The following is a 110,802-nucleotide window of genomic DNA, read 5'->3' as shown; positions in this document are numbered from 1 at the left end:
CCTGAAGGCGAAACTGATCCGCAACGAGGTGAAGGTGGACGACCTGCTGGAGCCGAAGTTTGTCGAGCAGGGATTGAAGAACCAGCAGCTCGAGGGCTTCTGGAAAGAGCAGGTGAAAACCGTCGCCCGGCAACCCTGAGCGCACGCCAACTCAGTTGGACAATAAAGCCCCGACCTCGGGGCTTTATCTTTTTAGCGCATTACCTTCCGCGGTCACTGTTCATAACAAGTAGCTGCCCCAGCACCAGCGTAAAAGCAGTTGCTGCAGCAACAGCAGGAAAACACCAGAAAACTGCCTGAAACCGCTCTAAAACGCATGGCACAGAGCTTGCTCTAGCTCACTCACAACGACTTGAAAGCCCCGAGTGACTGCCATGAAGCATGCAAGAGAGTTCCGTCTCAAACCGCTGGCAATAGCATTATCCAGCACCCTGCTATTCAACGCGGAAGTTGCACTTTCCGATGATTCGAAATCCCCCGAAGGCATCACGCTGAGTACCGTGACCGTCCAGGGACAAAGCCAGGAAACCCAGGTCGGCGATGCCCGCAAGGAAGTCGCCCCAGTCTCCAAGGGCACCCTCACCAAATCCCAGCTGGAAAAGTTCGTCGGCCTCGACAGTGCCGTCACCGGCGCCCTCAAATACCTGCCCGGCGTACACGTCAGCGGCGGTGACAACAGCGGCATCACCGAAGGCGGATTGAACATCCGTGGCTTCTCCCAGGACCAGATCGGCTTCGTACGCGACGGCATCCCGCTCAATGACCCACAGTTCCTCACGCCCCACGCCGATTTCATGGGCGACCCGGAAAACTACGAATCGGTGTCGGTGCTTTACGGCTCCTCCTCGATCAACGCTCCGACCCTTACCGCCAGTGGCGGCAGCGTGCTGATCAAGTCCGTCGCGCCGACCAGGGAAAGCGGCCTGCTGGTGAAGCAGAACGTCGGCAGCGACAGCCTGTTCCGCACCTTCGCGCGGGTGAATACCGGCGAGGTGAACGGCTTCTCCGCCTGGCTCTCGGCCTCGCGCACCACCGCCGACCTGTGGGACAACAGCGGCGGCGAGCTGTCCTCCAACCGTTACGAAGGCAACCTGCAGTACGAGTGGGACGGCAACCGCATCAACGGCATCTTCTCCAGCTTCCTGATGCGCACCAACAGCTACAACCACCCGACGCTCGCCGAGTACCGCGCCAACAAGTACGACCAGGGCTACCCGCGCGACATCTACCCCACCAAGGGCAACGGCACCAACGGCGTGCCCGATGTCACCGTGCCGGGCCAGAGCGCGGCGGCCTCGCGCGCCGACTTCAAGATCCAGACCTACGCGCTCAATGGCCTGTTCAACCTCTCCGACAAGGTCCAGCTGAAGGTCGACCCGTACTTCGTCCGCGTCACCGACGGCACCGCCGCCGTAGCCGTGGTTCCGGTCAATGAGAACAAGGTCAACGCCGATCTCAATGGCGACGGTGACAGCATCGACCCGCTGGTGACCGGCGCGCTGAGCGTCTACCCGACGCAGTACCGCATCGGCTCTACCAATACCCTGGACTTCCTGGTCAACGACGATCACACCCTGCAACTGGGCCTGTGGACCGACTACACCCACGCGCGCAACCAGTTCCCGGTGGTCGAGATCAAAGGCAACGGCAAGCCCGCCGGCATCGACGGCAGCCACAAGCTGCGCGATGGCAACGGCAATGCCATCTACTTCACCGACCAGCGCAACGAGATCACCACCCAGAAGCTCTGGGTGCAGGACACCTGGGACATCACCTCGCAGCTCGTCCTCACCGGCGGCCTGGCCTGGCAGCACACGCAGAACAAGGGCGACGATCGCCTCAGCGGCTTCGACGACAGCGCCGACTACAACCGCTTCCTGCCCAGCCTGAGCCTGAGCTACCAGCTCGACCCGCAGCAGCAGCTCTACTACAACACTACCTCGAACATGCGCACTCCGGCGGTGGCCTCGGTCTACGGCCAGGCCAATGGCGGCGACAAGCAGAAACCGGAAGTCACCTGGAACCAGGAGATCGGCTGGCGCTACAGCACCGATGACGTGCTGCTCAGCGCGGCGCTGTTCTACGACAAGTTCAAGGATCGCCAGGCGGCGTTCGAGGAAGTCTCCGGCGTCACCTCCTACTTCAACGCCGGCGACGTCACCACCAAGGGCCTGGAGCTGTCGCTCAACGGCCTGCTGCCGGCGAACTTCAACTACTTCGCCTCCTGGACCTACCTGCGTTCCACCCAGGACGACGACTACAGCGCCGGCGGCGCCAGCCTCGACACCAAGGGCAACCAGCTCTACGACACCCCGCGCAACCTGTTCAGCGCCGGCATCGGCTACGACAACCAGACCTTCTACGCCAACTTCCTCGGCCGTCACACCGGCAGCTTCTACGGCGACCTGGCGAACAACGAGAAGATCGGCGGCTACACCGTGTTCGACGCCAACCTGGGCTACCGCCTCAAGGACCTGGGCAGCGCACTGAAGGAAACCACCCTGACGCTCAACCTCAACAACGTCTTCGACAAGCACTACCTGTCGGGCGTGAACTCGGGGACGGTCTCCGCCGACCCGGCCGACGGCGACTTCTACGGCGCGCCGAAGTACTACAAGGGCGCACCGCGCGCCCTGGTCGCCGGCATCTCCGTCGGCTTCTGATCACCCTGCACGCGCCCGGTGCGGGAGCGCCGGGCCGGGAGGCGACATGACCACTCCTCGCTACGACCACATCATCGTCGGCGGCGGCAGCGCCGGCAGCGTGCTTGCCAGCCGCCTCAGCGCCGACCCGCAACGCCGCGTCCTGCTCATCGAAGCCGGCCCGGACACTCCACCCCACACCACGCCGGCGGAAATCCTCGACGGCCACAACCCCTTCCGCCTGCGCCTGGAACTGCGCGATCGCTATTTCTGGCCGGACCTGAGCGTCCGCCACGGCGCGCAGCCCGAAGGCATCGAGCGCCCCGAGCGCTACCTCGAACAGGCCCGCGTGCTCGGCGGCGGCTCCAGCGTCAACGTGCTGGTGGCCAACCGCGGCCTGCCGCGCGACTACGACCAGTGGGCAGCGCTGGGTGCCGAAGGCTGGGGCTGGGACGACGTGCTGCCGTACTTCCGCAAGCTCGAACGCGACACCGATTACGCCGGCCCACTGCACGGGCATGACGGGCCGATCCCGATCAGCCGCGTCTCCACCCGCGACTGGACGCCCTTCACCCGCTCCGTGGTCTCGGCGCTGCAAGCCGAAGGCCTGCGCGACATCGGCGACCAGAACGGCGTGTTCGACGACGGCTACTTCGCCCCCGCGGTAAACCTGGAGCATGGCCAACGCGTGTCCGCCGCCCGCGGCTACCTCGATGAAGCAGTGCGCGCACGGCCCAACCTGACGCTGTGGGCCGACAGCCAGGTACTCGGCCTGCAACGCGACGGCACGCGCATCACCGGCGTCGAACTGCAACGTAACGGTGAGCGCGTCACCGTCGGGGCTGGCGAAGTCATCCTCGCCGCCGGGGCGCTGCAATCGCCGGCCTTCCTGCTGCGTAGCGGCATCGGCCCGGCCAGCCAGTTGCAGGAGCTGGGCATCGAGGTAATCGCCGACCGCCCCGGCGTCGGCGGCAACCTGTGGGAGCACAGCTCGCTGGGCACCCTGGCCACCCTGGGCGATGCCGCGCGCTCGGACGCCGTGCTGGCGCGGCCCGGCACCTCGCACCAACTGGGTATCCGGGTGTCCTCGGGCGTCGATCCGGACACGCCCTCGGACCTCTACCTGGCCATCGGCGCAGACGCCGAGCGCGGCGTGGCGCACGCGCTGTTCTGGATCAACAAACCCAGCTCCAGTGGCCGCCTGACCTTGCGCGATCGCGACCCGGCAAGCCCGCCGCAGGTCGATTTCAACCTGCTCTCCGACCCTCGCGACCTGCAACGCGCACGCGTGGCACTGCGCACCATCCAGCGCCTGTTCAAGCACCCGGTCCTGGCGCGCTACGAACTGCAACTGGTGCTTACCCCCTTCGCCGTGCCGCAACCGGGCGGGCCGAAGCTGGAAACCCTGCTGGCCGACGACGCGGCGCTTGAAGCCTACCTGCGCCGGCATATCGGCGGCGTCTGGCACCCCAGCGGCACCTGCCGCATCGGCACCGCCGATGACCCGCAGGCCGTGGTCGACAGCGCCGGTCGCGTCCATGGCGTGGAAGGCCTGCGGGTTGCCGACGCCTCGATCATCCCGGTGATCCCCACCGCCAACACCAACCTGCCGACCCTGATGCTCGCCGAGAAAATCGCCGACGCCATCCTGGGCGGTGCCTGAGGAACTCGCCATGTCACGCTATGAACTGCTGATCGATGGTCGCCTGCAGGCGGCCGAGCACTACGACCGGGTGATCAACCCGGCCAGCGAGGAAATCGTTGGCGAAGCCGCCCGCGCCAGCCTGGCGCAGGTCGACGCAGCGGTGGACACCGCGCACCGCGCCTTCCCGGCCTGGGCCGCCGATCTCGACGTCCGCCGCCAGAGCCTGGCCCGAGCCGCCGAACGGGTACGCGAGAATGCCCAGGCGCTGGCCGAGCTGATCACCCACGAACAGGGTCGCCCACTGCGCTCGACGCTGGAGGAAGTGGCTGGCGTCGCCGCCACTTTCGAGCACCACGCGCAGCTGGAGCTACCCGCCGACACCCAGTTGCGCGACGACGGCGAACGCCTGGTGCGCATCACCCGCAAACCCCTGGGGGTGGTCGCCGCGATCACCCCGTGGAACGTCCCGCTGATCCTGCTGGTACTGAAGATCGCGCCTGCCCTGCACGCCGGCAACACCGTGGTGGCCAAGCCCTCGGAGCACACGCCGCTATCCACCCTGCTGCTGGCGCGACTGCTGGGCGATGTGCTCCCCGCTGGCGTGTTCAACGTGATTGCCGGTGCGGGCGAGGTCGGCGAACACCTGGTACGTCATCCGCGAGTGCGCCACGTGACCTTCACCGGCAGCGTCACCACCGGCAAGCGCCTGTATGCCGGCGCGGGGGACGACCTCAAACGCCTGACCCTGGAGCTGGGCGGCAACGATGCCGCGCTGGTACTGGAAGACGCCGACCTCGACGCCATCGTCGAACCGCTGTTCTGGGGCGCCTTCTGGAACAGCGGCCAGGTGTGCTTCGCGATCAAGCGCCTGTACGTGCATGACAGCCTGTTCGAACCGCTACTGGCGAAACTCGCCGAACGCGCCCAGCGCACCCGCCTCGGCCATGGGCTCGACCCGCAGACGGAACTGGGGCCGCTGACCAACGCGCAGCAACTGGAACGGGTCATCAGCCTGGTGGAAGACGCCAAGGCCCACGGAGCGCGCATTCACAGCGGCGGCACGCGGCCCGACGGACCCGGCTACTTCTACCCGCCGACCCTGGTCAGCGGCGTGGCGGCCGGCGTCGCGCTGGTAGACGAGGAACAGTTCGGCCCGGTGTTGCCAGTGATCTCCTTCCGCAACGAAGAGGACGCCATCGCCCAGGCCAACGCCAGCCACTACGGCCTCGGCGCCTCGGTGTGGACCCGCGACCTGGCGCGCGGCGAAGCCATCGCCGGGCGGTTGGAGGCGGGCCTGGCCTGGGTCAACCAGCACGGCCACATCCAGCCCGGCGCGCCCAAGGGCGGGCACAAGTGGAGCGGGCTCGGCTACGAAGGCGGGCAACGCGGTTACGAGGCCTTCAGCGAGCTGCAGGTGCTCAACGTTTCGCGGCGCTGAGGCGCGGCTTGCGAGATCAAGAGCCCTCACCCTAACCCTGGCTACGCGCCCCGCTCCTCAAGCGGGAGAGGGGACCGTTCGGTGCAGGATGAAACTGCGCGTCAACCGGCACGGACTGCCCCCTCTCCCTGAGGAGCGGGGCGCGTAGCCAGGGCTGGGGTGAGGGGGAAAGCGCCGGCACGGGCTTTCCCGGAAAACAGACAGCCATTCCAACCCAACTCTCAAAGAGGATTCACCGATGCGTGCCGGAAGCTGGCCCTCGATCCTGCTCACCCTGGCCTTCGCCGTGATCATCGCGGCGTGCCACGGCAAGACCATCCTGCTGGTCGCCGACATCGCCAACGCCTTCTCGGTCAGCCCCTCGCGGGCCAGCTGGGTAGTGTCGGCGGTGGCGGTGGTCGCCGCCCTCGCCTCGCCGCTGGTCAACTGGATCGTGGCGCGGGTCGGCGAGCGCCGTGCCATCGTCTTCGGCCTGTTGCTGGCGGCGGCGTGCAGCTACCTGGCGAGCCGCACTGAAGACTTCACCACGCTGATCACCCTGCGCGTCATCGAAGGCGCCGGCTACATCAGCGTGGTGCTCGCCGCACTCGCCCTGCTGGTGCACACCACCGAAGGCCGCCGCCGCACCACCGCGCTGGCGTTCTGGTCGGTGGCCTCGCCCCTGGGCGGCGCCATCGCCATCTTCGCCGTGGCACCTTATGTCGGCGGCCAGCATGGCGAATGGCGCAACGCCTTCAGCGGCCACTCGCTGGTGCTGCTGGTCCTGCTGCTGGCGACACCGCTGCTGCCATCGGTGAACCTGGCGACCCGCAGCGAGCGCCACTCCCTGCGCCAGACCTTCCGCCTCTACGCCGACCCGTCCGTGCTGCGCCTGGCGCTGGCCGTGGGCGCACCGCTGACCGTGGCGCTGGGCCTGGTGACCATCACCCCGGACTACTTCATCCACAGCCTGGGCGTTGCGCCGTCGACCATCGGCGTGATCTCCACCATCGGCATCCTCTCCAGCGTGCTGGCCGGGCTGCTCGCCGGCTTCGTGCTCAACCTGCGCTTCTTCGGCCCGCTGGCCGTGGTCGGCGGCGCGTTGATCGGGGTGGTGCTGGAGGTGCTGGTGTTCATCCCCGGCATCGCGGCATCCACCGCCATCGTGGCGAAGATCATCCAGGGCTTCGTTGGCAGCTTCGTCGTCGCCTGGGTGTTCACCAGCATCCCGCGCATGAGCCGTGGCGGCGACGTGATGGGCGCCGGCGGCGTGGCCGAGCAGGCGCTGTACCTGTCGATGTTCCTCGGCCCGGTGCTGCTGTTCCCGCTGTTCAGCCTGCCCTCGCGCCTGCCGTTCTTCGCCGTGCTGATCGTCGCCAGCCTGCTGCCGCTGTTCCTGTTGCCACTGGGGCTGCGCTGGCGCGCGGCGGAACCGCCGGTAGCCGCCGGTAGCCGCCTGACCGAGTCGACATCGACAGGACGCTTCCTCTCGCGCTTTCCGTAGGATGGGTGGAGCTTGCGATACCCACCAGCCATGGCCGGGCTAAACACGATGGGTATCGCTTCGCTCCACGCCATCCTACAAAGGCACGCCGGAAAGCCTCGAGTGTGAGTGTGTGTAGGAGCGAGCTTGCTCGCGAACAACCCCCGCGGCGGGCTCGGATCGAAAGCAAGAACTGGGCATCTCCCTCGCTCCTACAAAGCATCCGACGCGGCTGGCCCATCCCGAGGAAATGGCAACCGCAGAGTGCTATCATATGGCGATAGCATTTATGGATGCAGAACCGCCACCGTAAAACCCTCGCCATGATCTTCCGCACGCCAACCAGTGCATCGATAGTCTTTACCGACATCGAAGCTCTGGTTCTGCATCTGAGCGGCACCGTGGATGAGCGTGAAGGGTCACGGGTGAAATTGGTTCTGCATGGCCAGACCTGGCGCTGCCATCGCCCGCATCCAGGCAAGGAGGCCAAGCGTTACCAGGTCGAGGAAGCCCGGGAATTCCTGCGTCGGGCCGGAGTGGAAGCATGAGCCGCATGACCTACAAGGGCTACATCGCCCGTATTGAATTCGATGATCGTGATGACCTCTTCGTCGGCCGCCTGCTGGGCGTGAACGACATCATCAGCTTCCATGCCGACAGCGTTGGTGGGCTGCATGCTGCCTTCCAGGATGCCGTCGAGGATTACCTGGCCGACTGCGCGGAGCGCGGTGTGGAACCGGAGAAGCCGGCGTCCGGCAAGATCATGCTGCGCATCCGTCCGGAAGTTCACGCCGCCGCCGCGATTGCGGCCAAGGCGTCCGGCAAGAGCCTGAACCAGTGGGCGGAGGGTGTTTTCGAACGCGCAGCCCGGAGGCGCACCGGCGGTTGAGTACGGGTGTGTAGGAGCGAGCTTGCGCGCGAACAAACCCCGCGGCGGGCTCGGATCGCGAGCAAGAACTGGGCGTCCCCCTCGCTCCTACGAAAAGCCACCGATTCACAGCCATGAAAAAGCCCTCGCAAGAGGGCTTTTTCAGTTCAGGCGAAAACTCAGGCCGCTGCGCCCAGCAGCTTCTGGCCCTGCTCCCAGAGGCCGGTCATCTTCCACTGCTGTTCCAGCACGCCGGGGCCGAATTCCTGGGAGCCGCCGAGGCCTTCGGCGAGGCCCTGGAAGTAGGCGCCTTCCTCAATCAGCAGAATCAGCTTGGACGCCTTGATCAGGTCCTCGCCCCAGAAGGTCGCGCCGCCGTTGGCTTCGAGGATGGCCGGGGTGTGCGGGTTCTCGGCAATGCGGTCGAGGATGAACAGCGGCTCCGGCTGGCGGCGGTCGATGTAGATCGGCAGCTCGCGGGCCAGGGTCACGCGCTGGGAGGCGGCGTAGCGGATCGGCAGTACGCGGTGGGCGCTGGCCCAGCCGCCGAGGTACGGCGTGTGGACGTGGATCACCACGTTGATTTCCGGGCGTGCCTGGAAGATCGCCGCATAGCGCTTGCCGTTGCCACCAGCACCACGGCCACTGAGCGGAGTCGCTCCGGCGATGCTTTCGTCGAGGATCACCTCGCCGTCCCAGGTGGAGATCACCGCGCGGATTTCCTGGTCGTCCGCCCAGGGGTTGGGCGCATGGACGGCGATCACCTGGTCGCTGTCCGGCACGCGCACATAGGCCTGGTAGGTATTGGTGGCGGTGAGGGTGCGGCTCTCCTTGAGCACGCGGAAGGCCTTGGCGAAGTCGCGGCGGACCTGTTCGAGCTGGCTGGCGAGTTGCGGATCGAGGGTGGACATGGAGTGCCTCCTGGCAGTCGGGGATGGATGAACCGCGGCGCGGTGTTCCAGTGACTGAGCAGGACTTGTGCCACTAAAAAATATCACTATTAATCAATAGGTTAGAAAACAATCAAGCTAACAGCGGGATGCCACGCCTGGCTGAGCGGGCAAAATTGCTGCCCGCCCAGCATCCCCTGCTGACCCACTGCTGCTGTACAGACAAACGCCCTGTTGCCGCAGCAGCACATCGCTCTGAAAGCCGCGCACAGCCTGGCCTGCAGCCTTTGGGCACAGCCCTTGCTCAACACCTTGCACGAGCAGCACGACGCTGCCCCTGCAACGTAAAGGAGCAAGGCCATGAGCACCGAATTCTTCTGGCGACTGCCGCTGGGCAGCGACGGTCCCTATCTCGCCTCGGACAAGAACAACCGTGGCAGCCACATCGAGCGCCCAGGCAACATCGCCCCGGGCCGCCTGCCCAACGGCGAGCCGGACGGTTTCACCTACATCGACTACATCGCCCAGGTGGCCAAGGCCGCCGAGATCGCCGGCTTCGAAGGCGCGCTGCTGCCCACCGGGCCGGAGCCGTGGATCGCCGCCGCCGCGCTGGCCCGCGAGACCCGCCGGATCAAGTTCCTGATCGCCTTCCAGGCCGCCTGGACCCTGCCGGCCTACGCCGCGCAGCAGGCGGCGATCCTCCAGCACCTGTCCCGCGACCGCCTGGAGTGGAACATCATCACCGGCGGCAACCCCGCCAGCCAGCGCGCCAACGGCGACTTCCTCGAACACGACAAGCGCTACCAGCGCACCGGCGAGTTCCTCGACATCATCGACGGCCTGTGGAAGAACGAGCAGTTCTCCTACCAGGGCGATATCTACCAGCTGGAGAACGGCTCGTTGCCCATCGCGCTGCGCAACGTGCGCAAGCCGGGCGTGTACTTCTCCGGCTTCTCCGACCCGGCACTGGAGGTCGCGGCGAAACACGCCGACGTCTACCTGAACTGGGCCGAGCCCATCGACAAGCTCAAGCCGCACCTGGAACGTGTGCGCGAGCTGGCCGGCAAGCAGGGCCGCGAGATTCGCTTCGGCATCCGCATCGACCTGTTCGCCCGCGAGACCGAAGAGGCCGCCTGGAGCGAGCTGCGCCGCCAGTACGAGCGCATCGACGCGCGCACCAGCGCCTTCATCAAGAACTTCGCCACCGGCTCGGATTCCGTCGGCGCGGCACGGCAGACCGCCTACCACCAGAACGTCGAGCGCTTCGACGACCTGATCCTCGGCCCCAACCTCTGGGCCGGCTTCGGCAAGGCCAAGCCGGGGCCGACCATCGGCCTGGTGGGCAGCCACGAGAACGTCGCCGAGCGTCTCGCCGAATACCGCGACGCCGGTTTCTCCACCTTCATCCTCGCCGGCAATCCGCACCTGGAAGAAGCCCTGCGCATCGGCCAGGAAGTGCTGCCGCTGGTGCAGGGCAAACGCGCCGACGTCCACGAACTCAAGGCCCGCGCCTGACCCACAAGGAGCTGCACATGTCCCGTCCCCTCGATACCCTCTGGTACACCCGTTGCCCGGTTCCCACCGGCCTTGGCATCGCCGTGCAGAAAGGCTGGCTGGAAGAGTCCCTCGCCGAGCAGGGCACGAAGATCCAGTCGCTGCGCGAGTCCGCCGACCAGGCGGTGCGCGAGTCGCACTTCGACCACACGCTGCAGAACTCGGTACGCCACGGCGGCAACATCCCGGCCATCTGGGCCCGCGCCAGCGGCCGCGAGACCCGTGTGATCGGCCTGTCCTGGGCCGATGAAGCGCAACTGATCCTGACTACCGCCGAGAGCGGTATCCGCAGCGTGCGCGACCTCAAGGGCCGGCGCTTCGGCCTGCCGGACTGGAGCGGCGCGCAGATCGACTTCACCCGCGCCCAGGCCATCCGCGGCCTGGAAAACGCCCTGCGCCTGGAAGGCCCGGAAGTGCGCGACCTGGAGCTGGTGGACTTCGGCCTGAAGGGCACCTTCAGCGATGAAGCGCCGGGCAACATCGTCGGCATCACCGGCCACGGCGGCAGCCGCCGACGCAGCCAGAACCCGGAATTGGTCGGCCTGCTGCGCGGCGAAGTGGACGCGATCTTCCTCAAGGGCGCCCACGCCGTGCAGCTGGCGCAGCAGTTCGGCCTGCACACGGTGATCGACACCGGCGCGCACCCGGAGCCGCTGATCCGCGCCAACAACGGCACGCCGCGCACCCTGAGCGTCGACCTCAACCTGCTGGAGCAGCACCCCGACGCCGCCACCGCGATCCTCGCCTCGGTACTGCGCGCCGAGGACTGGGCACACCAGCACCCGGACGACACCCGCCGCTACCTGGCGCGTGAAACCAACAGCAGCGAGTTCTGGGTCGCCACCGCCTACGGCGAGGACGCCCACCTGCGCCTGCGCACCAACCTGGACGAAGGCTCGATTCTCGCCCTGCAGGACTTCACCGACTTCCTGCACCGCTGGAACTTCGTCCCGGCGCGCTTCGACGTGCGCGAGTGGATCGACCCGCGCCCGCTGGAAACCCTGCGCAGCCGCCTCGCGCAAAAGGCCGGCTGACCAACGTCACGAGGGCGATTCCCTCTGTTTCCCGACCTGAGCCCCCGCGCGCCGGCGCGGGGGCTTTCATCCCCCGACGGACACCCATGAGCACACCGCTGGAAACCCTCTGGTACACCCACAGCCCCGTCCCAACGGGCCTCGGCATCGCCGTCGAATCCGGGCGCCTGGCGCAGGCCTTCCGCCCCTTCGGCACGCGCATCCAGTCGCTGCGCGAGTCCTCCGAACGCGAGGTGCGCGAGGCGCACTTCGACCATCACCTGCCCTATTCCGTGCGCCACGGCGGCAACATCCCGTCCATCTGGGCTCGCGCCAGCGGCGCGCGCACGCGGGTGATCGGGCTGTCGTGGAGCGACGAGGTGCAACTGATCGTCAGCGCGCCGGACAGCGGCGTGCGCAGCATTCGCGACCTGCGCCACCGGCGCTTCGGCCTGCCGAAGTGGGCCAACGTGCAGATCGACTTCACCCGCGCCCAATCGCTGCGCGGGCTGGAAAACGCCCTGCGCCTGGAAGGCCTGGAAGTGCGCGACGTCGAGCTGGTGGACTACCCCTACGGCGGTACCTTCAGCGACGACCCGGTACGCCATGTGTTCGGCGCCCAGGTAGCGCTCAAGGGCAACCGCGTGGTGCAGCGCAACAACGAGCTGATCGGCCTGCTGCGCGGCGACATCGACGCAATCTTCCTCAAGGGCGCCCATGGCCTGCAACTGGCCCACGAATTCGGCCTGCACGTAGTGATGGATGTCGGCTCGCACCCCGAGCCGCTGGTGCGCGCGAACATCGGTACGCCACGCACCCTGACCGTCGACCAGCAGTTGCTGGACGAGCATTTCGACGCCGCCGTGCTGGTGCTCGACAGCGTGCTGCGCGCCGAGCAATGGGCCTGGGCCCACCCCGAAGAGACCCGGCGCTTCCTCGCCCGCGAACTGAACACCAGCGAATTCTGGGTGGCCAGTGCCTATGGCGACGACGCCCACCTGCGCCTGCAGACCAACCTGGCCGAACGTTCGATCAACGCGCTGCGTGATCTCACGGCGTTCCTCCAGCGCTGGCAATTCATCGCCCGCGACTTCTCGGTGGAAGACTGGATCGACCCGCGCCCACTGGGAGCGCTGCTGGGGAAAGTAGATGTCGCCATCTGACGCGCCGCGCGAAAGGCCCGGCGCCTTCCTGCTCAACTTCATGCTGCTGGCGGCCTTCAGTGGCGCCACCATCGGCATGGCGAAGATCGTCACCACGCTCTACGCCATCAGCATCGGCGCCACTGCCATGCAGATCGGCATCATCTCGGCGATGGAAGCTCTCGGCATGGTGATCCTCACCCTGCCCGCCGGCTTCGTCATCGCCCGCTTCGGCGCGCGCCGGGTGTACTTCCTCGCCAGCCTCGGGCCGATGCTGCTGAACCTGGCCATTCCGCTGTTCGGCGGCTGGCTGTGGCTGGCTTTCGCGCGACTGCTGATCGGCCTGTGCATCCCGTTCCGCATCGTCGCCATGAACAGTGCCTTCCTGCGCCAGCTCAAGCGCATCGGCAACGACAAGGCCGGCTGGTACCGCGGCTCGCTGACCCTCGGCATGGGCCTGCTCGGCCCGCTGCTGGGCAACTGGCTGAGCGGCGCGGCGAGCTTCACCTGGGGCTTCGCCGCCATCGGCCTGTGCTTCGGCCTGATGGCCTTCTACAGCCTCGGATTCTGGGAGGGCGAAGCACCCAGCGAGGATGTACCCGTCGCGGCCGCCACCGGCGGACTGCTGCAACAGGTCGGCAACATGCTGGCCAACGTCGAGATCGCCGAGAGCTGCCTGATCGAACTGCTCAGCGCCGCCACCAGTGCGCTGTTCGGCACCTTCATCCTGCTGCTGGCGATGGAGGTCGCCGGTCTCTCGCAAGGCCAGGCCGTGAGCCTGGTGATGATCCAGGGCCTGGCCTCGGTGCTCGGCCTGTTCGGCTTCGGCTACCTGATCGAGCGCAGCGGCCGGCGCCTTGCCTACATCGGCAGCCTCAGTGCGGCACTGCTCGCCCTGCTGCTGCTCGGCAGCGCGCACAACTACTGGCTGCTGGCCCTGGGCGGCGTGCTGCTCAGCGCAGCGGCGGCGCTCATCCACCTGGTGAACATGGCCCAACTCGGCGAGCACGCCATGGACAAGAGCAAGATTTCCGGCCTGTTCAACCTCGCCTCGATGTCCGGCAGCTTTTCCGGCGCGCTGCTGGGCGGGGCGATCAGCCACTTCGTCGGGCTGGGCAACCTGTTCCTCTGCTGGATTCCCCTGGTGCTGCTGGCTGCGCTGTTCTGCTGGCAACGCAAGCTGCGCCGGCAAACCACCGAGCCGCTGCTCGGCCAGGAGGGCTGAATGGCCACGCGTACCCTGGATCGCCTGAGCTGGTTTGTCTCCCCCCTGCTCCTGCTGCTGGCCTGGTTCATCGCCGCGCGCGCCGGCTGGTTCCCGCCGCAACTGCTGGTGCCGCCGGCGGAAGTCTGGGCCAGCTTCAAGGACCTGCTGGCCAGCGGCGAGCTGCGCGAGCACGTGGTCAACAGCCTGTCGCGCCTGGCCATCGGCTTCAGCATCGGCGCGCTGGGCGGCCTGGTCTTCGGCACCGCCATGGCGCTGTCGAAGACCGTTGAAGCCTACTGCGCACCGTTGTTCCACACGCTGCGCCAGGTGCCGTCGATCGCGCTGATCCCGATGTTCATCCTGTTCTTCGGCGTGGAAGAAACCTTCAAGATTCTGATCGTCACCAAGGCCGCCTTCTTCCCCGTGGCGCTGGCCGCCAGCGAGGGGGTGAAGGGCATCCCGCGCGGCTACTTCGAGGTCGCCAGCGTGTACCGACTGCCGCTGTGGAGCCTGCTGCGCGACGTCGCCTTCCCGGCCGCCGCGCCGCCCATCGTCACCGGCCTGCGCATCAGCCTGAGCCGTGCCTGGATGGTGCTGGTGGCCGCCGAGCTGCTCGCCGCCGACAGCGGCCTGGGGCAGATGATCGAGCTGAGCCGGCAGATGCTGCGCATCGACATCGTGATGGTCGGGGTGATCGTCACCGGCGCCATCGGCTTCGTCCTCGACTTCGCCTTCCGCCTGCTGGAGAAGCGCCTGCTGCGCTGGAGACCGACGCCATGACCCGACTTCTCAAGAGCCTGCGCGGGCTTGTGCTGCCGGCGCTGCTGATCGCCGCCTGGCACTGGCAGTCGCAACAGGGCGCCAGCGCTGCTTACGCCTTCGTGCCGCTGGAGCGCATCGGCGGCGGTTTTGTCGAGCTGATCCGCACCGGCGAGCTGTGGCTGAGTGTCGCCGCCAGCCTGCAACGCACCTGCCTCGGCCTGTTGATCGGCGTGCTCGCCGGCTTCGCGCTGGGCGCCGGCATGGCCTTGTCGCGCCCCGTGGAGCGGCTGTTCGCACCGCTGTACCACACAATCCGCCAGGTGCCGATCCTCGGCCTGATCCCGCTGATCGCCCTGTGGTTCGGCAGCGGCGAGCCGTCCAAGGTGCTGATCGTCAGCCTCGCCGCCTTCTACCCGATGACGCTGAACGCCTTCGAGGGCTTCCGCGACGTGGAAAAGCGCTACCGCGAAGTCGGCCGCCTGTATGCCTTCGGCCCCTGGCAGCAGTTCCGCGAAGTGCTGCTGCCCGGCGCGCTGCCCAGCCTGAGCAACGGCGTGCTGCACGCGCTGGCCTTCGCCTGGGTCAGCTCGGTGGGTTGCGAGCTGTTCCTCTCCACCGGCATGGGCCTGGGGAACCTGATGATGAACGCCGAGACCGGCTCGCGCATGGAGATCGTGGTGATCGGCGTGCTCAGCATCGGCCTGCTCGGCTACGCCATGAACCAGCTGTTCGCCCGCCTCAGCCGCCACCTGCTGCGCTGGCGCAACCTGCGCTGACCCCTATTGCCATGAGTGCCTCGATCATGAACGCGATCCTCGACCCCGCCATCCTTCCCGCCCAGCAGGCGCAATCGGGCGCGCTGGCCATCCAGGGCCTGAGCAAGGCCTATTCCATCGATGGCCGCAGCCTGCCGGTGCTGGAGAACATCTCCCTCGACGTACGCCCCGGCGAATTCGTCAGCATCGTCGGCGCCAGCGGCTGCGGAAAATCCTCGCTGCTGCGGCTGATCGTCGGCCTCGAAAACGATTACAGCGGGCGCATCCTGCTCGACGGGCAGACCGTGACCGGCACCAGCCTGGAACGCGGCATCGTGTTCCAGGACCACCGCCTGTTCCCCTGGAAGACCGTGGAAGACAACGTCGCCCTGGCGCTGAAGAACCAGAAGCTCAGCCGCGCCGAAAAGCGCGAGCGGGTCGCCGAGCACCTGGAGCTGGTCGGCCTGACCGGCTTCGAGCAGGCCTATCCGCACCAGCTGTCCGGCGGCATGGCGCAGCGCGCGGCCATCGCCCGCGCGCTGATCACCCAACCCAAGGTACTGCTGCTCGACGAACCCTTCGGCGCCCTCGACGCCCTCACCCGCGTGCGCCTGCAACACGAACTGCAACGCATCTGGGTGCAGCAGCGCAGCACCATGATCATGGTCACTCATGATGTGGAGGAAGCGCTGTACCTGGGCGACCGGGTGGTAGTGATGGACGCGCGGCCGGGGCGGATTCGCCATGAGGTGCGGGTCGACCTGCCGCATCCGCGCGAGCGCGGGGAGCCGGTGCTGGCGAAGTTGAAGGAAGAGTTGCTGGCCGAACTGATGCACGGCTGATGATCGAGTAGGGCGCATAACCCGGAACGGGTTATCCGCCATCGGCGGATAACGCCTGGGGCGTTATTCGCCCTACGCAATCACCGAGCATCAGGAGATGCGTCAACGTAGGATGGCGTGGAGCGCAGCGATACCCATCGATTAGCCCCACCGATGGCGATGGGTATCGCAAGCTCCACCCATCCTACGTCCGTGTTTCGCCGGCGACCTCCGAGCTGGCAGCGGAAAGCGCCGCCGGGAAATCGGGGTGATACCCCGCCCCGATCTCCTCCAGCACCCCGGCCTTGCGCAGCTTGCCCAGCACCCGCGCATTGGCCTCGCACAGCCGCACTTCGATGCCACGGCGCTGCAGTTGCTCGATCACTTCCTGCAGGGTCTGCAGGCCGGTGATGTCCATGAACGGCACGTGGCGCAGGCGGATGATCAGCACCTTCGGGTCGGTATGGGTCTTGGCCAGCGCGCGCTCGAAGGTCTCCGCCGCGCCGAAGAACAGCGGCCCCTCGATGCTGTACACCAGCACCCCCGGCGGCAGGTCGCCAAGGCCACGGCCGCGCAGCTCCACGTCCAGCTCGGGGCCGTCGTCGGCGTGTACTTCCACCGAGGACGCCATGCGCCGCAGGAAGTGCAGCATGGCGAGAATCACACCGATGTTCACCGCGATCACCAGGTCGCTGAACACCGTGAGCAGGAAGGTCACCAGCAGGATCGCCACGTCCGCACGCGGGGCGCGCTTGAGCATGAACAGGAAGTGCCGCGCCTCGCTCATGTTCCAGGCCACCACGAAGAGGATCGCCGCCAGCGCGCAGAGCGGGATGTTCGAGGCCAGCGGCGCGAGGAACAGCAGGATCAGCACCAGCGTGGCCGCATGTGTGATCCCGGCCAGCGGGCTGTTGCCGCCGTTGCGGATGTTGGTCGCGGTGCGCGCGATGGCGCCGGTGGCAGCGATGCCGCCGAACAGCGGGGTAACCAGGTTGGCAATGCCCTGGCCGATCAGCTCCTGGTTGGAGTCGTGACGGGTGCCGGCCATGCCGTCGGCAACCACCGCCGAGAGCAGCGATTCGATGGCACCGAGCATGGCGATGGCGAAAGCCGGGCCGATCAGTTCGAGCACGCGCGGCAGCGTCACTTCCGGCAGGCTGAAGCTGGGCAGGCCCTGGGGAATGCCGCCGAAGGCGCTGCCGATGGTGGCCACGCCGTCGAAATGGAACAGTGACTGGATCGCCGTCACCACCACCATCGCCACCAGCGGGCCGGGGACTCGGCGCAACGCAGCGATGCGCGGGGTGAACAGCACCAGAGCCAGGCTCAGCAGCGCCAGCAGGGTCGTCGCGAGGTGCAGTTGCGGCAGGGCCTGGATCAGGTGCCAGAGCTTCTGGTGGAAGTGTTCGCCGGTCACGGCGGGAAGGCCGAAGAAATCCTTCCATTGGCCGACCCAGATGATCACCCCGATACCGGCGGTGAAGCCGACGATCACCGGTGCAGGGATGAAGCGGATGATGCTGCCCAGGCGACTGACGCCCAGCAGCACGAGGATCGCACCGGCCATCAGCGTGGCGATCTGCAGGCCGTCGACGCCGTACTTGGCGGTGACCCCGGCGAGAATGACGATGAAGGCGCCGGTCGGCCCGGCGATCTGCACCCGGCTGCCGCCCAGCAGCGAAACCAGGGCGCCGGCGAAGATCGCCGTATAGATGCCCTGCTCCGGCTTCACGCCGCTGGCAATCGCGAACGCCATCGCCAGCGGCAGCGCGACCACCCCGACGATGACGCCGGCCACCAGGTTGCGCGTCCAGTGTTCGCGGCCAAAGAGTCCGGCCTTCCAGGCTTCTCGCAAGGCGATCATCACAGTCTCCGACGGGATATCGATGCTGGATGCTAACAGGCCGGAGCGGAAAACGGCCTGGCGCAGGTCATGACTGTGGCGTGCTGTCGCAGGCGAAACAGAGTGAACAAAATATTGCACAACCCTGACGGCACGCTGCTTCCAGCAGGCTTTTGAAATGCCGAAATATGGGCGTTTCGCCCCGGAATAGAGGCCGTCGATTTGCCAGGTGACCTGAAATTTGGCACAATATGTTCATTATGTTGAACATAAAAGCTCTACCTCTCCCCACTTCCCGCCTGGTGTCGCGCGAGCGCCACTGGACCGGCGACCTCTAGCTCCTCCCTTCGGCTGCTACCTGTTGGTGGTGCCAAGTGCGGCGAACACTCATAGGTGATTGCCGCCCGAGTCGGCGCCACGAAACCCGAACCGAAACCGTGCAAGGATGCTCTTAGCGAGACTGCGCGCGGCTGCCCGTGGGAGGGCTCCACCATGCGTTCCTGGATCTATCTGTTTGCCGCCATCGGCTTTGAAGTCGTTGGCACCACCTCGATGAAATTCACCCATGCGCTGTACCCGATCGCGGGTCTGCTGCTGATGTACGTAATGATCGGCCTGTCGTACTACTTCCTGTCGCTGGCCATCAAGCATGTGCCGGTCGGCGTGGCCTACGCCCTGTGGGAAGGCATCGGCATCGTACTGATCACCCTGGTCAGCGCCTTCTTCCTCGGCGAGCACCTGAGCCTGGACAAGGCCCTGGGCCTGGCCGTGATGATCGCCGGTATCCTGCTGGTGAAATCCGGCACCCGCACCACCCCGCGTGAGAAGAACCTGGAGGTGGTGACATGCTGAACCATGACCTGATTCCGATGGCCTGGCTGGGCCTGGCCATCGTCCTGGAAGTGATCGCCAACCTGCTGCTGAAGTACTCCGACGGCTTCCGCAAACGCGCCATCGGCGTGGCCTCGATCCTCTGCGTGCTGGGCGCATTCACCGCGCTGTCGCAGGCGGTACGCGGCATCGAACTGTCGGTTGCCTACGCCATCTGGGGCGGCTTCGGCATCCTCGCCACCGTTGCCATGGGCTGGGCCCTGTTCGGCCAGCGCCTGGTATGGCGCGGCTGGGTCGGCCTGGCGATGCTGGTGCTGGGCATGGGCCTGCTGAAGCTGGCGTGACTGCTGGCGCTCGGGACTAAAAAGGCGGAGCTGGGCTCCGCCTTTTTTGTTGTCTTGAAGAGGGTGCCGTGCGGTTCGCGAGCAAGCTCGCTCCTACAGAAATCCTGACGGAGTGGATGCCCCTTGTTGGATCGAGGGGGACGCCTAGTTCTTGCTCGCGAACAGCCCTTGCGCCGGCGTATCAGGATCGTAGGGCGCATAACCTGGAACAGGTTATCCGCCGGCATGTTCGCGGCGGATAACGCTGGCGCGTTATCCGCCCTACGAAAGACCCACGCGAATCACGCCAGCAGGCTGACTACCGCAAAGCGGCTGAGATTCGCCTGCGCCACCACTGTCTGCGCCGCTGCGCTGTAATGCGTCGCGCTGCGGCCCATTCGGTCGAGCATCGAGGCGGCGAAGGCGTGTGCCCACTGGCGCTCGTCCTCGCTGGCGTGGCGGTCGAGGAAGTCGCGGATGTCGTCCTGGCGGTGGCGCAACTGATCGCGCAGGCCGCCGATACGATCCAGCGCCGAGACCACCGAATCGAGCAACTGGCGCTGCTCGCGGAAAGCATCGGTCCTGGTCTCCGTGGGGAATGCCAGTAGCCCTTCTTCCTGGCTTTTCAGCCGGGTGTTCTTGCCCTTGGCAAACAGCTTGCCCTCGCCCTGCACCGCCAACTGGCCCTTGAGCTGTTGCCAGTCGGCCTCGGGTGCGGAGAATTTCAGCGCGCCGTCGCTATCGAGTTCGGCGCGGATGCCGGCCTGGCCCAGTGTCGCGTTGAAGCGGCGCAGCACCTGTTCGGTACTCATGCCGTCGTCCAGGACCACCGCCGCCGGTTCGGCGAGTTGGCGGCCAGCACTGAACAGCAGGGTTTCCTTGCCGGAACGCTGGATCGCGTCCACCGATTCCAGCCCCTCCAGGCTGAAACGGCTGCGCACCGGCTCGTTGAGGCGCAGGCGGAAGTTGGCGTCGAGGCTGCCGTCCGAGCGCTGGGCGCGCTGTTCCAGCAGCTCGTTGACCTGCCGGGTAGCCTGGCGCACGCCCTCACGGTCCTGGGATTGCGGCGCGCTGAGTTCGCGGCTGAGGTTGAGCTTGAGGCCGCCGAGGCGGTCCTGCAGGTCGCCCAGGTAGCTGTCGGCGGACTGCATGGACGACAACTGCTGGTTGAGCTGCAGGTTGAAGCTGCCGCTCTTCTGCGCACCGCGCGCCATCTGCGCGGCGTTCTCACCCTTGTCCTCGCCCTTGCGCAGGGCACTCTGCCGCTCGCCGGCGGCCGGCAGGATGACGTCACGGCGGGCGCTAGGGTCGAAGACGGCGGCGGCCGGCAGTTGTTTGATGACCTTCATGGTGACCTCTGCACCGATGTGCCTCCGCCCGACGCAAGGGCCGGGCGGAGGCGGAATAAAAAGTAGGGGCGATCCGCCGATTGGCGTCCAGACCTACGTGCGGAGCCCCTACGAAGAAACTTACAGGCGACTGAACAGCGACAGGTCGTTGAGCTTCAGGTAGGTCTTCTGCGTGGCCTGCAGCGCGAGCTGGTAGGTGTTCAGGTCGATGCTGGCGCCGGCGTAGTCCAGCTGCGACAGCTCGCCGTTGATCTTCTGGTTCACCAGCGAGACTTCCTCGTTGCTCGAATTGAGCATGGTCAGGGTGTTCTGTCGGCCGCCCAGCTCGGTGATGGCACCGAGCACGCCATCGTGGGCGCTGTCGAGGCTGTCGATGGTCGCGGTGATCTGCGCGTGCACCGCCGGGTCGGTGACATCCAGCGCCGGGTCCTTGAGCATCTTCACCGTGGCGTGCAGCTGGTTGAGGAAGTCCATGTTGCTACCGAACACCCCCAGCGCGGTGACGTTCTCTTCCACCTGTACGCCGTTGGCCACGGCGGCCTGGCGCGACTTGTCGTTGCCGGTGGCGACGTAGCTGTCGGTCAGCGGTTCGTAGGTCGCGGCGGCGGTGTCGCTGAGCGTGCCGGAGAACAGGTAGCGGCCCTCTTCGTCGCGCACGTTGACGAAGCTGACGATGGTCTTCTCGATATTCTCCAGCTCGCCGGCCATGGCGTTGAGGTCGCCGCCGGTGTTGGAGCCGTTGGCCGCCCAGAGCAGCAGGTCGCGCACGTTGAGCATCGCATCGGAGGTGGCCTGCAGGTTGGTTTCCTGGGTCGACAGGTTGCCCGAGACGTTGCCGATGTTGGTGCGGTACTGCGCCAGGCTCGCTTCCTCGCGCTGTATGCGCAGCATGCGCACGCTGGCGATGGGGTCGTCGGACGGCTGGAGGATGCGCTGGCCGCTGGACATCTGCTGCATCAGCTTGCCCAGGGCCGCCGAGTTGCTGTTCATCGAGCCGCCCATCAGCGCGGTGATCTGTGCGTTGGTAATGCGCATTCTGCTTTCCTTCGCAATGGCCTTTAAAAGGCCGCGAGCATCGAGTCGAACAGCTCCTTGGCGGTGCTGATGACTTTCATGTTGGCCTGGTAGGCCTGCTGGTAGGTGATCAGGTTGACCGCCTCTTCATCCAGGCTGACCGCGCTGACGCTATCGCGGCTGGCTTGCGCCTGGGCCGCCACAGTGGTGGCGGTCTTCTGGTCGGCCTGGTTCTGCCGGCTGGCGCTGGCGACCTTGCCGAGCAGCCCGGCGAAGGCATCGTTGAGCGTCACCTGGCTGCCGGAGAGGGTGATGTTCTGGCCCTTGAGGTCGAGCAGCTTGAGCAGGTTGACGTTGTTGCCGGACTCGCCAGCGGTGTCGGACAGCGCCAGCTGCTCGGGCTTGAGATCGTTGAGCGAGAGCATCGCCGTGGTGCTGCCGGCGTTGTAGGTCAGCAGCGCCTGGCCGGCGTTGCCATCGAGGTCGAAGCCGCCCGCCAGGGTGTCGTTGACCATCTGCGCGAACTGGCCGGCCATCTCGTGCAGGGCAGTCTGGTTCGGGCGCAGCGAATCGTACTCGGTGTCGTACAAGGCGCCGAGTGAGCCGCCCATGCCGTCCTGGGCCAGCGGGAAACTGGTGCCGGCGAAGGTCAGGGCGATTTCCTGCTCGCCGCTGGCGGTGCGGCTGATCGCCAGCTGGCCGGCGGAGTTGCCGGCCACCAGCGGCTGGCCATTGGCGAGCGACACGGTGAGCGAGCCGTCGGCCACTTCGTTGACGCGAATAGAGGCGTATTTGGACAGATCCGCCACCAGGCTCTCGCGGTGGTCGCGCAGCGCGGTGGTGTCGCCGCCGGAGGAGCCGACCTCGACGATCTGCTTGTTCAGCGCCGCCAGGTTGGCGGTCAGCCCGTTGATCTCCCCGACCATGGCGCCACGCTGTTCCTGCAGGGCGCGCAGCTGGCTGTCGATGTTGCCGGACAGGCCGTTGAAGCGCTGGGCGAGGTTCTTGGTCTCGTTGATGATCTGCTGGCGCAGGGCAACCGAACCGGGCGTGGCGGTAGCCTCGCTGAGCGCGGCGAAGAAGTTGTCGAGGCCGACGCTGATGCTCGAACCCTCGCCGCCCATCAGCCCTTCCAGCGCGGACAGGTACTGCTGGCCGCTGTCGTAGTAGCTCTGCTCGGTGGTGGCGCGCCACAGCTGCTGGTTCTGGAAGTCGTTGGCCATGCGGCGGATGCTGGTCACCACCACGCCGCCGCCGACGTTCAGGCCGCCTTCACCGGCCAGCGAGGCAAGGATCGGGCTCAGCCGGCTGAAGCCGGGGGTGTTGGCATTGGCCACGTTCTGCCCGGAGGTGGCCAGGGCAATCTGCGCCGCACGCAGGCCGCTGTAGCCGATCTGGCTCAACATACTCAAGACGCACTCTCCTTCGACTCGATGCGGATCGGCTGGGCGAACGCTGCCGAGGCCGGTCGGGAAACAAATTCAGGCTGTTGCCCCTGATAGGCGACGGAATCGGCGTGGCGCTTAAATCCTTCCTGCGGCGCGTGCTTCAGGCCGCTCTCCGGCGACAGGCCGCTGCCGGGGATCCGCGCCGGCGCTTGGGCCTCACGCACACGGCGGAGTACGCCGAGGGTGTAGTCGCGGGTTTCGTCGTAGGGAATGCTGCGCACCCAGTCGGCCATGCCGATCTGCCCGCTGCGCGGGTCGCCATTGTTCTTCAGCCACTCGTCCACCTTGCCGGGGCCGGCGTTGTAGGCGGCCAGGGCGAGCACATGCTGGCCGTCGTAGCGGTCGAGCATCTTGCCCAGGTAGGCGCTACCCAGCGCCTTGTTGTAGGCGGGGTCGCTGGTCAGGCGCTGTTCGTCGTAGGGCAGGCCGAGTTCGCCGGCGACTTCGCGGGCGGTATCGGGCATCAGCTGCATCAGGCCGCGCGCGCCCTTGGGCGAGACGGCGGCAGCGTCGCCGCCGGACTCCTGGCCGATCACGCTGTCCACCAGCGTGCGGAAACCGGCGCTGCCCTGCTGCCAGGCGTGGGCGAGGCGGTCCACCCCGCGCTGCCAGGTATCCACCAGCGGGTTGCGGCTGGACACCGAAGGCCGGCGCAGCGCCTCGCCGCCATCGGCAAGCGCGACGGGCTCGGCGCTATCGGTCGGCTCGGCGGAAAGCTGGCGCACCAGCAGGTCGGCGATGCCGGTCTGCTTGCGCGAGGCCAGGTGCTCGGCCAGCGCTTCGTCGTAGAAGTCGCGCATCGTATCGAGGTCGCGGCTGCGCAGCGGGCTGCCGGCGGAGAGCACGTCGCCGGCCTTGCGCATCTGCTTGAGGATCTGTTGCAGGAACATCGCCTCGAACTGCTCGGAGGCCGCCTGCAACTGCTCGCGGCGGATCGCCTCGGGCGACTCGCCGGGTTGGCCGGTCGGCACGATGGGACGGTTGAGCGAGGTGATGCTCATCAGATCACCACCAGCTCGGCGTTCAGCGCGCCGGCCTGCTCCAGCGCCTGGAGGATGCTCATCACGTCGTCCGGGGTCGCGCCCAGGCTGTTCACCGTATTGATGATGCTTTCCAGGCTGGTACCTTCAGGCCACTTGAACATCGGCTTCTTGTCCTGGCTGACCGACACGTCCGACTGCGGCGTAACCGCCGTGGTGCCGTTGGAGAAGGGCCCCGGCTGGCTGACCTGGGGGTTCTCGCTGATGGTCACGGTAAGCGTGCCGTGGGCCACGGCGGCGGCCTTCACGCGCACGCCCTGGCCGACCACCACGGTGCCGGTGCGGCTGTTGAAGACGACCTTGGGCCGGGTGCGGCCTTCCTGCACCTCCATGCCTTCGAGCATGGCCATGAAGCTGGTGCGCTGGGCGCTGCTGACCGGCGCACGCACCGACACCCTGGTGCCGTCCAGCGCAGTGGCAGTGCCGGAGCCGAAGCGCTCGTTCACCGCGTTCATCACCTGGGTGGCGGTCTGGAAACTGGGCTTGCGCACGTTGAGCATCACGTCCGGGCGCTGGGTGAAGTCGCTGGGAATCATCCGCTCGATGGTCGCGCCGTTGGGGATCAGGCCGCTGTTGGCGCTGTTGATCGATACGCTGGAGCCGCTCTGCCCCTGCGCATGCAGGCCGCCGACCACGAGATTGCCCTGGGCCAGCGCATAGACTTCGCCATCGACACCCTGCAGCGGCGTCATCAGCAGCAGGCCGCCGCGCAGGCTCTTGGCGTCGCCCAGCGAAGACACGGTGACGTCGATGGTCTGCCCGGCGCTGTAGGACGGTGGCACGCTGGCGGTGACGCTCACGGCGGCGACGTTCTTCAGTTTCGGGTCGACGTTCGGCGGCAGGTTCACGCCGAACTGCTTGAGCATGTTGGCGACCGACTGGTTGGTGAACTTCACCTGGTTCTTGTCGCCGGTGCCGTCCAGGCCAACCACCAGGCCGTAGCCGATCAGCTGGTTCTCGCGCACGCCCTCGATGTCGACCAGGTCGAGCAGCGGGATCGCCAGCGCCTCGGCCTGCCAGAACAGGCAGAGCAGCGCCATCAGGCGGGAAAGATTTCTACGCATGGAGTGCTCGCCTGCTTACATCGGGAACAGCGGATGGGTGAAGAAGCGCGTCAGCCAGCCGGCCGAGTTGCTGTCGTTGAGCACGCCGCGGCCGGCGTAGGAAATCTTGGCATTGGCGACGTTCTGCGAGGACACCTGGTTGGCACGGTTGATATCGTCCAGGCGCACCAGGCCGGTGAGGCGGATGAACTCGTCGCCCTGGTTCAGGCGCAACGACTTCTCACCCTTCACCAGCAGCACGCCGCCGGGCAGCACCTTGTGCACGGTCACCGCAATGGAGCCGGTGAGGGTGTTCTGCTGCGAGCTTTTCGCCGAGCCGTTGAAATCGCGGTTGGCCGTGGCGGAGGTTTCCAGGCCGCCGTACTCCTTGGTCAGGATGGTCGGCACCGGCACGTCCAGGCTGGATTTCTTGCCGAAGCTGGTGCCCGCGCTCTTGCTCGACTGGGTGGACTCGCTGAGTACCACGGTGACGATGTCGCCGACGCCGATGGCGCGCTTGTCGCGCAGCAGCGAGCCGCCGTAGCCGGAGCGGAACAGCCCGCCGCTGGTGGTGGGCGGCAGGCTGTAGTCCAGCTCCGGCGGCTGGTAGAGCGAGGAATCCTCGTCCGGCAGCATCTCGTTGAAGCTCTGGCAGCCGGCGAGCAGCGCCAGGGCGAGCAGCAGGGCAAGGCGCGTCATGGTCAGACCGTCTGGTTGAGGAACTGCTGCATGCCCGACGCGGCGTCGAGCACCTTGGCGTTGGCCTCGTAGGCGCGCTGGATGGCGATCATGTTCACCATCGCTTCCACCACCTGCACGTTGGAGCCTTCCAGTACGCCCTGCTTGAGCGTGCCCAGGCCTTCCTCGCCCGGCGTGCCTTCCTGCGGCTCGCCGCTGGCGGCGGTTTCCTTGTAGAGGTTGCCACCGAGGGCTTCCAGACCGGCCGGGTTGGTAAAGCTGACGAGGGTGATCTGGCCCAGTTCGGTGGGCAGCGTCTCGCCGGGAAGGATGGCGGTGACGATGCCGTCGCTGCCGACGGTGAAGCGGCTGGCGCCGGCCGGCACTTCGATATTCGGCGTCAGCGGCAGGCCCTGGGCGTTGACCACCATGCCTTCGTTGTTCAGCTGCAGCTGGCCGTTCTCGGTGTAGTAGGTGTCGCCGTTGGGCGCCTCGACCTGGAAGAAGCCGCTGCCGACGATGGCCAGGTCCATCGGTTGCCCGGTGGTCTGCATGCTGCCTTCGGTGAACACCTTCTGCGTGCCGACGACGCGCACGCCGCTGCCCAGCTGGATGCCGGACGGCACGGTGTTGACCTGGTCAGCCTGGGCGCCGGGTTGCAGCTGCACCTGGTAGAACAGGTCCTCGAACACCGCGCGGTCGCTCTTGAAGCCGACGGTGTTGACGTTGGCCAGGTTGTTGGCCACGGTGGACATCGCGGTGTCCTGTGCCGCCAGGCCGGTCTTGCTGACCCAAAGTGCCGAACTCATGTTGTGCTCCTGTCTGCGCGCCGCGCGTTAGCCGCCACGGATCATGCGGTCGCCGGCCTCGGCGAGATCCGAGGCGGCCTTCATCATCTTCACCTGGGTCTCGAAGCGCCGGTTCAGGCTCATGGTGCCCACCAGCTGGTCGATGGCCGAGACGTTGCTCTGCTCCAGGTGCCCAGAGACCAGGCGCACGTCGTCGCTGGCAGCGACGTTCTGGCCGTCCTTGCTGACCAGCAGGCCCTGGGCGTTCTTCACCAGCGACGCGGCCGGTGCGTCCACCAATTTGAGGCGGTCGACGTCGGTCATCATGAAATCGCCGCGCGGCATCACCGAGATGGTGCCGTCGCTACCAATGGCGATGGCGTCGTACTCCGGCAGGGTGATCGGGCCGCCTTCGCCGAGCACGGCGCGGCCGTTGATCATCAGCTGGCGGTCGGCGTCGATCTCCAGGTTGCCCTGGCGCGTGTACGCCTCGCCGTTGCCGCTCTGCACGGCGAGCAGGCCCTGGCCCTGGATGGCGACGTCGAGGTCACGCCCGGTGGCCATCAGGGTCCCGGCGCTCATGTCGACGCCGCTGCTCTCGATGCGCGCCAGGTGGCGGCTGTCGTAGCCGGCGCCGCTCACGTCCACGGCGGTGGCGTGCTCCAGGTCGGCACGGAAGCCGGGGGTGTTGACGTTGGCCAGGTTGTTGGCGCGGATGTCCAGCGCAGACATGCTGCGGCTGGCCGCCGTCATCGCGGTGTAGCCGAGACGATCCATGGGATTTCCTTAAATGGCCGAGAACAGCACTTGGGTGAGTTCCTTGTCGGTGGTCATCACCTTGGTGTTCGCCTGGTAGTTGCGCTGGCCTTCCATCAGGCCCACCAGTTGCTGGGTGATGTCGACGTTGGAGCCTTCCAGGTTGCCGGCCGAGAGCGAGCCGAACTGGCCGATGCCGGGCACGCCGATCAGCGGGGCGCCGGAGGCGGAGGTCTCGGTCCAGGCGGTGCCGCTCTGGTTCTGCAGGCCGCCGCTGTTGACGAAGTTGGCCAACGCGACCTGGCCCTGCAGCATGCGCTGGCCGTTGCTGTAGTTGACGTAGACCTTGCCATCGTTCTCCACCGCGATGCCGGTCTGCTCGCCCGCGGCATAGCCGGTGGTGCGGTTGGTGGTGACGACGAAGTCCGAGCCGTACTGGCTGGTGCCGGTGTAGTCGAGGGCGATGTTCATCGGGTTGACGCCCGGCAGGTTGAAGCTCACCGGCACCGCGGCAATCGGCGTGGACAGCGAGCCGTCCGGGGCGAAGGTCAGCGACTGGGTGGCGCCGACGGCATTGCCATCCACTGCGTAGTGCGCGTCCCAGGTGTTGCTGCCGGTCAGCACGAAGTACTGGGTCAGGGTGTGTTCCTTGCCCTGCGAGTCGTAGATCTTGCTGGTGTAGGTGGAGTTGTAGGTCGCCACGTTCTGCGGGTCGAACGGCGCGACGGTCGGCACCTTCTCGTTGGAGTCGAGGTTGGCGACGAATTCCAGCTTGTCGGTGGCCTTGGCCGGCAGGTTGGCGGTCTTCACCTGCAGGTCGGAGACGGTACCCACCAGCAGGTTGCCGGCCGCGTCGGTCGGGTAGCCCTGCAGGCGCTGGCCGGTGGCGTTAATCAGGTAGTTGGCGTTGTCCTGGCTGAACACCCCGGCGCGGGTGTACTGGGTGTCGCCGTTGCCGCTCTTGACGACGAAGAAGCCACCGCCGGAGATGGCCAGGTCGAGGTTGCGGTTGGTCGACACCAGCGAGCCGCCCTGGCTGATGCTCTGGGTGGTGCCGGTGACTTCCACGCCCATGCCCTTGCTGTCGGCGTAGACGCTGCCGAACTCGGTGCGCGAGGACTTGAAGCCGACGGTGCCGGAGTTGGCGATGTTGTTGCTGATGGTGTCCAGTTGCTGGGTCACCGCGTTCAGGCCGGTCAGGGCGATGTTGAAGCTCATGGCGTTAGCTCATCCTAAGTGGGGGGAACAGGCGCTCAGGCGGCCTGGCCCTGACTGAATTCGACGATCTTGTAGAACGGCACGGAGCCGGCGCCCGCGACTTCCAGGACCGGGCCGTCGGCGCTGACGCGGACGTTATGAACCAACCCGGACACTTCGATGCCCGGCGTCTCGCCGCTCTCGGTCTTCACTGCGAGGCTGTATTTGCCCGGCTTCAGGCCGAGCGCTTCGGGGTCCACGGTGAAGGGCACGGCGCCCGGCTCCTGCGGGCCGAGGGTGATGTCGGTGCGCACGCCGTTGGCATCGGTGAGCTGCAGCACGGTGGTGGCCGAGGCGTGTTCCAGGTTGATCTGCCCGCTGACCTTGTCGCCGTCCAGTTGCAGGCTGTCGGCGCTGACCTTCACTTCCTGGCCGACCAGGCCGGCGGCGGTGAGGGTCTGCAGGTTGTCCATCAGCACCAGGTTGTTCTGCTGCAGGGTGGTCATGTTCTGCATGCTCTTCACCTGCGCCATGGCCGAGTACTGGTTGATGAACTCGGTGCTGTCCACCGGCTTGGTCGGGTCCTGGTACTGCACCTGGGCGACCAGCAGGGTGATGAAGCTGTTCTCCATGTCGCCCATCTCGCCGAGATTCACCGCCTGCTTGGGCGTGCCGGACGACGTGCCGTTGGTGCTGGTACCGCTGGTGTCGTTGTTCACCGTGCTCATCAGGCGTCTCCCAGTTTCAGCAGGCTGGATTGCATGCTCTTCACCCGGTTGAGCACTTCCACACCGGTCTCGAAGCTGCGGGTGGCGGACATCATGTCGGTCATCTCTTCGATCTCGTTGACGTCGGGGTAGTAGACGTAGCCGGTGGCGTCGGCCAGCGGGCTGCCCGGCTCGTAGCGGCGCTGCGGGGCGCGGCCGGAGGTGACCACGTCGAGCACCTGCACGTGGGCGCCGCCCATGCCGGCGCTGCGGGTGAGCTGGTCGTTGTCGTAGACGGCGGCGAACATCGGCTTGCGCGCCTGGTACACGTCGTCGGGCCTGGCGGCCGCGGAGTCGGCGTTGGCCAGGTTGCTGGCCACGGTGTTCAGGCGCACGGTCTGCGCGTTCATCGACGAGCCGGCGATGCGGTAGATGGAATCGAATGCCATGGCGTCAGCGTCCCTCGATGGCCTGCTTGAGGCCGCGGAATTTCATGGTCAGGAAGGTCAGGCTGGTCTGGAAATCCATCGCGTTGCGCGAGAACTCCGCCTGCTCGGTGGCCAGCTCGACGCTGTTGCCGTCCTGGGAAGGCTGGTTGGGAATGCGGTACTTCAGCTCCATCGATTGCGGGCCTGCGCTGGCCAGCAATGCCGACGGGTTGCCCTGGCGCTGCATCTCGGCAGCGAAATCGATGTCCCGCGCCTTGAAGCCGGGGGTGTCTTCGTTGGCCAGGTTGGAGGCCAGGATTTCGCTGCGCTGCATGTGCAGCGAGAGGGCTCTCTCGTGGAGACCCAGGGTCTCGTCAAACCGTATACTCATTCCCGCAACCCATTCTCATCGTTCGGCGTGCGTGGCCATTCAGCACAAAGCATGCCGACCCCTGAAGGTCGCTTCATGTCGTTGATTTACAAGGCGTTTATTGAAACAAAAAAACGCGGGCGCAACGCGTCGTTTCCGCTTTTCGCGCGCCACACCGGGGTATGCGGAAAAGCGCTTTCCGCCTGCTTCCTCGTCCTCCTTCCCGCTCTTGCGCAAGCGCAGGATGCCCGCGCGCAACTCGACGCCGCCGCACAGCGACTGATCGCCAGCGAACTGAAGAGCGAAGCGAAAAAGCAAGGCTGGAACGGCATGACCTTCAGGGTCGCCAACAACCTACCCAACAGCCTGGCCAAGCTGCCGGCCTGCCCGAGCGAGCCGCAATTGCGCGAGAGCGAAGCACCCGCCTCGGCCACCGCCCGGCGCCGGCTGGAGGCCAATTGCGTGGGGCAGCCCGGCTGGCCGGTCTACTTCACCAGCCAGCCCGCGGTGTTCCTGCCGGCCGTGGTCGCCAGCGACGAGATCGAGCGCGGCCGGACGCTGGAGCCAGGGCAGCTGAAACTGGCACCGCTGGAGATCGGCAAGAGCTCGCGCGGCTACTTCACCCGCATCGATGAGGTCACCGGCAAGACCGCTCGCCGACGCATCCGCACCGACCAGCCGCTGAGCCCGGCGCTGCTCGACGGCGCGCTGCTGGTGCGCCGCGGCCAGCAGGTGAAGATCGTCGCCAGCCAGGACGGCATCCAGGCCAGCGCCGCCGGCGAGGCGCTGGCCAACGGCAAGCAGGACGAGGTGATCCGGGTGAAGAACCTGCGCAGCCAGAAGGTCATCGACGCAAAGGTACTGGCCTCGGGAGAGGTGAGCAGCATCTTCTGAGTGCTGCGGACCACTTTACGCAGGATGGGTGGAGCCCGTGCGGCGATCGTTCGCGAGCAAGCTCGCTCCTACAGTAAGCCGGTCGCTCCAGCGTGCTCTTCGTAGGAGCGAGCTTGCTCGCGAACCGCACGGCAGATTGCTCATCGCGGACGGAGCCCGCCGCTACAGAAACCGCCTCAGGTCCACCAATACCGCACGAAGTGGAAGAACACCGGCGCCGCGAAGCACACAGAATCCAGGCGGTCGAGCATGCCGCCGTGGCCTTCGATCATGTGGCCCCAGTCCTTCACCCCGCGGTCGCGCTTGATCGCCGACATCACCAGGCCGCCGAAGAAGCCGAGGATGTTGATCATCAGTGCGATCAGCAACGCCTGCCAGAAGGCGAACGGGGTAATCCACCACAGCGCGCCACCGATCAGCGTGGCCAGCGCCACGCCTCCGACGAAGCCTTCCAGGGTCTTGGACGGCGACAGGTTGGGGGCGATCTTGCGCTTGCCGAAGAGCTTGCCGCAGACGTACTGCAGCACGTCCGACAACTGCACGACGATCACCAGGAAGGCGATCAGCAACAGGTTGCGGCCCTCGTAACCCTCGATGTTCAGGGTCAGCAGCGCCGGCACGTAGGAGATGCAGAACACCGCCAGCATCAGCGCCCACTGCACCTTCGAGGCGCGTTCGAGGAAGTGCTTGGAGTCGCCGCCCAGCGAAGCGAGGATCGGCAGCAGCAGGAACACGTAGACCGGAATGAAGATGGAGAACAGTCCGTACCACTGGATGCCGATCAGCAGGTACTGCATCGGCAGCACGAAGTAGAAGGCCGCCACCAGCGCCGGGTAGTCGCTGCGCCGGGTCGGCATCAGCGTAAGGAACTCGCGCAGGGCGTAGAACGACACGCCATAGAACAGCAGGATCACCGCCCAGTAACCGAGGGCGAAGGCGCAGCCGATCACCGCGACCATCACCCACCAGGCATTGATCCGCGCGTTGAGGTTGTCGATCACCACGTGCGGTCCCGCCGGCGCGCGCCAGCGCAGCACCGCGCCGACCAGCGAGGCGAGAACGAGGATGCCGCCGATACCGGCGAACAGCAGCCAGGTCTGGTTCATCTCAGCGACCCTCCGGCGCGGCGAGTTTCAGCAGCGCCTCGCGGGCGCGTTCGAGGAAGGCGTCCTTGGCCTCGCCCTCCTGCACCGCCAGCGGCGCACCGAAGCTCAGGGTGCACAGCAGCGGCAACGGCAGTGCGCGGCCCTTGGGCATCACGCGGCTGAGGTTGTCCAGCCATACCGGCACCAGTTCGACCTGCGGATGCGCTTTGGACAGGTGATAGATGCCGCTCTTGAAGGGCAAGAGGCGCACCTCCTCGTCGAGGTTGCGCGTGCCCTCGGGGAAGAGGATCAGCGAATCGCCGTCGGCCAGCGCCTGCTCCACCGGCTCCAGCGGATTGCCGCCTTCTGCGCCGCGCGTGCGGTCGATCAGCACGCCGTGGAACACACGGTTGATGATGAAGCCGCGCAGGCCGCCCTTGCCCCAGTAGTCCATCCCGGCGACCGGGCGCGTACGCGCGCGCAGTTCGGGCGGCAGCGAGGCCCAGAGCAGCACGAAGTCGCCGTGGCTGCTGTGGTTGGCGTAGTAGATGCGCTGCGCCGGGATCGGCGTGGTGCCGATCCACAGGCTGCGCAGGCCGGTCACCGCGCGGGCACCGGCGATGATGGCGTAGGCGAACAGTCGTTCCAGCATTGCGGGGGCGTTCCTCAGGATTGGAAAGTCAGGGCGATCAGGCACAGCAGCGCAACGAGCCACTGCACCGCACACAGCATCACCTGCCGACGCAGGAGTTTCAGTGCGCCACGGCTACGCTCGCTCCAGGTGCGACCGGACATTTCCGCGGGCACACCGACATAGGTGGCCAGGGCATCGTCCAGTTGCCGGGTTTTCTCCGGCAGCGCCTCTCCGGCGTTAGCCATGGCCTCGAACAGATCGGCGTCCAGCGCCACACGCATGGCGTAGAACTTCTGCACCAGGCCGAGCAGCACCAGCAGCGCCATGCTCAGGCTGAACGCCAGCGTGGCGCTGGCCATCAGCGCGCCATAGAAGCCCAGCGCCAGCGCGAGCACCGTCAGCGCCGAAGACAACCCATTGAGACTGCTGCCGCGGCGCAGCAGGCTGGCCACCAGGATCAGGCCCGGATCAACCGACATGACTCACCTCTCGTGATAGTTGCGGCTGCCCGGCGACCTGCGCCAGCACCGCCAGTTGTTCGGCCTTGAGCACGATGTGTGGACGCGCGCGGCGAATCTGCGCCACCGCGTCCCCGACCGTGGCCGCCTGGCCAGATAACAGCAGCCACGCGGCCAGGACCGTCGCACTGCGCGAATAACCCAGGGCGCAGCAGACCAGCAACGGGCCACGCGCGCGAAGTTCGTCGATCAAGGCGGCGCCCAGTCGACACTGATCGACGCTGGGCGCAATCAGGTCGAGCAGCGGCAGGCTCGCGTAACGATCGTCATGCGCAGTGCAGGGAAGCTCTGCGCACAGGTCGAGCACCCCCAGCTCGGGCCGCGCCTTGCGCTCCGCCGTGCCGGGCAGGCGACCCAGCCAGAGCCCGGTCAGCACCTCATCGGGCTGCGGGTGCTGGCGCGTCCACGCGCGGGAGTTGATCCAGGCGGCCAGCCGATAAGGCGCCAGCAGCCAACAGGCAGCCAGCGAGTGCCGGCCCTCCGCGCGCTTCTGGAAGCCCTCCGCGCCGATGCCCAGGTAGCACAGCGCAACCAGCGCCAGCGATACCGCCGGCCAGCACAACCAGAGCCAGATGCCATCTCCACTCAGCGCCAACATCCCGCAAAGCGCCGCGCCGATGGCGTAGAAGACGGCTAGTCGAAGTCGCCGCGGATCGGTGCTCAGCATCCAGGCGGCCAGCGGCGAACGCCCTTCCCGTGGCCACAGCCAGAGGCAGAAGAAACCGGCCAGGGCACCCGTCGGCACATCAATGAAGTGGTGCTGCCAGGTGGTCAGTACCGACAGCCCGATCAGCGCGAACCAGCCATGCAGCAGCCAGCGCCAGACCCCGCTGGCGTAGCGCCCGTAGGCCGCCCAGAGCACCACCAGCAACGCGATATGCAGCGAGGGCGCCTGGTTGAACGGCTTGTCGAAGCCCATCAGCACGTCAAACAGCCAGCCGAACAGGCCGTCCAGCGCCGGGCGCTCGAAGCTGAAGCGCAGCGGGAACAGCAGGAAACAGCTGACCGCGATCACCTGCGCCGTGAGCAGCCGCAAGCCGTGGCTGTCCAGTTCGCGGCGGGTGCGTGGCAGCAGGAAGGACAAGCCGTAAAGCAGGTCGATCGACCAATACGGAATGATCGTCCATGGCCACAACGGCATGCCGCGTTCCCAGTCGAACACCAGCACGCCGACCGTCTCGCGTTGCCCCGTCACCCAGTTGGCGAAGCCGTAGCTGGCGAAGAAGAACGGCGCGAGGCACAGCAGCCAGATCACCGCCCGGCGAAACACGCCGGGCTCGCGCGGCGGCATCGCTGCGCCCATCAACGGCGCTCCCGGCGCGCCAGCGACACGGTGAAGATGCCGTCCTCGTCGATGCGCTGGGCCAGCTTGCGGAAGCCCGCCGCCTCGACCAGTTGGTCCATCTCCAGTTGCGTGCGGCGGCGCATCACCCAGGCCTGTCCGGCGCGGTGGCTGGTCAGGGCGCGGGCGATCAGCTCCAGCTGCGGGTGCCAGGGCTGGCCGGTGTAGATCAGGTAGCCGCCCTCTTCCACCGCTGCGCCGAGGCCGGCCAGCGAGCCGCTGACCATGGCGTTGTCGGCGAACAGCTCGTAGAGACCGGACACCACCGCCAGGCTCGGTTTCGGCTCTACAGCGGCCAGGTCAGCGCCATCGAAGGCATCGCCCTGGACGAAGCGCGCACGCTCCTTCAACCCCAGGCGCTCGATCAGCGCAGAGCCTTCGCGCACGTTCAGTTCGCTGTAGTCGCGCAGCAGCACGCTTTCCGGCAGCGGCTCGACGCCCTGCAGCGCTTCGAGAATGTAGCGCCCGTGGCCCGCGGCGATATCGAGGATGCGCACCTCGCGGCCCTGCTCGCGCAGGCTGGCCATGGCCAGGCGCAGCAGTTCCTCGATGTGCACCTTGCGCTGGCGGATGCCGCGCCAGCCGGCGGACTCCAGGTAGGTGCGGTCGATCATCCGCCCCACGGGCCCCGCGCCGGCGGGCTGGTTGCGGTAGACGTAATCCAGCGTGCTGCCGGAATCGAAGCCGGTCTGGAAACCGAGGTTGATGCCGTCCGACAGCAACCGGCCGAGGCGCATGTTGGCGCGGGTCGCGCGCCAGTAGAGGTCGCGGATCGACCAGCTGGGCAGTGGGCTCGCCAGGGCTTCTGCTTCGGCGCAGGTGTAGCCGAAGCGATCGGCGTCGCGCAGGTCCGGGCGCTCCGGCGCGCGGGCAAAGCATTCGAGAATGAAGCGCCGGGCACGGGTCACCGCCTGCTCGCGGTTCAGCTCGCCGAGGGTGTCATGGAAGAAACCGGGCAGGATGTGCAGTTCCTTGCGCGCCGTGCCGAGGTTGTCGAAGAAACATTGCTGCGGTTTGCGGTGCACCACGAAGTCCGAACCGGAGATCAGCAGCTGGGTAGGCACCTGGATCGCCTGGGCGTCGGCGACCACGCGATCAGCCGCTTCGTAGAGACCCAGCAGCACGTTCACCGAGATCGCCTTGGCTATCAGCGGGTCGCTGTCATAGGAGGCGATGCGCTCGGGATCGTGGGTGAGGAATTTCGCCTTCACGTAGCTGTTGACGAAGAAGTTGCCGCGCCACGCCCTAACCAGCTTCAGGCCCGGCCGGGCGAAGGGCACGTAGAGCTTGACCTTGAACGCCGGCGAAGCGAGCACCAGGCTGCGGATCGGCGGGGCGTAGTCGTGGACCCAGGTGGACGCGACCACCGCGCCGACACTTTGCGCCACGACGGCCATGTCGCTGATGGCGATGCCGTGGGTGGCAGCGATGTGCTCGACGAAGGTTTGTACATCGCGAACGCTGGTGCCGAAGCTTGGACTATCGCCCCGCGCTCCCGGCGACTGGCCGTGGCCGCGGGCGTCCCAGGCGAAAACGTCGAAGCCGGGCAGGTCGAGCTCGTCGGCCAGGTGGCCGATGCGGCCGGAGTGTTCGTGGCCCCGGTGGAACAGCACGACCGCGCGGCGCGGCTCATCGTCGGCGGGCACCGCCGGCCAGTGGCGATAGAACAGCTCGACGCCGTCGTGGGTGATGAAATGGTGATTCGAAGACTCGCGCATAACTTCCTCTGTTTCGATGGCTTGCGGGACAGTCCTGTCCCCTTCCTGACACGACAGGCCCTTGTTCAGCCGGCCTGTTGTTCCTTCTGTTCAGCCAGCCCCTGGCGCACCCGGTTGACGATAGTCAGCACCAGCAGCAGCGCCAGCAGCACCAGCAGCGGGTCGAGCCAGGACAGCGGCAGCAGTCCACTGGCCACGCCTGCACCGAAGACGCCGAAGCACAGTGCGCGGTCGCTCTTGCCCATCGGCCCGTCATAACGCCGCGAGGCGCCGACCATCACGCCCAGCACCCCGGCGTATTCGCTGATCATCGCCAGCAGCACCACCAGCACCACCAACGCCGGGGTCACGCCCGGCAGCAGGGCGAACGGCAGGTACAGCGCGCTGTCGGCGATCACATCGGTCAGTTCGTTGAGGTAGGCGCCCAGCTTCGACTGCTGGCCGAACTCGCGGGCGAGCATGCCGTCCATGGCGTTGAGCGCCATGCGCAGGAACATCCACAGGGGGATCAGCAGGAATATCCAGGCGTGGCTGGCGAGCAGCGCGACGCTGAGCGCCACCAGCAGCGACAGGCCGCAGGCGGCCAGCGTCACCTGGTTGGCGGTAACGCCGCGCTCGTGGAGACGGGTGACCTGGGGGCGGAGCAGGTTCTGGAAACGGGACTTGAGCTGGTAGACGGAGATCATGAGGTTCCTTTCTCGGGGTTCGCACGGAGCGGTTCACACGAACTATCCACAGCCTTGTGGACCTGGGGAGCTTAGCTGCACCTCGGCGTCGGGGCTGTCAGACATGTCTCAAGAAGATAGATGAACGATCCCAGGCAAAAGGACACATGACCGTGCACGTCGATGCCGGCGGCGCGACTGCCGGCACCGTCGGAATCCCCGCGCCAAAAATTTTTCCAGCGCCCTTAATCCTTCCCCGCGAGCTGTCGCCTTACCCCTTCAGCAGGCACAACGCCGGCTTCATTCAGCTCATACAGGAAGTCCACCATGGCCTTGTCGATTCAAACCAACTACTCCTCCCTGATCACCCAGAGCAACCTGGGCAAGACCAACAACCTGCTGGCCACCAACCAGCAGCGCCTGGGCACCGGCCTGCGGATCAACTCCGCTGCCGACGACGCCGCCGGCCTGCAGATCGCCACCCGCCTGAACGCCCAGTCCCGCGGCATGGACGTGGCCATGCGCAACACCAGCGACGCCATCTCCCTGATGCAGACCGCCGACGGTTCCTTCAGCGAACTGACCGACATCACCCAGCGCATGAAGGACCTGGCCACCCAGGCCGCCAACGGCACCAACTCCAGCGACGACGGCAAGGCGCTGTCCGCCGAGTTCAACGAGCTGGGCAAGGAACTGAAGAACATCATCGCCAACACCAAGTTCGGTGGTGACGCGCTGTTCGGCGTCGATGGCGCCAGCGGCAAGTTCGGCACCACCGGCGGCGTGACCTTCCAGATCGGTTCGGACAAGGCCGAGACCCTGACCGTCGACGTCACCACCCAGCTCAAGGCCGTGACCGATGCCTTCGGCGCGCTGACCACTCAGTTCCAGGCCACCAGCGCCGACGGTACCGAGCTGGAAAGCATCACTGGCGCCAACGGCTCCATCGACAAGGCCAACGATGCCCTGGACGCCATCGGCGCCCTGCGCGCGCAGTTCGGTGCGAACATCAACCGCCTGCAGCACACCTCCAACAACCTGGCCAACATGAAGGACAACACCGACCTGTCCAAGGGCCGCATCATGGACGCCGACTTCGCCGTCGAAAGCGCCAACATGAGCAAGAACTCCATGCTCATGCAGTCCGGCATCTCCATGCTAAAGCAAGCTGGCCAGATGCCCAGCATGATCATGGGCCTGCTGGGCTAAGGCCCGGCCAGCGCGAGGCGCCTGCCTCGCGCGCCCTGATTCTGCAGCGCCCCGCCTCGGCGGGGCGTTCTGCTGTCTGCGGGTACGCTGACAAGCGGTGTTACGACTTGCGGTCGCGGCGCAACCCGTCTGCGCCAGTGGTTTCAAGGCTTGTGTGAAAATTGCAAGCACGAGTGTGCAAAATTCAGAACTTGCACCCACATTTTTCTGACGTCAAAATAATGCCTCTGCCTCCATGGACAAATGGAGTTTCCCCGCGACCGTCAAGGGAGCGGCTGGCAAGGGCTCGATGAACACACTCACTTCACCGCTACCGGACAGCCGGCCGATCGCCTGCCTGAAGCTCCGGACTGGCCGTTCCGATTGCGTCGCGCAGTTCTATCCCGCGCTCTATCAACTCGACCTCGACCGTGACGGCCAGGTGGAGCGTATCGACCTGGGTTTCTCCGGCAGCCGGGTACTCGAACGCCTGTTGCAAAGCCCCGGAGACGTGGTCGCCCGCGACGAACTGCTGACCCACGCCTGGTCCGACCGCGTCGTCGGCCAGGGTAGCCTCAACCAGCAGATCTACACCCTGCGCCAGGTGCTGGCGGACGAGAAGCAGCGGCAGATCATCCAGACGCTGCCGCGCCGCGGCTACATGTTCAACCCGCAGTACCTGGTGGACCCGGCGAGCGAGCCGGAAGCGGAAGTGGCCGATGCCACACCGGAAGTGATTCCACTGCAGAGCCCCGCAGCCGCCCCGCGAACGCCGAATCTGCGGCGCCTGAAATTCGCCGCGGCCAGCCTCTGCATCCTCGGCCTGCTGGTCCTCTCCGGCGCCTTCTACTACACCCAGTTGCGCAGCCCGGTCCTCACCACCGAACAGAACCTGGGCTCGCTGCAGATCACCTACGTCGAAGACAACGAACAGGACCTGCAACGCCTGATCCGCAACACCCGGCCGCTGGCGCACCAACTGGCCGACCTCGCCACCCGCCCCATCGGCCTCATGCTGCACATGACCTCGGGCTTCTACGAACTGGTCTGCGTGCAACCCGAAGGCAACTCCAACTGGTTGCTGATCCACGAGAGCCAGGTCGCCCGGATTCCCCAGGAGCAGTTGCGCAAGTGCCTGAACTGAACCTACGCCGCCAGGCCGGCGTGGCCCGCCGCTGCCTGGTGATCTCGCTGTTCGGCGTCGCCTGCCTGGCGCTGGCGCTGGGAATGCTGTGGAAGCACGCGCGCAGCACCTCGGCCATCGACGGCCGCTACGCGTCCTCCGGGCAGGTGCTGCTGGGCAATGGCAAGGTGCTGGAAATCGCCCAGACCACCATGTTCCACGAAGGGCGCTTCTACTCGATGATCCAGCAGGACGCCAACATCCTCGAGGTCTCGGGCAACGTCGGCAGCGACCTGGGCGGGCGCTACCAGTTGCAGGTGGAAGAGAACAGCATCAGCAACCTGCAGGCCGACAGCGGCCTGGACAGCGAACTGATCTTCAACCTGCTCTACGGGCGCCAGCGCGGCGCACGCATCACCCTCGAACCCCTGGGCGAATGCCTCTACGGCGTGGAAACGCGCCAGGTGTTCTGTCCGCGCCACCCGCGCGATCGCTGACCCGCTCACAACTGCAACGCCGGCTTGGCCGCTGCCGCGGGTGTCGACGCCTCGACGGCCGCAGAAGCCGGCGCCTCGGTCTTCTCCGGTTGCGCTGGCCGCGGCTCAACCAGCTTCGCGCCGGAGGCCGAGTAATGCACCTGCGCGTAGCTCTCGCCGAAGATTTCCCGGTAGAGGCTCTCCGCCCTGTGGGTCAGCAGGAGGATCTCGATGCGCCGGTTGGCGCCGCTCTCCGGGTCCTCCGGACGTAGCGGCATGACGTCGGCCTGGGCCGCCACCTGCAGCACATGCGCGGCAGGCAGGCCGCTGTCGACCATCACGTTGCGCGCGCGCAGGGCGCGGTCGCCGGAGAGGTTCCAGTTGTTGTAGCCATCGGGCCGGCGGTACTGCACCGCATCGGTGTGGCCGCTGAGGATCAGTTTGTTCTGCACCTTGGACAGCACGCCGGACAGCGCGCCGAGCAGCGTCTGGAAATGCGGATCGAGGGTCGCCTGGCCACGGGCGAACATGAAGCGCTGCTGGTCGTCCTTGATCAGGATGCGCAGCCCCTGCGGTACCACCGTCACCTCGATGTTGGCCAGCGCATCGACCTTGCCGGACACCTCGCGGATCAGCTCGGCCAGTTCGCGCAGGTCCTCGTTGCTGTCGTACTGGCGGCCATCCTGCTGCGTGCTGGCGTCCTTCGCCTGCTCGCCGGCCTTGCCCTGCTTGCCGGCGTCCAGGGCGAGTTGCGGCGCCGGTTTCTCCGGTGTCTTGATCGGTTGCGGCATGCCGTCGAGCTCGACGGGCGTGCGGCTGGCGCCATCGAACACGCCGGCGCCGCCATCCACCACCGGGTTGGCATCCTGGTCGCCCACCGCCACCGGTTGCGGCTCGGTCTGCGGGTGAACGATCCACAGCACCATGAACAGCGCCATCATCGCCAGGGTGAAGTCGGCGAAGGCGACCTTCCAGGCGCCGCCGTGCTCGTCATCGTGGCCCTTCTTGCTGCGGCGCTTGATGATGACTTCGCTGTGCTTGTCGGCACGTTTCTTCATGCTGCGTCCCGCTCTTCCTCAAAGCGGGTGACCCAGGTCTCCAGCTGCTTGAAGGCCGGCTTGACGTCCTGCTCGATCAGCTTGCGGCCGGCGTCCACCGCCAGCAGCGTGGGCTTGCCGGCGACGTGGGCGACCAGGGTGGTGCGCACGCATTCAAGCGCCGAGAGCTCGGTCTTCACCCGCTGCGCCATGGCGTTGGACAACGGGTCCATCAGGCAGTAGCAGACGAAGATGCCGAAGAACGTGCCCACCAGTGCGGCGGCCACGTGGGCGCCGATCTCGGCCACCGAGCCGCCGATGTTGCCCATGGTGATGATGATCCCCAGGATCGCCGCGAGAATGCCGAAGCCGGGCATCGCCTCGCCGACCTTGTGCAGCGACTTGGACGGCTGCAGCAGGGCGTGCTCCATGGCGTCCAGTTCCTGTTCGAGGAAACCTTCCAGCTCGTGAGCGCTGATCTTGCCCATGGCCATCAGGCGGAAGTTGTCGGCGATGAACGCCATCAGGTTCTTTTCCTGGAGGATCAGCGGGTAGCGGGCGAACAGCTCGCTCTGGTCCGGCTCCTCGATGTGCGCATCGAGCACCTTCAAGCCGCCGACGTCGACCATCTCCAGCAGCTCATAAAGCAGCATCAGCAGCTGGCGCTGGAATTCCTCGCCGCGGCGCTTGAAGACGAACACGCCCTTGATCTGCGAGCACATCTCCAGCAGCACTTCGCGGGGGTTGGCGACGACCAGGGTGCCCAGGCCCGCGCCGAGGATGATGATCATCTCCGCCGGCTGCCAGAGCGCGCGCAATTCGCCGTGGGCCATGGCGTAGCCGCCGAGCACGCAGGCGATGATGATCAGGGCGCCGATGATTTTCTGCATGGTTTGGGATTCTTCAGGGAGTGTCGGGGGTGTTGAGGAAACGGCTGCACTTGCCGATCGCCTGCTTCATCAGCTGGCAGATGCGCGCATCGGTCAGCTCCAGCACCAGGGCGATTTCCTTGAGGTTCAGTTCGTGCTGGTAATACAGATTGAGGATCAGCCGCTCGCGCTCATTGAGGCGCTCCAGCGCCTGGGCCAGCAGGCGTTCCTTGAGCACGCGCTCTTCCAGCGCATCGCCGCTGGCCTGCACGCCGTCATGGCCACTCTGCAACAACGCGTCGAAGCTCTCGATGGCCTCGGAGGATTCGGCGCGCAGGTAATCCTGGTAGCCCGCCTCGTCGAGGCCGGTGGCGGCCAGCACTTCCTCGTCGCTGGGCACGCGGCCGAGTTGGCGCGCCAGCGCGCGGATCGCATCGCGCACCTTGTGCGCCTGCTGCCGTACCTGGCGTGGGCGCCAGTCCTGGCGGCGCAGTTCGTCGAGAATGGCGCCGCGGATGCGCAGCGCGGCGAAGCGGCCGAACTGCTCGTCCGGCTCGCCGTAGCGACGCAGGCCTTCGAGCAGGCCCATCAGGCCGATCTGCTCCATGTCCTCGCGGTCCAGCACCTGGTTGGCCTGCAGCGACAGCTGGCTGACGATGCGCCGCACCAGCGGCAGGTACTGCATCATCCAGCGCTGCTCCGCCGCCGGCGACAGGCGCGCATGGCCGCCTTCGGGGCTGTCGTAGCCGCCGACGCCACTGGCATAGCCGTGAACAGGATCGCGAAGGGCGTGCATGGCGGCCTACTGGACGATCATCTTGCTGAGCAGCACGTGCTCGAAGGGCACCACCACCTTGCGCGCAGCGAAGTCGTCGATCACGGCCTTCTCCAGGCGCGTCTGCACCTCGCCGATGGGCATGGCGCGCAGTACTTCGAACTTCTCCGGCGTCAGGTTGGCGACCACCGAGCTGCGCACCATGGGCGCGACGCTCTCCAGCTTCTTGCGCTCCTGCTCGGCCTTGGCCTGCAGCACGAGGTCGATCACGAAGTAGTGCTCGCGGTCTTCGCCGCGGGAACTGACGATGATCTTCTCCACCGGCACGAAGAGGTACTCGGCGCTCTCCTGCTCTTCCTCCGTTGCATCTTCCTTGGCTGCCTCCTTGTCGGAAGCGGCGGCGGCCGGGGCGAGGCTGGCGGACTTGATCATCTTGTAATTGACGAACACGCCGCCCAGCACGACGGCGATATTCACGATGAGCATCAGTAGAACGAGACGCGGCGTGGACATGAGGTTTCTCGAAAAATCCTGTGGGGGTGCGGGCCGCGGGCGGCCTACACGGTAATCAGTACATCGCTGTCGCCACGCGGCGCGGAGCGCTCGCCCGCCTGCGCATCACGCGGGTTGGCGGCGACCGTGAGCGGCTCTTCGGCAAAGCGCTGGCGGTTCTGCTGGCCCTGCTGGCCGGACTGCGAATCGGACGAAACCTGCACGTTGACCTGCAGGAAGTTCTGCCCGACCAGCTCCTGGCGCAGACGCTCACTGGTGTTCTGCAGCAGGCGCACAACGTCGCCGTTGGACGCGGAAATCTGCACGTTGAGCTGCCCGGCCTCATGGCGCACGAGGATTTCCATGGCGCCCAGCTCCGGCGGATCAAGGCGGATCGTGGCGTTCTGCACGCGCTGGCCGAGTTGCAGCTCGACGTTGTCGCGCAGGGCGCTGACCATCTGCTCGCCCCAATGGGCCTCGTTGCTGCCCTTGAGGTGCAACGGCTTGTCGAACAGCGGCGACGCCGGTGCAGTAGACGAGGCCGGCGTGCTGCTGTCGGTCGCCGGAAGACGCGCGTCGAGCGCGCCGGCGGGCATCGTCGGTACGGCGGATTCCGGGGTCTGTGCGGCAGCAGCCAGGTGCTGTTGCAGCAACGTCTGCGCCTGGCTCTGGGTCGCCTCGCGCGGTGCCGGCTGCGCGGGTGCGGCCGGCGCTTCGGGCAGGTCGGCGGGCGGCAGCAGCACGTCTTCGAGCTTCACTGCGGCGGGCGCCGGCTGCGCCTGGCCATCCACGGCCTGGGTGGCGAAACCGGCCACCTGGGCATGGGTCCGGGCCGTCGGGTTATCCCGTGTCTGCACCACCAGCCCAGCCTGGCCAAGCATGCCGGCGAGCCAGTTTTCCGCACCGGAGGGCGATGCTTCTTCGCTTGCCCGGCCCTGCGTATCGTCGTCGCGGGTATCAACGGGCAACGCCTCCGGCGGCAGCGCAGCCTTGGCTTGCTGCACCGGTTCCTCGGCCTGCGCGGTATCGAACTGGGCGAGGAAGGACTGCACGCTGATGGTTCGCTCGCCGGCGTTCGACTGCGCCGGCGGCTGCGCGCGGAATCCCGCCACAGCGGCAGTGTCGCCGCCGTCGCGGCGCGAGTCCTGCGAACGCGCCTCGGCCACCGGGCGTGCCGCGCGGTCGGTGGTCGGCAGTGATTGGGTCGGCAACTGGATCACGGTCTATCGACCCTCCTGGTACGTATCCACCTGCATGTACGCCGAGCGACCCTCGGCGTATTCCAGGTGCGAGAGCAGCAGGCGGCGCAGGCGCTCGCACTCTTCGGCACAAGCCTGCGACGCCTGCTCGTGCAGACGTTTCAGGTGCTTCTTGGCCAGCAGCACGTCGGCGGCCAGCCCGGTCTGCGATGACATCGCCACCAGTTGCGCGCGGATCGCCAGGTCGACCTGCCCCATGGCTTTCCAGTCCTTGCGCTGCAGCGCCGCGCCGAGCCGTTCGTACAGCTCGAGCAGGCGCCGGCGATCATCCACGGGCGGCACTCACGCCCTCCCAGCCTTCACGCAGGATGCCCAGCAGGCGCACGACCTCATCGATCCCGGCGACTTCCAGCGACACACTGACGTCGGAGAGCCGGTAGATGCAGTAGTCATACAGGCGCGCCAGGCCCTGCACGGTCTCGCCGCCGTTCTCGTAGTCGAGTGCGCCGTTGAGGCCGTTGAGGATGTTCAGGCACTTCTCCAGGGAGCGGCCCTTCTGCTGGTAGCGCTTGTGCTCGATATGCCCGCGGGCGCGGGCCAGTTCGTCGAGCAGGCCGTCGAACAGCACCAGCACCAGTTCGTAGGGCGAGGACGAGGCGGCCTTGGATTCCAGGTCGATCATCCGGTAGCTGTCGTAGCTTTCGTTCATGCCGTAGGCGGTCATCCGAACATCCCGCTGGTCTGGTCCATCGACTGCATGGTCTGCATCATCGAGGTGTATTGCTTGAGGTAGCGCGCGTAGTAGGTGTCGTACTGCTTCTGCAGGTTGTCGTAGTCATCGTTGACGCGGCGCAGGCTGTTGTTCAGGGCGTCCTTGCGGTTCTTCATGACGCCATTGGTGCTGTTGGTGTAGACGGCGACACCCTTGTCCAGGCTGTCGAGCAGGTTGCCCTTGCCCATGAACAGCTTGTCCAGGGCCTCGGGTTCGCTGGCGATGGCTTTCTCGAAACGAGTGGCGTCGAGGGTCAGCTTGCCGCTGCGGTCGGCGCTGATGCCCAGGGTGATCAGGTTGGCGCCGCCGAAGCTGGTACGGACCATCTGGTTCAGCGCGTTCTCGATGGCGCGCACGCTGGAGTCGCCAGCCAGGGCGCCGCGCGCGTTGCCGTTCTGGTCGCCGGCGGCGGTCAGGCTGTCGATGGTGCTGGCCAGGGCGTTGAAGGCGTCGATGAAGGTCTGCACCTTCTTCTTGGTTTCGCTCTGGTCCTGGGCGACGGTCAGGCGGATCGGCTGTTCGCCGGATTTCTGCGCCTGGGTGAAGGTCGCGCTGACACCATCGATGATGTTGTCGAAGGTGTTGCTGGCGTTGGTCAGCAGCATGCCGTTCTCGCCACCCAGGCGGACGCGGGCGTCCTGGGCCTTGGACAGTTCTTGCGGGTTGCCGATGGCGTTCTCGAAAGCGCTGTTGGCGCTGTCGGTGCCGCTCAACGACAGGCTGATGGCATTCGCCGCGCCGGACTTCTCCGCGCCCAGCACCAGCGAGACCTGGCCGTTGCTGCGTACCAGGGTGGCCTTGACGCCGGTGTTGTCGGTGGCCTTGTTGATTGCGGCGGCCAGTTCGTCCAGCGAGTTGGCGCCGTCGCCGTCGGTGTCGATCTTGCTCAGGTCGATGTCGAACGACTTGCCGTTCTGGCTGAGGGTCAGGGTGCCCTGGGTATCGATGTCGCCGGCCTGCAGGCCGGAGAACGACAGCTGGTGGCTGGTGGCGAGCTGCTCGACGAAGAAGTCGTAGCTGCCGGGCACGGCGTTCTTGTCCACCTTGGCGGTCAGGTAGCCGTCCTTGCTGGTGGTGGCGCTGTTGACCAGCATGCTGGTGTTGCTGCCGGTCACGCCCTGCAGGCTCTTCACTGCCGAGGAGAAGGTCTTGAGCGTCGACTCCAGGGAAGTCACCGCGGTCAGCTGGGACTGGTACGACGACTTGTTGCGATCAGCCTTGTTCAGGCCGTTCTGCACTTCGTACGTGGCCAGCTGCTGAGCCATGCTTTTGACGTAATCGGAATCTATGGTCGCCATCTGAATCCACCTCTTTGTGCCCCCTCTGCATAAGGTCAGGAGCAATTACGATGCCAATGCCGTAAGGCCCGCCGTTCAAGGCTTTGCAGGCTTTCCGGGGAGAAGGCGAACTTCCGCCCGGCGTGGTTTGGCGCGCAGCGGGAAGCGGCATTTCCGCCTACCGGGCGCGCGCCCTGATGCAGAGGAAGGGCGACCGTGGGGAGGGATTCGTTAAGCCATTTCGGCAGGTTGTTTTTCGAGGGAATCCTGCACGGGGGCGGCCCTCTCCCCCGCCCTCTCCCTGAAGGGAGAGGGAGCCGATCGGCGTGGCCGAGAGGCACGGAGTTCCGCTTGATGCCGTACGGTCCCCTCTCCCGCTTGCGGGAGAGGGCTAGGGTGAGGGGCTTTGTGCGCTGCACAGAGGCACAGGAACTCGCGTAGGAGCGGACTCCGTCCGCGATAGGTCCGCATCGCGCCGGAAACCATCGCGGACGGAGTCCGCTCCTACGAATTCGGTCAGTACAACTGCCGCGAATACACCGGCTGCTCGCGCGGATCGCCCATCAGTTGGCTGAGGATGTCATGATGCATCGCCAGCAGCTTGCCGTTGCGCTCGTTGAGGCGCTTGCATTGGGCGGTGAGCTGGCCCAGTTGCTGCCACTCCTGCTGGAGCTCCTCGCGGCGCGGCGGCTGGTAGTTGGACAGCAGCGTACGCATGCCTTCAGCGTCCATCGGCAGCTGGAAGGCGCGCAGCACGCGGCTACGGCGCTGCGCACGGCCGGCGACGGCATCGAGCAGCGCCTGGATATCGGGATTCAGCGCGTCGATCTGCGCACTGTCCCGCGCCAGCAGGTGGCGATACAGCTCCTGCAGGCGCTCGCGCAGCGCCAGGCAATCGCGGCCATCCTGCTGGATGTCCTGCTCGATCACCTGCAGCAACCGCGCGCGCTGGGTCATGCGTCGCTGCCGCGATGGTAGGAAAGAATGCTGGTGGCAAGCAGGCGGGTGTCGTTGGCCAGGTCGCCATTCATCAGGGCGCGACGGATTTCGGCAACCCGGTCCTGGTCCACATCAGGCATGGCGCGCAGGGTTTCCTGCATCTCGTCCAGGCGCAGCGAATCGCTGACCGGCGCGCTGGCGCTGGCCTCTGCCACGGGAGCGGCGCGCTCGCTGCGTGCGCTCTTGGCGGACTCGCTGGTGGCCAGCGCGATGCTGGTCAGTTGCCGGGTGATTTCCATGATCAGTATCCGAGTATTTTTGGGGCTTTCCCTCAGAGGGCGACCGCCCCGAAGGAAAACTTAAATGCCGTGTTCAGAGTTCGCCAAACCGATCGTAGGTTCCGGCGTAGGGCGCATAACGCGGAACGCGTTATCCGCCATGTCCGCCATGTCCGCCATGTCCGCAGGCCAGACTCAAGCCCTGGCACGCCACCAGGACTGCGCAGCGAGGCCATCCTGGATTTTCTGTTCCTGCTGCGCAAGCTGCGCCTGCCATTGGCCGACCTTGGCCTCGATCACCTGGGTCAGCACCTTCTCGCTGCGCATCGCGGCCAGCAACTCGCCCTGGATGCGCGCCAGGGCCTGCTCGGCGACCTCCAGCTCGCGGCGCTGCAACTGCAGCATCTTGTGCAGCGTCACCTTGTACTGTTGCTGGTTGTGCCGCTGCAACGGCGTGCTGGTGGCGACACTGAAGCCGCACAGGCGGTCGAGCCCGGTGATGTTGTTGCGGTAGCGCTGGCACAGCGTCTGCTGGTAATTCACCCGGCCCAGCAGCTCGCGGACCTTGCCGCCACGCACGTCGGCGAGGCGCCCGAGCATGTCGATCTGCGCCTTCATCAGCGGCTACCGACGATGCTTTGCAGGGTGGCGACGCTGTTGCCGAGCTCGGCGCCGTCCGCCGTTTCCTGCCTCAGGTAGCGCTCCAGCATCGGTGCCAGCTGCACCGCGCGGTCGGTCTTCACGTCCATGCCCGGCGTGTAACCGCCCAGAGGGATCAGCTCCTTGATGCGCTCGTAGGTGCCACTGAATTCCTTGAACTGGCGCGCTGCAGAGAGGTGCACCGGGTCCGCCACCTGGCTCATGCAGCGGCTGACCGAGGCGCCGATGTCGATGGCCGGGTAATGCCCGACATCCGCCAGGCGCCGCGAGAGCACGATGTGCCCGTCGAGGATGGCGCGGGCGCAGTCGACGATCGGGTCCTGGTGGTCGTCGCCCTCCGCCAGCACGGTGTAGATGGCGCTCAGGCTGCCGGTCTCGCCTTCGCCGTTGCCGGCGCTCTCCACCAGTTCCGGGAGCATGCCGAACACCGACGGCGGGTAGCCCTTGGTCGCCGGCGGTTCGCCCAGGGCCAGGGCGATCTCGCGCTGGGCCATGGCGTAGCGGGTCAGCGAATCCACCAGCAGCAGCACGTCCTTGCCCTGGTCGCGGAAGTAGGCGGCGATGCTGTGGCACAGCTCGGTGGCCTTCAGGCGCATCAGTGGCGATTCATTGGCCGGCGCCACCACCACCACGGCCTTCTGCAAGCCTTCCGGGCCGAGGGAGTGCAGGATGAATTCCTGTACCTCGCGGCCGCGTTCGCCGATCAGCCCGACGACCACCACATCGGCCTTGGTCTGCCGGGTGATCATCCCCAGCAGCACGCTCTTGCCCACGCCGCTGCCGGCGAACAGGCCGACGCGCTGGCCCTTGCCCAGAGTCAGCAGGCCGTTGATGGCGCGCACGCCAACGTCCAGTGGCTCGGACACCGGGCGCCGGCGCAGCGGGTTCACCTGCGGCAGCTCGGTGGGCAGGGGATGACGGCCGGCGAGCTTGCCGAGGCCGTCCAGCGGTTCGCCGAGGCCGTTGACCACGCGCCCCAGCCAGGAATGATCGATATGCAGCACGGCTTCGTCCGGCGCCGGGAAGACCCGCGAGCCGGAGGTCAGGCCGACGGGCTTCTTGAAGGGCATGAGGTAGGTGATGTCACGGTTGAAGCCGACCACCTGCGCCTCCAGGCGCTCGCCGTCGGCGACTTCCACGTAGCAGCGCTGGCCGGTCATGCGCCGGCAGCCGAGGCTTTCCAGCAGCAGGCCGGAGACGCGCACCAGGCGACCGCTGACCCGCGCCAGCTGGACCGAATCCAGCGAGCGCAGCGCTTCTTCGAGCTTGAAGCCGTCGCCCAGGGCCACGTCAGTCTTCGTCCTGCAAGTGCGCGCTCAGCGCTTCCATGCAGCTGTCCAGGCGCTGCTGGCAACCGATGTCGGCTTCCGCCTGGGCGGTGACCACACGGCACTCGCCCAGCGCCAGGCGCTCGTCCGGCACCAGGCGCCACCTGGCGGCGCGCTCGGGGTTCAGTTCGCGGATGCGCGCGCACTCTTCCGGGTTGAGCAGGATCTGCACCTCGCCCTGCTCGCCCGGCATGGCGGCCAGCGCTTCCTCGGCCAGTGTCAGCAACTGCGTGGGGTTGAGCGTGAGTTCGACGCGAATGACCTGCCTGGCCACTTTCTGCACCAGCTCCAGCAGCTCTTTCTGCCGCGCGTGCTGGAAGGCCTGGTGATAGTCGGTGAAGGCAGCGACGGCGGCCTGCAATGGCGCACTGGCTTCGTCGAACACTTGCCGGCCAGCGGCACGACCTTCCTCGCGGCCCTTGCGCAGGCCATCCTGGCGACCGGCTTCGAAGCCTTCGCGCAAGCCTGCCTCGTGGCCTTCGCCGACGCCGTCCTGGTAGCCCTTCTCCAGGCCTTCCTGGAAGCCTTCGGAGATGGCGCGCTGGCGCGCGGCCGGGTCGCTGTCCCAGCCGTGGTTGTCGGCGCTGGCGGTCGCGCAGCGCGGCGGGAAGCGATACGGGCGCCAGGCGCGGCTGTCGGCCTTGATGACTTTGATCGCCATGCGCGGTTACTCCACCGTCTGCTCGCGGAACAGCTGCACCTGCAGGTCGCCCTCGGCGGCGAGATCGCGCACAACGCCCATGATCTCCTTGCGCACCTGCTCCACGCGGCTCAGCGGCACCGGGCCCTGGCGGCGATTGATCGACTCCATCTGCTGCATCTGGCGCTTCGGCATGGCGCCCTGGATGGCGCGCACCAGCTCGGGTTCGGCGCCTTTCAACGCGACCACCCACTCGTCCAGCGGAATGACTTCCAGCAGGGTCTGCAGCACTTCCTGGTTCTGCCGGGAGAGGATGAAGAAGTCGTACATCTCATCCTCGATCCTGCCGACCAGGCTGTCGTTGTGGGCGCGCAGCAGCTCGAACATCTGGTTCCGGTCGCCCTTGAAGCGGTTCATGATGTCCGCCGCCTGCTTGACCCCGCGCACTTGCGAACCCTGGGTGGAGAGCACGCGCAGGCTGCGGTCGATCAGTTGTTCCAGCTCGGCGATGACGTCGCTGTTCACTTCGCTGAGGTTGGCGATGCGGAACAGCAGTTCGTCCTGGCGTTCGGCGGGCATCGCCTCGAGCACGTCGGTGGCCATGCCCGGCGGCAGGAAGGCGAGGAACACCGCCTGCATCTGCGCGTGTTCCTTGGCGATCAGCGCGGCGAACTGCTTGGGATCGATCCACTCCATGCGCGCCATCTTGGCGCGGATTTCCTCGCCGTAGATGCTGTCCAGCAGGTTGCGCGTGATGTCGCTGCCCAGCGCCTTGCCGAGCATGCCGGCGAGGTAGGAGCGCGACGCGCCCTTGATGCTGGACTGCAGCTTGTAGTCGTCGAAGAAGCGCCCGATGACGTCGGAGACGGTGTTCTGCTTGACGTTGGACAGCCGCGCCATCGCCTGGCTGATGCTGACGATCTCCTCGCGGCTGAAATTGCGCAGGATGCCTGCGGAGGCTTCGTCACCCATGCTCAGCATGAGGATCGCCGCCTGTTCCAGCGAGCTCACGGCGCGCATCTGCGGGCCGCGCTTTTTCGGTTCTTCAGGCAGGCTCGTGTCGGTCATTGCGGCCAATCCAGTGCTTGATCACTTCCGAGACCCGTTCCGGGTCGTTCTTCGCCAGCATCTGCAGATGCTCGATCTGGTGTTCCAGCCCCGACCCCGGCGCCGGCAGGCGGATCTCCGAGAGCGGGTTCAGCTCGCCGAGGACGTTGAGGCCGCCGACGGTTTCATTGGAAAGCGCCAGGCGCCGCTCGGCATCCAGGGCCAGCGGGTAGTCGCCGGCCCCCTCGGGCAAGGCTGCGGTAGCTGCCGGCTGGGCGCGCTGGGTCAGGCTGCGTACTGCCGGGCGCACGCCGAAGAGCAGGAACAGCAGCGCGATCAGGCCAAGCACGGTGTAGCGCACCAGGGATTGCAGGGCGCTGCTTTCCCACCAGCTTGCCGAGGACTCTTCCACCGCGGTGGCGGCGAACGGGAACACGCTGACGGTGATCAGGTCACCGCGCTGGGCGTTGAAGCCCACTGCGCTCTTCACCATGGCTTCCAGGTCGGCGCGCGCCTTGTCGGTCCAGCCGCCTTCGGGCGCGGTGGAAGCGTTGATCACCACCGCCACGCTCTGCTGGCGCAGGGCAAAGGCCGGGTACTTGATGTGGGTGACGCTCTGGTCGAAATCGTTCTGCCGGGTGGTCTCGTTGCGGGTCGAGGTCGCGGCCTTGTTGTCGGTGCTGGCGGTCTTGCCGTTGCCGGCCGGGGCGTTGGCGTTCTGCGCCTGGCCCTGCTGCGCCTGCGGCGGCGGCTCCGGCGGACGGTTGCTCAGCGAGCCGGGTACGCCGAGGGCCAACTGGTCGAGGGTGGTCTCGTTGCGCAGCGATTCACTGCGCAGGCGCGGCGCCTCGCCGTAGGCCTGCAGGGTTTCTTCCTTCTGGCTGAAGTCGATGTCGGCGGAGACGCTGATGCGGTAATTGCCCAGGCCCAGCACCGGCGCCAGCACTTCCTCGACGTTGCCCACCGCCTTGCGCTGGTACTCGTCCACCGCCTGCCAGTTCTGCGACGGGCCGCCGGCGCCATTGATGCCGCGCGATAGCAGCACGCCGTTCTGGTCCACCACGCTGACGTCTTCGGGCTTGAGCTGCGGCACGCTGCCGGCCACCAGGTTGACGATGGCGCCGACCTGCTCCGGGCTCAGCCGCTGGCCGGGCGCGAGTTGCAGCAGCACCGAGGCCTTGGCCGGATCGCGACGGCCCACGACGAAGGAATTGCTGTCCTCGCGGGCGACGTGCACACGCGCCTGCTCGATGCCCTTCAGGCCCATGATGGTCCGCGCCAGCTCGCCTTCCAGGCTGCGCTTGAGGCGCACATCCTGGAGGAAATGGCTGGTGCCCAGCGGCTCGTCCTTGTCGAACAGCTCGTAGCCGGCCGGCACCGATACCTTCACGCCCTTGGCCGCCAGCAGCATGCGCGCGCGGGCCAGGTCTTCCTCGCGCACCAGCACCTGGCCGCTCTGCGGGTGCAGGCGATAGTCGAAGGCTTCGGCGTCGAGTACCTGCATCACGTCGGCGGCCGGGTAGGCTTCGCCGGCGCCGTACAGCGGGCGATAGGCCCCCTGGTCGCGCCACAGGTAAAAGACCACGGCGGCGGCCAGCAGCGCGGCGCCCAGGGCAATGCCGAGCAGCCCCAGGCGCGGGTCGAGCTTGAGTTTGTCGAGCGGCAGGCGCCCTTTGAGTTTCTGCAGCACTGTCAGTCCTTACAGCGGCATGCGGATGATTTCGTCGAAGGCGCCGGTGAGCTTGTTGCGCACCTGCAGCAGCGCGGAGAACGACACGCTGGCCTTCTGGCTCTGGATCATGGCGCCGACCAGGTCGTCGCTCCGGCCGCTGTCCACCGCGGCCATGGCGGCGCTGGACTGGTGCTGCTCGGCATCCACCGAACGCAGCGCCTGCTCGAAGCTGGCGCCGATGCCCTGTACCGGCGCGTTGCCGGCGAACTGCGCGGCGGGACGCACGGCCGGGCCGCTGGCCAGGTCGGCGTAGCGGTTCATCCGGTCCAGCATGTCCTGCTGCACCTGCATGATCGAACTCATGGAAGGTCTCCCCCGGAAGACGAAATCAGAAGTGCACCTGCACGCCCTGCTCACGCATCGCGTTGAGCCGGTAGCGCAGTGCGCGGGTGGTCATGCCCAGGCTCTCGGCGGCCTTGGTCTTGTGCCCGCCGAAACGGCGGATGGTGTCGATCACGTGCTGGTACTCGGCGAGCTTGCCGCTGGCGCGCAGCGCGGCGCGGCCGCCCTCAGCCGCCAGCGGGATCACCGCGGCAACGGTGGCCATGGGCGCATCCGGCGCGGCCAGGCCGAGGTCGCGGGGCTGGATGAACAGGCCGTTGCGCAGCACCAGGGCGCGTTGCAGGGTGTTCTCCAGCTCGCGCACGTTGCCCGGCCAGTCGTGCTGCAACAGCGCGCGGCTGGCGGATTCGGTGAGCAGGTCGTGCTCGGCGTCCTGCGGGGCGTACTGGCGGATGAAGCGCCGCGCCAGCGGCAGCACATCTTCCTTGCGCTCGCGCAGGGGCGATATGTGCAGCGGCAACACGTCGAGGCGGAACATCAGGTCGGCGCGGAAGCGCCCTTCGTTGACCTCGGCCTGCAGGTCGCGGTTGGTGGCGGCGATGATGCGCACGTCCAGCTCGATCTCGCGGCGCCCGCCCAGGCGCTCCACGCGCTGCTCCTGCAGCACGCGCAGCAGCTTGGCCTGCAGGGCCAGCGGCAGTTCGCCGATCTCGTCCAGCAGCAGGGTGCCGCCGTTGGCCAGTTCGAACTTGCCCGGCTGGGCATTTACCGCGCCAGTGAAGGCGCCGCGTTCGTGGCCGAAGAGGATGGATTCGAGCATCGCCTCGGGGATCGCCGCGCAGTTCACTGCGATGAAGGGCGCGTCCGGGCTGGCGATGCCGTGGATGTAGCGGGCCAGCAGTTCCTTGCCGGTGCCGGTCTCGCCGGTGATCAGGATCGGCGCGCGGGTCTGCGCTACGCGTTGCGCCATCGCCAGCAGGCGGCGGCCGGCCTGGGAGCGCGAGACGAACAGTTCCTGGGCGGCGCTGGAGGCTTCCTGGCGGCGCAGCAGCGCGGCCAGCTGGCCGGCGCCAAAGGGCGACAGCAGGTAGTCGACGCAACCGAGGTCGAGCAGTGTGGCGGCCTTGTCCTGCTCTTCATAACCGACGATGGGCACCACGTCGCGCTCGCGGCCATCGCTGAGCAGCGCGCCGACCTGCGCATAGAGGTCGGGAGCGGGGAAGGCACCGGCGAGGATGAACAGCAGCGCAGCGTCGCTGCGCGCACGGGCCAGTTCGGCGAAGCCGGAGAAGCGTTCGACACGGCAGCCTTCGGCCAGCAGCGTCTGCAAAAGGAGGGCGTGAGCGGCGTCCGAGGACGGCCCGATGATCGCAACTTTTTTCTGCGCCGGCCGCTCTACGAGCAGCGTTTCACATAATTGATCGATCGACTGGCTTACACTGTTCACCGCAACTTTCCATTCGCTAGTGCGTTCGAAAAACCTTTCGTTGGTCAATCGCCAGCATCTGCCGATCAAATTCTCGGCGACTGCGAAACCTTTTAACGAAATGGCTATCTCACGGGTGGCATTGCAACAACTTCGTCACACATGAAGTTACTGCAATCTGTAACTAACCCACCCACACTAACAAGTGCCAGCACTACGCCATAGCTTCCTGCCGATTAATTAAGATCAATAGACAAAAAGTTCCGTCAAAAACAGCATTTGATATCTATTGATTTAATCGGGCGACCTCAGATCGCTATCATTGCGCCACGTCAGCAGCCTGTGATGCAGCAATTTCAGGCCCCTGGCAGACAGAGCATGCCGCGAGCAACGATCAGCCGACCCCGGCGGTCACGACACTTCCCGTGTCCTTGGGCAGATGGCAGATCGAACCTGGAAGTACGACGCTGAGCATGACTGGCAAATCAAAAGTCCACCATGGCGTGCCCGCCGACAGTCTGATCCGACTGAAACCGCAGAAACTCGGCCGGCATTATCACAAGATTCCGCAGTACATCAAAGAGATCTCCGGAAAGTATCCGCGGATCATCAGCGACTATTTCCTGCGGCATTATCGAATCAATCTCGAACTGGATAACCTGCGCATTCACGAGGAACTTCCTCGTGAACTGGAATGCCTCTTCGATTCGCCCCTGGGCAAGTTCGGTTTCGCCATGGACCGCGCCCTGCTGACCGAAGTCATCGAGTGTTACTACGGCGGCACCCTGGTCGCCAATCGCGACACGCCGCCGATCAGCAGCTCCGAGCAACGCATGCTCGACCGCCTCGGCCTGGACGTGGTCGACCTGTTCGGCCGCGCCCTGCTGATGGGCGAGTCGGTGGGCCGGCTGCAGCAGATCGACCCCACCTACGAAGAGGTGCAGTGGGAGTACGTGGCCGAGTTCAGCTACGTCAGCCACCTGACTGGCGAACGTTCCTCGCTCTACCTCTACCTGGACAACCCGCTAGCGGACGAACTGACCCGCCGCCTCGCCGGCCCGCCACCGCCGCGAGTGACCGGCAACCCGGTCGAGCACATCAAGCACCTGCCGCTGCGCCTGGATTGCGTGGTCGCCGCCGCCAGGATGCCGCTCTCGCAAGTGCTCGGCCTGGAGCCTGGCGATGTGCTGACGATCCGCCCGCTGGACCGCGTCGAGGTCCGCGTGAACCAGCAGAAGCTGTTCCGCGGCGCCATCTTCGAAGACGACGGCACCCTCTTCCTCTCCTCCCTGGAAAGCGTGAAAAACCCATGACCGGTTCTCTCTCCGACTCCGAGTTCGAGTCGCTGATCAACGATGGCGACCTCGACCTGACCCAGGATGCTGTCGATATTCCCGCCGAGCCCGTGCGCGCTTCGCTGCCGCAGCAGGACCTGAGCTTCTTCGGCAAGATTCCGGTGAACGTCACCCTGGAAGTCGCCTCGGTGGAGATTTCCCTGAAGGAGCTGATGGATGTGGACGCCAACAGCGTGATCATCCTCGACAAGCTCGCCGGCGAGCCGCTGGACGTTAAGGTCAACGGCGCACTGTTCGCCAAGGCCGAAGTGGTCGTGATGAACGGCAACTATGGCCTGCGCGTACTGGAACTGTGCGGCGCCAACCTCGACGCCCTGACTGCCTGATGATGCGGCGCCGCTCCCTGACAGGCAGATCGCTGGCCACGCTGGGCCTGCTCATCGCCGCGCTCTGCCCGCTCTACGCACAGGCAGCCGGCGGCGAGGTCACGCTGTTCAACCTGCACGACACGGCGGACGGCCAGGCCTTCAGCGTCAAGCTGCAGATCCTCATCGTCATGACGCTGCTGGGCTTCCTCCCGGCGATGCTCATGCTGATGACCTGTTTCACCCGCTTCGTCATCGTGCTGGCGATCCTCCGGCAGGCCATCGGCCTGCAGCAGAGCCCGCCGAACAACGTGCTGGTGGGCATCGCCCTGATCATGACGCTGCTGGTGATGCGCCCGGTGTGGCAGGACATCTACGCCAATGCCTACCAGCCCTTCGAGGCCGACCAGATCAGCCTGGAAGACGGCCTCGGTCGCGCCAAGCAGACGCTGAGCCGCTTCATGCTCGCGCAGACCAACCGCACCTCGCTGGAAACCATGGTCTCGCTGGCCGGCGAAACCCTGCCGGAAAAACTGGAAGACCTGGACTTCTCCCTGCTGCTGCCGTCGTTCGTGCTCAGCGAGCTGAAGACCGCGTTCCAGCTGGGCTTCATGATCTTCATCCCGTTCCTGGTGATCGACCTGGTGGTGGCGAGCGTGCTGATGGCGATGGGCATGATGATGCTCTCGCCAATGATGATCTCGCTGCCGTTCAAGCTGATGATCTTTGTGCTGGTGGACGGCTGGGCCCTGATGATGGGCACGCTGACCAGCAGCGTGCAGCCGTTCTAGCGGCCTTTCGGAGAACGCCATGCTCACCCCGGAAAGCGCCGTCGATATCGTTTCCAACGCCGTGCATATCACTGCCCTGATCGTCTGCGTGCTGATCGTGCCGAGCCTGATCGGCGGCCTGCTGGTGAGCATTTTCCAGGCCGCCACGCAGATCAACGAACAGATGCTCAGCTTCCTGCCGCGCCTGCTGATCACCCTGGGGATGCTGGTGTTCGCCGGGCACTGGATCCTGCGCACCCTGTCCGAACTGTTCATCGAGTCGTTCCACCAGGCAGGCCGCCTGGTCGGCTGATGCCATGCAGCAAGGTGCATCCATTCTGCAGGCGTTCGACACCCTGCAACTCCTGCAGGCCTGGTGGTGGCCCTTCTGCCGGATCATGTCGGTGTTCGCCCTGGCGCCGATCTTCAGCCACAAGGCGATCCCCATGCGCCTGCGCATTCTCCTCGGCCTGGCGCTGACCGTCGCCCTCGGCGCCGCGCTACCGCGCCCGCCGGCCATCGACCCGCTGTCCGCCCAGGGCCTGCTGGTGGCGCTGGAGCAGATCGCCTTCGGCCTGATGCTGGGCCTGGCGCTGATGCTGGTGTTCACCGTGTTCACCCTGGTGGGCGACGTGATTTCCACCCAGCTCGGCCTGAGCATGGCGGTGTACAACGACCCCATGAACGGCGTGTCGTCGTCCTCGATCCTCTACCAGCTGTACTTCATCCTGCTGGTGTTCCTGTTCCTCTCCATCGACGGCCACCTGCTGGTGGTGAGCATCCTCTACCAGAGCTTCATCTATTGGCCGGTGGGCAGCGGCCTGCATTACCTGGGGCTGGAGTCGGTGGCCGGCAGCCTGGCCTGGGTGTTCGCCGCCGCCGTGCTGATCACCCTGCCGGTGGTGTTCTGCATGACCCTGGTGCAGTTCTGCTTCGGCCTGCTGAACCGCATCTCACCGGCACTGAACCTGTTCTCCCTGGGCTTTCCCATGGCGATCCTGGCGGGCCTTGCGTGCATCTGGCTGACCCTGCCGGACATCCCCGAGAACTACCTGAAGCTCACCCGCCAACTGCTCGACGCCATCGGCGTGATCTTCCGCAAGGGGCGCCATGGCTGAGCAGCACAGCGCCCAGGAAAAGACCGAAGAGGCCTCCCAGCAGAAGCTCCGGAAGAGTCGCGAGGACGGCCAGGTCAGCCGCTCCAAGGACATCTCCACCACGCTCTCGCTGCTGGCCACGCTGGTCGCCCTGAAGTTCTGCGTGGAGCATTTCTACGACGGCCTGAAGCAGGGCTTCGCGCTGTCCTTCATCGACCTGAGGAACAGCGAGATCGGCCTCGACGACTTGCCGCTGGTGCTCGGCCACCACCTGGTGCTGTTCATCACCACGTTGCTGCCGCTGCTGGTCACGCCGCTGCTGGTGGTGCTGTTCTCGATGATCCCCGGCGGCTGGATCTTCTCCAGCAAGAACTTCATGCCCAAGCTGTCCAAGCTCAACCCCATTACCGGGCTCGGGCGCATCTTCTCGCTGCAGAACTGGACGGAGCTGGCCAAGTCGCTGCTGAAGATCGCCGTGCTGATCGCCGTCGCCCTCTACCAGCTGAACGGCGCCCTGCCCGGCCTGCTTGCCTTGCAACGCAGCGATGTACGCAGTGCCATCGCCACGGCTTTCAGCACCTTCTACGACATCACGCTGTCACTGCTGGTGGTGTTCATCCTGTTCTCGGTCATCGACATCCCGATCCAGTACTTCTTCTTCAAGAAGAAGCTGCGCATGACCAAGCAGGAGCGCAAGGAAGAGCACAAGAACCAGGAAGGCCGCCCGGAAGTGAAGGCGCGCATCCGCCAGTTGCAGCGCCAGCTGGTGCACCGGCAGATCAGCAAGACGATCAAGACCGCCGACGTGGTGATCGTCAACCCGGTGCACTTCGCCGTGGCGCTGCGCTATGACCCGAAGAAGGCCCAGGCGCCCTACGTGGTCGCCAAGGGCCTCGACGAGACCGCGCTGTACATCCGCAAGATGGCCAAGGCCCACGACCTGGAAGTGCTCGAACTGCCGCCGTTGGCTCGTGCGATCTACGCCACCACCCAGGTGAACCAGCAGATCCCGGCGCAGCTGTACAAGGCCGTCGCCCACGTCCTGACCTACATCCTCCAGCTCAAGGCCTGGCGCTCCGGGCGCCGTGAACGGCCGGAGCTGATTCGCAATGTCCCCATTCCCGAAGAACTGCTGAACAGAGTCTGACCATGCGCCTACTGCAGTCACTATTGCCGACCTTCCAGAGCGGCCGCATCGGCATCCCGCTGATCATCCTGTCGATCCTCTCGATGATCATCCTGCCGCTGCCGCCGCTGGTGCTGGACGCCCTGTTCACCTTCAACATAGTGGTCGCCATCCTGGTGCTGCTGGTCAGCGTGTCGTCGAAGAGCCCGCTGGACTTCTCGCTGCTGCCCACGGTGATCCTGGTTACCACGCTGCTGCGCCTGACCCTGAACGTCGCCTCCACCCGCGTGGTACTGCTCGACGGCCACACCGGCACGGGCGCGGCGGGCAAGGTGATCGAGGCCTTCGGCCACGTGGTGATCGGTGGCAACTTCATCGTCGGCCTGATCGTCTTCGTGATCCTGATGATCATCAACTTCATGGTCATCACCAAGGGCGGCGAGCGCATCTCCGAGGTCACCGCGCGCTTCACCCTGGATGCCCTGCCCGGCAAGCAGATGGCCATCGACGCCGACCTCAATGCCGGCCTGATCGACCAGAACGAAGCCAAGCGCCGCCGCTCGGAAGTGGCCAAGGAAGCCGACTTCTACGGCGCGATGGACGGCGCCTCGAAGTTCGTCCGTGGCGACGCCATTGCCGGCATCCTGATCCTGCTGATCAACCTGTTCGGCGGCCTGGCCATCGGCGTGTTCGTCTACGACCTGCCCGCCGGCGCGGCCTTCCAGCGCTACGCCCTGCTGACCATCGGCGACGGCCTGGTAGCGCAGATCCCGGCGCTGCTGCTGTCCACCGCTGCGGCGATCATCGTCACGCGGGTCAACGAGTCCGCGGAAATCACCAGCCTGGTGCACCGGCAGATGCTCGCCTCGCCGTCGCTGCTGTACACCGTCGCCGGCATCCTCGTGGTGCTCGGTCTGGTGCCGGGCATGCCGCACACCGCCTTCTTCGCCTTCGCTGCACTGGTGGCCTTCATCGCCTGGCGGCTGTCGCTGGCCGGCCCGCCCATCGAGGCGCAGACGCTGGAGCAGACCCAGGCGCTGACGCACGCGATGGACCAGGAAAAGGCGCAACAGCTGGCCTGGGAAGACATTCCGCTGGTGGAGCGGCTGTCGATCTCACTGGGCTACAAGCTGGTCAGCCTGGTCAACGAGGCCAGCGGCGCGCCGCTGCCGCAACGGATTCGCGGCGTGCGCCAGACGCTCTCGGAGAACCTCGGCTTCCTTCTCCCGGAAGTGCAGATTCGCGACAGCCTGCGCCTGAAGGCCTCGCAGTACGCCATCCACATCAACGGCGAGCGCATCGACGGCGCGGAAATCCACGCCGACCGGCTGATGGCGATTCCCTCGCCGGAGCTGTACGGCGAGATCGACGGCATCCTCGGCGTCGACCCGGCGTACCGCATGCAGGTGGTGTGGATTCTGCCGGCCGACAAGTCCCGCGCGCTGAACCTGGGCTACCAGGTGATCGACTGCGCCAGCGTGGTCGCCACGCACCTGAACAAGGTGGTGCGCGAGCACCTGCCGGACATCTTCAAGCATGACGACGTCGAACACCTGATGCAGCGCCTGACCCTGCAGGCGCCCAAGCTCGCCGAATCGCTGAAGGCGCAGCTGACCTATTCGCAGCAGCACCGGGTGTTCCGCCAGCTGCTGCAGGAAGAAGTGCCGCTCAAGGACATCGTCACCATCGCCAGCGCCCTGCTCGAAGGCAGTGAGACCACCAAGGACCCGGTGCTGCTGGCCTCCGACGTACGCTACGCGCTGCGCCGCAGCATCGTTTCGTCGATCGCCGGCGACCGCCCGGAGCTGACCGTGTTCGTCCTGGAGAACGCCTTGGAGAACACCCTGCTCGGCGCCCTGAGCATCGCCCAGCAGGCCGGCCCGGTGAGCCTGGACAACATCCCGGTGGAACCCAGCCTGCTCAACCAGCTGCAGCACAGCATGCCGGTGGTAAAGGAAAAACTGCGCAAGGAAGGCCACCCGCCAATCCTCACCGTGATGCCGCAACTGCGGCCGCTGCTGGCGCGTTATGCGCGGGTGTTCAGCCCAGGGCTGCACGTGCTGTCGCAGAACGAGATTCCGGAGCGGGTGGGGGTACAGATATTGGGGACGCTGGGGTGATGTGGTCTGGCGGAGCGGGTGCTTTTCTGAGCGTTCGGCGCGGGGTCTTCCCCTCACCCTAACCCTCTCCCAATGGGAGAGGGAACTGTCTGGAGCGGGCTGATATTTCCACGCTCGCCGACTGACTCCTGAATAGCCACAACACACCGATCGGCCCCCTCTCCCAATGGGAGAGGGCTGGGGTGAGGGCCCGCCCGAGCGCCGATCTACCCCTCCCGAAGATCCATCACGACAACCGCGCCCGCCCCAACAGGCTGCGGTTGAAGCTCACCGACATCGACGTCACCAGCTCGGTAAACGCCGCACTCGGCCGATCCAGCTTGAACCCCTGCTCGAAGCGCGCGTTCTTGGCATCCTTCTTCGACCACTGGCAGATCGCCGTGATATCCACCGAACGGGTGTGATCCTCACGTACCGGAATCTCCAGGCGCATGTCGTAGCAGCTGCCCGGCGCCAGCGGCTCCTCCGTCACCAGCCGCAGCCCACCCATCGAGACATCGAGGACCGTCCCCATGGAATCGCCGCTCAGGCGGTTGGTCACGTTGATCTGGCCGATGTGGCGGAAGGTCAATCGACGGTGCTTGCGCATGCTGGCCTCTTGTAGGGAACGGGCTCTGGGACGGACGGGGAAGAAAAACGCGCGCGCATCCTAGCAGCGCCAGTCGCTCAAACGAACTCAAAAGCTATCAACTGGCCAGTATTTGCGGCAGATCCCTCTCGCCTTCCATCGCCGCGCGCGCCGCTGCAGCAATGCAACGGATATTCTGCAGACGTGCGCTGCACGCTTGCATGGAGTGCTGCGATTTTGCACACACCCCTTGAGCACCCCCGCGGCGCAAGGGCGTTTCAGGCTGGCATGCAACATGCCTTGCTCTCCCTGCGGGCCGCCGAGTGGCCGCACCGTCGTGTTGGGAATCTGCATTGGAGATCTGCCTTGGAGGGAGAAATGGACCCGCTAAAACTGCTGCTGGACAGAGGCCTGTTGCTGTCCGACAGCCTGACGTCCCAGGGACGCTTCATCGAAGTCTCCGCCGAGCAGACCGACCAGCTCGGGTACCCGCCGGGCTCGCTGGACGGCCAGGGTGCCGAACTGATCTACACCGCCGACTCGCTGAACGCGCTGATGCAGCTGTTTGCCAACCCGCCGGCCGATGAACGCGTGCAGGACCTCGAGTTGACCCTGATCCGCCACAACGGCGGCCTGCTGCCGGTGCTCGCCAGCGGCGTGCTGCAATGGCGCGACGGCGAGCCGGCGCGCCTGTACCTGGTGAAGATGCCGCTGGGGCCGGTCAGTCGCCGCCTGGGCGAGCTGCAGAGCGCCAATGAAGTGATGAGCCAGATGCTCTTCAGCGCGCGGGTGGCCTACTGGTGCATCGAGTTCGCCGAGTCGGTGGATGTGCGCGAGACACCGGACGAGATCGTCCGCCAGGTGTTCGAGAACCGCTCCTACTGGCGCATGTGCAACCGCGCCATGGCCAACATCTACGAGATGCCCGCCGACGTCGATTTCAGCGAACAGCCAGTGCGCCTGTACTGGCCGCGCAGCCCGGCCAACGAGGAGTTCGTGCGGCGCCTGATCGAGGCGGAATTCCACGTCGATGGCGCGCTGTCGGTGGACCGCCGTCATGACGGCTCGCCGGCTTACGTGGAGAACGACGTGCGCGCCAGCATCCACAACGGTCGCCTGCTGCGCATGTGGGGCAGCCTGCGTGACGTCAGCCAGGAACTGCGCATGCAGCACGACGCCGAGCAGCGTATCGAAGCACTGCGCCGGGTGTTCGACGCGGTGCCCGACGCGGTGCTGGTGATCGACGAAGCGGCCCAGCCGCAATGGCGCAACGCGGCCTTCGAGCAGACCTTCGGCATCACCCGCGCCGCCGGCCTGGCCTCGACACTGAACCGCATGCCACTGCCCGAACGCACCTGGCAGGTGCTCGACCTGCCGGACCAGTTCGGCAACTACCAGTCCTTCAACAGCCACTGCTCGCGCATCCTCATCCGCGAGGACGTGGCCTGGCGCGTCTTCGTGCTGCGCTTGGCGAACAAGGCGACGGAGCTACATCCATGAGCAAAGAAGCATGAGCGAAGAAGGCTTCTTCGCGCCGCTACGGATGGGCATGCGCTCCTCGGTCAGCGCGTCCGGAGAGATGCTCTCCGCGCTGCTGGAGACGCCGGCGCTGCATGCCCTGCTCGACAGCTTCAGCGAGGCGCTGATCGTCTGCGACGGTGACTCGCGGGTGCGCTTCATCAACCTCGCGGCGGAGCGGGTCAACCGCGTTACCCGCGTCGATGTGCTGGGCCTGCCCGACGTGGACTTCTTCCAGCGCTCGGCGCTGCAGTTCGACGATTTCCAGCAGGCTCTGCGCCGTGGCGGCAAGAGTGCACTGACCCGTTCCCGCGATGGCCGGGTGTTCCTTACCCGCGCCCAGGCCGTGCCCACCGGTGCCTACGAGAAGCCTTACAACCTGCTGATCCAGCGCGAATACGAGCCGGGCACCGCCGGCAGCCTGCGCAGCCCCTCCGGGCGCGCCTCCACCACCGACCTGCAGGGCCTGGGCGACCCGCAGGACAACGCGCTGCACATGTCGCCGCTGCTCTCTTCCATCGCCGACATGGGCGTGCGCGCCTTCCGCCGCCGCGCGCGCCTGCTGCTGCTCGGCGAGCCCGGCGTCGGCAAGACCGCCATTGCCCGGCACATCCACCGCGCCGCCGGCTGGGGCGACCGGCCCTTCATCGACGTGAACTGCGCGAGCATCCCGGAAACCCTGTTCGAGTCGGAAATGTTCGGCTACGAGCGCGGCGCCTTCACCGGCGCATTGCAGTCGGGCAAGCGCGGCTATATCGAGAGCGCCTCGGGCGGCACGCTGTTCCTCGACGAGATCGGCGAGATTCCGCTGCAGGTACAGGCCAAGCTGCTCAAGTTCCTGGAAGACGGCACCATCCAGCCGGTAGGTTCACCGCTGTCGAAACAGGTCCAGGTGCAGGTGATCGCCGCCACCAACAAGGACCTGCGCGCCCAGGTCGCGGCCGGCGAATTCCGCGCCGACCTCTACTACCGCCTGGCCGTGCTGCCGGTGGAAATCCCGCCGCTGCGCGCCCACCGCGACGACCTGCCGGTGCTGATGGACATCCTCCTGGCGCGGATCAACCGCGACCGCCAGCCGCCGCTGCGGTTGTCCTCGGCATGCCGCGAACGCCTGCTGGGCTACGACTACCCCGGCAACATTCGTGAGCTGGTGAACATCTTCGAACGCCTGGCGGTGCTGGCCGACGATGTCGCCGATGAATTGCACCTGCCGCCGGAACTGCTCGGCGCGCCGCCAGCCGGCAGCCCCGTCGCGCTCGACGAACCGGTTGCAGCCATCGACGACCAGCCGCTCAAGGCCCAGGTGCAGCGCTACGAGCGCCAGGTGATCCTGCGCGCAGTGCGCCTGTGCGGCAGCAAGCGCAAGGCGGCGATCCACCTGGGCATCGACGTCGGCACGCTGATCCGCAAGTTGCAGCGCGACGACTGAGCGCCGCCTGACATAGCGCGCCTTGTCCCAAAGCCCCTCACCCTAACCCTCTCCCAGAGGGAGAGGGGACTGATCGGCGCGAGCTTCACCTAACGAGCTCGCCGGCTACCCCCAGCTTTCAGAGCGCTCCAGACGGCCCCCTCTCCCTCTGGGAGAGGGCTGGGGTGAGGGCAGCCGCAGGCGCCGAGGTACGACAAGGTTCGCGAACAAGGACTAAGCGCTCCCTTCTCTCCTGCAAAAGCCCACCATCCATGCATCCGCGGGACTACCCGGTCACGCGGCTTTTACGTATCCAGCACAAATGCCCCCTGCGACAATCCACCGCTGCATCCCTGCCTACAGCCGTTGTCATTTCTGCTTACACCTCTGATTTCGTATTTTTACTTTTCCTTTAAATTTCAATTACTTAACTATTTGGCACAGTCTGTGCCCTGTCTCCTTCGACCCGTGACCGTGCGCGGGTCCTCGAATCGCGCTGGCGCTCCTGACCGAGAGAGCCGGCAGTTCTGGAGGCACAAGAATAATGCTCATCACAGGTATCAAGAGCCGGCCGGTCTACGACCAGTTGCGCCCGCTCGCCGGCGGCAACCACCACATCATCGCCGGCCAGGGCAGCGGCGGCAGCGCCATGCTCCGTCTGCTCGCCGAAATGCCGCGCACCGCACCCATCCGCGTGCTGTATTCCAGCGAATCCTTCTCCGGCCAGGATCACCTCGCCGCACTGCGCGACATCACTGACGTCGAGCTTTCGATCTACCCGAGCAACCGCGCGCTGGTCGATGACCTGCACGCCCTGCTGGGCCAGTCGCGCATGGGTACCCGTCTGTACCTGGCCGGCTCCGAGAGCTTCATCGGCACCGCCATGCAGGCCGCCGACGCGATCAACCTGAACAAGGACGAAGTGCTGCGCGAGCACGCCGGCTCCTTCGTCCGTCGCGTCTGGTGCGTGCACTGCGACGGCTACACCGAGAACGTCACCCAGCGCGTCTTCGACTGCCCGCACTGCGCCCGCACCCTGGTGGTCCGCGACCACTACTCCCGCCGCCTCGCCGCCTTCCAGGCCGTGAAGGCTGACGCCGAAGTCCCCGGCGAACTGCCGGAAGCCGAGGAGCTCGACACATGAGCCAGTCCAACGGAACCCTGAATGTCCGCGTCACCCGTATCGAGCAGGTGACCCCGGAGATCAAGCGCTTCACCCTGGCCTCCACCGACGGCGCGCACCTGACCCCATTCTCCGGCGGCAGCAACGTCGTGGTGCTGATGCCCCACGCGGCCGGCACCTACCGCAACGCCTACTCGCTGATGAGTTCGCCCTACGACGCCAGCGCCTACCAGATCGCCGTGCGCCGCGTGGAAGAAGGCCGTGGCGGCTCGAAACACATGCATGACGTGGTGCAGGAAGGCGACGAGCTGGAAATCCTCCGCCCGGTGAACCTGTTCCCGCTGAGCAAGCATGCGCGCCTGCACCTGTTCATCGCCGGCGGCGTAGGCATCACCCCGGTGTGCTCGCAACTGGCCGAGCTGCGCCTGCGCGGCACGCCCTTCGAAGTGCACCTGGCGGTGCGCGGCGACGCCCATGCGCGCCTGGGTGAAGAACTGCTGCAGGAATACGGCGATGCCGTGCGCCTGTACCGCGACGAGCGGGGCGAGCGCCTGGACATTTCGGCGGTGCTGGCCGACCGGCCACTGGGCAGCGACGTCTACGTCTGCGGCCCCGAGGGCATGATCCAGGCAACCATCGATGCCGCCCACGCCCACGGCTGGACCGACAGCCACATCCACTACGAGCGCTTCCTCGAACAGGGCAGCGTCGGCGAGGCGTTCCAGGTCACCCTGGCGCGCAGCGGCGCGAGCATCCAAGTGTCGCCCGACCAGAGCCTGCTGGAGGCCGCCGAGGCCGCCGGCCACGACATCCCGTACCTGTGCCGCGGCGGCGCCTGCGGCATGTGCGAGACCAACGTCCTCGAACTGGATGGCGAAATCCTCCACACCGACGACTGGCTGTCCGACGAGGACAAGGCCGCCAACAAGAAAATCATGCCCTGTGTGTCGCGTGCCAAGTGCTCGCGGCTGGTCATCGACTGCTGAGCCGGAGAACGACCATGACCATCCAATTCCACCCCGACGAAACCTACCGCGACGACTACACCTACGCGAACAGCCAGGCCTGCATCGACCGCGCGCCCTGGCCCTTCCCGGACGACGAGTACATGTACTCGATGAACCTGGAGCCGCACGTCTCGGTGGGCAACGACGCCTTCCGCGCGGTGTTCGACATCGACGAGCACTACATCAGCGAATGCCGTGACCGCGCGATCACCCTGGAGAAGGACCCGGGCATGCACTACGTCTCCGCGCCGCACATGATGGAGGCGCAGTGGGACCTGCTCGAGCTGATCATGGAGGCCTATGCCAAGGACTACCCGGAGTACTTCTCCCTGGAGAAGGACGGCACCCGCTGGCACTGGACCAACAAGCTGCTGAACATCGACGACACCTTCACCTTCGGTGATCCGGCGACCCTGCCCTACGAGCCGATGGAGTACGTCACCCGCCAGGCCCAGGGCGACTGGGTATTGCAGGAAGAACGCGACGGCACCCTGTACTGGGGCGCGGGCATCGCCACCCAGCGCGCCGACTACTCGCTGCGCTTCAACCTGGGCATGGCCTGGCACGAGTTCCACGGCCCGGTGCCGCTGGTGAAGGAAACCGGCATGCTCGACCGCGCGCTGAAGTTCCTCCTGCGCCTGCGCAACGGCCACCCGGTACGCCGCCTGAACTGGTCGCTGACCGTCAACCCGCGCCTGGACGTCTCCGCCGAGTCCCTGCCCGAGTGGGCGCCGGACCGCACCACGGTGACCGCCGAGAACGCCGGTCAGAAGGTCTACTTGCGCATCGAACTGCAGCCGCTGCACCGTCTGCCGCGCAGCAACGCCATCGTGTTCCCGATCCGCACCTACCTGCTGAGCCTGGAAGATATCGCCACCAACCCGGCGTGGGCCAAGCGCATGCACCGCGTGCTCAAGTCCCTCGACCAGCAGCTCGTCGACTACAAGGGCTTCACCCGCTACCACCAGCAGGCCGTGGAGTGGCTCTCGAAGTACGACGACGGCCAGTGATCGTCGCTTCGCACACATAAAAAACCAACCCGAAAAGGGAACCGGCGGGCGTCGTGAGGCCCGCCGGACGAATGCCTTCTGCCCATCAACCCCTGAGAGGAAACAACGATGAGTGGGTCCCCTGCCAAGCGTGCCGCTGGCGTTACCGATCAAGACGCCGAGCAGCTCGCTGCCCTCGGCTACAGCTCCAACTTCGAACGCAGCATGGGCCTGTGGGAGAACTTCTCCCTGGGCTTCACCTACCTGTCGCCGGTGGTCGGCGTCTACACCCTGTTCGGCCTGTGCCTGGCCGCTGGTGGTCCGCCGATGTTCTGGACCTACCTGCTGATCGGTCTGGGCCAGTTGCTGGTGTGCCTGGTGTTCTGCGAAGTGGTCTCGCAATTCCCCATCTCCGGGGGCGTCTACCCCTGGGCCCGTCGCCTGGTGGGCAAGCGCTGGGCGTGGATGGTCGGCTGGGTGTATGCCTGGGCGCTGTGTACCTCCATTGCCGGCATCGCCGTGGGCGCCAGCCCGTACATGGCCGCCATGCTCGGTTTCGACATGCACGGCAACGCCGCCATCGGCATCGCCCTGGGCCTGATCGCCCTGTCCACCGTGCTCAACCTGTCCGGCACCAAGCTGCTCGCCCGCGTCGCCATGTTCGGCTTCATCTGCGAGTTGGGCGGTGCACTGCTGGTGGGCGGCTACCTGCTGATCTTCGAGCGCCACAACGACTTCAGCGTGCTGTTCAACACCTTCGACATCAAGGTCGACGGCAGCTACTGGCCGGCCTTCCTCGCCGCATCGCTGGCGGGCCTGTTCCAGTACTACGGCTTCGAAGCCTGCGGTGACGTCGCCGAGGAGACCCCGAACCCCGGCAGGATGATCCCCAAGACCATGCGCATGACCATCTACATCGGTGGTGCGGCGGCGATGTTCGCCTGCCTGGCGCTGATCCTCTCGGTGCCGGATATCCAGCGCGTGATCAACGGCGAAGACACCGATCCGGTGACCACCATCCTCGCCAACGCCTTCGGCCCGGTGGGTTCGAAGCTGGTGATGGCGGTGGTGATGGTGTCGTTCGTCTCCTGCGTGCTGAGCCTGCAGGCCGCCGCCAGCCGCCTGCTGTTCGCCTATGCCCGCGACGAGATGATCGTCGGCAGCAAGGCCCTGTCGAAGCTCAACAGCAACCACGTACCGGCGGTCGCGCTGATGGTGGCGGGCGTGATGCCGGCAGCCATCGTCTGCCTGGGTCTGTTCATGGCCGATGCAGTGGCCACCATCGTCGGCTTCGCCGCGATCGGCATCTACATCGCGTTCCAGCTGATCGTCGTCGCCGCGCTCATCGCCCGCGCCAAGGGCTGGGCACCGGGTGGCCAGTTCACCCTGGGCAAATGGGGCGTGCCGGTGAACGTCGCGGCGCTGATCTATGGCGTGGCGGCGATCACCAACATGGTCTGGCCGCGCACCCCGGACGCGCCCTGGTACATGAACTACTCGATGATCCTCACCACGGTGATCGTGCTCGGCGCCGGCCTGCTCTACATGCTGCTGGCCAAGCCGTACGACAAGGGCACTGCGCCAGCGGGCGACGCCCACCGGATTTCCCGCCGCCAACCATCCGTGCGCGCTGCGGGCGCGCTGACCGAACCGGCTTGATCGCAACGTTGACGCAATTCGGGCCATACGCCTGAGGGGCTGCGTCTGGAGCGCCACCTTTCCCCGGTGACGCTCCCCTGCGTTTGCGCAACGGACCGCCTTCTGCCGAGGGTTGGTCCGTTTTTTTATTGGTGGGGAAAATCCTTCTTGCAGGAGCGGACCTTGTCCGCGAAAGGCTCCAGTTTCGCTGGAGGCGATCCTACGAGATCAAAAGCCCCACACCCCGACACCGCGCTCCTACAAAGAGCCTTCTATCGGGCGATCCACAGCAGGCACAACGACAGGGTCACCAGCGAACCCAGGGTGGACAGCAGGATGCTCCGCGACACCACCGCCGCCTCGCGCTGGTAGTACTCGGCGAGCATGAACGGCCCGGTGCCGGTGGGCAGCGCGCTGAGCAGCAGCGCCGAATCGGCCCACAGCGGCGGCAGGTCGAAGACCTTGTAGGCGAGGAAGCCGGTGAGCAGCGGCTGGCCGATCAGCTTGATCGCCACCAGCGGCCAGGCGCCGACCTGCTCGCCTCGCACTTCCTGCTTCTGCGCCAGAAACAAGCCGAGCGATACCAGAGCACAGGGCGTCGTCGCGGCGGCGAGCATGTCGAGGAAATGCAGCAGCGGCGCTGGAAGACCGATGCCGGTCACTGCCCACAGGCCGCCGATAATGGGTGACACCACCAGCGGGTTCTTGCCCAGCGCCTTGGTCACCACCCACACGGCGCGGCCGATGTGCTTCTCGGCCTGCAGGCCGACCTCGATGCACACCACCGAGATGGCAAACAGCACGCAGACCACCAGCAACGAGGCGATCAGCGCCGGCTCCAGGCCATCCTGGCCGAACACCAGCAGGCACAACGGGATGCCCATGTAGCCGGTGTTGGCGTAGGACGCGCTGAGCCCGTCGATGCTCGCCGCCGGCAACGGCCGGCCCTGCAGCAGGCGCCAGGCCAGCGTGGCGAAGAACACCAGCAGACAACCGGCGGTGAAGGCGGCAAGGAACCCCGGTTGCCAGATTTCCGCCCAGGTCGCGGTGGCGGTGACCTTGAACAGCAGTGCCGGCAGGCACAGCCAGACCACCAGCTTGTTCACCTCCGACGCCGCCTGCGGGCCGAGGCGGTTGCTGCGCCGGCACAGCCAGCCGACCAGGATCAGCGCGAAGATCGGCAGGACGACGGCGAACACGGTGTGCATGGCAGGGAACCTGGAGAACGGGAGCGGCAGGCGAGCATAGGGTTGCCAATCGATACCGTCCAATGCTTACTAGGGCGCCCATCCATACCCTTTCCGTATCGATGATCGACTTCCGTCAGTTGCGCTATTTCCTCGCCCTCGCCGAGCACCTGCACTTCGGCCGTGCCGCCGAGGCGCTGCACATCACCCAGCCGCCGCTGAGCCGGCAGATTGCCGCGCTGGAGGAAGAGCTGGGCACGCCGCTGTTCGCCCGGCATTCCCGCTCGGTGGAACTGACCGCCGCCGGCCGCGATTTCCAGCAGCACGCCCGCGCCCTGCTCTCCGGCCTGGATCTCGCCGTGCGCGCCGCCCGTGCCACGGCGCGCGGGGAGCGCGGCGAGCTGCGCATCGGCTTCACCATGCTCGCTGCCTGGACGCTGCTACCGCGCCTGCTGAAGACCTTCGCCGATGGCCACCCGGAAGTGAAACTGGTGCTCAACGAGGTCCTGCCACGCGACCTCGGCCCGGCGCTGGAAAACGGCGAAGTGGACGTCGCCCTGACCTTCCCCGAACGCGAGCCGGGCCAGCGGCTCTACCGCACGCTGCAGCGCGAGCCCCTGTGCGCGGTGCTGCCGGCGGATCATCCACTGGCGCAATCAACCGAATTGGACGTGGCGAAGCTGGCCGGCGAGCCTTTCATCACCTTCCCGCCCGCCACGGCGCCGGCGCTGCACGAGTCGGTGATGGACTGCTGTCGCCAGCATGGATTCGCCCCGTCAGTGCGCATGGAAACGCACCTGCAGCAGACCATCGTCAACCTGGTGGCCGAGGGGCTGGGCGTGTCCCTGGTGCCCGACTCGATCCGGCGCATGCAACTGCCCGGCGTGGCCTTCCGCGCCATCGCGGCTTCGCCGCAGGTGGAGTACGGCGCAGCGTGGAGCCCGCACAACGACAACCCGTGCCTGGCGGCGTTTCTGCGCAGCGTGGGTGCGGTCGAAGCCTGAGATGTAGGGCGCATAACGCCTGCGGCGTTATCCGCCGCCATGGCGGATAACCCGTTCCGGGTTATGCGCCCTACGGTCGATAGAGTGCCACCCGCTAGACCCGCCCAGTCACCGGAATGCATGCGCCGGTGATCGCCGCGGCGTCTTCGGAGGCGAGGAACAGCAGGGTTGCCGCCAGTTGCTCCGGCCGCACCCAGCGGTCGAACTCGGCATCGGGCATATCGGCTCGGTTCTGCGGGGTGTCGATGATGCTCGGCATCAGCGCGTTGACGGTGATTCGCGCGTCCTTCAGTTCTTCCGCCAGCGCTTCGGTCAGGCGCATGACGCCGGCCTTGGACGCCGCGTAGGCGCCCATGCCCAACGCCGCGCGGTTGGCCGCTGCGGCGGCGATATTGAGGATGCGTCCGCGCCCACGCGCCTTCAGGTGGCCAAGCGCGGCCTGGCTGGAGACCACGGCGGTGCGCAGGTTGATGCGGTACATCAGGTCCCAGGTGTCGACGTCGCCGTCGGCCAGGGTTTCCCAGTGGAAGCCGCCGGCCACGTTGATCAGCGCATCGAGGCCGCCGAAATGCTCGTTGACCTGCTCCAGCGCCGCGCGGGCGGCGGCAGGATCGGTGAGGTCGATACCGCCGATGGACAGCGCCCCGGCCTGTGGATAACGCGGCCCGACGGCACGGTCGAGCAGCGCGACCTGCCAGCCGGCATCGGCAAACGCCTGGCCGACCACGCTACCCAGATGGCCGAAGCCGCCGGTGATGGCGACGATCCTGTTCATGTGGTGCTTCCTCGCGAAGAAGTGGGAGGCGCACTTATAGGGTTAGCAGGTCCGGCGTGAAAGGTCGCGGGCGCCAGATGAGGGGACGGATCGGGACGGGGGATTTCCGGGGAGATTCCGTGCTGGACGATCCCTCTCCCCAACCCTGGCTGCGCGCCCCGCTCCGAAGGGAGAGGGAGCTGTTCGGCGCGCTCAGAGGTTTTGGCGCCGAAAGTTTCCCGGTGGTTTTAACGGAAGTTAAAGGGAGCGATGCCTTCGAATCCGGCACGGTCGGTCCCCTCTCCCTTAAGGGAGAGGGCTAGGGAGAGGGCGCTGAGGGCCAGCGCGGACGCTGATCCTTACCCCCTCCCTTACTTCACCAGCCGCGCATCCAGGCTGTTCTGCGCCAGGCGCTGCGCCTGCTCCTGGGTCATCCCCAGGTGCTCATGCAGGGCCTGGAAGTTCTCGGTGACGTAGCCGCCGAAGTAGGCCGGGTCGTCCGAGTTCACCGTCACCTTCACGCCGCGTTCGAGCATGTCGAGGATGTTGTGCTCGCGCATGTGGTCGAACACACAGAGCTTGGTGTTGGACAGCGGGCAGACGGTCAGCGGGATCTGCTCGTCGATGATGCGCTGCATCAGGCGTTCGTCCTCGATGGCGCGCACGCCGTGGTCGATACGCTCGATCTTGAGCAGGTCCAGGGCTTCCCAGATGTACTCCGGCGGGCCTTCTTCGCCGGCGTGGGCCACGGTCAGGAAGCCTTCGCTGCGGGCGCGGTCGAACACACGCTGGAACTTGCTCGGCGGGTGGCCGACTTCGGAGCTGTCCAGGCCGACGGCGATGAACGCATCGCGGAACGGCATGGCCTGATCGAGGGTTTTGAACGCCTCTTCCTCGGACAGGTGACGCAGGAAGCTGAGGATCAGGCCATGGCTGATGCCCAGTTGCTTCTCGCCATCCTTGAGCGCGCCCTGGATGCCGCGCAGCACCACCTCGAAGGGTACGCCACGGTCGGTATGGGTCTGCGGATCGAAGAACGGCTCGACATGGATGACGTTCTGCAACTGGCACTTCTGCAGGTACGCCCAGGTCAGGTCATAGAAGTCCTGCTCGGTGCGCAGCACATCGGCACCGGCGTAGTAGAGGTCGAGGAACTCCTGCAGGTTGTTGAACGCATAGGCCTTGCGCAGGCTCTCGACGTCGCCCCAGGGCAGGGCGACCTTGTTGCGCTCGGCCAGGGCGAACAGCAGCTCGGGCTCCAGCGAACCCTCCAGGTGCAGGTGCAGTTCCGCCTTGGGCAGGGCATTGAGCCAGTCGTACATGGGTGAGGTCTCGTTATGGGTAGATCAGGCGCCAACATTGGCACACAGGCTGATCCGGCAAGCAATTGGCAGCGGGGCCAAAGGCCCCAGCCTGCGTGGACAGAGATAATTCTGACGCAAAAGACAGATATCCGCGAAATCTTCCGACCGTTCTCCTTTCTAGAATCGCAGCATTCCCCCCCGCTACGGCCCGACCCATGAACAAGACCCTGCTGGTCCTGCTGCCTTTTGCCCTGGCCGCCTGCGACTCCTCCTCCGCCTCCGACTTCCGGTACAACGAGGTGGTGACCCCCGCTTTCCTGCATAACGTGCAGCGGATCGACCGGGACAGGAAAAGACTGATCAAGGGCGATTTCGATTCCGGCCATGCCGTCACCGCGACGCGACCGGTGGAAAGCGCAGCCAGCCACATCGCCGAGCTCGAACACGACCTCACCCAGGTGCAGCAACTGCATCACGGGAAGGATGCCAGCCACTTCGCCAGCAGCCTGTCGCGCTACTACGAACTGCAGATCGGCTACTACCAGCACCTCGAGCGCTACGCGGAAACCGGCGACAAGGCCAGGAAGGCGGCCCTCGTGAAGGAGCTCGACGACGCGTACAAGGCATTGCACGTATTGCCCGACCAGGTCCTGGCGGCGCAGAAGCAATTCGTCGAGCGCGCCGACCTGCCCCACTGAGCGAGCGAGCCGGCCACGACGATCAGCAGGTCGCTGGTGCGCCTCCGGCCCATTGCCTAAGATGGCGCTCTCGCTCTCTTACGGAATGGACATCCTCTCGATGCTGCGCGCGCTCAAAGAAGAAAAATTCCTCCTCCTCGCCCTGCTGGTGGCGATTGGAGTCTACCCGCTGGAGCACAGCCTGCTGGGTGGCGGCAAGATGCTCGCGGGGATCGCCGCGACTGCGCTGCTGGCGGTGATCATCGGCGTTTCGCTGCGCGTGGCGCACCACGCCGAGATCCTCGCGGAGAAGGTCGGCGAACCCTACGGCACCATGATCCTCACCCTGGCGGCGGTGCTGGTGGAGGTGGTGATCCTGGCGATCATGATGAATCACAACCACTCGCCGACCCTGGCCCGCGACACCATCTACGCCGCGGTGATGCTCGACATGAACGGCATCCTTGGCCTGGCCGCGCTGCTCGGCGGGTTGAAGCACGGCGAGCAGTCGTACAACGACGACTCGGGCAAGACATACGTAACCATGATCCTCACCGCCGTGGGCATCTCCATGGTGGTGCCGGAGCTGATCCCGGCCGAGCAGTGGAAGCTCTACTCGTTCTTCACCATCGGCTGCATGGTCATGCTCTACGCGCTGTTCCTGCGCATGCAGACCGGCCAGCACAGCTACTTCTTCAGCTACAACTACGCCACCCATGGCGAGCACGGCGAAGGCCACGAGGCGGCCGGCAACAGCAAGCAGTCCATGGCGCTGCTGGTAGTCGGCGTGGTGCTGATCGGTGCGCTGGCGGAGGTGATGTCCAAGGCCCTGGACGTCGGCCTGGAAGGCAGCGGCGTACCGCCTATCGTACCGGCGCTGCTGGTAGCGGCAATCTCCGCCAGCCCGGAAATCCTCACCGCCCTGCGCGCAGCCATGGCCAACCGCATGCAGCCGGTGGTCAATATCGCCCTGGGCGCGTCGCTGTCGACCGTGATCCTGACCGTACCGGTGATCGAGGCCCTGGCTCTCTTCAAGGGCCAGCCGATCCAGATGGCGATGACCCCGCTGCAGACCGGCATGATGTTCATCACCCTGATGGTCGCCGGCTACAACCTGCATGATGGCAAGACCAACGCCATCGAGGGCATGACCCACTTCGTGCTGTTCGCCACCTTCCTGATGCTGTCGTTCATGGGACTCTGAACATGCTCAAGCTGTACCTCGCCGGCCCCGACGTGTTTCTCCCCAACGCCTTCGAGCAGGGCGAGCGGCTCAAGGCGCTGTGCGCCGAGTTCGGCGTGCAGGGGCTGTATCCCCTGGACCACTCGGTGCCCGAAGGCATCGTCGAGCCGGTGGAGCAGGCGCGCTGGATCTACCAGGCCAACCTCGAGCTGATCCGCCAGGCCGACGTGGTGCTGGCCAATCTCAACCCTTTCCGCGGCGCAGAACCGGACAGCGGCACCGCCTTCGAACTGGGCTACGCCGCCGCGCTGGGCAAGCCGCTGTTCGGCTACATCGATGAAGGCGGCAGCTGCACCGAGCGCCTGCCTTGCGAATGGAAGGGCGACCAGCCGGACCGCGATCGCGACGGCAACCAGATCGAGGGCTTCGGCCTGCCGCTGAACCTGATGCTCGGCGTGCCGGCGAAGATCGCCGTGGGCGGGGCACGAGAGGCACTGGAGCTGCTGCGCAAGGAGCTGCCAGGTCACCAGTAGGAGCGAGCTTGCGCGCGAACGGATTCTCCGGCGACTCCGCTGCGTAGGCGGTTCGCGAGCAAGCTCGTTCCTACCAAGAGCCAATCGCCGGAAACGAAAAACGCGCCCTCGGGCGCGTTTTTCGTTTGGCTCGCAACGGCTGTCAGCGACGCCCTTCGAGCTTGAAGAAGAACACCTTGGTCGCCTGGCGGGCAACGATCCGGCCGCCGCTGACGCGGGGCTCGAAGCGCCACTTGTCCATGGCGTCGCGCACGGCGTTGTCGAACATGCGCGGCGGCGAGGATTCCAGCACCTGGATATCGGCGATGCGGCCATCGCTGGTGATGGTGAACAGCACCTTCACCCGACCTTCGATGCCACGGTTCAGCGCCATGCGCGGGTAGACCGGCGGGTCCATGCGCAGCGGCTTGATGTCGCTATCGTTCAGGCTACCGGTGGGCAGGCCGGCGGGGCCCTGCGAACCGGTCGGTGCGGCCTGGGCACCCTGGGTGAACTGGCCGACAGTCGGCGCGGCAGGCGGCGGCGGTGCAGCCGGGGTCGGCGGCGCGGCGGCTTCCTCGGCGGGCTCGGGGTCCGGCTCGGGCTTGGGTTTCGGCTTGGGCTTGGGCTTGGGCTTGGGCGACACCTTGGGCACGGCCTTCTCGACCGGCTTGGGTTTGGGCTTGGGCTTTTCCACCGGCTTGGGCGGCTCGATGGGCTTGGGCGGTTCGGGCTCCGGCGGCGGCGGAGTCGGCGCGGCAGCAGGTGGCTGCTGCACTTCCGGCTTGGGTGGCAGGGTGACGACACTCACCTGCATGGCCTTGGGCATCTCGCCGGCGCCCAGATTCAGTTCGGCCGGGGTCGGCATCACCCAGACCAGCGCGGCGACGATGGCCACATGCATGGCAATCGCCAGACCCGAGGACTTCCACCAGCCACCGGGGGGGGGCGGCTGCTCGCCGTCTTCCACGCCTTCGACCGGCGCCGCGTAGGGAATCAGGACCTCTTCGGGAACCACTTCCTCGTCGCGGCGGGGGCCGGCACAACTGACGAGTCGCAGGGTGGCCTCATTGACGCGCTGGGCGTTCACGCTGGGCAAATGGGCGCCGTCATCCGCCGTGGCGGAAGTGAACAGCTGTTCCTCAGCGTCTACGGCTGGACTGGCGTCCGCCGCCTTGCGCGGTTGGGGTAACGACATGAGAAAGCCTGCGGGAAGAGTTCACGAAGCAGTATCTGCTGATAATTATTATCATTCACTAGTTACTCGAGGGCAACCTTATCTGTCAGATCGGTGCGATGGCGCAGCGTAAAAGGCCGTCCTGCAAGGCCTGCGGATCGAGCTCGGCAGCCAGGATCAGCTCTATCCGGCTGTCCTTGCGCCAGGCACTGGGCGTCCAGGGTGCCGGACCGACGGTACGGTTGCAGGCCAGCCAGGCACCTTCGCCGTGCAACACGGCCTTGGCCCGCAGCAGGCCGGGAACCCCGGCCAGCCAAGCGTCCAGCTCAGCCGTGCGGAAGTGCCAGTCTCGATGGAAGCGCCAGCCGACCGACTGTCGACCGTCCTCGAGGCGTACCTGGCGCAACGGCGTCTCACGGAGCAACAGCATCGCCGGTTCACCGGCAGAAGCGCCCTGCGGCAAATCAGCGCCCGCCGGTTCAGTTGGCGTCGTTGGCAGCTCGCCCAGCGACAGGCGCCCCTGGATCGTCCAGCACAACGGCACGTCCGGCAGGTGCGCGGCCAGAGCCGCACGCGCCGCGCCATCCAGGGCTTCGGACTTGTTCATCACCAGTAGCGCCGCCTCGCCCAGCGCCTGCTGCTGCGCTTCGGGCAGGGGCTGGCCGACCGCCAGTGCGGCAGCATCGAGCACCATCACCATCGGCTGCACGGCCAGTACGCCCTGCCAGGGCGCCGCACGCAGCTGCGCCAGCAGTTGCGCGGGATGGCCAAGGCCGGACGGCTCGATGAACAGTCGCTGCGGCCGCGCCTTGCGCAGCAGCCGGCCAAGGCCGACCTGAAACGGCGCGCCATTCACGCAACACAGGCAGCCACCGGCGACCTCGCCCAGGGCGATGCCGTCCTCGTCGCGGGACAGCAGCGCGGCGTCGAGCCCCACCTGGCCGAATTCGTTGACCAGCACCGCCCAGCTTTCGCCTGCGGGACGTTGCGCCAGCAGGGACTGCAGCAGGCTGGTCTTGCCTGCCCCGAGGGGGCCGGCGATGAGATGAGTCGGGATCTGCTTCAACATTCGCCCATGGTGCCGCCTGACGCTCGCCGGGAAAAGCGCTAGAGTCGCGGCTTCCCCTCGCCACCCCGGATCGATCATGCGCCTGTTGCTGCCTTTTGCTCTCGCCTGCCTGCCCCTGCTCGCCCACGGCGAGGCCTGCGTGGTGCATACCCAGGGCAAGCAGGTCGACGTGAAGGTCTGCCAGCAGAACCGCACCATCCCGGAAAAACTCTTCCGCGAGGGTTTCTGCCAACCGCAGCTGAAGGACCAGAAGGTCGAGGTGACCTACGCCGAAAACTGCCCCAGCGGCGCCTTCGGCGTCTGCGAGAACGCCCAGACCCAGGGCGTGCCCTATCGCCAGGACATCCACTACTACGGCGTGGCCAGCGATGCGCGCATTCTCCAGCCGTTCTGCGAGCAGCAGAGCAACGGCCACTGGCGCAAACCCCAGTAACGGTCATCGCCCTGTCACACGCTTCGGGCCTACTGTCCCCGGGTACCTCACACCCTCCCGGCGCCCCACGCCGGACATGATCTTGGTGAATTGGGCCGCTCTCCCCGGGCGGCCTATTTTTTTGCCCGGGCGAAACCTCAACCCAGCCAGTCGAGCGTGAGCAACAGGCGGCGCTCGCCCGGTGCCGGCAACGGCGAGCGGTGGATGATGCCGGAGCCAAGATTGCCGGCCCATTTCTCACCCTTGAACAGGCCTACGTCACCCGCCGCCATCTGGCGGATCTCCGCCCGGCTGGCTGGTTCGGCCGCCGCGTCTCCCAGCCGCGCGCGGGCCATGGCCCACTCCTCCAGCCACTGGCTGGCTGGCCCCGCATAGGTGGTGACCAACCGCAGCGGTACGTGATCGACGTGGAAGCGCGGGCACATGGCCTTGTCCAGGCTGCGCAGGCGCAGGCCGATACGCTGCGCGCCGGTCAGGCAGGCGAAGGCTTCGGCCAGCCATTGCAGGTCGCTGCGAAACAGCGTGCAGCCATCAAGCATGGCGTACTGGCGCAGCAGGTCGCCCAGTCCGACGCGCTCCTCGACCACCTCCAGGCTCTGCGTCAGGTCCAGCGGCTGGGCGCTCAGCCAACCGGCAAAAGTGCTGATTTCCGGGTACAGCGTGCGTTGCCAGACGGCCAGATTGACGTCTTCCTTGAGCACCTCGGCGAGCACCTGCGGATCGTCGCCAAGCACCTGCCGCGGCCAGGTCGGAGTTTCGAGGGCGAGCATCAGGCGCCGGCCTCCCAGGGTTCGAAGGGATCGGGCAGGCGCTTCCAGGCGGTGGTGCCGGCGGCCATTTCCTCGTCATCCAGCAGGCAATGATCCAGTTCGCCGAACAGCTGCTGGAAGTCCAGGTTCTGCCCGATGAATACCAGCTCCTGGCGGCAATCGCCGCTGTCCTCGCGCCAGTGGCGCAGCACGCCCTGCAGCTCGGTGGTGTCCTGCGGCCAGTGTTCGCGCGGGACGAAGCGCCACCAGCGTCCGGCCAGGCCGTGGCGCATCAGGCCGCCGGCCTGGGACCAGCTGCCCGCCTCGCGGTAGCGGCTGGCGAGCCAGAAGAAGCCCTTGGAGCGCAACAACCGGCCGTTGCTCCAGGGCCGGGCGAGAAAGTCATGAAAGCGCTGCGGGTGGAAGGGCCTGCGCGCCCGATAGACGCTGGAGGAAATGCCGTAGGCTTCCGTCTCCGGCAGGTGCTCGCCGCGCAGCTCCTTGAGCCAGCCCGGCGCTCGCTCGGCGCGCTGGAAGTCGAAACGGCCGGTGTCGAGGATGCGCGCCAGCGGCACCTGGCCCATCACCATGGGCTGGATATCGGCGTCGGGATTGAGCCTGCGCAGGATCGCCAGCAGCTCGTCGCGCTCGGCGCTGCCGATCAGGTCGATCTTGCTCACCAGGATCACATCGGCGAACTCCACCTGTTCCACCAGCAGGTCGCTGAGCGAGCGCTCGTCGTCCTCGCCGAGGGTTTCGCCACGCTCGGCGAGGCTGTCGGCGCCCTGGTAGTCGACGAGGAAGTTCAACCCGTCGACCACCGTGACCAGCGTGTCCAGCCGCGCCAGGTCCGACAGGCTGCGGCCCTGCTCGTCGCGGAAGGTGAAGGTTTCCGCCACCGGCAGTGGCTCGGAAATACCGGTGGACTCGATCAGCAGGTAGTCGAAGCGGCCTTCGCCAGCGAGGCGGCTGACCTCTTCCAGCAGGTCCTCGCGCAAGGTGCAGCAGATGCAGCCGTTGCTCATCTCCACCAGGCGCTCCTGGCCGCGGTTGAGGCTGACGTCGCGCTGCACCTCGCGGCCGTCGATGTTGATTTCGCTCATGTCGTTGACGATGACCGCGACCTTCAGATTCTCGCGGTTCTTCAGGACGTGGTTGAGCAGCGTGCTCTTGCCGGCGCCAAGGAAGCCGGACAGCACAGTTACGGGAAGGGGCGCATTCATCACGGTGGGGCTCCAGGGAAATCAGGCTTCGCGGACGTGCAGTTCGCGCCGTTCCTGGCGCTCCTTGGCCTCGATGCACAACGAGGCGGTGGGGCGCAGCAACAGGCGGCGCAGGCCGATCGGTTCGCCGGTTTCCTCGCACCAGCCGTAATCGCCCCGGGCCAGGCGCTCCAGCGCCTGGTCGATCTTGTCGAGCAGCTTCTTCTCGCGCTCCAGCAGGCGCAGTTGCCACTGGCGCGCCTCCTCGCGGCTGGCGACATCGGCTTCGTCACTGGCCCGCTCGGTGTCCTGCAGCGCCTGGAATTCCTCGTCGATGCGCCCCTGCAACTCGTCACGCTGGTCCAGCAGCAGCGCGCGGAAATAGCCCTGTTGCGCCTCGCTCATGTAGGCCTCGCCGGGCTGGGCAAGCAGTTCCTGTTCGGTCATGACCGTCTCCGGAAGGGAGTGATCTTTTATGTTATATTATAACAATGCATTGCCCGCAATCGGGAATCGACAACCGCCCGACGACGTGCGATACCGATGTTCCGCTCCACCCGCCCGCCGAGACCTTCGATGCTGCGCCGCACCCTGCTGCTCTGCCTGTTCGCACCCTTCGCCCACGCCAGCGGTTCCGCGCCACTGCCTTTTCCCGGCGAGGAGCCGGCGCGCTGCACCTGGTCGGCTTCGGTGCTGGCCTGCATGGACGGTTCGGGGAATCTCTACAGCGTCGCCACCCAGGGCCACGACACCTACCTGCGCGGCTTCGAGGCCAGCAGCGGCCGGCGCTGGGCGCAGACCGGCACGCGCTACGGCAGCCTGACCTTCTTCAGCGGCGTGGCCAGCGACGGCCAGGTGTGGGTGGGCACCAGTCGCGGCATCGGCTGGACCAACGTCAGCCGCTTCAGCAGCTCATCAGGCGACAGCGCCCGGCTGACCTGCGGGCGCGTGAGCGGCTGCAAGCAGCAGGAGCGCTGAAGAACCCATTGCGGGATCGCCGGGAAGCAAATACGTTATATTATAACAATTGCCAGCCGTGACCCGCCCATGACCACCCCGCTTCCCGACATCGCCTGCCAATCCACCCGCCTGCCCATCCCGCTCGACTGGGTCGGCATGCAGGGCATCGCCGTGCCACTGCGTATCGCCGGCGAGCGCGTCGCCGCATACGCCGACGCTGGTGTCAGCCTCGACGAAGCCGACGCGCGCGGCATCCACATGTCGCGTCTGTACCTGGCGCTGGAAGCGCTGGCGGAAACAGAGCTTTCGCCGATGCTGCTACGTGACCTGCTCAGGCAGTTCCTGCGCAGCCACGCGCAGCTTTCCCGACGCGCAAACCTGCTATTGCGTTTCGACCTGATGCTGCAGCGCTCGGCGCTGGTCAGCCCGCTGAGCGGCTGGAAACGCTACCCCTGCGAGATCCACGCGCAACTGGAAGACGATGCGCTGCAACTGGAATTGCGCGTGGCCCTGCCCTACTCCTCGACGTGCCCCTGCTCGGCGGCGCTGGCGCGCCAACTGATCCAGGAGCGTTTCGACAGCGACTTCGCCGGCCGCCTGCTGAAAGCCAGCGAGGTGCGTGCCTGGCTGGGCAGCCCGCAGGGCATAGTCGCCACGCCGCACAGCCAGCGCAGCGAGGCGCGGCTGCACCTGCGACTCGCCCCGGCCGCGACGGCATTCGCTTTCAGCGAGCTGATCGACCACGCCGAAGACGCCCTCGGCACCGCCGTGCAGACGGCGGTGAAACGCGCCGACGAGCAGGCCTTCGCCCTGGCCAACGGGCAGAACCTGATGTTCTGCGAGGACGCCGCACGCCGGCTGCACCGGGCACTGGTGCAGCGCGAAGAGGTGTCGGGCTTCGAGGTGCGCGTGGTGCATGCGGAAAGCCTGCACGCCCACGATGCGGTGGCGGTGAGTCGCTGGGAACGCGGCTAGGCGACGAGGTCCAGCGCCAGGCGAATCTGGTCGCGGCACTGGATGCCGCTTTCGAAGATCGGCTCGGGGTAATGCCGCACGAAGTAATCCGGATCGATACCGACGATGCGGAAGCCGACCCGCTGGTACAGGCCGAGCTGCGCCAGGCTGGAGTTGCCGGTGGCAATGGTCAGGCGCTGCAGCCCGGCATCGCGCGCCTGCTCGATGGCGGCCAGCAGCAGGCGACGGCCCAGGCCACGCTCCTGCCATTCATCTTCCACCGCGAGGCTGGTGATCTCGGCAACGCCGGGTTCGCGCGGCGTCAGCGTGAGGACGCCGCGCACGGAGTCTGCCTCGTTCAGCGCCAGCAGGCGGGAGTCGTGCAGGTAGCTCTCGATCTGTTCGCGACTGGGGTCAGCCTTGAGCAGCAACGACCAGGGCGCCTGTGCGGGCGACAATTCAACGAGGGACAGGTCCGGGAAGAAGTTCACCATGATTCATCTACCAAAGAGTCAGTGGGGACAGGGGGTTTAGCGCCCCGTGCTCCTCGATGCAAGCTTTTTGCCCCGCGCCAGAAACGCATCGAGCCCGCCGAAGCGGGCCCGATGCAGGGGCAGAAAAGACTCAGGAGTAGATGTCGCGCCGGCTCCAGGGCACCTCCTGGCCGCCATCCGCATAGGGCTTGCTGGCGAGAATCTGGTGCAGGTTGATCCAGCCCTTCTTGAAGCCATAGGCGCAACCGGCCAGGTACAGGCGCCAGATGCGCAGGGCCTGGTCGGGCACCAGTTTCGCCGCCTCGGCCAGCTTCGCTTCGAGGTTGGCGCTCCAGAAGTCCAGGGTGCGCGCGTAGTGCAGGCGCAGGCCTTCGACGTCGACCACTTCCAGTCCCGCCTCGCTCATGCGCGCGACGGCCAGTGACAGGTGCGGCAGCTCACCATGGGGGAACACGTAGCGGTCGATGAAATCCCCGGCGCCGCGCCCCACCGGACGGCCGTCGGTATTGCTGGAGGTGATGCCGTGGTTCATCACCAGCCCGCCTGGCCGCACCGCGTCATACAGCTGCTGGAAGTAGAGCCCGAGGTTGGCGTGGCCGACGTGTTCGAACATGCCGACGCTCACCACCTTGTCGTAACGGCCATCGCGCGGCAGGTCGCGGTAATCCAGCAGTTCCAGCGTCACCTTGTCTTCCAGGCCCTCGGCCTTGACCCGCTCGCGGCCGAGCTTGAGCTGCTCCTCGCTGAGGGTGATGCCATGCACCTGTGCGCCAAATTCTCGCGCCGCCAGGCGCGCCAGCCCGCCCCAGCCGCAGCCGACATCGAGCAGCTTCTCGCCAGGCTTCAGCCGCAGCTTGCGGCACAGGTGGCGCAGCTTGGCCAACTGGGCCGTGGCCAGGTCCTCGGTACCGGTCTCGTAGTAGGCGCAGGAGTACACCATCTCCGGGTCGAGCCAGAGCTGGTAGAACGCATTGGACAGGTCGTAGTGGTAATGGATGGCCTCGGCGTCGGTGGCCTTGTCGTGGCTTTCGCGCACGTAGTCGGCGTCCCCGTCGTCGTCACCCAGCGCGCTGCTCAGGGCATCGGCAGTGGCGATCACTTCACCGATCGGTCCCTCGATGTCCATGCGCTTCTCAACGTAGGCACGACCGAGGAGATCGAGGCTGGGATGGGTGATCTCGGTCAGCAGGGTCGGATCGCGAACGACGAGCGTCACCTGCGGATCAGGCCCAAGGTCGAACGCCTGGGCCTCGCCGATGCGGATGCGCAGCGGCAACTGCAGGGACAGCAACTCAGAGGGCAGGTTGGCGTTCATGCATACCTCCTGGTCACAGGGCTGGAAAACTATAGACCAGCACACCCATAGTCTTCCCCTATGGCCTGGCCCGCATAAAAACTATCGTGGCGCCGACCACCGCGGGACGTGCCGTTTCCTTTGTATTGGAGCCCGTTCCGAAGGTTTGCGTTCCCGGAAAATCCGCAGGCTGCAATGGAAGAATAGTTCGCTACGCAAGCGTAGCAGCCGATCCGGGAAGCATCGTTGCCAGCGCCGAGATAGAGCCTTTACTGCACCGCAACGATGACGGCGCCGTGACAGATTGCCGCTGCATTGCACTACACTGTGGTCCCTCCGCCCGCCTCCCGGCCGGAGATCCTCTGAAGTGAAGGGGGCTGTCTTGACTACCTTTTCCGAGCCGCGTCCGGCGGTCCGCACCGTGCTGGTGGGGCTGATGCTGGCGATCTTCCTCGGTGCGCTCGACCAGACCATCGTCGCCGTTTCCCTGCCGGCGATCTCCGCCGGCTTCGGCGACTTCGACCTGCTGGCCTGGGTCATCTCCGGCTACATGGTGGCGATGACCATCTCCATGCCGATCTACGGCAAGCTCGGCGACCTCTACGGCCGCCGCGTGCTGATGCTCTTTGCCATCGCCCTGTTCACCTTCGCATCGCTGCTCTGCGGCGCCGCCCAGAGCATGGAGCAGTTGGTGATCGCCCGGGTCCTGCAAGGCATCGGCGCCGGCGGCATGATGTCGGTGAGCCAGGCGATCATCGGCGACATCGTCCCGCCCCGCGAACGCGGCCGCTACCAGGGCTACTTCAGCAGCATGTACGCGGTGGCGAGCATCGCCGGCCCGGTGCTGGGTGGGCTGCTCACCGAATACCTGTCATGGCGCTGGGTGTTCCTGATCAACCTGCCGGTGGGCCTGGTCGCCCTCGCGGTATCCCGCCGGACCTTGCGTGGCCTGCCCGTACCCGGCCGCAAGCCGGTCATCGACTACCTCGGCACGATGCTGATGATCGCCGGTCTGGGCAGCCTGCTGCTGGCGATCACCGAGGTCGGCCAGGGCGCACGCTGGAACGACCCGCAGATGCTCGCGCTGTTCGCCGCCGCAGTGGTGCTGATCGCGCTGTTCGTCGTGCAGGAACGCCGCGCACCGGAGCCACTGGTACCGATGCACCTGTTCGGTATTCGCGCCGCCACGCTGAGTTGGCTGATCAGCTTCTTTGCCAGCTTCCAGGTCATCTCGCTGTCAGTGCTGGTGCCGCTGCGCTTTCAGTCGGTGACCGGCGCGGGCGCCGACAGCGCCGCGCTGCACCTGCTGCCGCTGGCCATGGGTGTGCCGATCGGCGCGTACTGCTGCGGCCGTCTCACGGCGATCATCGGCCGCTACAAGCCGCAGATCGTCGGCGGCGCGCTGCTGATGTCCCTGGCGATTGCCGGCCTGGCGCTGACGCCACCGAGCGCATACTTCCTTTCAGGGGTCTGCATGCTGCTCACCGGCATTGCCGCCGGCACGCAATTCCCCACCAGCCTGGTGGCGGCGCAGAGCGCAGTGGAAATGAAGCACCTAGGTGTGGCGACCAGCAACATCACGCTGTTCCGCTCGCTGGGCGGGGCGGTGGGGATCGCACTGATGTCGGCCCTGCTGCTGGCGATGCTGCAACCGCTGGCAGGCGACGCCGGCCATGGCCTGTCGGCCAGCGCCCTGCTGGCCAGCCTGAGCGGCGAAGGCCATGAAGCGCAGCGGCTGGCGCTGGATGGGGTGTTCGGGCACCTGTTCCTGATCAACGCCGGGTTCGGCGCCCTGGCCCTGTTGATCGCCCTATCGCTGCCCGACCACGCACTGCGCGGCCGGAGCAACGATTAGCGAATGGCGCGGCGTCAGTCCTCGTCGTTGAGGTAGCTGACCTTGCGCAGGTCCGGCAGCAGCAGGCAGACCAGCAGCGCCACGCCGCACATGACCGAGACATAGATGTAGAACACGTCCTCCATGCCGATGCTCTTCAGTCCCAGCGCAGCGTACTCGGCGGAGCCACCGAAGATCGCGTTGCCCACCGCGTAGGACAGGCCCACGCCCAGGGCGCGGATCTGCGGCGGGAACATCTCCGCCTTGATCAGGCCGCTGATCGAGGTGTACAGGCTGACGATGGCCATCGCCAGGATGATCAGGCCGAACGCCGCGTAGGGACTGCTGACGGTCTTCAGCGCGGCAAGGATCGGCCAGGTGCAGAGCATGCCCAGGGCGCCGAACCAGAGCATCGAGGTCTTGCGGCCGATACGGTCGGACAGCGCACCGAACAGCGGCTGCATGCACATGTAGCAGAACAGCGCGAAGGTCATCACGCCGCTGGCCACCTTGGCGTCCATCCCGGCGGTGTTCACCAGGTATTTCTGCATGTAGGTGGTGAAGGTGTAGAAGATCAGCGAGCCGCCGGCCGTGAAGCCGAGCACAGTGAAGAAGGCGCGCTTGTGATGAGTGAATAGCTCGGTGAGCGTGCCCGACTCCTTGCGGTTGAGGTTGGACTCCTTGGCCGTCTCGCTCAGCGAGCGACGCAGGTAGAAGGCGATCACCGCGGTGATCGCGCCGACCACGAAGGGAATTCGCCAACCCCACTCTTTCAGCTCATCGGTGGTCAGCAACTGCTGCAGGATCACCACCACCAGTACGGCCAGCAACTGGCCGCCGATCAGGGTGACGTACTGGAAGGAGGCGAAGAAGCCGCGCTGCCCCTTGAGCGCCACTTCGCTCATGTAGGTAGCGCTGGTGCCGTACTCGCCGCCAACCGACAGCCCCTGGAACAGACGCGCGAGCAACAGCAGCGCCGGCGCCGCGACGCCAATGGTGGCGTAGGTCGGCATCACCGCGATGGCCAGCGAGCCGCCGCACATCATCAGCACCGAGATCATCATCGCGGTCTTGCGGCCCTTCTTGTCGGCAATGCGGCCGAACAGCCAGCCGCCGATAGGGCGCATCAGGAAGCCCGCGGCGAACACCCCGGCGGTGTTGAGCAACTGCACCGTCGGATCGTCCGAGGGGAAGAAGGCGTGGGCGAAGTACAGGGCGGTGAAGGCGTAGACGTAGAAGTCGAACCACTCCACCAGGTTGCCCGACGAGGCGCCGACGATGGCGAGGATGCGCGAGCGGCGCTCATGGGCGGAATACTGCGGTGCGGCAGGTGCGTTCATGGGGATTCTCTTGTCGGTTTAACTGCATCCCGGACGTGAGGACGGAACTCCCTCGCCGTCCTTGCCAGCGAATTGCCGCCAGGCATTTTTCACTGACACAATCAGAAACAGTATAGACGCTTCCGATAGCCGGCTAACGAAATCCGCGGCCTGGACCGGGCCTTTTGGTTCGAATATCGGACACTCACGAACGCGCGTTTGTCGTTTCCGATTGACCGGCCAGTAGCCAGCTTCTATCGTTGGCCCGCTCCCCACCCTGCGGGAGACTTGTCAGGTACCCCTCGCAGGGCCGGAGCCCGACCTTGTCCACAAGACAAGGTCGATTTCCATTCCCCTCGTGTAGCGGCTCAAGCCGCCTGGCCTCGGTGCCCCGTCCACACCCCCGGACGTGCAGGCACCGGGGGAATGTTGATCGTCCCCTCGCACTTCCCTCTCGAATTCCAGCACCCTGAAACGAAAAAAGGCCCCCGAAGGGACCTTTCTCCTGGCGCCTGCGCGCTTATTCCACCGTCACGGATTTGGCCAGGTTGCGCGGCTGGTCGACGTCGGTGCCCTTGAGCACGGCGACGTAGTAGGACAGCAGCTGCAGCGGCACGGTGTAGAGAATCGGCGCCAGGCAGTCGTGGATTGCCGGCATGCCCACCACGTGGGTGCCCTCGCCGTCGCTGATGCCACTACCGCCTTCGGCAAAGACCACCAGCTCGCCGCCGCGGGCGCGCACTTCCTGCAGGTTGGACTTGAGCTTCTCCAGCAACTCGTTGTTCGGCGCCACGGTCACCACCGGCATGTCGGCGTCCACCAGGGCCAGGGGGCCGTGCTTCAGCTCGCCGGCCGGGTAGGCCTCTGCGTGGATGTAGGAGATCTCCTTGAGCTTCAGCGCGCCTTCCATCGCCACCGGGTACTGGGCGCCACGACCGAGGAACAGGGTGTGGTGCTTCTCGGCGAACAGCTCGCTGATCTTCTCCACCACCTTGTCCATGGACAGGGCTTCTTCCAGGTGGGTCGGCAGGCGGCGCAGCTCGTTCACCAGCTCGGCTTCGACGCCGTCGTTCAGGCGCTTTTGTACCTGGCCGATACCGAGGGTCAGCAGCAACAGGGCGACCAGTTGGGTAGTGAAGGCCTTGGTGGAGGCCACGCCGATTTCCGGCCCGGCGTTGGTCAGCAGGGTCATGTCCGACTCGCGCACCAGCGAGCTGGTGGCGACGTTGCAGATCGCCAGGCTGGACAGGAAGCCCAGCTCCTTGGCGTAGCGCAGCGCGGCCAGGGTGTCGGCGGTTTCGCCGGACTGGGAGATAGTGACGAACAGGGAATCCGGGTGCACCGCGACCTTGCGGTAGCGGAACTCGCTGGCCACTTCGACCTGGCAGGGAATGCCGGTCAGGCTTTCCAGCCAGTAACGGGCGACCATGCCGGCATGGTAGCTGGTGCCACAGGCAACGATCTGCACGGTGCGCACCTTGGCCAGCAGCTCGCGGGCCTGCGGGCCGAAGTTGTCCACCAGCACCTGCCCACTGCCCAGGCGGCCTTCCAGGGTGCGCTGCACCACAGCCGGCTGCTCGTGGATTTCCTTGAGCATGAAGTGGCGGTAGCCGCCCTTGTCGGCCGCCTCGGCGCCCTCGTGGTAGCGCACTTCCTCGCGCTGCACCGGGTTGCCGTTGACGTCCCACAGCTGCAGGCCGTCGCGACGAATCTCGGCGATATCGCCCTCTTCGAGGTAGATGAAGCGGTCGGTCACCTGGCGCAGCGCCAACTGGTCGGAGGCGAGGAAGTTCTCGCCATGGCCCAGGCCCACCACCAGCGGGCTGCCGCTGCGGGCGGCCAGGATACGGTCGGGCTGCTTGCTGCTGATCACCGCCAGGCCGTAGGCGCCGTGCAATTCCTTGACGACGGCCTTGAGCGCGACGGTCAGGTCGCCCAGCTCGCCCAGGCGCAGGTGCAGCAGGTGGGCAATGACCTCGGTGTCGGTCTGCGAGGTGAACTCGTAGCCACGCGCCTTGAGCATTTCGCGCAGGGGCTCAAAGTTCTCGATGATGCCGTTGTGCACCACGGCCACTTCACCACGGGAGAAGTGCGGGTGGGCGTTGGTCTCGGTCGGCGCGCCGTGGGTGGCCCAGCGAACGTGGGCGATCCCCAAACGACCGAGCAGCGGCTGCTCTTCGAGGGCCTGCTCAAGGCTGGAAACCTTGCCTGCGCGACGGCGGCGGTCCAGCGCACCGTCAGCCTGGATCACCGCCACACCGGCGCTGTCGTAGCCACGGTATTCCAGGCGCTTGAGGCCTTCGACGAGGATCGGGGTGATATTGCGCTCGGCGATGGCGCCTACGATTCCACACATGGTTTGGTCTCCTTAGTCTTCGCAGCGCGCGCGGATCACTTTCACGCCGCGCGCCTGGATCAGTTCGAACGCTTCATCGCTCAGGCGTTCGTCGGTAATCAGGGTCTGGACGCTGCTCCAGGGCAGCTCCAGGTTGGGAATACGCCGGCCCAGCTTGTCGGCCTCGGCCATGACGATCACCTCGCGGGCGACCTCGGCCATGACCCGGCTCAGGCCCAGCAGTTCGTTGAAGGTCGTGGTGCCGCGCTCGATGTCCAGGCCGGTAGCGCCGATGAACAGCTGATCGAAATCGTAGGAGCGCAGCACCTGTTCGGCCACCTGGCCCTGGAACGATTCGGAATGCGGGTCCCAGGTGCCGCCGGTCATCAGCAGCACCGGTTCGCGCTCCAGCTCGCGCAGGGCATTGGCCACGCTCAGGGAATTGGTCATCACCACCAGGCCGGGCTTGCGGCCCAGTTCCGGGATCAGCGCGGCCGTCGTGCTGCCGCTGTCGATGATGATCCGCGCGTGCTCGCGGATGCAGGCGGCCGCTGCCCGGCCGATAGCCTGCTTGTAGCGCGACAGCGGCTGGCTCGGCTCGGCGATCAGCTCATGGGGCATCGGCACCGCGCCGCCGTAGCGGCGCAGCAGCAGGCCGTTGCCTTCCAGGGCGGCCAGGTCCTTGCGGATGGTCACCTCGGAGGTGGCGAAGCGGCGCGCGAGATCGTCCACGCTGACCTCGCCCTGGTCGGCGAGCAGCGCCAGGATGTCGTGGCGGCGTTGGGGCGTATTGCGTTTCGACATGAACGATTAAGTTTCGATTCGAAAGATAAGTGTGCGAATCAAAACCTATGTTGTTTCGTTCGTCAAGATTTTCTGGCACGAACGGAAGCGATCTTCTGTAGGAGCGAGCCCCGTTCGCGATACTCACCGGCGGTGCCGGGGTTCGCGAGCAAGCTCGCTCCTGCAGGAAACGCAGTGTGCTCAGTCGACTTCGAGACGGTTACGCCCGCCGCGCTTGGCACGGTACAGCGCTTGGTCGGCTCGCTCGAATACCGTTTCGGCGCGCTCGCCTTCGCGGAAGGCCGTGAGGCCCGCCGAGCAGGTGATGCTCAACCGTTCCCCCTTGAAGTGGAACGGGCAGGCTTCGATGGCGCCGCGCAGCACGTCGAGCAGTTGCTGTCCGCCTTCCAGCGGCGTGGCGGGCAGCAGCACAACGAACTCCTCACCGCCGAAGCGGGCGATGAAGTCGGTCTTGCGCACGCGCTTGGCCAGTTCGTTGGCGATGATCTTCAGCACCTTGTCGCCGGCGAGGTGGCCGAAGTCGTCGTTGATCCGCTTGAAATGGTCGACGTCCAGCACCGCCAGCAGCAGGTCGCCGCCGTAGCGCTGCCAGCGCGCCACTTCCAGGTCCAACCGCTCGGTGAGCGCGGCGCGGTTGGGCAGGCCGGTCAGGGCGTCGGTCATGGCCTTCTGGCGCTGGTCCTCGATGTTCGCCTGGAAGGTGCGGGCCTCCTCTTCCATGCTGGCGACGCGAGTCACCAGTGACTGGATGCGCTCGCTTACTTCGCGCTCACGGACCTCGCGCTCCTCGCGGAAGCGGTCCATGGTGCCAACCAGGCCTTGCAGGCGTGACTCGACATGGCGCTTGAGACCCTCCAGGTCAGTGGCCTCCAGCACGCTTTCCTGCAGCCCGCTGACCTGCTCGCGCAGGCTGTCGTCGAGGTCGCGGGCGCTGGAGCTGGAGCCGCTGTGGTTCTCCTGGACGGCCTGCAGGCCGTCGAGGAAAGCCCCCAGGCGTTCGTTGAGCTGGTGCAGGTAGCCTTCGAACTCGTGCTGGCCGCTGTCGTTGAGCGAGAGTACGAGGACGCCCAGGTCATCCAGCACCGGCACCAGTTCGTACCAGTTGAGGCTGCCGTGGATCCGCGAACGCAGCGCCTCGGCCTGGACCTGCTGGGCGGCCGGCAGGTGCATCTCGTCCAGCAGGCGTAGCAGGCTCGCCTCGATATGCGGCGCCACCGCGCTGTAGCCGGGCTCCGGACGAGGCGGCAAGGCGTAGGGGTCATTGGCCTGGCGCGCGTCTTCGGGCGTGCCGAACAACCCCGGTGGTACCGGCAGGCTGTCGAGCAGGCTGGAATCATCACGGCTGACTGACTCTGCTGCAATCAGCCTGTCGATGACCTGCGCAGCGGCGGCAAGCTCCGATCGCACGACCGGCGAAGGCGCGGCGGCAGGCTCCGGCGCTACCGCCCGTGTGGCTATCTCGACTGGCGCCACAACGTGCTCGATCACCGTTTCAGCGCCGGCTGCCTCGGCAGAAGGTGCAGGTGCAGGTGCAGGTGCAGGTGCAGGTGCAGGTGCAGGTGCAGGTGCAGATTGAATTTCGCTGGGCGGTGGAAGATCCACCGCCGCTTCCGTCACCGGCGTTCTGTCTGCCGGGGCGGCCGGTGTGCTGGGTGCCGAATTCGGCTCATCTACCTCATCGCCGTCACGGCTGCCGAACAGCCGCTGCAGGAAACCGGGGCGCTGCTCCCCGCCACCGTTGCCGAAATGATCCAGCACCTGGCGCTGCAGACGACTCAGTTCGCCCAGCAGCGCGGGAAGCTCGCGGGAGGAACTGCCACGGCTGGGAATGTCCTTGGACAAGCGCTTGAGCGGCTTGCGCACGTCGCCCGGCATGTCCAGGGACAGCAGTTGCTGCGACAGCTGGCTGAGCGCGGCGACATTCTGTTCGATGCGCTGCTGGCGGCGCTGCTCGGAGTCGAGCACGGCCTTTTCCAGCTGCGGGATCAGGCGCGACAGGCCGGCGTCCATGTCGTCGCGGCGTAGCACTTCGCGCAGCTCCTTCATGCAGGCGTCCACCGCCTTGTCGCTGCCTTCGGCCGCCAGGCTGCTGCGTACCAGGCCGCGACGCAGCAGGTCGAGGCGAGCATCCCAGCGGCGCTCGAGCTTCTCCTGCTGTTCGAGGTTATCCAGGTATTTCTGTTTCCAGCGCTGGTCGTCGTCGCGACTCATTCAGGGTCCTCGCCGCGCAAGGCGAGCGACGAGGACGAACGCAGGGCATCCGGCAGGCGGATTTCCACAGCCACGGGCAGGTGGTCGGAAATCGGGTGCGGGAGGACACTGACGCGTTCCAGCGCCAGCTCGGAACTGAGCAGGATGTGGTCCAGGCAGCGCTGCGGGCGCCAGCTGGGGAAGGTGGCCTCGACCTGCGGAGCGATGAGCTGGAGGTCGCGCAATGGCGAGCTTTCCAGCAGGTCGGTGGCATGGGTGTTCATGTCGCCCATCAGCACGTGATGGCGGTAGTCCTGCAGCAGCTCGCGGATATAGGCGAGCTGGCGGGTGCGGGTCCGCGCGCCGAGGGCCAGGTGCATCATCACCACGGCCAGCGCGTCCTTGCCTTCGCCGAAACGCATGAGGATCGCGCCGCGGCCAGGCGGGCCGGGCAGCGGGTGGTCTTCCAGCGCAGTGGGCTGCAGGCGGCTGAGCAGGCCGTTGCTGTGCTGGGCGATGCGCCCGAGATTGCGGTTGAGCTGCTGGTACCAGTAGGGGAAGGCACCGAGCTGTGCGAGGTGCTCGACCTGGTTGATGTTGCCGGAACGGATGCTGCCGCCGTCGGCTTCCTGCAGGGCGACTACGTCGTAGTCGGAGAGCAGTTCGCCGATGCGCTGCAGGTTGGTAGCGCGGCCGGCGGCCGGCAGCAGGTGCTGCCAGCCGCGAGTCAGGTAGTGACGGTACCTTTCGGTACTGATGCCGACCTGGATGTTGAAGCTGAGCAGGCGCAGCCGGCCGTCGTCGGGCAGGCCGGCGGAGGTCCCCTGGGCCGTATTCACCCGAGGGACGCAGGCTCCCGCGACACGCTCACGAGTCCGCCGGCGCAGCATCGTCATCGGCCCTTACTGGGCGGCCTTAGCGCTGGCGCGTTCCTTGGCGATCAGCTGGTCAGCCAGCTGCAGCGCCTCGTCCGGGCCACCGGCCGAGCCGATGTCGAAGCGGTATTTGCCATTGACCACCATGGTCGGCACGCCGCTGATCTGATAGGCCATTGCCAGTTTCTTGGCTTTCTCGATCTGGCCCTTGATGGCGAACGAGTTGTAGGTGCTGAGGAACTTGTCCTTGTCCACGCCCTGCTCGGCGACGAAGTCAGCCATTTCTTCCGGAGTGGTCAGGGCCTTGGGGTTGTTGTGCAGCTTCTCGAAGATGGCGTGGTGCACCTTCTTCTCCACACCCATGGATTCCAGGGTCAGGAACAGTTGGCCGTGGATGTTCCACAGGCCGCCGAACATGGCCGGGATACGCACGAAGTGAACGTCGGCCGGCAGCTTCTCGACCCACGGGTTGATGGTAGGTTCGAACGCATAGCAGTGCGGGCAGCCGTACCAGAACAGCTCCACCACCTCGATCTTGCCGGGCTGGGAGACCGGGACGGCCTGGTTCAGCTCGGTGTAGTTCTTGCCCGCTTCGAAGTCGGCGGCGTTCGCGTTGACGGCGAACAGGCCGGCGAAGGCAAGAGCGGCGGTGAAAATCAGGTTACGCATGGTTCACTCCTTGGCTGAGCGGAACCGCCACGCTGCAGCGCGGCGGGATGAAGCGGTTTGACCAGAGGGGCCAGACACGGTTCCAGCATTGTAGTGGGGGCGGATGCAAAAAAGGGTGGCCGAGGCCACCCTTTTTTTCGAAGCAGTTTTTCGATCCGGCGTTGGTGCCGGGCGGCTGCTTAGTGCAGGCCTTCGATGTAGCTGGAGATCGCAGCGATGTCCTTGTTGGACAGCTTGGCGGCGATGCTGCGCATGATCATGGCGTCGCCGTCGTTGGTGCGCTCGCCTTCGCGGAAGGCGGTCAGCTGCTTGGCGGTGTAGGCCGCGTGCTGGCCACCCAGGTGCGGGAAGCCGGCTTCGGCGTTGCCCTGGCCAGCCGGGTTGTGGCAACCGGTGCAGGCCGGCATGCCTTCGGCGAGCTTGCCGCCGCGGAACAGGGCTTCACCCTGGGCGACGAGCTTGGGATCGGCGGCGCCAACGCTGCCGTTCTGGCTGGAGAAGTAGGCGGCGATGTCGGCCAGGTCCTCGTCGCTGAGGTTGGTCAGCAGGCCGGTCATTTCCAGCACGGTGCGCTTGCCGTCCTTGATGTCGTGCATCTGCTTGAGCAGGTAACGCTCACCCTGCCCGGCCAGTTTCGGGAAGTTGGGCGCCATGCTGTTGCCATCGGCACCGTGGCAGGCACCACAGACAGCAGCTTTCGCCTGACCGGCCTTGGCATCGCCAGCGGCGTGCGCCACACCGACAAGACCCAGGGTCAACAGCAGACTCACGATCAATTTGTTCATCAGCTAATCCAATAACGGCTAAGGGTGAAAGAGTAAGGCCTGAGAAGTTACTTCGACATCCACTGGATAATTGTCTGGTAATCCTCGGCGCTGCAGTCGGTGCACAGGCCGCGAGGCGGCATCGCGTTGAAACCGTTGGTCACATGTTGCACCAGCGTGTCCATGCCCTTGTCCAGGCGCGGCTTCCAAGCGGTGGCGTCGCCCTTCTTCGGCGCCATTGGCAACTGACCATTGTGGCAGGCGCCACAGGCTCTGTTGAAAACGGCTTCCGGATCCTGGGCCGCCAGGGCGCTGGACGCCAGCGCGGCAACGATGGCTGCGAACAGCAGTTTCTTCATGATTATCCTCATCGCAGGGAACATCCGCGTTCTTGATTGCGCGGACTCCAACGTTCCCGTGTGGCTCGACCCTGGGGGATAAAGCGCACACAAAATCCGCGGCATTATATACTTCAGATGCCCAAACGGAAACGAAACCGCCCCCCGCGACACCGCGTCGCACCCGCCGCGAAGTTACCCATGTCCTCGAATAACGCTACGAAAAACCCGATTCTCGGCCTCTGCCAACAGGCCACTTTCCTCATTTCCGCCGCCAAGGTGAACCAGTGCCCGGAAGACTCCGGCCTGGAAGTCGCCTTCGCCGGCCGCTCCAACGCGGGCAAGTCCAGCGCGTTGAATGCGCTGACCCACGCGAACCTGGCGCGCACTTCCAAGACCCCCGGCCGCACCCAGTTGCTGAACTTCTTCCGCCTGGATGACGAGCGCCGACTGGTCGACCTGCCCGGCTATGGCTACGCCAAGGTGCCGATTCCGCTGAAGCTGCACTGGCAGCAACACCTGGAAGCTTATCTCTCCAGCCGCAATGCGCTAGCCGGTGTGGTGCTGATGATGGATATCCGTCATCCGCTGACCGATTTCGACCGCCTGATGCTCGACTGGGCCCAGGCCAGCCAGTTGCCGATCCACGTCTTGCTGACCAAAGCCGACAAGCTGGCCTACGGCGCGGCGAAGAACGCACTGCTCAAGACCCGCAAGGAAATCCTCGACGGCTGGGGCGATGTCGCCACCCTGCAGCTGTTCTCGGCGCCCAAGCGCCAGGGCGTGGAAGAAGCGCAACTGGTCCTGGCCGGCTGGCTGGGGCTGCTGGATGAGGAAGAAGAGGAGGCCGGCGAGGAGGCCTGAGGCCAAATCGCAGGCAAAAAAAACCCCGAGCTTCGTATGGGGAGGGGGAAGTTCGGGGTTTAAGTCCGGACCGCTAGGGCGGGGTCCAGTAATCTGCCAACACTAAACACTGCAAAGGAGCATCGAAGGGCTTCACCAGCCATTCACGAGTTCTGACTCGGCTCCTTGTGGGAAAGTTCAGCAGGTCACAAAAGATTTTTTCTGACAGCCCCGAAAGCGCTCGGAAAATCGAGCCGGAAAGCCCGGCTGGCGGGCCTTCCGACCGCTCGTCCAGCCGATCAGTGGGCCTCGTCCCAGTTCGCTCCCACACCCGCTTCGACGACCAGCGGTACGTCCAGCTCCGCCGCACCACTCATAAGCGGCCGAATGCCATCACGAACCTGATCGACCAGGTCCTCGCGCACTTCCAGCACCAGTTCGTCGTGTACCTGGAGGATGACGCGGGCATCGATGGCGCTTTCCTGCAGCCAGTTATCCACAGCCACCATGGCGCGCTTCATGATGTCCGCCGCCGTGCCCTGCATCGGCGCGTTGATCGCAGTGCGCTCGGCCGCCTTGCGCATGGCGCCGTTCTTCGAGGCGATTTCCGGCAGGTACAGGCGACGGCCGAACAGGGTTTCGACGAAGCCCTGCTCGGCGGCCTGGGCGCGGGTACGCTCCATATAGGCCAGCACGCCCGGATAGCGAGCGAAATAGCGGTCGATGTAGGCCTGGGCTTCCTTGCGCTCGACGCCGATCTGCTTGGCCAGGCCGAAGGCGCTCATGCCGTAGATCAGGCCGAAGTTGATCGCCTTGGCGCTGCGCCGCTGATCGGAGGTCACGTCATCCAGCGGCACGCCGAAGACTTCGGCGGCGGTGGCGCGGTGCACGTCGCGGTCGTGGCGGAAGGCGTCCAGCAGGCCCTCGTCCTTGGCCAGGTGGGCCATGATGCGCAGTTCGATCTGCGAATAGTCCGCCGCCAGCAGCTTGTAGCCCTTGGGCGCGACGAAAGCCTGGCGGATGCGCCGGCCTTCCGCGGTACGGATCGGGATGTTCTGCAGGTTCGGGTCGCTGGAGGACAGCCGGCCGGTGGCCGCCACCGCCTGGTGGTAGCTGGTATGGATTCGCCCGGTGCGCGGGTTGATCTGGTCCGGCAGCTTGTCGGTGTAGGTGCTCTTGAGCTTGCTCAGGGAGCGGTACTGCATGATCACCTTGGGCAGCTCGTAATCCTGCTCGGCCAATTCCGCGAGGACGTTCTCGGCGGTGGACGGCTGGCCGGTGGCGGTCTTCGACAGCACCGGCAGGCCCAGTTTTTCATAAAGGATGGCGCCCAGCTGCTTGGGCGAGCCGAGGTTGAACTCTTCGCCTGCCAGGTCGAAGGACTGGCGCTGCAGCTCGACCATCTTCTCGCCCAGCTCGACGCTCTGCTTGCCCAGCAGGTTGGCATCGACCAGCGCACCGTTGCGCTCGATACGCGCCAGCACCGGCACCAGCGGCATCTCGATCTCGGTCAGGACCTTGGCCAGCGAGGGGATGGCCTCCAGCTTCTGCCACAGGGTCTGGTGCAGGCGCAGGGTGACGTCGGCGTCTTCCGCGGCGTAGGGGCCGGCCTGTTCCAGGGCGATCTGGTCGAAGGTCAGCTGCTTGGCGCCCTTGCCGGCGATGTCCTCGAAACGGATGGTGCTGTGGCCGAGGTACTTCAGCGCCAGGCTGTCCATGTCGTGGCGGGTCGCGGTGGAGTCCAGCACGTAGGATTCGAGCATGGTGTCGTAGGCGATGCCCTGCACGGCGATGGGCGTCGAGGCGTTGGCCAGGACGTTCATGTCGTACTTGGCGTGCTGGCCGACCTTGCGCTTCCTCGGGTCCTCCAGCAGCGGCTTGAGGGCCTTGAGCACAGCGTCGCGGTCCAGTTGCGCCGGCACGCCCATGTAGCTGTGCGCCAGCGGTACGTAGGCGGCTTCACCCTCCGTGACCGCGAAGGACACACCCACCACCTGCGCCTGCTGCGGGTCGAGGCTGGTGGTCTCGGTGTCGAAAGCGATCAGGTCGGCGGCTTCCAGCTTCTTCAGCCAGGCATCGAACTGGCTCTGCTCCAGGACGATCTCGTAACGCTTCTCCGCCTCTGCAGCCGGGGCCTCTTCCAGCGCCAGCTGGGGAGTTCCGGCCTTGGCCGCCTGGCGCTGCAGGTCATCCAGCCCGGTCTTGAATTCCAGGGTACGGTACAGCTCGGTCAGCGCCTCGCGGTCCGGCTCGCCGGGGTGCAGAGCATCGATCTCGATGTTCAGTTCGACATCGCACTTGATGGTCGCGAGCTTGTAGGACAGGTAGGCCATGTCCTTGTGCTCTTCGAGCTTGGCCGGCAGGCCCTTGGCGCCGCGGATCGGCAGCTCGGGCACCTTGTTCAGGCTGGCGTAGAGCACATCCAGGCCACCACCCACGCCGGTGAGCAGGCCGAGGGCGGTCTTTTCGCCGACGCCGGGCACGCCCGGAATGTTGTCGACCTTGTCGCCCATCAGCGCCAGGTAATCGATGATCAGCTCAGGACCGACACCGAATTTCTCCTTCACGCCATCCACGTCGAGCGTGCTACCGGTCATTGTGTTGACCAGCGTAATGTGCCCGTCGACCAGCTGTGCCATGTCCTTGTCACCGGTGGAGATCACCACCGCCCGGCCTCCGGCCGCGCTCTGTCGGGCCAGGGTGCCGATCACGTCATCCGCTTCCACACCCTCCACGCAGAGCAGTGGCAGGCCGAGGGCGCGCACGGTGGCATGCAGCGGCTCCACCTGCACGCGCAGGTCGTCCGGCATCGACGGGCGGTTGGCCTTGTACTCGGCGAACATCTCGTCGCGGAAGGTCCCGCCCTTGGCATCGAAGACCACCGCAAAGGGGCTGTCCGGGTACTGCTTGCGCAGGCTCTTGAGCATGTTCAGCACGCCCTTCACCGCTCCCGTGGGCATGCCGGTGGAGGTCATCAGCGGCGGCAGGGCATGGAAGGCGCGATACAGGTAGGACGAGCCGTCCACGAGGACGAGGGGTGCTTGGCTCATGAGGGGAATCAACCTTTTCAGAAGGGCTCGGGCTAAAATGTCCGTAGCCAATTCGACAAAGGGACAAGGTTATCATGCGTACGTTGAACCGCCTGTTGCTCGCCGCTCTACTGGGTCTTGGCGCGACTTCCGTCATGGCGGCGGACGACGCCCCGACGCCGGAACCGGATGTGACCATCCGCCAGGAGGGGGACAAGACCATCCAGGAATACCGTGTGAACGGCTTCCTCTACGCCATCAAGGTCGTGCCCAAGCACGGCAAGCCGTACTTCCTGGTGCGCCAGGACGGCAGCGACGGCAACTTCATCCGCTCGGACCAGCCCGACAAGCTGATTCCGCAGTGGCAGATCTTCAGCTGGTAAACCCTTCCCACCACGACGCTCCAGAGGATTGAGCATGTCGGTATTCACGCCTCTGGAACGTCCGGTTCTCGAAGACTTCCTCGCCCCTTACGGCCTCGGCCGCCTGCGCGACTTTCGTGGAATCGCGGAAGGATCGGAGAACAGCAACTTCTTCGTCAGCCTGGAACAGGGCGAATTCGTCCTGACCCTGGTGGAGCGCGGCCCGGTGCAGGAGATGCCGTTCTTCATCGAACTGCTCGACGTGCTGCACGAAGCCGACCTGCCGGTGCCCTATGCACTGCGCACGAAGGACGGCGAAGCCCTGCGCCAGCTCGAAGGCAAACCGGCGCTGCTGCAACCGCGCCTGGCCGGCCGCCACGAGCGCTCGCCGAACAACCATCACTGCCAGGAAGTCGGCGACCTGCTGGCGCGCCTGCACCTGGCGACCCGCGAGCGGATCATCGAGCGCCCCAGCGATCGTGGCCTGAGCTGGATGCTGCACGAGGGCGAGGTGATGCAGTCGCACCTCTCCGGTGCTGCGGCCACGCTGTTAGGCGATGCACTCGAAGAGATTGCCCGCCTGCTTGCCGAACAACCGGCACTGCCGCGCGCCAACCTGCATGCCGACCTGTTCCGCGACAACGTGCTGTTCGATGGCCCGCACCTGGCGGGGGTGATCGACTTCTATAACGCCAGCTCCGGCTGGATGCTCTATGACCTGGCAATCACCGTGAACGACTGGTGCTCCAACGACGACGGCTCCCTCGATGGTCCGCGTGCCCGTGCCTTGCTGGCGGCTTATGCGACCAAGCGGCCGTTTACCGCGCTGGAAGCCGAGCTGTGGCCTGAGATGCTGCGGGTGGCGTGCGTGCGCTTCTGGCTATCGCGGCTGATCGCGGCCGAGGCGTTTGCGGGGCAGGATGTGCTGATCCACGATCCGCAGGAGTTCGAGCGCCGACTGGCGCAGCGGCAGACAGTAGGTATTCATTTGCCGTTTGCGCTGTAAACGCTCCGACGGCTCTTCGTAGGAGCGAGCTTGCTCGCGAACAGGCCCCGCAGCGGAGCTGGTTCGCGAGCAAGCTCGCTCCTACAAAAGAGCAGGCCGGTGTAATGCGGGAGTGAAGATCTGAACCGGAGCGGACATCCCTGCCGTTGATCCTCTACTCAAGGTCAACCCCGGCCCGGCCATCCATGGCCGGTCGTTCGCCGGGCGACGAGTGCGGGCGTCGTAAAGATCTAATTCGGAGCTGGCATCCTTGCCGTTTCTCCTCTGCTCAAGTTCAACCCCAGCCTGGCCATCCATGGCCAGGCGTTCGCCAGCGCGACGTATACGTCGCGTCGCTCCGGCTCACCCACACTTCGAATGCCCGCAGTTCAGGCAGGTGGCACAGCCATCCATCTGCACCACCGCCATGGTGTTGCACTTGCCGCACAGCTGCGCGCCGGCGGGGAAGCCTTCGCCGGGTTCAGCCTTGTTGGTGCCCTGGGCAGCCTCGTAGGCGGCACGCTTTTCGGCGAGGTAGAGGCGCTGCTCCTCGTCCATCTGCGCGCCTTCCATCAGGCCGATAGCGACCAGGTGGCGCTCCACCACGGCGCCGATCTCGGCGACGATCGACGGCATATAGATGCCGCCGCGCTTGAGGTAGCCGCCGCGCGGGTCGAACACCGCCTTCATCTCTTCCACCAGGAAGGTGCAGCCGCCGCCCTTGCGGAACACCGCGGACATGATCCGGGTGAGTGCAACGATCCACTGGAAGTGGTCCATGTTCTTCGAGTTGATGAAGATCTCGAAGGGCCGGCGCTGCTCGTACGGGGTGTCCGGGTTGAGCACCACGTCGTTGATGGTCACGTACAGCGCATGCTCGAACAGCGGCGATTTGATCTTGTAGGTCGCGCCTACCAGCAATTCCGGCCGCTGCAGGGTTTCATCCATCTTCACTACGGCGGCGGCCGCGGCGGCTTCCACGCGGGCCTTTTCCTCGGCCACGTCCACCACCTGGAAGCCTTTGATCTTCTGGTTGATCTTGACGCTCATAGCATTCTCCAGGGGCATCAGTACTTGCCGTAATAGCCTTCTTTCAGGGCATCGAAGAGGTTGGCGACGGTATGGATCTCGCCGTCGTACTCCACTTCCTCATTGCCCTTGAGTTCCACCACGCTGCCATCTTCCAGCTCGAAGCGGTACACCGTCTTCTCCAGGTCCGACTCCTTGACCAGCACGCCCTGGAAGGCCGCCGGGTTGAAGCGGAAGGTGGTGCAGCCCTTCAGGCCCTGACGCCAGGCGTAGAGGTAGATGTCCTTGAAGTCTTCGAACGGATAGTCGGTGGGGACGTTGGCGGTCTTGGAGATCGACGAGTCGATCCACTTCTGCGCGGCGGCCTGGATGTCCACGTGCTGCTGCGGGGTGATGTCATCGGCGGTGATGAAGTAATCCGGCAGGCGGTGCTTCTCCTCCTCCGCGCCCGGTACAGCGTGGTGGTCCACCTGGTCGCGGTAGGCCAGCAATTCGTAGCTGAAGACCGAGATCTTCTCCTTGGTCTTGCGGCCCGGGCGGATCACATTGCGCGAGTAATGGTGCGCAAAGCTCGGCTCGATGCCATTGGAGGCATTGTTGGCCAGGCTCAGGCTGATGGTGCCGGTGGGCGCGATGGAGCTGTGGTGAGTGAAGCGCGCACCGTGCTCGGCCAGCTCCTCGATCAGCTGCGGCGCATGCTCGGCGACGCGCTGCATGTAGCGCGAATACTTGGCATGCAGGACGCGCCCCGCGACCTTGTCACCGACCTTGAGGCCATCGGCCTTCATTTCCGGCCGCTTGCGCAGCATCTCGGCAGTGACTTCGTATTCCTTGACCAGCGCCGGCGCCGGGCCTTTCTCGCGGGACAACTCCAGCGCCACTTCCCAGCCCACCAGGGCCATCTCGCGCGCCACTTCTTCGGTGAACACACAGGCTTCCGGGCTGCCGTAGCGCAGCTTGAGCAGGGTCAGCGCCGAGCCCAGGCCGAGGAAGCCCATGCCGTGGCGACGCTTGCCGAGGATTTCCGCACGTTGCTGTTCCAACGGCAGGCCGTTGATCTCCACCACGTTGTCGAGCATGCGGGTGAACACCCGGACAACTTCGCGGTAGCGCTCCCAGTCGAAGCGTGCGTTGCCGCCAAAGGCATCGACTACGAAGGTGGTCAGGTTTACCGAGCCCAGCAGGCAGGAGCCGTAGGGCGGCAGCGGCTGCTCGCCGCACGGGTTGGTGGCGCGGATCGCCTCGCACCACCAGTTGTTGTTCATCTCGTTGACCCGGTCGATGAGGATGAAGCCGGGCTCGGCGTAGTCGTAGGTGGACACCATGATCATGTCCCACAGGTGCCGCGCCTTGACCCGGCCGTAGACCTTGCACGCCACGCGGCCGTCGTCGCCGACCAGGTAGTTGTCGTGCACCGGCCAGTCGCGCCAGACGACTTCGTCCGGGTCCTTGAGGTCGACCTCGTCGCGCTCCTTCTCGTGAATCGGGAAGATAAGCGGCCAGTCCTCGTCGTTCTCCACCGCCGCCATGAAGCCGTCGGTGATCAGCAGGCTGAGGTTGAACTGGCGCAGGCGGCCGTCTTCGCGCTTGGCGCGGATAAACTCGCGTACGTCCGGATGGCTAACGTCGAAGGTGCCCATCTGCGCGCCGCGGCGGCCGCCGGCGGAGCTGACGGTGAAGCACATCTTGTCGTAGATATCCATGAACGACAGCGGCCCGCTGGTGTGCGCGCCGGCACCGGAAACGTAGGCGCCACGCGGGCGCAGGGTGCTGAATTCGTAGCCGATGCCGCAGCCGGCCTTCAGCGTCAGCCCGGCCTCGTGGACCTTCTCCAGGATGTCGTCCATGGAGTCGCGGATGATTCCGGACACGGTGCAGTTGATGGTCGAGGTGGCCGGCTTGTGCCCCTGGGCGCCGGCGTTGGAGATGATCCGCCCGGCCGGGATCGCGCCGTTGCGCAATGCCCAGAGGAAACGCTCGTACCAGTGCTCGCGCAGTGCCTTGTTCGCCTCGACGTCGGCCAGGGCACGGGCGACCCGCTGCCAGGTCTCGTCGACGCTGCCGTCGATGGGTTTCCCGCTCTTGTGCTTGAGGCGGTACTTGCTGTCCCAGATATCCTGCGAGGCAGGTTGCAGGGCGAGAACTCCTTGGTCGGCGCCACGGGGGCGCGCATCGGTCTTGGCCATCCGAGAAATAACCTCCTGTCGGTTGGGTGGCAGGGCGCAAAGAAGCGCGAGTAGACCCAATATGTAGACACAGAAGACTGACCGACATCAATATCTTGTGCCTGACTCGCACCATTACACACGATAGACGGTTGATCGGAAGACGCTGAAAAAGATGCACGAAGGCGACGATTGGCGGGGCATGGGCCGCCCATCGGGAGGGAAATTTCAGGCAGGAATAGTGCGACGATCAGGCGCGACGATGACTGTCGTAGGAGCGGATTCCGTCCGCGATATTTCCCGGCGCGTGGCGGACCTATCGCGGACGAAGGCCGCTCCCACGCTCGGGTCGGGTTCAGGGGGCTCCGGACAGTATCGTAGGGCGCATAAAGCGGAACGCTTTATCCGCCATCCGAAGCCCAGCGGCGGATAACGCCCGAGGCGTTGTTCGCCCTACGATCAGGGAAGCTACGGCAGTAGCCCGGCTCAGAGCTTCTCCAGGCACCCCGCAAATTCATCCGCCAGGTTGCCCAGCAGATTCTCGTACCCCTGCGCATCCACCTTCACCCCCACGCCCAGGTCGTCCAGCTCGGCCAGCCGCACCGGCAGGCCCTGGCTCAGGGTATCGGCCAGGCGCGGGCGGATCGGCGGTTCGCTGAAGATGCAGGACGGGCCGGCCTTCTGCAGTTGCGTGCGCATCGCAGCGACGTGGCGGGCGCCCGGCTGCACATCGGCGGAAACCGCGAACACCCCGGCGTGCCGCAGGCCGTAGGCCTCCTCGAAGTAGTCGAACGCCTCGTGGAAGACGAAGAACGGCTTGCCCTTGAGCGGATCGATGCGCTGTTTCAGGCGCGTATTGAGCGTCTCCATGCGCTCGTCGAAGGCTTTCAGGTTGGCCTGATAGCGGCTCGCGTTGGTCGGGTCGGCGATGGCCAGGTCCTCGGCCATGCGCGCGGCGATCACCTGGGCGTTGGCCGGCAGCAGCCAGAGGTGGGCGTCGATCATGCCGGGACGGTGGTCGTGATCATGGCCAAGGTCGTCATGATCGTGATCGTCATGGTCCGGGTGGTTGGACTCGCTGAAGTCGGCGAACTTGCGCAGGTGCATGCCGGCCTGGTCCTGCAGCGCCACGCTCGGGCCCTTGCGGCTGTCCAGCACCTTGGGCAGGAAGTTCTCCAGGTCCGGGCCGACCCAGTAGAACAGCTGCGCATCGCGCACGCGGCGGATGTCCGACGGGCGCAATGAGTAGCTATGCGGCGAGGCGCCCGGCGGCAACAGCACGTCTGGCGTCCCTTCACCGTCCTGGATGGCGGCGGCGATCAGTTGCAGCGGCTTGATGCTGGTCAGCACGCTGACCTCGGCACGCACGGGGAGGCTGAGCAGCAGCGCGCAGCAGGCGGTCAGCAGGGCGACGGGACGGAAGGACACGGCGGCACTCACACAGGGGAGACATGAAAGAGTAATATAATAACGTCTCTGAACCCGAGCGTCGCCGCGCATGTACAAGATCGCCCCGAAGACTCCCCTCGCCTGCCGCCCGCACGACCACGCCAACTGCGTGGCCAGCGCCCTGGCCGACGCCGACGCGCTGTGCGCGCGCCAGGGCGTGCGCCTGACCGAGCTGCGCCGGCGCGTGCTGGAACTGGTCTGGGCGAGCCACAAGCCGCTGGGCGCCTACGACATCCTCGCCGTGCTGAGTGAGGAAGACGGCCGCAAGGCGGCGCCGCCAACGGTCTACCGCGCGCTGGACTTCCTCCTGGAAAACGGCCTGGTGCACCGCATCGCCTCGCTCAACGCCTTCATCGGCTGCGCCCACCCGGAACACGCCCACGAAGGCCAGTTCCTGATCTGCCGCGCCTGCCACACCGCCATCGAGCTGGAACAACCGGCTATCAGCGAGGCGATTGTCGCCGGGGCCAAAGGCGTCGGCTTCGCCGTGGAAACCCAGACTGTCGAGATCGTCGGCCTCTGCGGCGCCTGCGCCCCCGGCCAGCGGGAGGCGTGATGAGCGACGCCCTGATCCGCCTGCAAGGCGTCGGCGTCAGTTACGCCGGCCAGGCGGTGCTGCAGAACGTCGACCTGACCATTGCTCCCGGCGAGATCGTCACCCTGATCGGCCCCAACGGCGCTGGCAAGACGACTCTGGTGCGCAGCGTGCTCGGCCTGCTCAAGCCCGACACCGGCAGCGTGTGGCGCGCACCGAAGCTGTCCATCGGCTATATGCCGCAGAAACTCCACGTCGACCCGACCCTGCCGCTCACCGTCTTCCGCTTCCTCCGCCTGGTACCCGGTGTGCAGCGCACCCAGGCGCTCGACGCGCTGAAGGAAGTCGGCGCGGCGCACGTGATCGACAAGCCGCTGCAGAGCGTTTCCGGCGGCGAGCTGCAGCGCGTGCTGCTGGCCCGCGCCCTGCTGCGTAAGCCGGAACTGCTGGTGCTCGACGAACCCGTACAGGGCGTCGACGTCGCCGGGCAAGCCGAGCTCTATCGCCTGATCGGCCGCCTGCGCGACCGCCTCGGCTGCGGCGTGCTGATGGTCTCCCACGACCTGCACCTGGTGATGAGCGCTACCGACAAGGTGGTCTGCCTGAACCGCCACGTCTGCTGCTCCGGGCATCCGGAGCAGGTCAGCGGCGACCCGGCCTTCGTCGAGCTGTTCGGCCAGGATGCCCGCAGCCTGGCGGTCTATCACCACCACCACGACCATTCCCACGACCTGCACGGCGAGGTGGTGAAACCCGCCTTCCCCGCCGGCACGCGCTTCACTCCGGTCCACCAGCACGGCCCCGACTGCAACCATGGCTGATTTCCTGCTCAACGCCCTCCTCGCCGGGCTGGCCCTGGCGGTGGTCGCCGGCCCCCTGGGTTCGTTCGTCGTCTGGCGACGCATGGCCTATTTCGGCGACACCCTGTCCCACGCCGCCCTGCTCGGCGTCGCCCTCGGCTTCCTGCTGGACGTCAGCCCGACCCTGGCAGTGACTGTCGGCTGCGTGCTGCTCGCCGTACTGCTGGTCACCCTGCAGCAGCGCCAGCCGCTGGCCGCCGACACCCTGCTGGGCATCCTCGCCCACAGCACACTGTCGCTGGGCCTGGTGACGCTGAGCTTCATGAAGGAAGTGCGCGTCGACCTGATGGCCTACCTGTTCGGCGACCTGCTCGCCGTCAGCCAGACCGACCTCTTGTGGATAGTCGCCGGCAGCGCCCTGGTGCTGGGGCTGATCTGCTGGCTGTGGCGGCCACTGCTGGCGATCACCGTGCACGAGGAACTGGCGCGGGTCGAAGGTTTGCCGGTAACCGCCATCCGCCTGGCGCTGATGCTGTTGATCGCCATCGTCATCGCCGTGGCCATGAAGATCGTCGGCGTGCTGCTGATCACTTCGTTGCTGATCATTCCCGCCGCCGCTGCCCAACGGCACGCGCGCAGCCCTGAACAGATGGCCTTCGGCGCCAGCCTGATCGGCCTGGTGGCAGTGTGCGCCGGCCTCTCGCTGTCCTGGTTCAAGGACACTCCTGCCGGCCCCTCCATCGTGGTCAGCGCGGCAGCCCTGTTCCTGCTGAGCTTTGTCCTGCCGCGCCGGACGGTGTAGAATTTGGCGATTTTTTGATCAAAAGAGACCCTGACGCATGAAGTCGTTCGTCATCCGCCTGTTCGCGCTGATGGCCATGGCGCTTGCCCTGGCGGCCTGCCAGAGCACCGCGACCGCCCCAACCAGCAGCAGCGCCTTCGAGACCGAACTGGCCGCCGGCCGTCTGGAATCCGCGCAGCTCGCGCTGGGTTCCGAGCAGGAAGACGCCACCCAGCTCGCCGAGCGCCGCAAGCGCCTGGCCGACGCCTACCTGGAGCGCAGCCGCGAGGCCCTGGCCAAGGGCGACGTCAACGGCGCCACCACCGCCCTGACTCGCGCCCGCTCGCTGATGCCCCGCGCCCCCGGCGTCGCCGCCGATGTGAGCGGCCTGCAGAAGCCCGCCGCTCCCGTGGCGCCGGCTGCCCAGCCGACCTGCACCCCGTAAGCCCAAGGCGCCCGCTCGCGGCGCCGGTTATTCCCTTTTGTTCCGTAGTTAGTTGAACAAAGATTAATCAGCCATAAAAAAGCAGGTTAAAATGCGCGGTTTTGGCTGACCGCCTACGCTCGTTGCCAGCACTCGTTCATCCAACGGCTCCGGCAACGGGCAGCGCCTCCCCGTACCCACAAGGTTCGCTACGTGATCGAATTCCACGACGTCCACAAGACCTATCGCGTCGCCGGACGCGATATCCCGGCCCTGCAGCCGACCCGCCTGTCCATCGAAGGCGGCCAGGTCTTCGGCCTGATCGGCCATTCCGGCGCCGGTAAAAGTACCCTGCTGCGCCTGATTAACCGCCTGGAAGAACCCAGCGGCGGGCGCATCGTCATCGACGGCGAAGACATCACCGCCCTGGACGCCGACGGCCTGCGCCGCTTCCGCCAGCGCGTCGGGATGATCTTCCAGCACTTCAACCTGCTGGCCTCCAAGACCGTCGCCGACAACATCGCCATGCCGATGAAGCTCGCCGGCACCTTCAGCGCCGCCGAGATCACCGCGCGGGTGGACGAACTGCTCGAGCGCGTCGGCCTCCAGGACCACGCCCGCAAGTACCCGGCACAGCTGTCCGGCGGCCAGAAGCAGCGCGTCGGCATCGCCCGCGCCCTGGCCTGCCGGCCGACCATCCTGCTCTGCGACGAAGCCACCAGCGCCCTCGACCCGCAGACCACCGGCCAGGTCCTGCAACTGCTGGCGGAGATCAACCGCGAGCTGAAGCTGACCATCGTCCTGATCACCCACGAGATGGACGTGATCCGCCGGGTCTGCGACCAGGTCGCCGTCATGGATGCCGGGCGCATCGTTGAGCAGGGCGACGTCGCCGACGTCTTCCTCCACCCGCAGCACGAAACCACCCGCCGCTTCGTCTTCGAGGCCGAGCGTGTGGACGAGAACGAGCAGCACGATGACTTCGCCCACGTGCCGGGCCGCATCCTGCGCCTGACCTTCCGTGGCGAGGCGACCTACGCGCCGCTGCTGGGCACCGTCGCGCGCCAGACCGGCGTCGACTACAGCATCCTCGCGGGGCGCATCGACCGCATCAAGGACCAGCCCTACGGCCAGCTCACCCTGTCCCTGGTGGGCGGTGACATCGAGGCCGCGATGGCGCAACTGAATGCCGCCGAAGTTCACGTGGAGGTGCTACGCGCATGAGCGACTTCTTCGTGAATATCGACTGGTCCGAGATTCTCCAGGCCAGCCTCGACACCTTCTGGATGCTCGGCGGCTCGCTGCTGTTCACCGTCATCCTCGGCCTGCCGCTGGGCGTGCTGCTGTTCCTCACCGGGCCCAAGCAGATGTTCGCCAACCGCGGCATCTACGGCGTGCTGGCGTTCATCGTCAACGTGCTGCGCTCGCTGCCGTTCATCATCCTGCTGATCGTGCTGATCCCGCTCACGGTGATCCTGGTCGGCACCTCGCTGGGCGTCGCCGGGGCCATCCCGCCGCTGGTGGTGGGTGCCACGCCGTTCTTCGCGCGCCTGGTGGAAACCGCCCTGCGCGAGGTGGACAAGGGCATCATCGAAGCCACCCAGGCGATGGGCGCCAGCACCCGGCAGATCATCTGGAACGCCCTGCTGCCCGAAGCCCGTCCGGGCATCATCGCCGCCATCACGGTCACCGCCATCACCCTGGTGTCCTACACCGCGATGGCCGGTGTGGTTGGCGCCGGCGGCCTCGGCGACCTGGCGATCCGCTACGGCTACCAACGCTTCCAGGACGACGTGATGCTGCTCACCGTGGTGATGCTGGTGGTACTCGTCCAGATCCTGCAGACCGTCGGCGACAAGCTGGTGGTCCACTATTCCCGCAAATAACCACAAGGCCCGCCGGATGCGGGCCGCCAAGGAGCCAACCATGAAGAAACTGTTCGCCGCGTTCGCTGCCGCCGCCGTGATCGCCGCCCCGCTGGCCCAGGCTGCCGACAGCCTGACCGTCGCCGCCACCCCGGTGCCGCACGCCGAGATCCTCAATTTCGTCAAACCCATCCTGGCCAAGGAAGGGGTCGAACTGAAGGTGAAGGAGTTCACCGACTACGTGCAGCCCAACACCCAGGTCGCCGAGAAGCGCCTGGACGCCAACTTCTTCCAGCACCAGCCGTACCTGGATGAGTTCAACAAGACCAAAGGCACCAGCCTGATCGCCGTCACCGGCGTGCACATCGAGCCGCTGGGCGCTTACTCCACCAAGTTCAAGAAGCTCGAAGAGCTGCCCTCGGGCGCTACCGTGGTGATCCCCAACGACGCTACCAACGGCGGCCGCGCCCTGCTGCTGCTGGACAAGGCCGGCGTGATCAAGCTCAAGGACAACAAGTCCATCACCGCGACCCCGAAAGACATCGTCGAGAACCCGAAGAACATCAAGGTGCGTGAGCTGGAAGCGGCCACCCTGCCGCGCGTGCTGACCCAGGTCGACCTCGCCCTGATCAACACCAACTACGCCCTGGAAGCCAAGCTGAACCCCACCAAGGACGCGCTGGCCATCGAAGGCGCTGACTCGCCCTATGTGAACATCCTGGTTGCCCGCCCGGACAACAAGGACAGCGCCGCCATGCAGAAGCTGGCCGCCGCCCTGCACAGCCCCGAGGTGAAGCAGTTCATCCTCGAGAAGTACAAGGGTGCCGTCGTTCCGGCGTTCTGATCGCCGACGCAGCTTCACCCGCTGAAAAGCCCGGTCGAATGACCGGGCTTTTTCGTTTTCGGCTTTTGGTTTTTGGTTTTTGGTTTTTGGTTTTTGGTTTTTGGTTTTTGGTTTTTGGTTTTTGGTAGGAGCGAGCTTGCTCGCGAACCCGCCCAGCTCCGGAGCGGCCTGAAAAT

General features: G+C 66.1%; 111 protein-coding genes and 1 pseudogene (1 of these 112 running past the window's edge). 52 read left to right on the top strand and 60 right to left on the bottom strand.

Going from position 1 to position 110,802, the window contains the following annotated elements:
* From RS899_RS28480 to RS899_RS28450, 7 genes are all read left to right on the top strand, one after another.
* Window positions 1-139, top strand: partial view of an ABC transporter substrate-binding protein gene (locus RS899_RS28480; protein ID WP_315808615.1) — the end only. The gene continues 935 nt to the left of window position 1, outside the view; 139 of the gene's 1,074 nt are visible here — the last part of the coding sequence; the start codon falls outside the window, past its left edge; the stop codon is at window positions 137-139.
* Between the two features lie 235 nt (window positions 140-374).
* On the top strand, window positions 375-2,663 hold the full coding sequence (locus tag RS899_RS28475) for a TonB-dependent receptor (protein WP_315808614.1): 2,289 nt from the start codon (window positions 375-377) through the stop codon (window positions 2,661-2,663).
* Window positions 2,664-2,709: 46 nt separating this feature from the next.
* Window positions 2,710-4,305 carry a GMC family oxidoreductase gene (locus RS899_RS28470; RefSeq protein WP_315808613.1) on the top strand — a complete coding sequence of 532 codons (1,596 nt, stop codon included), beginning with the start codon at window positions 2,710-2,712 and terminating at the stop codon, window positions 4,303-4,305.
* A 10-nt stretch (window positions 4,306-4,315) separates the two neighbouring features.
* Entirely contained in the window at window positions 4,316-5,725 is a 1,410-nt protein-coding gene (locus tag RS899_RS28465) for an aldehyde dehydrogenase family protein (protein WP_315808612.1), read from the top strand.
* Between the two features lie 238 nt (window positions 5,726-5,963).
* Entirely contained in the window at window positions 5,964-7,208 is a 1,245-nt protein-coding gene (locus tag RS899_RS28460) for an MFS transporter (protein ID WP_315808611.1), read from the top strand.
* 272 nt (window positions 7,209-7,480) lie between these two features.
* Entirely contained in the window at window positions 7,481-7,735 is a 255-nt protein-coding gene (locus RS899_RS28455; protein ID WP_054909535.1) for a type II toxin-antitoxin system HicA family toxin, read from the top strand.
* Entirely contained in the window at window positions 7,732-8,076 is a 345-nt protein-coding gene (locus RS899_RS28450) for a type II toxin-antitoxin system HicB family antitoxin (RefSeq protein ID WP_054909534.1), read from the top strand. The genes RS899_RS28455 and RS899_RS28450 overlap by 4 nt, the downstream gene beginning before the upstream one ends.
* A gap of 158 nt (window positions 8,077-8,234) precedes the next feature.
* Here RS899_RS28450 and RS899_RS28445 read toward each other — a convergent pair whose 3' ends face one another.
* A complete protein-coding gene (locus tag RS899_RS28445) occupies window positions 8,235-8,966 on the bottom strand; it encodes a class II aldolase/adducin family protein (protein ID WP_054909533.1) in 732 nt (243 codons plus the stop codon).
* A gap of 339 nt (window positions 8,967-9,305) precedes the next feature.
* On the opposite strand from RS899_RS28445, the gene RS899_RS28440 reads away from it, so the two are divergent.
* From RS899_RS28440 to RS899_RS28410, 7 genes are all read left to right on the top strand, one after another.
* Window positions 9,306-10,460 (top strand): LLM class flavin-dependent oxidoreductase, encoded by a 1,155-nt coding sequence (locus RS899_RS28440; protein WP_315808610.1) that lies wholly within the window; start codon window positions 9,306-9,308, stop codon window positions 10,458-10,460.
* A 17-nt stretch (window positions 10,461-10,477) separates the two neighbouring features.
* Complete coding sequence (locus RS899_RS28435; RefSeq protein WP_315808609.1) at window positions 10,478-11,533, top strand: ABC transporter substrate-binding protein; 1,056 nt, start codon at window positions 10,478-10,480, stop codon at window positions 11,531-11,533.
* 86 nt (window positions 11,534-11,619) lie between these two features.
* Entirely contained in the window at window positions 11,620-12,675 is a 1,056-nt protein-coding gene (locus tag RS899_RS28430; RefSeq protein WP_054909531.1) for an ABC transporter substrate-binding protein, read from the top strand.
* Window positions 12,662-13,879 (top strand): MFS transporter, encoded by a 1,218-nt coding sequence (locus tag RS899_RS28425; RefSeq protein WP_315808608.1) that lies wholly within the window; start codon window positions 12,662-12,664, stop codon window positions 13,877-13,879. The genes RS899_RS28430 and RS899_RS28425 overlap by 14 nt, the downstream gene beginning before the upstream one ends.
* Window positions 13,880-14,641: an ABC transporter permease gene (locus tag RS899_RS28420; protein ID WP_233296993.1), complete on the top strand. Its 762-nt coding sequence runs from the start codon at window positions 13,880-13,882 to the stop codon at window positions 14,639-14,641.
* On the top strand, window positions 14,638-15,399 hold the full coding sequence (locus RS899_RS28415) for an ABC transporter permease (RefSeq protein ID WP_054909528.1): 762 nt from the start codon (window positions 14,638-14,640) through the stop codon (window positions 15,397-15,399). The genes RS899_RS28420 and RS899_RS28415 overlap by 4 nt, the downstream gene beginning before the upstream one ends.
* Before the next feature lie 26 nt (window positions 15,400-15,425).
* Entirely contained in the window at window positions 15,426-16,220 is a 795-nt protein-coding gene (locus tag RS899_RS28410; protein WP_315808607.1) for an ABC transporter ATP-binding protein, read from the top strand.
* A 184-nt stretch (window positions 16,221-16,404) separates the two neighbouring features.
* Here the strand turns inward: RS899_RS28410 and RS899_RS28405 are convergent, their stop codons facing one another.
* On the bottom strand, window positions 16,405-18,063 hold the full coding sequence (locus RS899_RS28405; protein ID WP_175405596.1) for a SulP family inorganic anion transporter: 1,659 nt from the start codon (window positions 18,061-18,063) through the stop codon (window positions 16,405-16,407).
* Window positions 18,064-18,534: 471 nt separating this feature from the next.
* Between RS899_RS28405 and RS899_RS28400 the strand changes: the two genes are divergently transcribed.
* Window positions 18,535-18,894, top strand: coding sequence for a multidrug efflux SMR transporter (locus tag RS899_RS28400; protein WP_315808606.1), 360 nt, complete (start codon window positions 18,535-18,537; stop codon window positions 18,892-18,894).
* Complete coding sequence (mdtI, locus tag RS899_RS28395) at window positions 18,888-19,217, top strand: multidrug/spermidine efflux SMR transporter subunit MdtI (protein WP_045213270.1); 330 nt, start codon at window positions 18,888-18,890, stop codon at window positions 19,215-19,217. The genes RS899_RS28400 and mdtI overlap by 7 nt, the downstream gene beginning before the upstream one ends.
* 281 nt (window positions 19,218-19,498) lie before the next feature.
* On the opposite strand, the gene RS899_RS28390 is transcribed toward mdtI, so the two are convergent.
* From RS899_RS28390 to flgB, 12 genes are all read right to left on the bottom strand, one after another.
* On the bottom strand, window positions 19,499-20,545 hold the full coding sequence (locus tag RS899_RS28390) for a hypothetical protein (RefSeq protein ID WP_315808605.1): 1,047 nt from the start codon (window positions 20,543-20,545) through the stop codon (window positions 19,499-19,501).
* Between the two features lie 120 nt (window positions 20,546-20,665).
* Window positions 20,666-21,580 carry a flagellar hook-associated protein FlgL gene (gene flgL, locus RS899_RS28385; protein WP_024766309.1) on the bottom strand — a complete coding sequence of 305 codons (915 nt, stop codon included), beginning with the start codon at window positions 21,578-21,580 and terminating at the stop codon, window positions 20,666-20,668.
* A gap of 23 nt (window positions 21,581-21,603) precedes the next feature.
* Entirely contained in the window at window positions 21,604-22,971 is a 1,368-nt protein-coding gene (flgK, locus tag RS899_RS28380; RefSeq protein WP_054909522.1) for a flagellar hook-associated protein FlgK, read from the bottom strand.
* A complete protein-coding gene (locus RS899_RS28375; protein WP_233296991.1) occupies window positions 22,968-24,008 on the bottom strand; it encodes a lytic transglycosylase domain-containing protein in 1,041 nt (346 codons plus the stop codon). The genes flgK and RS899_RS28375 overlap by 4 nt, the downstream gene beginning before the upstream one ends.
* Entirely contained in the window at window positions 24,008-25,087 is a 1,080-nt protein-coding gene (locus RS899_RS28370; protein ID WP_139093104.1) for a flagellar basal body P-ring protein FlgI, read from the bottom strand. The genes RS899_RS28375 and RS899_RS28370 overlap by 1 nt, the downstream gene beginning before the upstream one ends.
* Before the next feature lie 39 nt (window positions 25,088-25,126).
* Complete coding sequence (gene flgH / locus RS899_RS28365) at window positions 25,127-25,789, bottom strand: flagellar basal body L-ring protein FlgH (RefSeq protein WP_037016153.1); 663 nt, start codon at window positions 25,787-25,789, stop codon at window positions 25,127-25,129.
* A gap of 2 nt (window positions 25,790-25,791) precedes the next feature.
* A complete protein-coding gene (flgG, locus tag RS899_RS28360) occupies window positions 25,792-26,577 on the bottom strand; it encodes a flagellar basal-body rod protein FlgG (protein ID WP_024766305.1) in 786 nt (261 codons plus the stop codon).
* A gap of 27 nt (window positions 26,578-26,604) precedes the next feature.
* Window positions 26,605-27,333, bottom strand: coding sequence for a flagellar basal body rod protein FlgF (locus RS899_RS28355; RefSeq protein ID WP_024766304.1), 729 nt, complete (start codon window positions 27,331-27,333; stop codon window positions 26,605-26,607).
* A 9-nt stretch (window positions 27,334-27,342) separates the two neighbouring features.
* The gene (flgE, locus tag RS899_RS28350) at window positions 27,343-28,530 is read right to left on the bottom strand and encodes a flagellar hook protein FlgE (RefSeq protein WP_315808604.1); all 1,188 of its coding nucleotides are present in this window, start codon (window positions 28,528-28,530) and stop codon (window positions 27,343-27,345) included.
* 35 nt (window positions 28,531-28,565) lie between these two features.
* Window positions 28,566-29,237, bottom strand: a complete 672-nt coding sequence (locus RS899_RS28345) for a flagellar hook capping FlgD N-terminal domain-containing protein (protein WP_024766302.1) — start codon at window positions 29,235-29,237, stop codon at window positions 28,566-28,568.
* Window positions 29,237-29,665: a flagellar basal body rod protein FlgC gene (gene flgC, locus RS899_RS28340; protein ID WP_024766301.1), complete on the bottom strand. Its 429-nt coding sequence runs from the start codon at window positions 29,663-29,665 to the stop codon at window positions 29,237-29,239. Before flgC ends, RS899_RS28345 begins: the two co-directional genes overlap by 1 nt.
* Before the next feature lie 4 nt (window positions 29,666-29,669).
* Window positions 29,670-30,035 (bottom strand): flagellar basal body rod protein FlgB, encoded by a 366-nt coding sequence (flgB, locus tag RS899_RS28335; protein ID WP_054909518.1) that lies wholly within the window; start codon window positions 30,033-30,035, stop codon window positions 29,670-29,672.
* A gap of 309 nt (window positions 30,036-30,344) precedes the next feature.
* On the opposite strand from flgB, the gene flgA reads away from it, so the two are divergent.
* Complete coding sequence (gene flgA / locus RS899_RS28330) at window positions 30,345-30,908, top strand: flagellar basal body P-ring formation chaperone FlgA (RefSeq protein WP_315808603.1); 564 nt, start codon at window positions 30,345-30,347, stop codon at window positions 30,906-30,908.
* A gap of 176 nt (window positions 30,909-31,084) precedes the next feature.
* Here the strand turns inward: flgA and RS899_RS28325 are convergent, their stop codons facing one another.
* From RS899_RS28325 to RS899_RS28300, 6 genes are all read right to left on the bottom strand, one after another.
* Window positions 31,085-32,014 (bottom strand): phosphatidate cytidylyltransferase, encoded by a 930-nt coding sequence (locus RS899_RS28325; protein WP_315808602.1) that lies wholly within the window; start codon window positions 32,012-32,014, stop codon window positions 31,085-31,087.
* A gap of 1 nt (window position 32,015) precedes the next feature.
* Window positions 32,016-32,645 carry a lysophospholipid acyltransferase family protein gene (locus tag RS899_RS28320; protein ID WP_024766296.1) on the bottom strand — a complete coding sequence of 210 codons (630 nt, stop codon included), beginning with the start codon at window positions 32,643-32,645 and terminating at the stop codon, window positions 32,016-32,018.
* Window positions 32,646-32,659: 14 nt separating this feature from the next.
* Window positions 32,660-33,106 carry a hypothetical protein gene (locus RS899_RS28315; RefSeq protein ID WP_233296988.1) on the bottom strand — a complete coding sequence of 149 codons (447 nt, stop codon included), beginning with the start codon at window positions 33,104-33,106 and terminating at the stop codon, window positions 32,660-32,662.
* Window positions 33,096-34,436 carry a phosphatase PAP2/dual specificity phosphatase family protein gene (locus RS899_RS28310; RefSeq protein WP_315810479.1) on the bottom strand — a complete coding sequence of 447 codons (1,341 nt, stop codon included), beginning with the start codon at window positions 34,434-34,436 and terminating at the stop codon, window positions 33,096-33,098. Before RS899_RS28310 ends, RS899_RS28315 begins: the two co-directional genes overlap by 11 nt.
* A gap of 11 nt (window positions 34,437-34,447) precedes the next feature.
* On the bottom strand, window positions 34,448-36,205 hold the full coding sequence (locus RS899_RS28305) for a bifunctional alpha/beta hydrolase/class I SAM-dependent methyltransferase (protein ID WP_315808601.1): 1,758 nt from the start codon (window positions 36,203-36,205) through the stop codon (window positions 34,448-34,450).
* 65 nt (window positions 36,206-36,270) lie between these two features.
* Window positions 36,271-36,891, bottom strand: a complete 621-nt coding sequence (locus RS899_RS28300) for a CDP-alcohol phosphatidyltransferase family protein (RefSeq protein ID WP_037017143.1) — start codon at window positions 36,889-36,891, stop codon at window positions 36,271-36,273.
* Window positions 36,892-37,197: 306 nt separating this feature from the next.
* Between RS899_RS28300 and lafA the strand changes: the two genes are divergently transcribed.
* The 3 genes from lafA to RS899_RS28285 all read left to right on the top strand — a co-directional run bounded on the left by lafA (window position 37,198) and on the right by RS899_RS28285 (window position 39,678).
* The gene (gene lafA, locus RS899_RS28295; protein ID WP_315808600.1) at window positions 37,198-38,079 is read left to right on the top strand and encodes a lateral flagellin LafA; all 882 of its coding nucleotides are present in this window, start codon (window positions 37,198-37,200) and stop codon (window positions 38,077-38,079) included.
* Between the two features lie 289 nt (window positions 38,080-38,368).
* Window positions 38,369-39,202, top strand: coding sequence for a winged helix-turn-helix domain-containing protein (locus RS899_RS28290; RefSeq protein WP_315808599.1), 834 nt, complete (start codon window positions 38,369-38,371; stop codon window positions 39,200-39,202).
* Complete coding sequence (locus tag RS899_RS28285; protein ID WP_139093095.1) at window positions 39,190-39,678, top strand: hypothetical protein; 489 nt, start codon at window positions 39,190-39,192, stop codon at window positions 39,676-39,678. Before RS899_RS28290 ends, RS899_RS28285 begins: the two co-directional genes overlap by 13 nt.
* Window positions 39,679-39,683: 5 nt before the next feature.
* On the opposite strand, the gene RS899_RS28280 is transcribed toward RS899_RS28285, so the two are convergent.
* The 17 genes from RS899_RS28280 to RS899_RS28200 all read right to left on the bottom strand — a co-directional run bounded on the left by RS899_RS28280 (window position 39,684) and on the right by RS899_RS28200 (window position 54,410).
* Window positions 39,684-40,715, bottom strand: a complete 1,032-nt coding sequence (locus RS899_RS28280; RefSeq protein WP_082450758.1) for an OmpA family protein — start codon at window positions 40,713-40,715, stop codon at window positions 39,684-39,686.
* On the bottom strand, window positions 40,712-41,584 hold the full coding sequence (gene motA, locus RS899_RS28275) for a flagellar motor stator protein MotA (protein WP_024766288.1): 873 nt from the start codon (window positions 41,582-41,584) through the stop codon (window positions 40,712-40,714). Before motA ends, RS899_RS28280 begins: the two co-directional genes overlap by 4 nt.
* 13 nt (window positions 41,585-41,597) lie before the next feature.
* Window positions 41,598-42,359, bottom strand: coding sequence for a FliA/WhiG family RNA polymerase sigma factor (locus RS899_RS28270; protein WP_054909510.1), 762 nt, complete (start codon window positions 42,357-42,359; stop codon window positions 41,598-41,600).
* Window positions 42,360-42,365: 6 nt separating this feature from the next.
* Window positions 42,366-42,851, bottom strand: a complete 486-nt coding sequence (locus RS899_RS28265; protein WP_054909509.1) for a flagellar basal body-associated FliL family protein — start codon at window positions 42,849-42,851, stop codon at window positions 42,366-42,368.
* Window positions 42,852-42,895: 44 nt separating this feature from the next.
* Window positions 42,896-44,050 carry a flagellar hook-length control protein FliK gene (locus tag RS899_RS28260; RefSeq protein WP_315808598.1) on the bottom strand — a complete coding sequence of 385 codons (1,155 nt, stop codon included), beginning with the start codon at window positions 44,048-44,050 and terminating at the stop codon, window positions 42,896-42,898.
* A gap of 3 nt (window positions 44,051-44,053) precedes the next feature.
* On the bottom strand, window positions 44,054-44,371 hold the full coding sequence (locus tag RS899_RS28255) for a hypothetical protein (protein ID WP_024766284.1): 318 nt from the start codon (window positions 44,369-44,371) through the stop codon (window positions 44,054-44,056).
* On the bottom strand, window positions 44,355-44,753 hold the full coding sequence (gene fliS, locus RS899_RS28250) for a flagellar export chaperone FliS (protein WP_037017149.1): 399 nt from the start codon (window positions 44,751-44,753) through the stop codon (window positions 44,355-44,357). Before fliS ends, RS899_RS28255 begins: the two co-directional genes overlap by 17 nt.
* Entirely contained in the window at window positions 44,750-46,099 is a 1,350-nt protein-coding gene (gene fliD, locus RS899_RS28245; protein ID WP_315808597.1) for a flagellar filament capping protein FliD, read from the bottom strand. Before fliD ends, fliS begins: the two co-directional genes overlap by 4 nt.
* Before the next feature lie 495 nt (window positions 46,100-46,594).
* Window positions 46,595-47,035 carry a flagellar protein FlgN gene (gene flgN / locus RS899_RS28240; protein WP_233296983.1) on the bottom strand — a complete coding sequence of 147 codons (441 nt, stop codon included), beginning with the start codon at window positions 47,033-47,035 and terminating at the stop codon, window positions 46,595-46,597.
* Window positions 47,032-47,316 carry a flagellar biosynthesis anti-sigma factor FlgM gene (gene flgM / locus RS899_RS28235; RefSeq protein WP_196912515.1) on the bottom strand — a complete coding sequence of 95 codons (285 nt, stop codon included), beginning with the start codon at window positions 47,314-47,316 and terminating at the stop codon, window positions 47,032-47,034. The genes flgN and flgM overlap by 4 nt, the downstream gene beginning before the upstream one ends.
* Before the next feature lie 174 nt (window positions 47,317-47,490).
* The gene (locus RS899_RS28230; RefSeq protein ID WP_024766279.1) at window positions 47,491-47,913 is read right to left on the bottom strand and encodes a flagellar FliJ family protein; all 423 of its coding nucleotides are present in this window, start codon (window positions 47,911-47,913) and stop codon (window positions 47,491-47,493) included.
* Window positions 47,913-49,244: a flagellar protein export ATPase FliI gene (gene fliI / locus RS899_RS28225; protein WP_054909503.1), complete on the bottom strand. Its 1,332-nt coding sequence runs from the start codon at window positions 49,242-49,244 to the stop codon at window positions 47,913-47,915. The genes RS899_RS28230 and fliI overlap by 1 nt, the downstream gene beginning before the upstream one ends.
* Before the next feature lies 1 nt (window position 49,245).
* Window positions 49,246-49,944 (bottom strand): flagellar assembly protein FliH, encoded by a 699-nt coding sequence (gene fliH, locus RS899_RS28220; RefSeq protein WP_315808596.1) that lies wholly within the window; start codon window positions 49,942-49,944, stop codon window positions 49,246-49,248.
* 6 nt (window positions 49,945-49,950) lie between these two features.
* Window positions 49,951-50,991, bottom strand: a complete 1,041-nt coding sequence (locus RS899_RS28215) for a FliG C-terminal domain-containing protein (RefSeq protein WP_024766276.1) — start codon at window positions 50,989-50,991, stop codon at window positions 49,951-49,953.
* On the bottom strand, window positions 50,969-52,660 hold the full coding sequence (fliF, locus tag RS899_RS28210; RefSeq protein ID WP_054909501.1) for a flagellar basal-body MS-ring/collar protein FliF: 1,692 nt from the start codon (window positions 52,658-52,660) through the stop codon (window positions 50,969-50,971). The genes RS899_RS28215 and fliF overlap by 23 nt, the downstream gene beginning before the upstream one ends.
* A gap of 9 nt (window positions 52,661-52,669) precedes the next feature.
* Complete coding sequence (locus RS899_RS28205; RefSeq protein WP_054909500.1) at window positions 52,670-53,005, bottom strand: flagellar hook-basal body complex protein FliE; 336 nt, start codon at window positions 53,003-53,005, stop codon at window positions 52,670-52,672.
* A 25-nt stretch (window positions 53,006-53,030) separates the two neighbouring features.
* Window positions 53,031-54,410: a sigma-54 dependent transcriptional regulator gene (locus RS899_RS28200; RefSeq protein ID WP_409978099.1), complete on the bottom strand. Its 1,380-nt coding sequence runs from the start codon at window positions 54,408-54,410 to the stop codon at window positions 53,031-53,033.
* Between the two features lie 473 nt (window positions 54,411-54,883).
* On the opposite strand from RS899_RS28200, the gene RS899_RS28195 reads away from it, so the two are divergent.
* The 7 genes from RS899_RS28195 to RS899_RS28165 are packed head-to-tail and all read left to right on the top strand — an operon-like array spanning window position 54,884 to window position 61,183.
* Complete coding sequence (locus RS899_RS28195) at window positions 54,884-55,723, top strand: FliM/FliN family flagellar motor switch protein (RefSeq protein ID WP_065086103.1); 840 nt, start codon at window positions 54,884-54,886, stop codon at window positions 55,721-55,723.
* The gene (locus RS899_RS28190; protein WP_315808594.1) at window positions 55,720-56,091 is read left to right on the top strand and encodes a FliM/FliN family flagellar motor switch protein; all 372 of its coding nucleotides are present in this window, start codon (window positions 55,720-55,722) and stop codon (window positions 56,089-56,091) included. Before RS899_RS28195 ends, RS899_RS28190 begins: the two co-directional genes overlap by 4 nt.
* Complete coding sequence (fliP, locus tag RS899_RS28185) at window positions 56,091-56,861, top strand: flagellar type III secretion system pore protein FliP (protein WP_054909537.1); 771 nt, start codon at window positions 56,091-56,093, stop codon at window positions 56,859-56,861. The genes RS899_RS28190 and fliP overlap by 1 nt, the downstream gene beginning before the upstream one ends.
* A 19-nt stretch (window positions 56,862-56,880) precedes the next feature.
* On the top strand, window positions 56,881-57,153 hold the full coding sequence (locus RS899_RS28180; protein WP_045213351.1) for a flagellar biosynthetic protein FliQ: 273 nt from the start codon (window positions 56,881-56,883) through the stop codon (window positions 57,151-57,153).
* 4 nt (window positions 57,154-57,157) lie between these two features.
* Window positions 57,158-57,958 (top strand): flagellar biosynthetic protein FliR, encoded by an 801-nt coding sequence (fliR, locus tag RS899_RS28175; RefSeq protein ID WP_315808593.1) that lies wholly within the window; start codon window positions 57,158-57,160, stop codon window positions 57,956-57,958.
* On the top strand, window positions 57,951-59,084 hold the full coding sequence (gene flhB, locus RS899_RS28170) for a flagellar biosynthesis protein FlhB (protein WP_315808592.1): 1,134 nt from the start codon (window positions 57,951-57,953) through the stop codon (window positions 59,082-59,084). The genes fliR and flhB overlap by 8 nt, the downstream gene beginning before the upstream one ends.
* A 2-nt stretch (window positions 59,085-59,086) precedes the next feature.
* Complete coding sequence (locus RS899_RS28165; protein ID WP_315808591.1) at window positions 59,087-61,183, top strand: flagellar biosynthesis protein FlhA; 2,097 nt, start codon at window positions 59,087-59,089, stop codon at window positions 61,181-61,183.
* Window positions 61,184-61,409: 226 nt separating this feature from the next.
* Here the strand turns inward: RS899_RS28165 and RS899_RS28160 are convergent, their stop codons facing one another.
* Complete coding sequence (locus RS899_RS28160) at window positions 61,410-61,772, bottom strand: PilZ domain-containing protein (protein WP_054909495.1); 363 nt, start codon at window positions 61,770-61,772, stop codon at window positions 61,410-61,412.
* Window positions 61,773-62,129: 357 nt separating this feature from the next.
* Between RS899_RS28160 and RS899_RS28155 the strand changes: the two genes are divergently transcribed.
* From RS899_RS28155 to RS899_RS28130, 6 genes are all read left to right on the top strand, one after another.
* Window positions 62,130-63,251, top strand: a complete 1,122-nt coding sequence (locus RS899_RS28155; RefSeq protein ID WP_315808590.1) for a PAS domain-containing protein — start codon at window positions 62,130-62,132, stop codon at window positions 63,249-63,251.
* A 10-nt stretch (window positions 63,252-63,261) separates the two neighbouring features.
* On the top strand, window positions 63,262-64,698 hold the full coding sequence (locus RS899_RS28150) for a sigma-54 interaction domain-containing protein (protein WP_315808589.1): 1,437 nt from the start codon (window positions 63,262-63,264) through the stop codon (window positions 64,696-64,698).
* A 523-nt stretch (window positions 64,699-65,221) separates the two neighbouring features.
* The gene (locus RS899_RS28145) at window positions 65,222-65,821 is read left to right on the top strand and encodes a dimethylamine monooxygenase subunit DmmA family protein (RefSeq protein ID WP_024767257.1); all 600 of its coding nucleotides are present in this window, start codon (window positions 65,222-65,224) and stop codon (window positions 65,819-65,821) included.
* Window positions 65,818-66,786 (top strand): PDR/VanB family oxidoreductase, encoded by a 969-nt coding sequence (locus RS899_RS28140; protein ID WP_315808588.1) that lies wholly within the window; start codon window positions 65,818-65,820, stop codon window positions 66,784-66,786. The genes RS899_RS28145 and RS899_RS28140 overlap by 4 nt, the downstream gene beginning before the upstream one ends.
* A 14-nt stretch (window positions 66,787-66,800) precedes the next feature.
* The gene (locus tag RS899_RS28135; protein ID WP_315808587.1) at window positions 66,801-67,817 is read left to right on the top strand and encodes a DUF3445 domain-containing protein; all 1,017 of its coding nucleotides are present in this window, start codon (window positions 66,801-66,803) and stop codon (window positions 67,815-67,817) included.
* A gap of 108 nt (window positions 67,818-67,925) precedes the next feature.
* Entirely contained in the window at window positions 67,926-69,455 is a 1,530-nt protein-coding gene (locus tag RS899_RS28130; RefSeq protein ID WP_169889178.1) for an APC family permease, read from the top strand.
* A 251-nt stretch (window positions 69,456-69,706) separates the two neighbouring features.
* Here RS899_RS28130 and RS899_RS28125 read toward each other — a convergent pair whose 3' ends face one another.
* Complete coding sequence (locus RS899_RS28125) at window positions 69,707-70,642, bottom strand: AEC family transporter (RefSeq protein WP_315808586.1); 936 nt, start codon at window positions 70,640-70,642, stop codon at window positions 69,707-69,709.
* Window positions 70,643-70,743: 101 nt separating this feature from the next.
* On the opposite strand from RS899_RS28125, the gene RS899_RS28120 reads away from it, so the two are divergent.
* Complete coding sequence (locus RS899_RS28120; protein WP_315808585.1) at window positions 70,744-71,625, top strand: LysR substrate-binding domain-containing protein; 882 nt, start codon at window positions 70,744-70,746, stop codon at window positions 71,623-71,625.
* A gap of 94 nt (window positions 71,626-71,719) precedes the next feature.
* Here the strand turns inward: RS899_RS28120 and RS899_RS28115 are convergent, their stop codons facing one another.
* Both RS899_RS28115 and RS899_RS28110 read right to left on the bottom strand, forming a co-directional pair.
* Entirely contained in the window at window positions 71,720-72,400 is a 681-nt protein-coding gene (locus RS899_RS28115; protein ID WP_054909488.1) for an SDR family NAD(P)-dependent oxidoreductase, read from the bottom strand.
* Between the two features lie 350 nt (window positions 72,401-72,750).
* Window positions 72,751-73,701 carry an adenosine deaminase gene (locus RS899_RS28110; protein WP_054909487.1) on the bottom strand — a complete coding sequence of 317 codons (951 nt, stop codon included), beginning with the start codon at window positions 73,699-73,701 and terminating at the stop codon, window positions 72,751-72,753.
* A gap of 197 nt (window positions 73,702-73,898) precedes the next feature.
* On the opposite strand from RS899_RS28110, the gene RS899_RS28105 reads away from it, so the two are divergent.
* The 4 genes and pseudogenes from RS899_RS28105 to RS899_RS28095 all read left to right on the top strand — a co-directional run bounded on the left by RS899_RS28105 (window position 73,899) and on the right by RS899_RS28095 (window position 76,076).
* Complete coding sequence (locus RS899_RS28105; RefSeq protein ID WP_054909486.1) at window positions 73,899-74,381, top strand: hypothetical protein; 483 nt, start codon at window positions 73,899-73,901, stop codon at window positions 74,379-74,381.
* 100 nt (window positions 74,382-74,481) lie between these two features.
* Window positions 74,482-75,070, top strand: a pseudogene (locus RS899_RS30930) (calcium:proton antiporter); the annotation flags it as partial.
* A 56-nt stretch (window positions 75,071-75,126) separates the two neighbouring features.
* Window positions 75,127-75,564, top strand: coding sequence for a hypothetical protein (locus RS899_RS30925; RefSeq protein WP_374701929.1), 438 nt, complete (start codon window positions 75,127-75,129; stop codon window positions 75,562-75,564).
* A 2-nt stretch (window positions 75,565-75,566) separates the two neighbouring features.
* The gene (locus RS899_RS28095) at window positions 75,567-76,076 is read left to right on the top strand and encodes a nucleoside 2-deoxyribosyltransferase (RefSeq protein ID WP_233296972.1); all 510 of its coding nucleotides are present in this window, start codon (window positions 75,567-75,569) and stop codon (window positions 76,074-76,076) included.
* 142 nt (window positions 76,077-76,218) lie between these two features.
* Here the strand turns inward: RS899_RS28095 and RS899_RS28090 are convergent, their stop codons facing one another.
* Window positions 76,219-77,253 carry a TonB family protein gene (locus RS899_RS28090; RefSeq protein WP_315808583.1) on the bottom strand — a complete coding sequence of 345 codons (1,035 nt, stop codon included), beginning with the start codon at window positions 77,251-77,253 and terminating at the stop codon, window positions 76,219-76,221.
* Window positions 77,254-77,338: 85 nt separating this feature from the next.
* A complete protein-coding gene (locus RS899_RS28085; RefSeq protein ID WP_315808582.1) occupies window positions 77,339-78,301 on the bottom strand; it encodes a CobW family GTP-binding protein in 963 nt (320 codons plus the stop codon).
* Between the two features lie 76 nt (window positions 78,302-78,377).
* On the opposite strand from RS899_RS28085, the gene RS899_RS28080 reads away from it, so the two are divergent.
* Window positions 78,378-78,734, top strand: coding sequence for an NADH:ubiquinone oxidoreductase (locus tag RS899_RS28080; RefSeq protein WP_169935161.1), 357 nt, complete (start codon window positions 78,378-78,380; stop codon window positions 78,732-78,734).
* 137 nt (window positions 78,735-78,871) lie between these two features.
* On the opposite strand, the gene RS899_RS28075 is transcribed toward RS899_RS28080, so the two are convergent.
* From RS899_RS28075 to dksA, 3 genes are read right to left on the bottom strand one after another with little or no spacing between them, the layout of a single operon-like run.
* On the bottom strand, window positions 78,872-79,504 hold the full coding sequence (locus RS899_RS28075; protein WP_315808581.1) for a DUF1826 domain-containing protein: 633 nt from the start codon (window positions 79,502-79,504) through the stop codon (window positions 78,872-78,874).
* Window positions 79,504-80,706: a zinc metallochaperone GTPase ZigA gene (gene zigA, locus RS899_RS28070; RefSeq protein ID WP_315808580.1), complete on the bottom strand. Its 1,203-nt coding sequence runs from the start codon at window positions 80,704-80,706 to the stop codon at window positions 79,504-79,506. Before zigA ends, RS899_RS28075 begins: the two co-directional genes overlap by 1 nt.
* 21 nt (window positions 80,707-80,727) lie before the next feature.
* Window positions 80,728-81,132, bottom strand: a complete 405-nt coding sequence (gene dksA, locus RS899_RS28065; protein WP_024766818.1) for an RNA polymerase-binding protein DksA — start codon at window positions 81,130-81,132, stop codon at window positions 80,728-80,730.
* A 129-nt stretch (window positions 81,133-81,261) separates the two neighbouring features.
* Here dksA and RS899_RS28060 point away from each other — a divergent pair, with 129 nt between their 5' ends.
* Both RS899_RS28060 and folE2 read left to right on the top strand, forming a co-directional pair.
* Window positions 81,262-81,663 (top strand): hypothetical protein, encoded by a 402-nt coding sequence (locus tag RS899_RS28060; protein WP_315808579.1) that lies wholly within the window; start codon window positions 81,262-81,264, stop codon window positions 81,661-81,663.
* A gap of 69 nt (window positions 81,664-81,732) precedes the next feature.
* Window positions 81,733-82,620 (top strand): GTP cyclohydrolase FolE2, encoded by an 888-nt coding sequence (gene folE2, locus RS899_RS28055; RefSeq protein WP_315808578.1) that lies wholly within the window; start codon window positions 81,733-81,735, stop codon window positions 82,618-82,620.
* Here the strand turns inward: folE2 and RS899_RS28050 are convergent.
* Window positions 82,617-83,093 (bottom strand): GNAT family N-acetyltransferase, encoded by a 477-nt coding sequence (locus RS899_RS28050; RefSeq protein ID WP_315808577.1) that lies wholly within the window; start codon window positions 83,091-83,093, stop codon window positions 82,617-82,619. The two genes, folE2 and RS899_RS28050, sit on opposite strands and share 4 nt — an antisense overlap.
* Before the next feature lie 130 nt (window positions 83,094-83,223).
* Entirely contained in the window at window positions 83,224-84,408 is a 1,185-nt protein-coding gene (gene cfaB / locus RS899_RS28045) for a C17 cyclopropane fatty acid synthase CfaB (protein ID WP_054909476.1), read from the bottom strand.
* A gap of 415 nt (window positions 84,409-84,823) precedes the next feature.
* Between cfaB and RS899_RS28040 the strand changes: the two genes are divergently transcribed.
* Window positions 84,824-86,242: an MDR family MFS transporter gene (locus tag RS899_RS28040; protein ID WP_409978098.1), complete on the top strand. Its 1,419-nt coding sequence runs from the start codon at window positions 84,824-84,826 to the stop codon at window positions 86,240-86,242.
* Window positions 86,243-86,256: 14 nt separating this feature from the next.
* Here RS899_RS28040 and RS899_RS28035 read toward each other — a convergent pair whose 3' ends face one another.
* The 8 genes from RS899_RS28035 to RS899_RS28000 all read right to left on the bottom strand — a co-directional run bounded on the left by RS899_RS28035 (window position 86,257) and on the right by RS899_RS28000 (window position 95,536).
* Window positions 86,257-87,561 (bottom strand): MFS family transporter, encoded by a 1,305-nt coding sequence (locus RS899_RS28035; RefSeq protein ID WP_315808575.1) that lies wholly within the window; start codon window positions 87,559-87,561, stop codon window positions 86,257-86,259.
* A 499-nt stretch (window positions 87,562-88,060) separates the two neighbouring features.
* Entirely contained in the window at window positions 88,061-89,896 is a 1,836-nt protein-coding gene (glmS, locus tag RS899_RS28030; RefSeq protein ID WP_315808574.1) for a glutamine--fructose-6-phosphate transaminase (isomerizing), read from the bottom strand.
* A gap of 12 nt (window positions 89,897-89,908) precedes the next feature.
* Window positions 89,909-90,679 (bottom strand): DeoR/GlpR family DNA-binding transcription regulator, encoded by a 771-nt coding sequence (locus tag RS899_RS28025; protein ID WP_024766810.1) that lies wholly within the window; start codon window positions 90,677-90,679, stop codon window positions 89,909-89,911.
* 180 nt (window positions 90,680-90,859) lie between these two features.
* Window positions 90,860-92,890 carry a GGDEF domain-containing protein gene (locus tag RS899_RS28020; RefSeq protein WP_315808573.1) on the bottom strand — a complete coding sequence of 677 codons (2,031 nt, stop codon included), beginning with the start codon at window positions 92,888-92,890 and terminating at the stop codon, window positions 90,860-90,862.
* Window positions 92,887-93,759 (bottom strand): endonuclease/exonuclease/phosphatase family protein, encoded by an 873-nt coding sequence (locus tag RS899_RS28015; RefSeq protein WP_065348224.1) that lies wholly within the window; start codon window positions 93,757-93,759, stop codon window positions 92,887-92,889. Before RS899_RS28015 ends, RS899_RS28020 begins: the two co-directional genes overlap by 4 nt.
* 12 nt (window positions 93,760-93,771) lie before the next feature.
* A complete protein-coding gene (locus tag RS899_RS28010; RefSeq protein WP_054910269.1) occupies window positions 93,772-94,413 on the bottom strand; it encodes a thiol:disulfide interchange protein DsbA/DsbL in 642 nt (213 codons plus the stop codon).
* Between the two features lie 179 nt (window positions 94,414-94,592).
* Window positions 94,593-95,198 carry a c-type cytochrome gene (locus RS899_RS28005; protein ID WP_024766807.1) on the bottom strand — a complete coding sequence of 202 codons (606 nt, stop codon included), beginning with the start codon at window positions 95,196-95,198 and terminating at the stop codon, window positions 94,593-94,595.
* Window positions 95,199-95,245: 47 nt separating this feature from the next.
* The gene (locus RS899_RS28000; RefSeq protein ID WP_024766806.1) at window positions 95,246-95,536 is read right to left on the bottom strand and encodes a c-type cytochrome; all 291 of its coding nucleotides are present in this window, start codon (window positions 95,534-95,536) and stop codon (window positions 95,246-95,248) included.
* 180 nt (window positions 95,537-95,716) lie between these two features.
* Between RS899_RS28000 and yihA the strand changes: the two genes are divergently transcribed.
* On the top strand, window positions 95,717-96,379 hold the full coding sequence (gene yihA, locus RS899_RS27995) for a ribosome biogenesis GTP-binding protein YihA/YsxC (RefSeq protein ID WP_045213409.1): 663 nt from the start codon (window positions 95,717-95,719) through the stop codon (window positions 96,377-96,379).
* A gap of 278 nt (window positions 96,380-96,657) precedes the next feature.
* On the opposite strand, the gene polA is transcribed toward yihA, so the two are convergent.
* Entirely contained in the window at window positions 96,658-99,408 is a 2,751-nt protein-coding gene (polA, locus tag RS899_RS27990; protein ID WP_315808572.1) for a DNA polymerase I, read from the bottom strand.
* Between the two features lie 74 nt (window positions 99,409-99,482).
* On the opposite strand from polA, the gene RS899_RS27985 reads away from it, so the two are divergent.
* A complete protein-coding gene (locus RS899_RS27985) occupies window positions 99,483-99,770 on the top strand; it encodes a DUF2782 domain-containing protein (protein WP_024766803.1) in 288 nt (95 codons plus the stop codon).
* Window positions 99,771-99,804: 34 nt separating this feature from the next.
* Complete coding sequence (locus RS899_RS27980) at window positions 99,805-100,755, top strand: homoserine kinase (protein ID WP_315808571.1); 951 nt, start codon at window positions 99,805-99,807, stop codon at window positions 100,753-100,755.
* A gap of 342 nt (window positions 100,756-101,097) precedes the next feature.
* Here the strand turns inward: RS899_RS27980 and RS899_RS27975 are convergent, their stop codons facing one another.
* The 3 genes from RS899_RS27975 to znuA all read right to left on the bottom strand — a co-directional run bounded on the left by RS899_RS27975 (window position 101,098) and on the right by znuA (window position 105,356).
* Entirely contained in the window at window positions 101,098-101,784 is a 687-nt protein-coding gene (locus tag RS899_RS27975) for an NrdJb (protein ID WP_315808570.1), read from the bottom strand.
* Window positions 101,785-101,801: 17 nt separating this feature from the next.
* Entirely contained in the window at window positions 101,802-103,949 is a 2,148-nt protein-coding gene (locus RS899_RS27970; RefSeq protein WP_315808569.1) for an adenosylcobalamin-dependent ribonucleoside-diphosphate reductase, read from the bottom strand.
* A gap of 465 nt (window positions 103,950-104,414) precedes the next feature.
* Window positions 104,415-105,356 carry a zinc ABC transporter substrate-binding protein ZnuA gene (gene znuA, locus RS899_RS27965; RefSeq protein ID WP_233296961.1) on the bottom strand — a complete coding sequence of 314 codons (942 nt, stop codon included), beginning with the start codon at window positions 105,354-105,356 and terminating at the stop codon, window positions 104,415-104,417.
* A gap of 70 nt (window positions 105,357-105,426) precedes the next feature.
* Between znuA and zur the strand changes: the two genes are divergently transcribed.
* The 7 genes from zur to RS899_RS27930 all read left to right on the top strand — a co-directional run bounded on the left by zur (window position 105,427) and on the right by RS899_RS27930 (window position 110,626).
* Window positions 105,427-105,933: a zinc uptake transcriptional repressor Zur gene (gene zur / locus RS899_RS27960; RefSeq protein WP_017521236.1), complete on the top strand. Its 507-nt coding sequence runs from the start codon at window positions 105,427-105,429 to the stop codon at window positions 105,931-105,933.
* Entirely contained in the window at window positions 105,933-106,733 is an 801-nt protein-coding gene (znuC, locus tag RS899_RS27955) for a zinc ABC transporter ATP-binding protein ZnuC (RefSeq protein ID WP_054910274.1), read from the top strand. Before zur ends, znuC begins: the two co-directional genes overlap by 1 nt.
* A complete protein-coding gene (znuB, locus tag RS899_RS27950) occupies window positions 106,726-107,514 on the top strand; it encodes a zinc ABC transporter permease subunit ZnuB (protein ID WP_017521234.1) in 789 nt (262 codons plus the stop codon). The genes znuC and znuB overlap by 8 nt, the downstream gene beginning before the upstream one ends.
* 37 nt (window positions 107,515-107,551) lie before the next feature.
* Entirely contained in the window at window positions 107,552-107,938 is a 387-nt protein-coding gene (locus tag RS899_RS27945) for a hypothetical protein (protein WP_315808568.1), read from the top strand.
* 192 nt (window positions 107,939-108,130) lie between these two features.
* A complete protein-coding gene (locus tag RS899_RS27940; protein WP_024766990.1) occupies window positions 108,131-109,141 on the top strand; it encodes a methionine ABC transporter ATP-binding protein in 1,011 nt (336 codons plus the stop codon).
* Complete coding sequence (locus RS899_RS27935; RefSeq protein WP_024766991.1) at window positions 109,138-109,803, top strand: methionine ABC transporter permease; 666 nt, start codon at window positions 109,138-109,140, stop codon at window positions 109,801-109,803. Before RS899_RS27940 ends, RS899_RS27935 begins: the two co-directional genes overlap by 4 nt.
* Window positions 109,804-109,843: 40 nt before the next feature.
* Window positions 109,844-110,626 carry a MetQ/NlpA family ABC transporter substrate-binding protein gene (locus tag RS899_RS27930; RefSeq protein WP_024766992.1) on the top strand — a complete coding sequence of 261 codons (783 nt, stop codon included), beginning with the start codon at window positions 109,844-109,846 and terminating at the stop codon, window positions 110,624-110,626.
* The last annotated feature ends 176 nt before the right edge of the window (window positions 110,627-110,802 follow it).

This window comes from Pseudomonas sp. C9-3, assembly GCF_032392015.1.
Classification (GTDB): Bacteria; Pseudomonadota; Gammaproteobacteria; order Pseudomonadales; family Pseudomonadaceae; genus Pseudomonas; species Pseudomonas nitroreducens.
The sequence above is the reverse complement of the archived record's forward strand: the minus strand, read 5'-3'. Positions and strand labels throughout refer to the sequence as shown.

Excerpts from the sequence above, each read along its gene's own strand:
- folE2 (WP_315808578.1), top strand. The coding sequence starts at position 81,733 with ATGACCACCCCGCTTCCCGACATCGCCTGCCAATCCACCCGCCTGCCC.
- RS899_RS28190 (WP_315808594.1), top strand. The coding sequence starts at position 55,720 with ATGACCGGTTCTCTCTCCGACTCCGAGTTCGAGTCGCTGATCAACGAT.
- RS899_RS28310 (WP_315810479.1), bottom strand. The coding sequence starts at position 34,436 with ATGCCGCCGCGCGAGCCCGGCGTGTTTCGCCGGGCGGTGATCTGGCTG.
- RS899_RS28035 (WP_315808575.1), bottom strand. The coding sequence starts at position 87,561 with ATGAACGCACCTGCCGCACCGCAGTATTCCGCCCATGAGCGCCGCTCG.
- polA (WP_315808572.1), bottom strand. The coding sequence starts at position 99,408 with ATGAGCCAAGCACCCCTCGTCCTCGTGGACGGCTCGTCCTACCTGTAT.
- RS899_RS28305 (WP_315808601.1), bottom strand. The coding sequence starts at position 36,205 with ATGCGCGAGTCTTCGAATCACCATTTCATCACCCACGACGGCGTCGAG.
- RS899_RS28475 (WP_315808614.1), top strand. The coding sequence starts at position 375 with ATGAAGCATGCAAGAGAGTTCCGTCTCAAACCGCTGGCAATAGCATTA.
- RS899_RS28135 (WP_315808587.1), top strand. The coding sequence starts at position 66,801 with ATGACCATCCAATTCCACCCCGACGAAACCTACCGCGACGACTACACC.
- RS899_RS28420 (WP_233296993.1), top strand. The coding sequence starts at position 13,880 with ATGGCCACGCGTACCCTGGATCGCCTGAGCTGGTTTGTCTCCCCCCTG.
- glmS (WP_315808574.1), bottom strand. The coding sequence starts at position 89,896 with ATGTGTGGAATCGTAGGCGCCATCGCCGAGCGCAATATCACCCCGATC.
- RS899_RS28370 (WP_139093104.1), bottom strand. The coding sequence starts at position 25,087 with ATGGCGCTGCTCTGCCTGTTCTGGCAGGCCGAGGCGCTGGCGATCCCG.
- RS899_RS28095 (WP_233296972.1), top strand. The coding sequence starts at position 75,567 with ATGCTCAAGCTGTACCTCGCCGGCCCCGACGTGTTTCTCCCCAACGCC.
- flgL (WP_024766309.1), bottom strand. The coding sequence starts at position 21,580 with ATGCGCATTACCAACGCACAGATCACCGCGCTGATGGGCGGCTCGATG.
- flgB (WP_054909518.1), bottom strand. The coding sequence starts at position 30,035 with ATGAGTATACGGTTTGACGAGACCCTGGGTCTCCACGAGAGAGCCCTC.
- RS899_RS28060 (WP_315808579.1), top strand. The coding sequence starts at position 81,262 with ATGCTGCGCCGCACCCTGCTGCTCTGCCTGTTCGCACCCTTCGCCCAC.
- RS899_RS28280 (WP_082450758.1), bottom strand. The coding sequence starts at position 40,715 with ATGAAGAAACGTGCCGACAAGCACAGCGAAGTCATCATCAAGCGCCGC.
- RS899_RS28075 (WP_315808581.1), bottom strand. The coding sequence starts at position 79,504 with ATGCTCGCCCTCGAAACTCCGACCTGGCCGCGGCAGGTGCTTGGCGAC.
- RS899_RS28180 (WP_045213351.1), top strand. The coding sequence starts at position 56,881 with ATGCTCACCCCGGAAAGCGCCGTCGATATCGTTTCCAACGCCGTGCAT.
- flgC (WP_024766301.1), bottom strand. The coding sequence starts at position 29,665 with ATGGCATTCGATTCCATCTACCGCATCGCCGGCTCGTCGATGAACGCG.
- RS899_RS28050 (WP_315808577.1), bottom strand. The coding sequence starts at position 83,093 with ATGGTGAACTTCTTCCCGGACCTGTCCCTCGTTGAATTGTCGCCCGCA.
- RS899_RS28110 (WP_054909487.1), bottom strand. The coding sequence starts at position 73,701 with ATGTACGACTGGCTCAATGCCCTGCCCAAGGCGGAACTGCACCTGCAC.
- RS899_RS28120 (WP_315808585.1), top strand. The coding sequence starts at position 70,744 with ATGATCGACTTCCGTCAGTTGCGCTATTTCCTCGCCCTCGCCGAGCAC.
- RS899_RS28300 (WP_037017143.1), bottom strand. The coding sequence starts at position 36,891 with ATGATCTCCGTCTACCAGCTCAAGTCCCGTTTCCAGAACCTGCTCCGC.
- flgG (WP_024766305.1), bottom strand. The coding sequence starts at position 26,577 with ATGAGTTCGGCACTTTGGGTCAGCAAGACCGGCCTGGCGGCACAGGAC.
- flgA (WP_315808603.1), top strand. The coding sequence starts at position 30,345 with ATGACCTTCAGGGTCGCCAACAACCTACCCAACAGCCTGGCCAAGCTG.
- RS899_RS30925 (WP_374701929.1), top strand. The coding sequence starts at position 75,127 with ATGGCGCTGCTGGTAGTCGGCGTGGTGCTGATCGGTGCGCTGGCGGAG.
- RS899_RS28465 (WP_315808612.1), top strand. The coding sequence starts at position 4,316 with ATGTCACGCTATGAACTGCTGATCGATGGTCGCCTGCAGGCGGCCGAG.
- RS899_RS28460 (WP_315808611.1), top strand. The coding sequence starts at position 5,964 with ATGCGTGCCGGAAGCTGGCCCTCGATCCTGCTCACCCTGGCCTTCGCC.
- zigA (WP_315808580.1), bottom strand. The coding sequence starts at position 80,706 with ATGAATGCGCCCCTTCCCGTAACTGTGCTGTCCGGCTTCCTTGGCGCC.
- znuB (WP_017521234.1), top strand. The coding sequence starts at position 106,726 with ATGGCTGATTTCCTGCTCAACGCCCTCCTCGCCGGGCTGGCCCTGGCG.
- RS899_RS28115 (WP_054909488.1), bottom strand. The coding sequence starts at position 72,400 with ATGAACAGGATCGTCGCCATCACCGGCGGCTTCGGCCATCTGGGTAGC.
- RS899_RS28455 (WP_054909535.1), top strand. The coding sequence starts at position 7,481 with ATGCAGAACCGCCACCGTAAAACCCTCGCCATGATCTTCCGCACGCCA.
- RS899_RS27985 (WP_024766803.1), top strand. The coding sequence starts at position 99,483 with ATGCGTACGTTGAACCGCCTGTTGCTCGCCGCTCTACTGGGTCTTGGC.
- fliS (WP_037017149.1), bottom strand. The coding sequence starts at position 44,753 with ATGACCGCCTACGGCATGAACGAAAGCTACGACAGCTACCGGATGATC.
- flhB (WP_315808592.1), top strand. The coding sequence starts at position 57,951 with ATGGCTGAGCAGCACAGCGCCCAGGAAAAGACCGAAGAGGCCTCCCAG.
- flgH (WP_037016153.1), bottom strand. The coding sequence starts at position 25,789 with ATGACGCGCCTTGCCCTGCTGCTCGCCCTGGCGCTGCTCGCCGGCTGC.
- zur (WP_017521236.1), top strand. The coding sequence starts at position 105,427 with ATGTACAAGATCGCCCCGAAGACTCCCCTCGCCTGCCGCCCGCACGAC.
- RS899_RS28405 (WP_175405596.1), bottom strand. The coding sequence starts at position 18,063 with ATGATCGCCTTGCGAGAAGCCTGGAAGGCCGGACTCTTTGGCCGCGAA.
- RS899_RS28320 (WP_024766296.1), bottom strand. The coding sequence starts at position 32,645 with ATGCTGGAACGACTGTTCGCCTACGCCATCATCGCCGGTGCCCGCGCG.
- znuC (WP_054910274.1), top strand. The coding sequence starts at position 105,933 with ATGAGCGACGCCCTGATCCGCCTGCAAGGCGTCGGCGTCAGTTACGCC.
- RS899_RS28440 (WP_315808610.1), top strand. The coding sequence starts at position 9,306 with ATGAGCACCGAATTCTTCTGGCGACTGCCGCTGGGCAGCGACGGTCCC.
- RS899_RS28080 (WP_169935161.1), top strand. The coding sequence starts at position 78,378 with ATGCGCCTGTTGCTGCCTTTTGCTCTCGCCTGCCTGCCCCTGCTCGCC.
- RS899_RS28355 (WP_024766304.1), bottom strand. The coding sequence starts at position 27,333 with ATGGATCGTCTCGGCTACACCGCGATGACGGCGGCCAGCCGCAGCATG.
- RS899_RS28160 (WP_054909495.1), bottom strand. The coding sequence starts at position 61,772 with ATGCGCAAGCACCGTCGATTGACCTTCCGCCACATCGGCCAGATCAAC.
- RS899_RS28005 (WP_024766807.1), bottom strand. The coding sequence starts at position 95,198 with ATGAACAAATTGATCGTGAGTCTGCTGTTGACCCTGGGTCTTGTCGGT.
- RS899_RS27975 (WP_315808570.1), bottom strand. The coding sequence starts at position 101,784 with ATGAGCGTCAAGATCAACCAGAAGATCAAAGGCTTCCAGGTGGTGGAC.
- RS899_RS28085 (WP_315808582.1), bottom strand. The coding sequence starts at position 78,301 with ATGTTGAAGCAGATCCCGACTCATCTCATCGCCGGCCCCCTCGGGGCA.
- RS899_RS28000 (WP_024766806.1), bottom strand. The coding sequence starts at position 95,536 with ATGAAGAAACTGCTGTTCGCAGCCATCGTTGCCGCGCTGGCGTCCAGC.
- RS899_RS28270 (WP_054909510.1), bottom strand. The coding sequence starts at position 42,359 with ATGCACGCCCTTCGCGATCCTGTTCACGGCTATGCCAGTGGCGTCGGC.
- RS899_RS28450 (WP_054909534.1), top strand. The coding sequence starts at position 7,732 with ATGAGCCGCATGACCTACAAGGGCTACATCGCCCGTATTGAATTCGAT.
- RS899_RS27945 (WP_315808568.1), top strand. The coding sequence starts at position 107,552 with ATGAAGTCGTTCGTCATCCGCCTGTTCGCGCTGATGGCCATGGCGCTT.
- RS899_RS28195 (WP_065086103.1), top strand. The coding sequence starts at position 54,884 with ATGACTGGCAAATCAAAAGTCCACCATGGCGTGCCCGCCGACAGTCTG.
- RS899_RS28025 (WP_024766810.1), bottom strand. The coding sequence starts at position 90,679 with ATGTCGAAACGCAATACGCCCCAACGCCGCCACGACATCCTGGCGCTG.
- RS899_RS28325 (WP_315808602.1), bottom strand. The coding sequence starts at position 32,014 with ATGAACCAGACCTGGCTGCTGTTCGCCGGTATCGGCGGCATCCTCGTT.
- RS899_RS28390 (WP_315808605.1), bottom strand. The coding sequence starts at position 20,545 with ATGAAGGTCATCAAACAACTGCCGGCCGCCGCCGTCTTCGACCCTAGC.
- RS899_RS28205 (WP_054909500.1), bottom strand. The coding sequence starts at position 53,005 with ATGAGTTCGATCATGCAGGTGCAGCAGGACATGCTGGACCGGATGAAC.
- fliD (WP_315808597.1), bottom strand. The coding sequence starts at position 46,099 with ATGGCGACCATAGATTCCGATTACGTCAAAAGCATGGCTCAGCAGCTG.
- flgN (WP_233296983.1), bottom strand. The coding sequence starts at position 47,035 with ATGACCCAGCGCGCGCGGTTGCTGCAGGTGATCGAGCAGGACATCCAG.
- RS899_RS28140 (WP_315808588.1), top strand. The coding sequence starts at position 65,818 with ATGAGCCAGTCCAACGGAACCCTGAATGTCCGCGTCACCCGTATCGAG.
- motA (WP_024766288.1), bottom strand. The coding sequence starts at position 41,584 with ATGCAGAAAATCATCGGCGCCCTGATCATCATCGCCTGCGTGCTCGGC.
- RS899_RS28470 (WP_315808613.1), top strand. The coding sequence starts at position 2,710 with ATGACCACTCCTCGCTACGACCACATCATCGTCGGCGGCGGCAGCGCC.
- RS899_RS28015 (WP_065348224.1), bottom strand. The coding sequence starts at position 93,759 with ATGCTGCGCCGGCGGACTCGTGAGCGTGTCGCGGGAGCCTGCGTCCCT.
- RS899_RS28215 (WP_024766276.1), bottom strand. The coding sequence starts at position 50,991 with ATGACCGACACGAGCCTGCCTGAAGAACCGAAAAAGCGCGGCCCGCAG.
- RS899_RS28165 (WP_315808591.1), top strand. The coding sequence starts at position 59,087 with ATGCGCCTACTGCAGTCACTATTGCCGACCTTCCAGAGCGGCCGCATC.
- RS899_RS28150 (WP_315808589.1), top strand. The coding sequence starts at position 63,262 with ATGAGCGAAGAAGGCTTCTTCGCGCCGCTACGGATGGGCATGCGCTCC.
- RS899_RS28415 (WP_054909528.1), top strand. The coding sequence starts at position 14,638 with ATGACCCGACTTCTCAAGAGCCTGCGCGGGCTTGTGCTGCCGGCGCTG.
- RS899_RS28230 (WP_024766279.1), bottom strand. The coding sequence starts at position 47,913 with ATGAAGGCGCAGATCGACATGCTCGGGCGCCTCGCCGACGTGCGTGGC.
- RS899_RS28130 (WP_169889178.1), top strand. The coding sequence starts at position 67,926 with ATGAGTGGGTCCCCTGCCAAGCGTGCCGCTGGCGTTACCGATCAAGAC.
- RS899_RS28425 (WP_315808608.1), top strand. The coding sequence starts at position 12,662 with ATGTCGCCATCTGACGCGCCGCGCGAAAGGCCCGGCGCCTTCCTGCTC.
- RS899_RS28090 (WP_315808583.1), bottom strand. The coding sequence starts at position 77,253 with ATGTCGTTACCCCAACCGCGCAAGGCGGCGGACGCCAGTCCAGCCGTA.
- RS899_RS28375 (WP_233296991.1), bottom strand. The coding sequence starts at position 24,008 with ATGAGCATCACCTCGCTCAACCGTCCCATCGTGCCGACCGGCCAACCC.
- RS899_RS28290 (WP_315808599.1), top strand. The coding sequence starts at position 38,369 with ATGAACACACTCACTTCACCGCTACCGGACAGCCGGCCGATCGCCTGC.
- RS899_RS28145 (WP_024767257.1), top strand. The coding sequence starts at position 65,222 with ATGCTCATCACAGGTATCAAGAGCCGGCCGGTCTACGACCAGTTGCGC.
- RS899_RS27980 (WP_315808571.1), top strand. The coding sequence starts at position 99,805 with ATGTCGGTATTCACGCCTCTGGAACGTCCGGTTCTCGAAGACTTCCTC.
- flgM (WP_196912515.1), bottom strand. The coding sequence starts at position 47,316 with ATGGAAATCACCCGGCAACTGACCAGCATCGCGCTGGCCACCAGCGAG.
- RS899_RS28410 (WP_315808607.1), top strand. The coding sequence starts at position 15,426 with ATGAACGCGATCCTCGACCCCGCCATCCTTCCCGCCCAGCAGGCGCAA.
- RS899_RS28430 (WP_054909531.1), top strand. The coding sequence starts at position 11,620 with ATGAGCACACCGCTGGAAACCCTCTGGTACACCCACAGCCCCGTCCCA.
- RS899_RS28105 (WP_054909486.1), top strand. The coding sequence starts at position 73,899 with ATGAACAAGACCCTGCTGGTCCTGCTGCCTTTTGCCCTGGCCGCCTGC.
- RS899_RS27935 (WP_024766991.1), top strand. The coding sequence starts at position 109,138 with ATGAGCGACTTCTTCGTGAATATCGACTGGTCCGAGATTCTCCAGGCC.
- fliH (WP_315808596.1), bottom strand. The coding sequence starts at position 49,944 with ATGGCGATCAAAGTCATCAAGGCCGACAGCCGCGCCTGGCGCCCGTAT.
- lafA (WP_315808600.1), top strand. The coding sequence starts at position 37,198 with ATGGCCTTGTCGATTCAAACCAACTACTCCTCCCTGATCACCCAGAGC.
- RS899_RS28445 (WP_054909533.1), bottom strand. The coding sequence starts at position 8,966 with ATGTCCACCCTCGATCCGCAACTCGCCAGCCAGCTCGAACAGGTCCGC.
- RS899_RS28435 (WP_315808609.1), top strand. The coding sequence starts at position 10,478 with ATGTCCCGTCCCCTCGATACCCTCTGGTACACCCGTTGCCCGGTTCCC.
- yihA (WP_045213409.1), top strand. The coding sequence starts at position 95,717 with ATGTCCTCGAATAACGCTACGAAAAACCCGATTCTCGGCCTCTGCCAA.
- fliP (WP_054909537.1), top strand. The coding sequence starts at position 56,091 with ATGATGCGGCGCCGCTCCCTGACAGGCAGATCGCTGGCCACGCTGGGC.
- RS899_RS28155 (WP_315808590.1), top strand. The coding sequence starts at position 62,130 with ATGGACCCGCTAAAACTGCTGCTGGACAGAGGCCTGTTGCTGTCCGAC.
- fliR (WP_315808593.1), top strand. The coding sequence starts at position 57,158 with ATGCAGCAAGGTGCATCCATTCTGCAGGCGTTCGACACCCTGCAACTC.
- RS899_RS27930 (WP_024766992.1), top strand. The coding sequence starts at position 109,844 with ATGAAGAAACTGTTCGCCGCGTTCGCTGCCGCCGCCGTGATCGCCGCC.
- RS899_RS28125 (WP_315808586.1), bottom strand. The coding sequence starts at position 70,642 with ATGCACACCGTGTTCGCCGTCGTCCTGCCGATCTTCGCGCTGATCCTG.
- RS899_RS28010 (WP_054910269.1), bottom strand. The coding sequence starts at position 94,413 with ATGCGTAACCTGATTTTCACCGCCGCTCTTGCCTTCGCCGGCCTGTTC.
- RS899_RS28265 (WP_054909509.1), bottom strand. The coding sequence starts at position 42,851 with ATGTCCACGCCGCGTCTCGTTCTACTGATGCTCATCGTGAATATCGCC.
- dksA (WP_024766818.1), bottom strand. The coding sequence starts at position 81,132 with ATGACCGAACAGGAACTGCTTGCCCAGCCCGGCGAGGCCTACATGAGC.
- RS899_RS28040 (WP_409978098.1), top strand. The coding sequence starts at position 84,824 with ATGCTGGCGATCTTCCTCGGTGCGCTCGACCAGACCATCGTCGCCGTT.
- RS899_RS28345 (WP_024766302.1), bottom strand. The coding sequence starts at position 29,237 with ATGAGCACGGTGAACAACGACACCAGCGGTACCAGCACCAACGGCACG.
- flgE (WP_315808604.1), bottom strand. The coding sequence starts at position 28,530 with ATGAGCTTCAACATCGCCCTGACCGGCCTGAACGCGGTGACCCAGCAA.
- RS899_RS28020 (WP_315808573.1), bottom strand. The coding sequence starts at position 92,890 with ATGAGTCGCGACGACGACCAGCGCTGGAAACAGAAATACCTGGATAAC.
- RS899_RS28400 (WP_315808606.1), top strand. The coding sequence starts at position 18,535 with ATGCGTTCCTGGATCTATCTGTTTGCCGCCATCGGCTTTGAAGTCGTT.
- RS899_RS27970 (WP_315808569.1), bottom strand. The coding sequence starts at position 103,949 with ATGGCCAAGACCGATGCGCGCCCCCGTGGCGCCGACCAAGGAGTTCTC.
- mdtI (WP_045213270.1), top strand. The coding sequence starts at position 18,888 with ATGCTGAACCATGACCTGATTCCGATGGCCTGGCTGGGCCTGGCCATC.
- cfaB (WP_054909476.1), bottom strand. The coding sequence starts at position 84,408 with ATGAACGCCAACCTGCCCTCTGAGTTGCTGTCCCTGCAGTTGCCGCTG.
- RS899_RS28315 (WP_233296988.1), bottom strand. The coding sequence starts at position 33,106 with ATGTCGGTTGATCCGGGCCTGATCCTGGTGGCCAGCCTGCTGCGCCGC.